Annotated in this window: 96 protein-coding genes, 3 tRNA genes, 3 rRNA genes and 2 pseudogenes (2 of these 104 only partly in view); 65 read left to right on the top strand and 39 right to left on the bottom strand. The window is 62.1% G+C overall.

All coding sequences use genetic code 11. From position 1 onward, the window contains the following. Window positions 1-269, bottom strand: partial view of a L,D-transpeptidase gene (locus PMI07_RS05070; protein WP_007751599.1) — the 5' portion only. The gene continues 403 nt to the left of window position 1, outside the view; the window shows 269 of its 672 coding nt (coding positions 1-269); its start codon is at window positions 267-269; its stop codon lies off the left edge, out of view. 178 nt (window positions 270-447) lie between these two features. Between PMI07_RS05070 and PMI07_RS05065 the strand changes: the two are divergent. After that, a pseudogene (locus PMI07_RS05065) lies at window positions 448-935 on the top strand (MmcB family DNA repair protein). Here PMI07_RS05065 and PMI07_RS05060 read toward each other — a convergent pair. From PMI07_RS05060 to PMI07_RS05045, 4 genes are all read right to left on the bottom strand, one after another. Further along, a complete protein-coding gene (locus tag PMI07_RS05060) occupies window positions 936-1,511 on the bottom strand; it encodes an ActR/PrrA/RegA family redox response regulator transcription factor (RefSeq protein WP_007751591.1) in 576 nt (191 codons plus the stop codon). A gap of 68 nt (window positions 1,512-1,579) precedes the next feature. After that, window positions 1,580-2,896: an ActS/PrrB/RegB family redox-sensitive histidine kinase gene (locus PMI07_RS05055; protein WP_245277087.1), complete on the bottom strand. Its 1,317-nt coding sequence runs from the start codon at window positions 2,894-2,896 to the stop codon at window positions 1,580-1,582. Window positions 2,897-2,983: 87 nt separating this feature from the next. Further along, window positions 2,984-5,470, bottom strand: a complete 2,487-nt coding sequence (hrpB, locus tag PMI07_RS05050; protein ID WP_024163573.1) for an ATP-dependent helicase HrpB — start codon at window positions 5,468-5,470, stop codon at window positions 2,984-2,986. Then, the gene (locus PMI07_RS05045; RefSeq protein WP_007775908.1) at window positions 5,470-6,423 is read right to left on the bottom strand and encodes an ornithine cyclodeaminase family protein; all 954 of its coding nucleotides are present in this window, start codon (window positions 6,421-6,423) and stop codon (window positions 5,470-5,472) included. Before PMI07_RS05045 ends, hrpB begins: the two co-directional genes overlap by 1 nt. Window positions 6,424-6,985: 562 nt before the next feature. On the opposite strand from PMI07_RS05045, the gene PMI07_RS05040 reads away from it, so the two are divergent. From PMI07_RS05040 to PMI07_RS05005, 7 genes are all read left to right on the top strand, one after another. Beyond that, a 16S ribosomal RNA gene (locus PMI07_RS05040) occupies window positions 6,986-8,466 on the top strand. Between the two features lie 223 nt (window positions 8,467-8,689). Then, window positions 8,690-8,766: transfer RNA gene (locus PMI07_RS05035), tRNA-Ile, on the top strand. A gap of 126 nt (window positions 8,767-8,892) precedes the next feature. Beyond that, window positions 8,893-8,968, top strand: a tRNA-Ala gene (locus PMI07_RS05030). 588 nt (window positions 8,969-9,556) lie between these two features. Continuing rightward, window positions 9,557-12,357, top strand: a 23S ribosomal RNA gene (locus PMI07_RS05025). Between the two features lie 231 nt (window positions 12,358-12,588). Next, window positions 12,589-12,703, top strand: a 5S ribosomal RNA gene (rrf, locus tag PMI07_RS05015). Together the 16S, 23S and 5S rRNA genes with 3 tRNA genes alongside form the textbook arrangement of a ribosomal RNA operon. 242 nt (window positions 12,704-12,945) lie before the next feature. Further along, window positions 12,946-13,022 (top strand) — tRNA-Met (locus PMI07_RS05010). 411 nt (window positions 13,023-13,433) lie between these two features. Beyond that, the gene (locus PMI07_RS05005) at window positions 13,434-14,372 is read left to right on the top strand and encodes a hypothetical protein (RefSeq protein WP_007771173.1); all 939 of its coding nucleotides are present in this window, start codon (window positions 13,434-13,436) and stop codon (window positions 14,370-14,372) included. A gap of 20 nt (window positions 14,373-14,392) precedes the next feature. Here the strand turns inward: PMI07_RS05005 and PMI07_RS05000 are convergent, their stop codons facing one another. From PMI07_RS05000 to PMI07_RS04960, 9 genes are all read right to left on the bottom strand, one after another. Continuing rightward, entirely contained in the window at window positions 14,393-15,712 is a 1,320-nt protein-coding gene (locus PMI07_RS05000; RefSeq protein ID WP_007771175.1) for a glycosyltransferase family 4 protein, read from the bottom strand. After that, on the bottom strand, window positions 15,709-17,877 hold the full coding sequence (locus PMI07_RS04995) for a hypothetical protein (protein ID WP_051484078.1): 2,169 nt from the start codon (window positions 17,875-17,877) through the stop codon (window positions 15,709-15,711). The genes PMI07_RS05000 and PMI07_RS04995 overlap by 4 nt, the downstream gene beginning before the upstream one ends. An 86-nt stretch (window positions 17,878-17,963) precedes the next feature. Continuing rightward, window positions 17,964-18,695: a hypothetical protein gene (locus PMI07_RS04990; RefSeq protein ID WP_007771177.1), complete on the bottom strand. Its 732-nt coding sequence runs from the start codon at window positions 18,693-18,695 to the stop codon at window positions 17,964-17,966. After that, window positions 18,692-19,954, bottom strand: a complete 1,263-nt coding sequence (locus tag PMI07_RS04985; protein ID WP_007771179.1) for a glycosyltransferase family 4 protein — start codon at window positions 19,952-19,954, stop codon at window positions 18,692-18,694. The genes PMI07_RS04990 and PMI07_RS04985 overlap by 4 nt, the downstream gene beginning before the upstream one ends. After that, window positions 19,951-20,790: a class I SAM-dependent methyltransferase gene (locus tag PMI07_RS04980; protein ID WP_007771180.1), complete on the bottom strand. Its 840-nt coding sequence runs from the start codon at window positions 20,788-20,790 to the stop codon at window positions 19,951-19,953. Before PMI07_RS04980 ends, PMI07_RS04985 begins: the two co-directional genes overlap by 4 nt. Next, window positions 20,787-23,042 (bottom strand): glycosyltransferase family 2 protein, encoded by a 2,256-nt coding sequence (locus PMI07_RS04975; protein ID WP_007771185.1) that lies wholly within the window; start codon window positions 23,040-23,042, stop codon window positions 20,787-20,789. Before PMI07_RS04975 ends, PMI07_RS04980 begins: the two co-directional genes overlap by 4 nt. 65 nt (window positions 23,043-23,107) lie before the next feature. Further along, entirely contained in the window at window positions 23,108-23,767 is a 660-nt protein-coding gene (locus PMI07_RS04970; protein WP_007771188.1) for a calcium-binding protein, read from the bottom strand. Between the two features lie 270 nt (window positions 23,768-24,037). After that, window positions 24,038-25,438, bottom strand: a complete 1,401-nt coding sequence (locus PMI07_RS04965; RefSeq protein WP_007771190.1) for an HlyD family type I secretion periplasmic adaptor subunit — start codon at window positions 25,436-25,438, stop codon at window positions 24,038-24,040. Next, on the bottom strand, window positions 25,435-27,195 hold the full coding sequence (locus PMI07_RS04960; RefSeq protein WP_037085233.1) for a type I secretion system permease/ATPase: 1,761 nt from the start codon (window positions 27,193-27,195) through the stop codon (window positions 25,435-25,437). Before PMI07_RS04960 ends, PMI07_RS04965 begins: the two co-directional genes overlap by 4 nt. Before the next feature lie 196 nt (window positions 27,196-27,391). On the opposite strand from PMI07_RS04960, the gene PMI07_RS04955 reads away from it, so the two are divergent. The 7 genes from PMI07_RS04955 to PMI07_RS04925 all read left to right on the top strand — a co-directional run bounded on the left by PMI07_RS04955 (window position 27,392) and on the right by PMI07_RS04925 (window position 37,146). Then, window positions 27,392-27,964: a MarR family transcriptional regulator gene (locus PMI07_RS04955; protein ID WP_007771192.1), complete on the top strand. Its 573-nt coding sequence runs from the start codon at window positions 27,392-27,394 to the stop codon at window positions 27,962-27,964. Window positions 27,965-28,008: 44 nt separating this feature from the next. Then, entirely contained in the window at window positions 28,009-29,256 is a 1,248-nt protein-coding gene (locus PMI07_RS04950) for a glycosyltransferase family 4 protein (protein WP_007771193.1), read from the top strand. A gap of 181 nt (window positions 29,257-29,437) precedes the next feature. Continuing rightward, window positions 29,438-30,919, top strand: coding sequence for a DUF6212 domain-containing protein (locus PMI07_RS04945; RefSeq protein ID WP_007771194.1), 1,482 nt, complete (start codon window positions 29,438-29,440; stop codon window positions 30,917-30,919). Beyond that, window positions 30,909-33,587, top strand: a complete 2,679-nt coding sequence (locus tag PMI07_RS04940) for a glycosyltransferase (RefSeq protein WP_007771195.1) — start codon at window positions 30,909-30,911, stop codon at window positions 33,585-33,587. Before PMI07_RS04945 ends, PMI07_RS04940 begins: the two co-directional genes overlap by 11 nt. Window positions 33,588-33,626: 39 nt before the next feature. Further along, on the top strand, window positions 33,627-34,805 hold the full coding sequence (locus tag PMI07_RS04935; protein WP_007771197.1) for a polysaccharide pyruvyl transferase family protein: 1,179 nt from the start codon (window positions 33,627-33,629) through the stop codon (window positions 34,803-34,805). Window positions 34,806-34,844: 39 nt separating this feature from the next. After that, the gene (locus tag PMI07_RS04930) at window positions 34,845-36,017 is read left to right on the top strand and encodes a polysaccharide pyruvyl transferase family protein (RefSeq protein ID WP_007771201.1); all 1,173 of its coding nucleotides are present in this window, start codon (window positions 34,845-34,847) and stop codon (window positions 36,015-36,017) included. Window positions 36,018-36,021: 4 nt separating this feature from the next. Continuing rightward, window positions 36,022-37,146: a hypothetical protein gene (locus tag PMI07_RS04925; protein WP_024163572.1), complete on the top strand. Its 1,125-nt coding sequence runs from the start codon at window positions 36,022-36,024 to the stop codon at window positions 37,144-37,146. A gap of 122 nt (window positions 37,147-37,268) precedes the next feature. Here the strand turns inward: PMI07_RS04925 and PMI07_RS04920 are convergent, their stop codons facing one another. Together PMI07_RS04920 and PMI07_RS36030 are read right to left on the bottom strand one after the other, a co-directional pair. After that, complete coding sequence (locus PMI07_RS04920) at window positions 37,269-37,886, bottom strand: GGDEF domain-containing protein (protein ID WP_245277086.1); 618 nt, start codon at window positions 37,884-37,886, stop codon at window positions 37,269-37,271. Between the two features lie 137 nt (window positions 37,887-38,023). Beyond that, window positions 38,024-38,491, bottom strand: coding sequence for a DUF6282 family protein (locus tag PMI07_RS36030; protein WP_348626227.1), 468 nt, complete (start codon window positions 38,489-38,491; stop codon window positions 38,024-38,026). On the opposite strand from PMI07_RS36030, the gene PMI07_RS04915 reads away from it, so the two are divergent. The 13 genes from PMI07_RS04915 (at window position 38,473) to PMI07_RS04855 (ending at window position 50,595) form a co-directional block, all read left to right on the top strand. Further along, window positions 38,473-39,453 carry a tripartite tricarboxylate transporter substrate binding protein gene (locus tag PMI07_RS04915; RefSeq protein WP_007770705.1) on the top strand — a complete coding sequence of 327 codons (981 nt, stop codon included), beginning with the start codon at window positions 38,473-38,475 and terminating at the stop codon, window positions 39,451-39,453. The two genes, PMI07_RS36030 and PMI07_RS04915, sit on opposite strands and share 19 nt — an antisense overlap. A gap of 90 nt (window positions 39,454-39,543) precedes the next feature. Then, window positions 39,544-40,356 (top strand): amidohydrolase family protein, encoded by an 813-nt coding sequence (locus PMI07_RS04910; protein WP_024163571.1) that lies wholly within the window; start codon window positions 39,544-39,546, stop codon window positions 40,354-40,356. Window positions 40,357-40,371: 15 nt separating this feature from the next. Beyond that, the gene (locus PMI07_RS04905) at window positions 40,372-40,857 is read left to right on the top strand and encodes a nuclear transport factor 2 family protein (protein ID WP_007773039.1); all 486 of its coding nucleotides are present in this window, start codon (window positions 40,372-40,374) and stop codon (window positions 40,855-40,857) included. 46 nt (window positions 40,858-40,903) lie between these two features. Then, window positions 40,904-41,389, top strand: coding sequence for a tripartite tricarboxylate transporter TctB family protein (locus PMI07_RS04900; protein WP_007773041.1), 486 nt, complete (start codon window positions 40,904-40,906; stop codon window positions 41,387-41,389). A 9-nt stretch (window positions 41,390-41,398) separates the two neighbouring features. Then, window positions 41,399-42,910, top strand: a complete 1,512-nt coding sequence (locus tag PMI07_RS04895; RefSeq protein WP_007773045.1) for a tripartite tricarboxylate transporter permease — start codon at window positions 41,399-41,401, stop codon at window positions 42,908-42,910. 231 nt (window positions 42,911-43,141) lie between these two features. Beyond that, complete coding sequence (locus PMI07_RS04890) at window positions 43,142-44,362, top strand: MFS transporter (protein WP_007770256.1); 1,221 nt, start codon at window positions 43,142-43,144, stop codon at window positions 44,360-44,362. A 215-nt stretch (window positions 44,363-44,577) separates the two neighbouring features. After that, on the top strand, window positions 44,578-45,378 hold the full coding sequence (locus PMI07_RS33470) for a helix-turn-helix domain-containing protein (RefSeq protein WP_197032460.1): 801 nt from the start codon (window positions 44,578-44,580) through the stop codon (window positions 45,376-45,378). A gap of 29 nt (window positions 45,379-45,407) precedes the next feature. Beyond that, a complete protein-coding gene (locus PMI07_RS04880) occupies window positions 45,408-46,358 on the top strand; it encodes a 3-keto-5-aminohexanoate cleavage protein (protein WP_348626226.1) in 951 nt (316 codons plus the stop codon). Next, window positions 46,358-46,825: a PaaI family thioesterase gene (locus PMI07_RS04875; protein ID WP_007770560.1), complete on the top strand. Its 468-nt coding sequence runs from the start codon at window positions 46,358-46,360 to the stop codon at window positions 46,823-46,825. The genes PMI07_RS04880 and PMI07_RS04875 overlap by 1 nt, the downstream gene beginning before the upstream one ends. A gap of 115 nt (window positions 46,826-46,940) precedes the next feature. Next, window positions 46,941-47,708 (top strand): aldolase/citrate lyase family protein, encoded by a 768-nt coding sequence (locus tag PMI07_RS04870; protein WP_024163569.1) that lies wholly within the window; start codon window positions 46,941-46,943, stop codon window positions 47,706-47,708. 23 nt (window positions 47,709-47,731) lie between these two features. Then, a complete protein-coding gene (locus PMI07_RS04865; RefSeq protein WP_007767896.1) occupies window positions 47,732-48,643 on the top strand; it encodes a hypothetical protein in 912 nt (303 codons plus the stop codon). Window positions 48,644-48,677: 34 nt separating this feature from the next. Beyond that, window positions 48,678-49,592 (top strand): DUF6282 family protein, encoded by a 915-nt coding sequence (locus PMI07_RS04860; RefSeq protein WP_007767897.1) that lies wholly within the window; start codon window positions 48,678-48,680, stop codon window positions 49,590-49,592. 181 nt (window positions 49,593-49,773) lie between these two features. Further along, a complete protein-coding gene (locus PMI07_RS04855; RefSeq protein ID WP_007767898.1) occupies window positions 49,774-50,595 on the top strand; it encodes a bifunctional allantoicase/(S)-ureidoglycine aminohydrolase in 822 nt (273 codons plus the stop codon). A gap of 39 nt (window positions 50,596-50,634) precedes the next feature. Here PMI07_RS04855 and PMI07_RS04850 read toward each other — a convergent pair whose 3' ends face one another. The 6 genes from PMI07_RS04850 to PMI07_RS04825 all read right to left on the bottom strand — a co-directional run bounded on the left by PMI07_RS04850 (window position 50,635) and on the right by PMI07_RS04825 (window position 56,580). Then, on the bottom strand, window positions 50,635-51,471 hold the full coding sequence (locus PMI07_RS04850) for a GNAT family N-acetyltransferase (RefSeq protein ID WP_024163568.1): 837 nt from the start codon (window positions 51,469-51,471) through the stop codon (window positions 50,635-50,637). Further along, on the bottom strand, window positions 51,468-52,214 hold the full coding sequence (locus tag PMI07_RS04845; protein ID WP_007766397.1) for an aspartate/glutamate racemase family protein: 747 nt from the start codon (window positions 52,212-52,214) through the stop codon (window positions 51,468-51,470). Before PMI07_RS04845 ends, PMI07_RS04850 begins: the two co-directional genes overlap by 4 nt. A 5-nt stretch (window positions 52,215-52,219) precedes the next feature. Further along, complete coding sequence (locus PMI07_RS04840) at window positions 52,220-53,038, bottom strand: ABC transporter permease (RefSeq protein WP_024163567.1); 819 nt, start codon at window positions 53,036-53,038, stop codon at window positions 52,220-52,222. Between the two features lie 19 nt (window positions 53,039-53,057). Further along, the gene (locus PMI07_RS04835; RefSeq protein ID WP_007773639.1) at window positions 53,058-53,969 is read right to left on the bottom strand and encodes an ABC transporter permease; all 912 of its coding nucleotides are present in this window, start codon (window positions 53,967-53,969) and stop codon (window positions 53,058-53,060) included. Window positions 53,970-54,162: 193 nt separating this feature from the next. After that, window positions 54,163-55,452 carry a PotD/PotF family extracellular solute-binding protein gene (locus PMI07_RS04830; RefSeq protein WP_024163566.1) on the bottom strand — a complete coding sequence of 430 codons (1,290 nt, stop codon included), beginning with the start codon at window positions 55,450-55,452 and terminating at the stop codon, window positions 54,163-54,165. A 36-nt stretch (window positions 55,453-55,488) separates the two neighbouring features. After that, window positions 55,489-56,580: an ABC transporter ATP-binding protein gene (locus PMI07_RS04825; protein WP_007752341.1), complete on the bottom strand. Its 1,092-nt coding sequence runs from the start codon at window positions 56,578-56,580 to the stop codon at window positions 55,489-55,491. 240 nt (window positions 56,581-56,820) lie between these two features. Here PMI07_RS04825 and PMI07_RS04820 point away from each other — a divergent pair, with 240 nt between their 5' ends. Beyond that, the gene (locus PMI07_RS04820) at window positions 56,821-57,549 is read left to right on the top strand and encodes a GntR family transcriptional regulator (RefSeq protein ID WP_007752339.1); all 729 of its coding nucleotides are present in this window, start codon (window positions 56,821-56,823) and stop codon (window positions 57,547-57,549) included. Here the strand turns inward: PMI07_RS04820 and PMI07_RS04815 are convergent. After that, window positions 57,546-58,103 (bottom strand): nucleoside 2-deoxyribosyltransferase, encoded by a 558-nt coding sequence (locus PMI07_RS04815; protein WP_007752337.1) that lies wholly within the window; start codon window positions 58,101-58,103, stop codon window positions 57,546-57,548. The two genes, PMI07_RS04820 and PMI07_RS04815, sit on opposite strands and share 4 nt — an antisense overlap. 210 nt (window positions 58,104-58,313) lie before the next feature. Here PMI07_RS04815 and PMI07_RS04810 point away from each other — a divergent pair, with 210 nt between their 5' ends. The 6 genes from PMI07_RS04810 to PMI07_RS04785 are packed head-to-tail and all read left to right on the top strand — an operon-like array spanning window position 58,314 to window position 62,962. Continuing rightward, window positions 58,314-59,405 carry an ABC transporter substrate-binding protein gene (locus PMI07_RS04810; RefSeq protein ID WP_007752335.1) on the top strand — a complete coding sequence of 364 codons (1,092 nt, stop codon included), beginning with the start codon at window positions 58,314-58,316 and terminating at the stop codon, window positions 59,403-59,405. A gap of 3 nt (window positions 59,406-59,408) precedes the next feature. Next, complete coding sequence (locus PMI07_RS04805; protein ID WP_007752333.1) at window positions 59,409-60,473, top strand: iron ABC transporter permease; 1,065 nt, start codon at window positions 59,409-59,411, stop codon at window positions 60,471-60,473. Continuing rightward, complete coding sequence (locus PMI07_RS04800) at window positions 60,470-61,231, top strand: ABC transporter ATP-binding protein (protein WP_007752330.1); 762 nt, start codon at window positions 60,470-60,472, stop codon at window positions 61,229-61,231. The genes PMI07_RS04805 and PMI07_RS04800 overlap by 4 nt, the downstream gene beginning before the upstream one ends. After that, window positions 61,228-61,842: a hypothetical protein gene (locus PMI07_RS04795; RefSeq protein ID WP_007752328.1), complete on the top strand. Its 615-nt coding sequence runs from the start codon at window positions 61,228-61,230 to the stop codon at window positions 61,840-61,842. Before PMI07_RS04800 ends, PMI07_RS04795 begins: the two co-directional genes overlap by 4 nt. Beyond that, window positions 61,842-62,462, top strand: coding sequence for a hypothetical protein (locus PMI07_RS04790; protein ID WP_007752325.1), 621 nt, complete (start codon window positions 61,842-61,844; stop codon window positions 62,460-62,462). The genes PMI07_RS04795 and PMI07_RS04790 overlap by 1 nt, the downstream gene beginning before the upstream one ends. Further along, on the top strand, window positions 62,459-62,962 hold the full coding sequence (locus PMI07_RS04785) for a hypothetical protein (protein ID WP_007752323.1): 504 nt from the start codon (window positions 62,459-62,461) through the stop codon (window positions 62,960-62,962). Before PMI07_RS04790 ends, PMI07_RS04785 begins: the two co-directional genes overlap by 4 nt. 6 nt (window positions 62,963-62,968) lie before the next feature. On the opposite strand, the gene PMI07_RS04780 is transcribed toward PMI07_RS04785, so the two are convergent. Together PMI07_RS04780 and PMI07_RS04775 are read right to left on the bottom strand one after the other, a co-directional pair. Beyond that, window positions 62,969-64,072 carry an NADH:flavin oxidoreductase/NADH oxidase gene (locus PMI07_RS04780; RefSeq protein WP_007752321.1) on the bottom strand — a complete coding sequence of 368 codons (1,104 nt, stop codon included), beginning with the start codon at window positions 64,070-64,072 and terminating at the stop codon, window positions 62,969-62,971. Window positions 64,073-64,189: 117 nt separating this feature from the next. Further along, a pseudogene (locus PMI07_RS04775) lies at window positions 64,190-66,143 on the bottom strand (adenine deaminase C-terminal domain-containing protein). Window positions 66,144-66,336: 193 nt separating this feature from the next. Here PMI07_RS04775 and PMI07_RS04770 point away from each other — a divergent pair. The 8 genes from PMI07_RS04770 (at window position 66,337) to ccoP (ending at window position 73,698) form a co-directional block, all read left to right on the top strand. Beyond that, complete coding sequence (locus PMI07_RS04770) at window positions 66,337-67,377, top strand: ABC transporter substrate-binding protein (RefSeq protein ID WP_007752317.1); 1,041 nt, start codon at window positions 66,337-66,339, stop codon at window positions 67,375-67,377. Window positions 67,378-67,467: 90 nt separating this feature from the next. Continuing rightward, the gene (locus tag PMI07_RS04765) at window positions 67,468-68,292 is read left to right on the top strand and encodes an ABC transporter permease (protein WP_037085223.1); all 825 of its coding nucleotides are present in this window, start codon (window positions 67,468-67,470) and stop codon (window positions 68,290-68,292) included. After that, entirely contained in the window at window positions 68,289-69,080 is a 792-nt protein-coding gene (locus PMI07_RS04760) for an ABC transporter permease (protein WP_037085219.1), read from the top strand. Before PMI07_RS04765 ends, PMI07_RS04760 begins: the two co-directional genes overlap by 4 nt. Window positions 69,081-69,086: 6 nt before the next feature. Next, a complete protein-coding gene (locus PMI07_RS04755) occupies window positions 69,087-70,145 on the top strand; it encodes an ABC transporter ATP-binding protein (protein ID WP_007752314.1) in 1,059 nt (352 codons plus the stop codon). A 137-nt stretch (window positions 70,146-70,282) separates the two neighbouring features. Then, entirely contained in the window at window positions 70,283-71,908 is a 1,626-nt protein-coding gene (gene ccoN, locus PMI07_RS04750; protein ID WP_024163565.1) for a cytochrome-c oxidase, cbb3-type subunit I, read from the top strand. Window positions 71,909-71,920: 12 nt separating this feature from the next. After that, window positions 71,921-72,652: a cytochrome-c oxidase, cbb3-type subunit II gene (gene ccoO / locus PMI07_RS04745; RefSeq protein ID WP_007762701.1), complete on the top strand. Its 732-nt coding sequence runs from the start codon at window positions 71,921-71,923 to the stop codon at window positions 72,650-72,652. A 12-nt stretch (window positions 72,653-72,664) separates the two neighbouring features. Continuing rightward, window positions 72,665-72,817 carry a CcoQ/FixQ family Cbb3-type cytochrome c oxidase assembly chaperone gene (locus tag PMI07_RS04740; protein WP_007762698.1) on the top strand — a complete coding sequence of 51 codons (153 nt, stop codon included), beginning with the start codon at window positions 72,665-72,667 and terminating at the stop codon, window positions 72,815-72,817. A gap of 17 nt (window positions 72,818-72,834) precedes the next feature. After that, window positions 72,835-73,698 (top strand): cytochrome-c oxidase, cbb3-type subunit III, encoded by an 864-nt coding sequence (gene ccoP, locus PMI07_RS04735; RefSeq protein WP_037085215.1) that lies wholly within the window; start codon window positions 72,835-72,837, stop codon window positions 73,696-73,698. 249 nt (window positions 73,699-73,947) lie between these two features. Here ccoP and PMI07_RS04730 read toward each other — a convergent pair whose 3' ends face one another. Next, on the bottom strand, window positions 73,948-74,211 hold the full coding sequence (locus PMI07_RS04730) for a hypothetical protein (RefSeq protein ID WP_007762694.1): 264 nt from the start codon (window positions 74,209-74,211) through the stop codon (window positions 73,948-73,950). 143 nt (window positions 74,212-74,354) lie between these two features. On the opposite strand from PMI07_RS04730, the gene ccoG reads away from it, so the two are divergent. From ccoG to ccoS, 4 genes are read left to right on the top strand one after another with little or no spacing between them, the layout of a single operon-like run. Then, window positions 74,355-75,944, top strand: a complete 1,590-nt coding sequence (ccoG, locus tag PMI07_RS04725) for a cytochrome c oxidase accessory protein CcoG (RefSeq protein ID WP_007762692.1) — start codon at window positions 74,355-74,357, stop codon at window positions 75,942-75,944. 11 nt (window positions 75,945-75,955) lie between these two features. Continuing rightward, window positions 75,956-76,450, top strand: coding sequence for a FixH family protein (locus PMI07_RS04720; protein ID WP_007762690.1), 495 nt, complete (start codon window positions 75,956-75,958; stop codon window positions 76,448-76,450). Then, a complete protein-coding gene (locus PMI07_RS04715; protein ID WP_024163564.1) occupies window positions 76,447-78,738 on the top strand; it encodes a cation-translocating P-type ATPase in 2,292 nt (763 codons plus the stop codon). Before PMI07_RS04720 ends, PMI07_RS04715 begins: the two co-directional genes overlap by 4 nt. Then, the gene (gene ccoS / locus PMI07_RS04710; protein ID WP_007757373.1) at window positions 78,735-78,881 is read left to right on the top strand and encodes a cbb3-type cytochrome oxidase assembly protein CcoS; all 147 of its coding nucleotides are present in this window, start codon (window positions 78,735-78,737) and stop codon (window positions 78,879-78,881) included. The genes PMI07_RS04715 and ccoS overlap by 4 nt, the downstream gene beginning before the upstream one ends. 130 nt (window positions 78,882-79,011) lie before the next feature. Here ccoS and PMI07_RS04705 read toward each other — a convergent pair whose 3' ends face one another. After that, window positions 79,012-80,934 carry a PAS domain-containing sensor histidine kinase gene (locus PMI07_RS04705; protein WP_024163563.1) on the bottom strand — a complete coding sequence of 641 codons (1,923 nt, stop codon included), beginning with the start codon at window positions 80,932-80,934 and terminating at the stop codon, window positions 79,012-79,014. 11 nt (window positions 80,935-80,945) lie between these two features. Next, window positions 80,946-81,698, bottom strand: coding sequence for a cyclic nucleotide-binding domain-containing protein (locus PMI07_RS04700; RefSeq protein WP_007774337.1), 753 nt, complete (start codon window positions 81,696-81,698; stop codon window positions 80,946-80,948). 119 nt (window positions 81,699-81,817) lie between these two features. Between PMI07_RS04700 and PMI07_RS04695 the strand changes: the two genes are divergently transcribed. After that, window positions 81,818-82,543, top strand: a complete 726-nt coding sequence (locus tag PMI07_RS04695; protein WP_007774336.1) for a response regulator — start codon at window positions 81,818-81,820, stop codon at window positions 82,541-82,543. Here the strand turns inward: PMI07_RS04695 and PMI07_RS04690 are convergent, their stop codons facing one another. The 7 genes from PMI07_RS04690 to PMI07_RS04660 all read right to left on the bottom strand — a co-directional run bounded on the left by PMI07_RS04690 (window position 82,544) and on the right by PMI07_RS04660 (window position 91,223). Further along, window positions 82,544-83,695, bottom strand: coding sequence for a CapA family protein (locus PMI07_RS04690; protein ID WP_024163562.1), 1,152 nt, complete (start codon window positions 83,693-83,695; stop codon window positions 82,544-82,546). It abuts the gene before it with no gap. An 8-nt stretch (window positions 83,696-83,703) separates the two neighbouring features. Then, entirely contained in the window at window positions 83,704-85,608 is a 1,905-nt protein-coding gene (locus PMI07_RS04685) for a CocE/NonD family hydrolase (protein WP_024163561.1), read from the bottom strand. A gap of 108 nt (window positions 85,609-85,716) precedes the next feature. Continuing rightward, the gene (locus tag PMI07_RS04680; protein WP_007764494.1) at window positions 85,717-87,291 is read right to left on the bottom strand and encodes an ABC transporter substrate-binding protein; all 1,575 of its coding nucleotides are present in this window, start codon (window positions 87,289-87,291) and stop codon (window positions 85,717-85,719) included. Window positions 87,292-87,311: 20 nt separating this feature from the next. Then, window positions 87,312-88,379 (bottom strand): ABC transporter ATP-binding protein, encoded by a 1,068-nt coding sequence (locus PMI07_RS04675; protein ID WP_007764496.1) that lies wholly within the window; start codon window positions 88,377-88,379, stop codon window positions 87,312-87,314. Then, the gene (locus PMI07_RS04670) at window positions 88,376-89,347 is read right to left on the bottom strand and encodes an ABC transporter ATP-binding protein (protein ID WP_007764498.1); all 972 of its coding nucleotides are present in this window, start codon (window positions 89,345-89,347) and stop codon (window positions 88,376-88,378) included. Before PMI07_RS04670 ends, PMI07_RS04675 begins: the two co-directional genes overlap by 4 nt. Window positions 89,348-89,352: 5 nt before the next feature. After that, window positions 89,353-90,252, bottom strand: coding sequence for an ABC transporter permease (locus PMI07_RS04665; protein ID WP_007764499.1), 900 nt, complete (start codon window positions 90,250-90,252; stop codon window positions 89,353-89,355). Beyond that, a complete protein-coding gene (locus PMI07_RS04660) occupies window positions 90,249-91,223 on the bottom strand; it encodes an ABC transporter permease (RefSeq protein ID WP_007764500.1) in 975 nt (324 codons plus the stop codon). The genes PMI07_RS04665 and PMI07_RS04660 overlap by 4 nt, the downstream gene beginning before the upstream one ends. Window positions 91,224-91,434: 211 nt before the next feature. Here PMI07_RS04660 and PMI07_RS04655 point away from each other — a divergent pair, with 211 nt between their 5' ends. From PMI07_RS04655 to scpA, 5 genes are all read left to right on the top strand, one after another. Continuing rightward, window positions 91,435-92,331: a LysR family transcriptional regulator gene (locus PMI07_RS04655; RefSeq protein ID WP_007764501.1), complete on the top strand. Its 897-nt coding sequence runs from the start codon at window positions 91,435-91,437 to the stop codon at window positions 92,329-92,331. 134 nt (window positions 92,332-92,465) lie between these two features. Beyond that, entirely contained in the window at window positions 92,466-93,998 is a 1,533-nt protein-coding gene (locus PMI07_RS04650) for an acyl-CoA carboxylase subunit beta (protein WP_007764502.1), read from the top strand. 46 nt (window positions 93,999-94,044) lie between these two features. After that, entirely contained in the window at window positions 94,045-94,419 is a 375-nt protein-coding gene (locus PMI07_RS04645; RefSeq protein WP_007764505.1) for a hypothetical protein, read from the top strand. Window positions 94,420-94,424: 5 nt separating this feature from the next. Then, on the top strand, window positions 94,425-96,455 hold the full coding sequence (locus PMI07_RS04640; protein WP_037085537.1) for an acetyl/propionyl/methylcrotonyl-CoA carboxylase subunit alpha: 2,031 nt from the start codon (window positions 94,425-94,427) through the stop codon (window positions 96,453-96,455). Continuing rightward, window positions 96,455-98,593, top strand: coding sequence for a methylmalonyl-CoA mutase (gene scpA / locus PMI07_RS04635; protein WP_024163560.1), 2,139 nt, complete (start codon window positions 96,455-96,457; stop codon window positions 98,591-98,593). The genes PMI07_RS04640 and scpA overlap by 1 nt, the downstream gene beginning before the upstream one ends. A 3-nt stretch (window positions 98,594-98,596) precedes the next feature. On the opposite strand, the gene PMI07_RS04630 is transcribed toward scpA, so the two are convergent. Beyond that, the gene (locus PMI07_RS04630) at window positions 98,597-99,535 is read right to left on the bottom strand and encodes a sugar-binding transcriptional regulator (protein ID WP_024163559.1); all 939 of its coding nucleotides are present in this window, start codon (window positions 99,533-99,535) and stop codon (window positions 98,597-98,599) included. A 207-nt stretch (window positions 99,536-99,742) separates the two neighbouring features. On the opposite strand from PMI07_RS04630, the gene PMI07_RS04625 reads away from it, so the two are divergent. The 11 genes from PMI07_RS04625 to PMI07_RS04575 all read left to right on the top strand — a co-directional run bounded on the left by PMI07_RS04625 (window position 99,743) and on the right by PMI07_RS04575 (window position 111,310). After that, window positions 99,743-101,011: an extracellular solute-binding protein gene (locus PMI07_RS04625; RefSeq protein ID WP_245277103.1), complete on the top strand. Its 1,269-nt coding sequence runs from the start codon at window positions 99,743-99,745 to the stop codon at window positions 101,009-101,011. Continuing rightward, window positions 100,998-101,990: an ABC transporter permease subunit gene (locus PMI07_RS04620; RefSeq protein WP_007775459.1), complete on the top strand. Its 993-nt coding sequence runs from the start codon at window positions 100,998-101,000 to the stop codon at window positions 101,988-101,990. The genes PMI07_RS04625 and PMI07_RS04620 overlap by 14 nt, the downstream gene beginning before the upstream one ends. 2 nt (window positions 101,991-101,992) lie before the next feature. Next, window positions 101,993-102,913 (top strand): ABC transporter permease subunit, encoded by a 921-nt coding sequence (locus PMI07_RS04615; protein WP_007775462.1) that lies wholly within the window; start codon window positions 101,993-101,995, stop codon window positions 102,911-102,913. A 16-nt stretch (window positions 102,914-102,929) separates the two neighbouring features. After that, window positions 102,930-103,682: a glycerophosphodiester phosphodiesterase family protein gene (locus PMI07_RS04610; protein ID WP_007775466.1), complete on the top strand. Its 753-nt coding sequence runs from the start codon at window positions 102,930-102,932 to the stop codon at window positions 103,680-103,682. Beyond that, the gene (locus tag PMI07_RS04605) at window positions 103,669-105,195 is read left to right on the top strand and encodes an alkaline phosphatase D family protein (RefSeq protein WP_024163558.1); all 1,527 of its coding nucleotides are present in this window, start codon (window positions 103,669-103,671) and stop codon (window positions 105,193-105,195) included. Before PMI07_RS04610 ends, PMI07_RS04605 begins: the two co-directional genes overlap by 14 nt. A gap of 24 nt (window positions 105,196-105,219) precedes the next feature. Further along, a complete protein-coding gene (locus PMI07_RS04600) occupies window positions 105,220-105,903 on the top strand; it encodes an HAD family hydrolase (RefSeq protein WP_007770571.1) in 684 nt (227 codons plus the stop codon). Between the two features lie 113 nt (window positions 105,904-106,016). Then, entirely contained in the window at window positions 106,017-107,150 is a 1,134-nt protein-coding gene (locus PMI07_RS04595) for an ABC transporter ATP-binding protein (protein WP_007770573.1), read from the top strand. A 42-nt stretch (window positions 107,151-107,192) separates the two neighbouring features. Further along, a complete protein-coding gene (locus tag PMI07_RS04590; protein WP_007770575.1) occupies window positions 107,193-108,326 on the top strand; it encodes an extracellular solute-binding protein in 1,134 nt (377 codons plus the stop codon). Between the two features lie 305 nt (window positions 108,327-108,631). After that, the gene (locus PMI07_RS04585; RefSeq protein WP_024163557.1) at window positions 108,632-109,453 is read left to right on the top strand and encodes an ABC transporter permease subunit; all 822 of its coding nucleotides are present in this window, start codon (window positions 108,632-108,634) and stop codon (window positions 109,451-109,453) included. After that, window positions 109,450-110,289, top strand: a complete 840-nt coding sequence (locus PMI07_RS04580; protein WP_007770600.1) for an ABC transporter permease subunit — start codon at window positions 109,450-109,452, stop codon at window positions 110,287-110,289. Before PMI07_RS04585 ends, PMI07_RS04580 begins: the two co-directional genes overlap by 4 nt. 7 nt (window positions 110,290-110,296) lie before the next feature. Then, window positions 110,297-111,310, top strand: coding sequence for a LacI family DNA-binding transcriptional regulator (locus tag PMI07_RS04575; protein ID WP_007770597.1), 1,014 nt, complete (start codon window positions 110,297-110,299; stop codon window positions 111,308-111,310). Here PMI07_RS04575 and PMI07_RS04570 read toward each other — a convergent pair. Genes PMI07_RS04570 through PMI07_RS04560 form a run of 3 tightly spaced genes read right to left on the bottom strand, consistent with a single transcriptional unit; the run spans window position 111,307 to window position 113,470 of the window. Beyond that, a complete protein-coding gene (locus PMI07_RS04570; protein ID WP_007770595.1) occupies window positions 111,307-112,182 on the bottom strand; it encodes a 4-hydroxyphenyl-beta-ketoacyl-CoA hydrolase in 876 nt (291 codons plus the stop codon). The genes PMI07_RS04575 and PMI07_RS04570 overlap by 4 nt on opposite strands. A gap of 25 nt (window positions 112,183-112,207) precedes the next feature. Beyond that, window positions 112,208-112,663, bottom strand: a complete 456-nt coding sequence (locus tag PMI07_RS04565) for a MarR family transcriptional regulator (RefSeq protein WP_007770593.1) — start codon at window positions 112,661-112,663, stop codon at window positions 112,208-112,210. A 12-nt stretch (window positions 112,664-112,675) separates the two neighbouring features. After that, the gene (locus PMI07_RS04560) at window positions 112,676-113,470 is read right to left on the bottom strand and encodes a crotonase/enoyl-CoA hydratase family protein (RefSeq protein ID WP_007770591.1); all 795 of its coding nucleotides are present in this window, start codon (window positions 113,468-113,470) and stop codon (window positions 112,676-112,678) included. 133 nt (window positions 113,471-113,603) lie between these two features. Here PMI07_RS04560 and PMI07_RS04555 point away from each other — a divergent pair, with 133 nt between their 5' ends. After that, window positions 113,604-115,343, top strand: partial view of a feruloyl-CoA synthase gene (locus tag PMI07_RS04555; RefSeq protein ID WP_007770589.1) — the 5' portion only. 117 nt of this gene lie beyond the right edge of the window; the window shows 1,740 of its 1,857 coding nt (coding positions 1-1,740); its start codon is at window positions 113,604-113,606; its stop codon lies beyond the right edge, outside the window.

The following is a 115,343-nucleotide window of genomic DNA, read 5'->3' as shown; positions in this document are numbered from 1 at the left end:
TCACGCGTGTTGACGACGATCGTGCCCGGCTTTTCGCTTGTCTGATAGCTGACGATCTGGCGGACATACTGCTTGTCCACCTTGTTGATCGGGATCGCCGGAAGAGTGTAGCCGGCATCCCGCACCGAACCGTAGGAGTCGCTGAAGATCTGTTCGGTGTAGGAGACCGTGGCCACCTGGGTGCCGCCGCCGGGAATCGTGGAGGCGCAACCGGCCAAGGCAGCAGTTGCCAACAGGCCGAGTGCGAGCATGCTAGTGCGTAAGCGCATGGAAATCTCTTGGGTAAAACGAATCGATTGAGACGGGCGCTCGCCCATCTTTGACCACGGGTTATTTTCGATTAGATTACGCTTGGCAAGCGCTGCAGCGCATCAAAACAGAGCCGGCGCGTGATTGAAAAAAGCCATGGCGTTTTTGCAACATCATTGACGCGGTATTCGGGACTTCATGACTATACTCAACCTTGCCAGTAACAATCCGTTAATAGATGGCGGCAGTCGGCCCGCGCCATGATGGTGCGCAAGGGTGTCCAGCTGCTGCTGCATGACATGCGGCACGCGATACTGCCGGAACTCGTGCTCTCGAGCGGAAGGCGCGCTGATCTGGTGTCGATTTCGGAAAAGGGCGAGATCTGGATCGTCGAGGTCAAGACGTCGATCGAGGATTTTCGCGTCGACCGCAAATGGCCGGAATACCGCGACTTCTGCGACCGGCTTTTCTTCGCGACGCACAAGGACGTGCCGCTCGACATCTTCCCGGAGGATTGCGGCCTCTTCCTCTCGGACGGTTATGGCGGGCACCTGCTGCGCGACGCGCCGGAACACAGGCTGCCGCCCGCTACCCGCAAGGCGATGACGCTCAACTTCTCCCGTGCCGCCGCCCAGCGCCTGATGCTGGCGGAATGGGCGACCGGCAAGACGTTCGATGAGGTGTGACTATTTCGGCGCGCGCTTGGCGAGGATGCGCTGCAGCGTGCGCCGATGCATGTTGAGCCGGCGGGCAGTCTCCGAAACGTTGCGTTCGCACATCTCGTAGACCCGCTGGATATGTTCCCAGCGCACCCGATCCGCCGACATCGGGTTTTCCGGCACATCCGCCCGCTCGCCCGGCCGCTGCGTCAGCGCGCCGAATATATCGTCCGCATCCGCGGGCTTGGCGAGGTAGTCGAGCGCACCGAGCTTCACGGCCGTCACGGCGGTGGCGATATTGCCGTAGCCGGTCAGCACGATGACCTTGGTATCCTCGCGGCTCTGGCGAATCGCCTCGATCACGTCCAGCCCGTTGCCGTCGCCGAGACGCAGGTCGACCACCGCATATTTCGGCGGCCGCGCCTTCGTCTTGGCGATGCCTTCCGCGACCGACTCTGCGGTATCGACCAGGAAACCGCGAGTTTCCATCGCCCGAGCCAGCCGCCGCAGGAACGGGCCGTCGTCATCGACGATCAGCAGCGAAGGATCGGGCCCGAGGTCGGGGTCGGCATGAACCTTGGTCGGTTCCAGGTGTGTTTCCATCTCTTTCTTCTCCGCGGGTTTTCAACGGCCCCGCTTGCCTTTTCATGATGATCGGCCGGCCGGCCGGATTATTTCAAGTCCTGTGCGTCCATCACCGAGCGCGGCCATTCGATATGAATGCGGGCACCCGGTTCGCCGCTGTCGCGATTGCCGAAACGGATTGTGGCGCCGGACCTTTCGAGCAGCGTCTTGGCGATGAAGAGGCCGAGGCCAAGCCCGCCCGCTCGTTCGTCTTCCCGAGGTCTCTTCGTCATATAGGGTTCGCCGATCCGCGAAAGAATATCCGGCGCATAGCCCTGGCCATCATCCTCGATGGTGATAGCCACCCGATCGGCATTGTGCTCGACCGTGACGATCACCTTGTTCCGGGCGTAATCGACGGCATTTTCGATCAGGTTGCCGAGCCCGTATATAATGCCGGCGTTGCGGTTGCCGACCGGCTCGTTGCCCCGCTCGTCCTTCTCTACAAGCTCGATCTCGATGCCGAATTGCCGATGCGGCGCCACCACCTCCTCGATCAGAGAGGAAAGAGGCAGCCGACGCATATGTTCCTCGCTTTCGGCCGAAAGAGAGGTGAGCCGGCGAAGAATGTCGCGGCAGCGCTCGCTCTGGCTTCTGAGAAGAAGAACGTCCTCGCGGAACCGGTCGTCGGGCCCGAGTTCGCGTTCCATCTCCTTGGCGACGACGCTGATCGTTGCGAGCGGCGTGCCGAGCTCATGGGCGGCCGCGGCCGCCAGCCCGTCGAGCTGCGAAAGATGCTTTTCCCGCTCCAGGACCAGCTCGGTCGCCGCCAGCGCATCGGCAAGCAGCGTTGCTTCGTGGCTGACGCGATAGGCATAAAAGGCCGCAAACATCATCATCGAGGCGATCGAGCACCAGACGCCGAGCTGCATCACCGGCTGGATCCGCAGCGGCTCACCCTCGTACCAGGGCACCGGGTAGGGCGAAAATGCCAGCACCGTGGTGCAGATCAGCGCAAAGACGATCAGGACCAGCGAATGGCGCAGCGGCTGCGACGCAAACGCGATGATCACCGGCACGCAGATCAGCGGCGCGAAGGGATTGGCAAGCCCTCCGGTGATGTATAGCAGCGCCGCCATCTGCAACAGGTCGAAACCGAGCAGTGCCAGCGCCGATTTCGGGCCAAGCCGATGGGTCGGCGGAAACCACGCCGACAGCGTGAGATTAGCGATCGCCAGCGCCGCGACCAGAATGCCTGCCTCCTGCAGAGGCAGCGGAAATTGCAGCAAGAGCCCGACGATGACCACGGTAATCGTCTGGCCGGCGACCGCCAGCCAACGCAGCCGCACCAGCGTCTGAAGCCGGATTCGCCGGCTTGAGGGGCCGAATTGCGCAAAACGCACTGAAGGACTGTCTACGCTCACCGCCTGCTCTTCACCTTGCATTATATATAAGTGACCTGAAGCCGCCTTCATAAACCGGCTCGACTTCAGGTCGCAGGCGGCATTCTGTCACGTCCCGCGCGGTTTGGCACGTGTCGTCGGTGCTGCCTCGGCCGGCTCTTCCGGCCAGGGGTGTTTCGGATAGCGGCCGCGCATCTCGGCGCGCACATCCTTCCAGGAGCCGGCCCAGAAGCCGGGCAGGTCTCGCGTAGTCTGGATCGGCCGGTGCGCCGGCGAGGTGAGTTCGAGAAGCAGCGGCAGTTTTCCACCGGCAATCGCCGGGTGTTTCTTCAGCCCGAACAATTCCTGCACGCGGATCGCCAGAACCGGCTCCTCGCCGCCATAACGGATCGGATGCCGCTCGCCGGTGGGCGCCTCGAAATGCGTCGGCGCCAGCCTGTTGAGATCCTGGGAGACCTCATGCGGGATGAGCGACCGCAGCCCTTCGGAAAGACTGCCGGGATTGACGGAATCGAGGCCGGACGCATTGCCCTGGAACGGCACGAACCAGTCGTCGAGCCGGGCGAGCAGCGCCTCGTCGCTCATATCCGGCCAGGGCCCGCCGATCGACCGGTTGAGGAAGCCGATCCGGTCGCGCAATTGCGCGCCTTCCTTGGAGAACGGCAGAACCTGAAGCCCCAGTTCCCGCACGCCGTCCGCTAAGGCCTGCGCCGCCCGCTCGCCGCTCGGTCGGGGCAGCGGCCTTTCCTCGAAGATGATGGCGCCGAGCCGCGTCACCTTGCGGGCGCGCACCTGCCGGCTCGCCCGGTCGAAGAAACATTCGTCGCTCTCGCGGATAGCCCCGGAAAGCTCGGCTTCGACATCCGCCCGGCTGATCTCCGCCGCAGCCAGGATGCGAGCCTGCGCCGCCCGCCCGGTCAGATCGGCGATGACCAGCATCTGCGATGCCGCCAGCCGCTCCGTTTCCTGCAATTCCGCGCCGCGCCCGTTCGCCATCACGAAACGCCCGCGCCCGCCGCGCTGCAGCGCGATCCGGTCGGGATAGGCATGCAGGAGAAGCCGGCCGGCCAGAACCGTTTCTGAAGATTGCGATCGCTTCGGCAGGTTCGAAAAGATCCGATCTGCGAGTTTGTGCGCCGCATCGGCCCTCTCGCTGCGTTCGTTGCGGAACCGCCGCAGCCGCTCGTCGAGATCGATGTCGCTGCCGCCGAGGCCCTGTTCGGTCAGGAGCACGGCGAGCAGGCCTGCCTGCCTGCCGAAACCTTCCTCCGCCGCCGAGATCGCCATGGCCGAGAGCCGCGGCGGGAGCGCCAGTTCCCGCATCAGCCGGCCCTTTTCCGTCAGCCCGCCCTGAGGATCGAGCGCACCGAGCTGGGCCAGCAGCACCTTCGCTTCGTTGAAGGCCGGTCCGGGAGGCGGATCGAGAAACGCGAGGCCCTTCGGATCCTGGACGCCCCAATGGGCGAGATCGAGAACCAGGCCGGAGAGGTCGTTCGCCAGAATCTGCGGCGGCGTGAAAGCCTGCAGGGCGGCCGTCTGCCCCGGATGCCAGAGACGGATCGCGATGCCCGGCTCGGTACGGCCGGCACGGCCCGCCCGCTGGTCGGCCGAGGCGCGGGAAACGCGCACCGTTTCCAGCCGGGTGATCCCGGTCGACGGTTCGAACACCGGCAGGCGCTGTTGCCCGCTGTCGATGACGATCCTCACTCCATCTATGGTAATCGAGGTTTCGGCGATCGACGTGGCTAGCACGATCTTGCGCTGCCCGGCGGGGGCCGGCCGGATCGCCAGATCCTGCTCCCTCTGGGAGAGATTACCGTAAAGCGGCACCACCACGGTCTCCGGCCCGAACCGCCCCGCTAGCCGCTCGGCAGTCCGCAGGATTTCCGCCTGCCCCGGCAGGAAAGCGAGGATGGAACCCGTGTCATTAGAATGCGCCTCGACGATCGCCCGAGTCATCGCATCTTCGATCCGTTCATTTGGCGCGCGGTCGCGATGCTGGATATCGATCGGAAAAGTCCGGCCTTCGCTCTTGATGACCGGCGGCTCGCCGAGCAGTCCCGCGACGCGCTCTACATCCAATGTCGCCGACATGACGAGGATCCTCAAGTCGTCGCGCAGCGCCGATTGCACGTCCAGCGCCAGCGCCAGACCGAAATCCGCATCGAGCGAACGTTCGTGGAATTCGTCGAAAATGACGGCGGAAACGCCGTCGAGCTCCGGATCGTCAAGAATCATCCGCGCGAACACGCCCTCGGTCACCACCTCGATCCGGGTCTTCGCCGAGATCCTGTTGTCGAGCCGCATCCGGTAACCGACCCTCTCGCCCACCTGTTCGCCGAGCAGCGATGCCATGCGGGATGCAGCCGCGCGTGCCGCAAGCCGCCGCGGTTCGAGCAGGATGATTTTTCCCGTGCACCAAGACCGGTCGAGCAGCGCGAGCGGCACAAGCGTCGTCTTGCCGGCACCCGGCGGTGCCGAGAGCACGGCGCGCGTACCTTGGGCGAGCGCCTGCATGATATCGCCCAGAACCTCGGTGACGGGAAGCTTTGGCAGGGTCTTGGTGATCGGACCCGCACCTTGCGCTACGGTCATCAATGCGGAACCTGTCCGCTCGCATGACGATAGGCGAGGATCGCCCCGGCAAGATCTTCGAGTGCGGCCCCGACCGACTTGAAGAGCGTGATCTCGTCATCGCTCGTACGGCCCGGGTGTCGTCCATGGGCAAGGTCGGCAAGTTCCGCCTTGATCCCGTCCTTCGCCAGCGCACCGCTCTGCAGCGGCAGGACGATATCGCCACCCTCCTTCATCGCCCCCGCACGCGTATCGACGAACACGGACGAACGCCGCACCGCCTCGTCGTCGCTCTCGCGCATGCTCGGCTTGAAGGCGCCGACGAGGTCCAGATGCGCGCCCGGCTTCAGCCACTCGCCGCGGATCAGCGGCTCGCTGGACAGCGTCGCGCAGGAAATGATGTCGGCCTGTCCGGCCGCAGCAGGGAGATCCGTGATCGCGACCGCATCGAGCCCCAGCGTCCTTGCCTCACGGGCTGTCTCCTCGGCCTTCTCTATATTACGCCCCCAGATGCGGAAATGCTTGAGCGGCCGCACGAGCGCATGCGCCTGCATCAGGTTGAGCGACAGGCGGCCGGTTCCGACCATCAGCATGGTCTGCGCATCCTCGCGGGCAAGATATCGGGTGGCGAGCGCCGAAGTCGCGGCGGTGCGCCGCGCGGTCAGCTCTCCCCCATCGATGATCGCCAGCATCTCGCCGGTCTTGCCCGACGACAGGAGATAGCTGCCGAAGATGGTGGAGAGGGACCGGATATGATTGTCCGGAAACAGATTGAGGATCTTGACGCCGATATGGTCGCCCGGCACCCAGGCCGGCATCAGAAGCATGACCGCGCTCGTTTCGCCCGGCACCTCCATCTCATGATGGTGGCGCACCGGCATCACGCACTCGCTTTTGAACATCGCCTCGATCGCTTCGATCAGTTCTATAAAGGGGAGCGCTTCCCGCGTCTGCGCTTGATTCAATACCAGCATGTCATACTCCAGCCACCAGAAACTGTTTTCACCCTAACAACGGGAAATCGCCGCGTAAAATCGCTTTTTATGGGCCGCAAAGCTGCTCTTTCCTTAATCGGTGCTTATTTTCTGGCCTGAAATCGACTGTTTTGGGCGGGCCGCGAGAAAAATGACAGTTTTTTGAAAATCCCTGTTGACTTGTCGGAGTGGTGGGATCTATAACCCGCTCACTGAACGAGGGCGGCGGCGCTGCTGGCGACGACGACTTTCGTTCTCAGAAATCCTTGATGAATTGGCGCATGCTGGTTTGGGACCGAGTTTCGGTTTGGTCTCTGAGGGATTTGACGTCCGGCTTTTTATGAGGCTTTGGGCGTCGGTTATTTGACAATTGAAGATGAGAAGAAAGAGAAACGTGGTCGGCGGTTTTCGCGGGTGGGGCTTTCGGGCTTTGCTCATTAGAAGACAAATGACGGTCACGTTTTGAACAAGAGAACACCTGGTTTGGTGCGCAGTGATGCGGACCTTATCAAAGTGAGTTCTCGTCGATTCAGAACAAGAGTGATTAGTCGGATTGGATTCTCAACTTGAGAGTTTGATCCTGGCTCAGAACGAACGCTGGCGGCAGGCTTAACACATGCAAGTCGAGCGCCCCGCAAGGGGAGCGGCAGACGGGTGAGTAACGCGTGGGAATCTACCCATCCCTACGGAACAACTCCGGGAAACTGGAGCTAATACCGTATACGCCCTTCGGGGGAAAGATTTATCGGGGATGGATGAGCCCGCGTTGGATTAGCTAGTTGGTGGGGTAAAGGCCTACCAAGGCGACGATCCATAGCTGGTCTGAGAGGATGATCAGCCACATTGGGACTGAGACACGGCCCAAACTCCTACGGGAGGCAGCAGTGGGGAATATTGGACAATGGGCGCAAGCCTGATCCAGCCATGCCGCGTGAGTGATGAAGGTCTTAGGATTGTAAAGCTCTTTCACCGGAGAAGATAATGACGGTATCCGGAGAAGAAGCCCCGGCTAACTTCGTGCCAGCAGCCGCGGTAATACGAAGGGGGCTAGCGTTGTTCGGAATTACTGGGCGTAAAGCGCACGTAGGCGGATATTTAAGTCAGGGGTGAAATCCCAGAGCTCAACTCTGGAACTGCCTTTGATACTGGGTATCTTGAGTATGGAAGAGGTAAGTGGAATTGCGAGTGTAGAGGTGAAATTCGTAGATATTCGCAGGAACACCAGTGGCGAAGGCGGCTTACTGGTCCATTACTGACGCTGAGGTGCGAAAGCGTGGGGAGCAAACAGGATTAGATACCCTGGTAGTCCACGCCGTAAACGATGAATGTTAGCCGTCGGCAAGTTTACTTGTCGGTGGCGCAGCTAACGCATTAAACATTCCGCCTGGGGAGTACGGTCGCAAGATTAAAACTCAAAGGAATTGACGGGGGCCCGCACAAGCGGTGGAGCATGTGGTTTAATTCGAAGCAACGCGCAGAACCTTACCAGCCCTTGACATGCCCGGCCAGCTACAGAGATGTAGTGTTCCCTTCGGGGACCGGGACACAGGTGCTGCATGGCTGTCGTCAGCTCGTGTCGTGAGATGTTGGGTTAAGTCCCGCAACGAGCGCAACCCTCGCCCTTAGTTGCCAGCATTCAGTTGGGCACTCTAAGGGGACTGCCGGTGATAAGCCGAGAGGAAGGTGGGGATGACGTCAAGTCCTCATGGCCCTTACGGGCTGGGCTACACACGTGCTACAATGGTGGTGACAGTGGGCAGCGAAGGAGCGATCCCGAGCTAATCTCCAAAAGCCATCTCAGTTCGGATTGCACTCTGCAACTCGAGTGCATGAAGTTGGAATCGCTAGTAATCGCGGATCAGCACGCCGCGGTGAATACGTTCCCGGGCCTTGTACACACCGCCCGTCACACCATGGGAGTTGGTTTTACCCGAAGGTAGTGCGCTAACCGCAAGGAGGCAGCTAACCACGGTAGGGTCAGCGACTGGGGTGAAGTCGTAACAAGGTAGCCGTAGGGGAACCTGCGGCTGGATCACCTCCTTTCTAAGGAAGCTGTGGAACGGTAAGACGCCTGACCTGATCTTCGGATCAACTCAGGATGAACCTTCCCGTGCTTTTTAGAACAATAGATGGCACCAGTCAGGTGACCATCGAAACGCAATACGCCACGGAATTACTTTAAGTAATCGGATGGTATGGCGAACCCGCCGACTACGTTTCTCTTTCTTCAAGAAGACAAAAAACCGCACGACCGGTTTGACTGAATGGGCCCGTAGCTCAGTTGGTTAGAGCACACGCTTGATAAGCGTGGGGTCGGTAGTTCGAGTCTACCCGGGCCCACCATTTGCTGAAGAGCGGATGGCCTGGTGCCGCACGGGTTGCGAACACAGTTGAATGGCGCGCGGATTATGGTGTTGATGAACGGGCTTTGTGCTGACGCTTGTCGGCTGAGGCTGTTCCCAAGTGATTGGGGCTGTAGCTCAGCTGGGAGAGCACCTGCTTTGCAAGCAGGGGGTCAGCGGTTCGATCCCGCTCAGCTCCACCATATATTGTCCTGACGCTGTCGCGGCCTTTGGCCGCTGCGCTCCGGACGGGCCGCCGAACGATCGGCGACGGCCTCTGGCCTGTATGGGTGAACCCGTTGTTGGTTTGCCGCCTTTGTCTTCTGAAGAAAAACAAGTTTGCACGATGCTATTCTAGTGTCTGTGCCTGTTCTGCAAAAATCGTGAAGAGAAGATTGATCTGGAGGCTTCCAGGTATGGGTTTAGGCCCATGTCCGAAGCCGGTTCCAATGATGTCGTTGATGGCCTAGCCGGCCGGATACGAAAGAGGGATCGGAGTAGGTAGGAAGCTTGTCACTCTGGTCGTTCGTTGTTGGTATTCCTTATGGGGTGCTTCTGACGGATTACTGATGGCCGTTGCCTGACCGCGCGGTCCTGGATCATATCTCGAGAAGCTGGTCTTAAAGACAGGTTTGCAAGCGGGTCGCTCGGCGTGACCCCAATCAAGCAAGCTTGTCGAACACGTCGATGGCATCATGAGAAGGGCTGGTTGTAAAAGGTAACCGGTCCGCCACGCATTGGGTGTGAAAGCCCGATGGGTGGCTATATTGATGAGCATTGGCAATGAGAACGATTAAGTGTCGTAAGGGCATTTGGTGGATGCCTTGGCATGCACAGGCGAAGAAGGACGTGATACGCTGCGATAAGCCGTGGGGAGCTGCGAATGAGCTTTGATCCATGGATCTCCGAATGGGGCAACCCACCTTAGATACCTAGAAAGTTTAAGCCGTCTTTCGGGACGGTTTAGGTTTCTAGGTATTGTTAAAAGGTATCTTACCTTCGAATAAAATAGGGGTAAGAAGCGAACGCAGGGAACTGAAACATCTAAGTACCTGCAGGAAAGGACATCAACCGAGACTCCGTAAGTAGTGGCGAGCGAACACGGACCAGGCCAGTGGCAATGAGGAATAAAGCCGAACGCTTTGGAAAAGGCGGCCGTAGCGGGTGATAGCCCCGTAGGCGTAGAACACTCATTGTCCTAGAGTAGGGCGGGACACGTGAAATCCTGTCTGAACATGGGGAGACCACTCTCCAAGCCTAAGTACTCGTGCATGACCGATAGCGAACAAGTACCGTGAGGGAAAGGTGAAAAGCACCCCGACAAGGGGAGTGAAATAGAACCTGAAACCGGATGCCTACAAACAGTCGGAGGGCGCAAGCCTGACGGCGTACCTTTTGTATAATGGGTCAACGACTTAGTGTAACTAGCAAGCTTAAGCCGGTAGGTGTAGGCGCAGCGAAAGCGAGTCTGAACAGGGCGTTCAGTTAGTTGCATTAGACCCGAAACCGAGTGATCTAGCCATGAGCAGGTTGAAGGTTGGGTAACACCAACTGGAGGACCGAACCCGCATCTGTTGCAATAGATTGGGATGACTTGTGGCTAGGGGTGAAAGGCCAATCAAACTCGGAAATAGCTGGTTCTCCGCGAAAACTATTTAGGTAGTGCGTCGATCGAATACCCCGGGGGGTAGAGCACTGGATGGGCTATGGGGACTCACCGTCTTACTGATCCTAACCAAACTCCGAATACCCGGGAGTACTAATCGGCAGACACACGGCGGGTGCTAACGTCCGTCGTGAAAAGGGAAACAACCCTGACCTCCAGCTAAGGTCCCCAAGTCATGGCTAAGTGGGAAAGGATGTGAGGATCCCAAAACAACCAGGATGTTGGCTTAGAAGCAGCCATCATTTAAAGAAAGCGTAACAGCTCACTGGTCTAATTAAGGGTCTTTGCGCCGAAAATGTAACGGGGCTAAAGCCATGCACCGAAGCTGAGGATGTGCGACTTGTCGCACGTGGTAGCGGAGCGTTCCGTAAGCCTGTGAAGGAGGACCCGTGAGGGCCTCTGGAGGTATCGGAAGTGCGAATGTTGACATGAGTAACGATAAAGAGGGTGAGAGACCCTCTCGCCGAAAGACCAAGGGTTCCTGCTTAAAGTTAATCTGAGCAGGGTTAGCCGGCCCCTAAGCCGAGGCAGAAATGCGTAGGTGATGGGAACCACGTTAATATTCGTGGGCCTGGTGGTAGTGACGGATTGCTCAACTTGTGAGGTCTTATTGGATTGATCTTGCAGGGACGCGGTTCCAGGAAATAGCTCCACCGTATAGACCGTACCCGAAACCGACACAGGTGGTCAGGTAGAGTATACCAAGGCGCTTGAGAGAACTATGTTGAAGGAACTCGGCAAATTGCACGCGTAACTTCGGAAGAAGCGTGACCCCATTTTGGGCAACCATAATGGGGTGGCACAGACCAGGGGGTAGCGACTGTTTATCAAAAACACAGGGCTCTGCGAAGTCTAAAGACGACGTATAGGGCCTGACGCCTGCCCGGTGCTGGAAGGTTAAGAGGAGAGGTGCAAGCTTTGAATCGAAGCCCCAGTAAACGGCGGCCGTAACTATAACGGTCCTAAGGTAGCGAAATTCCTTGTCGGGTAAGTTCCGACCTGCACGAATGGCGTAACGACTTCCCCGCTGTCTCCAACATAGACTCAGTGAAATTGAATTCCCCGTGAAGATGCGGGGTTCCTGCGGTCAGACGGAAAGACCCCGTGCACCTTTACTATAGCTTTACACTGGCATTCGTGTCGGCATGTGTAGGATAGGTGGTAGGCTTTGAAGCGGGGACGCCAGTCTTCGTGGAGCCATCCTTGAAATACCACCCTTATCGTCATGGATGTCTAACCGCGGTCCGTCATCCGGATCCGGGACAGTGTATGGTGGGTAGTTTGACTGGGGCGGTCGCCTCCGAAAGAGTAACGGAGGCGCGCGATGGTGGGCTCAGACCGGTCGGAAATCGGTCGTCGAGTGCAATGGCATAAGCCCGCCTGACTGCGAGACTGACAAGTCGAGCAGAGACGAAAGTCGGTCATAGTGATCCGGTGGTCCCGCGTGGAAGGGCCATCGCTCAACGGATAAAAGGTACGCCGGGGATAACAGGCTGATGACCCCCAAGAGTCCATATCGACGGGGTTGTTTGGCACCTCGATGTCGGCTCATCGCATCCTGGGGCTGGAGCAGGTCCCAAGGGTTTGGCTGTTCGCCAATTAAAGCGGTACGTGAGCTGGGTTCAGAACGTCGTGAGACAGTTCGGTCCCTATCTGCCGTGGGTGTAGGAATATTGACAGGATCTGTCCCTAGTACGAGAGGACCGGGATGGACATATCTCTGGTGGACCTGTTGTCCTGCCAAGGGCATAGCAGGGTAGCTATATATGGAATGGATAACCGCTGAAGGCATCTAAGCGGGAAACCAACCTGAAAACGAGTGTTCCCTATCAGGGCCGTGGAAGACGACCACGTTGATAGGCCGGGTGTGGACGTGCAGCAATGCATGAAGCTTACCGGTACTAATCGCCCGATTGGCTTGATCGTTCTCATTGTTCATGCTCATCAAGCAAAGCTTGATGGCATTAGACCTTGTCCTGACGCTGTCGCATCCTTCGGATGCTGCGCTGCGGACGGCCCGCCAAACGATTGGCGACGGCCGCTGGCCTGTATGGGTGCCACAAGCATCCCTAGGGCTGGAAAGGTTCAAAGACGTGTTCAAAAGACTAAAAACGAAGTGAAAACTTCACCAGCTTCTCAAATGTTGCGCTTCGCTGACCTGGTGGTCATTGCGGGGCGGCCGCACCCGTTCCCATTCCGAACACGGCCGTGAAACGCCCCTGCGCCAATGGTACTCCGTCTCAAGACGCGGGAGAGTAGGTCGCTGCCAGGTCTGCTAAACGCAACATATCTTCTCGATCCACGAAACCTACGGCCCTTAAGCCGACCAAAGGGCCGCCCACAAAGCGGCCTTTTTGCTTTGTTAAAACTGAAAGACGAGGAAAATCGCACCGGAAATCTCCCGCTGCGGCCCTCACATCAGACAACTTGGGCAAGCCCAAGTGGCTTACGCAGACGCGAAAAAGCCTTCGGTTTTATCGCACCGGTATTTTGCCGCAGGCAAAAACCTTATAACGCGGGGTGGAGCAGCCCGGTAGCTCGTCAGGCTCATAACCTGAAGGCCGCAGGTTCAAATCCTGCCCCCGCAACCAACCATCCCTGCGATCCCAACAAAGCCCCTCCGTGGGGCTTTTTGCGTTTCTGAACACCAGCACCAACCACTGCAACACAACCCCAAATCGCGCCACGCAAGACAAGGCTAAGGCTTCATCGAGCGGAAGGGCGTTGAGATAGGCGGCGGAACCCGTCAAAGCCCCATCGGCTGAAAAAGCCGGGCGGATTCTGCCGCGGGATGCGTGAATGTTGGACGTGAGCAATAACCGCGGCGAACCGGATAAACCTTCTTCTGTAACCCGGAGCAAGCGATTAGGAAACTTATCGCCCCGGTACGAGTATAAATCCCGGAGTTGATTTTAAGTGCCGCTTTATGCATACTTTCAGCATGGATTGTATATTTCAAATGTCGAAGTATAGTTTCTCCGTAATTGCTGATGGATCGCCGCATGCTCGTATTTTCGGATGAAAATTTGGAGGTGATACATCGGTCAGGATCATCTCCCTATCTTCTCGTCACCTTCAACGAGATGGAAATGAAGGCGAACGGCAGCCGCTTCTGGGGGCAGCGGCTCTGCGAGAAAGCCGACATTTCGGCGCTTGGCTTCATCAGCCGACGGCCGAACTGGTTTCCGGCGGCAAGCGTCGTCAAGGCGGTCGAGGCGATCGCGCCCATCCTCCGCGCAGCACCGGAGCGGATCCTTTACGGGCACTCACAGGGCGGCTACGCGGCGTTGCGGTATCGAAGGCGCTTCGACGCCACCGTTGCCATCGCTTTTTGCCCTCAGGTCTCGATCGATCCGAAGGCTGTTCCTTTCGACGGCAGGTTTGCACGCCATTTCTCGCCCGACCTCCACGCCCATATGGGGATAGCGCCTGATCACGCAACCGGCCGCGCCTATCTTTTCTTCGATCCGTTCCACGCCGTCGATCACCAGCACGCGGCGCGAATCGCGACGTTGCAAGAGAAGACTCGCCTCGTGCCGGTCCACATGACAGGCCATGGCACCGTTCGGGCGTTCACCGGAACGGCACGCGCCCTGTCGCTGATCGAGGCCTGCCGCGAAGACGATCTTGCGGGTCTGCGCGCTCTGGCCCGTGCAGCCCGGGTCAAGGCGCCGATGCGCCCCTATCAGATCGCTGTGACGGCGATCGCCCGGCATCGGGCTTGGGCCGACCTGTTTCATGCACGCTTCGGCCCGGATTTCTCTCCTATCGAGCGAGTAAACTTCCTCTATCATCGGGCCAACCGGCACATTCGCGACGGTGAGCTTGCGACGGCGCGGAGCATGCTTGTGGACGCCATGACATATCAGCCGGAAAATACTGGCTTCGCCCGCCGGATAGCGGAACTGGACAACCGTATCGCGCGCGCCGCGCATTCGTAATCCAATGTTGCCGAGCGTCGTTAAAGCGCGTGCGCGAGAGGCGCGGGGCTCTCGGTTATCGCGGCATCGAGCTTGCGCCGCAGCAGGGTGCGATAGAGTTTGACGTGTTCTTGCGCGCAGGCGAGGCGGTCGGCGGGTTGTCGCATGGAACCGCGCAGCCGCTCCCAGATCTGGCGATCACCCAAGACCTCGACGATGCGGTCCGCGAGATCCTGGCTGCTGCCTGCGCGAAAGTGCAGGCCGTCCTTTCCGTCACGCACCTTTTCGGCCATCCCGCCGATGTCGGAGCAGATCATCGGCCTGCGATGGAGCAGGGCCTCCTGGATCACGACGGGCGAGTTTTCCCACCAGACGGACGGCAGAACCACCCAATCGACCGAACGCATGAGGCGCGGCACGTCCGCGTTCTGGTAAGCGCCGTAGAAACGGACGCGGTGGCCGGCGTCCGCGATGAGCGTCTTCATCCGCTCCTGGAATTCGATCGGCTGTCGCTCGAGGTTGCCGCCGAAGATCATCAGGCAGGAGTCTTCGCCCCATATCTCCTTCGGGATGCGCGAAACGGCGTCGATCAGGAGGTCGGCTCCCTTGAACGGCGTCATTTGTCCGAAATAGGCAAAGCGGTTGCGGCGCGGTTTGGAACCTTGCGTTTCTCGCGCCGGCGCAGCTGCTTCCACGGCGATGCCGTTCTCGATCACGCTGAGCTTGTCCTTTTCGATGCCCCATGCGGCGTAGCGCTCCGCCAGAAACCGGCTGGGGGAGACGAAAGCGTCGGCAAGGCCAAGCATCCCACGCGCAAACAACTCCCGCTTCAGGAAGCGTGAGACGGGGATGTCGGGAAAGCAGCCGTGGCAGGCGACGGGGGATGCCGTTTCGCAGAGCTGACCGGAAGGCAGTTTCACCATCTGCCCGTGATTATGGCACATCGACAGGTATTCGTGGAAGGTGACGATTATGGCCGCGTGCGGAAACGCTTCTCTAAGGGCGTAGAGCGCTTCGAGGCCGATACCGAGAACATGATGGAAATGGATGACATGCGGCCTGAGATCGCGCGCGAACCGCAAAAGGTCCCGGCTGATCGCCTGGGTATCGCCGTTGGACAAAAAGAAGTGGTCGTAGTCGTCCGCGTGGAACAGCAACTCGTCCTCGGCAAGGCGAAGGCTCATCAGCGCCGACGAGGCATGCCGCGGGACCGGATGACCGACCCGGGCGAGGTAAACCGACTGCACATTCGGCAACGCGTTCAGGCCGCGATGCAGGTTGTGAGATGCGATTTCTGCCCCGCCGAGCGAAACCGTCGGGTGCGCATGCGAAACGACAAGGACGCGAAGCTGCTCGTTCATGCGGGCCTCTTTTCCGGGTGCTTTTCAACGGTGAGGATAGGCAACCATTGGCTCTTGAAGATCTTTCGATCGATCTCTTCCACCAGAGCCGCCATTGCCGGGCTGTCGCCCTCGCGTGCGTCGTCGCAGCCCCACATCTGCACGGATGGCAGCAGATAGGAGTCAAACCCGGAGCGGCTGAGACGCAGGCCGAGATCCAGGCCCTTTTCCTGCGCGCCCAGATAGCCGCCGGAAAAGCCGCCCGCGCGCAACAGGGCATCGCGGGGCATGACGCAGCACTCGAGCGAGGCCGCCGCGATACGGGTCAGCTTCATGTCGGTAACCGCTTTGAGAGGATATCCGGTATAGCGGCCCACGACGGGTTCTTCGCAGTTGCCGTCATCGATCCAGCTTCCCGCCCAGCGAATGGAATGGTCCTCATAAACTAGGACGGGCGAGACGACGCTTCCTTCGAGCGTCGCGGCCGTGGCCAGGAGCTTGCCATACCAGCCTGTTCCGTGCGGGATCAGTGAGGCGGAGAGCGACACGATCGTTTCACAGGAGAGTGCTTGCGCGCCGGCTTCCAGCATGTCGTAGACGTCGCCCGTTCCCTTGGCCGATACCAGCCTGGCCGAAAGGCCATAGAACCGCGCGAGTTCCCTGAGGCGAGCCGCCTGCCGGCGAAAGCGCTCCGCAGGCATGGCGATCACGATCGGCGTGCGCCGGGTCTCCGGATCGAGCGCAAGCAAGGCCAGCAGCGGGGAAATGTCCTCCTCGCCCTCCACGGCGCCGATGACGATCGGCGGGCTGCTTTCCTCATCGAAGGAGCCGGCATCCAGGATCGTCTCGATGACCGGCCTTGACCTTCCGGATTGTCCGAGGAACGGGACAATTTGTGTATCGACGATCGCCGGCAGCGCATAGTTGGCAGGATCGATGGAGCCGATCTGGCGCAATGCCGCCAGGCGCGCAGAAACCCGCGTCGGTTTCACCGGCAGAAACGCACGGCGCGAATCGTGCAACGTGAGTTCGAAGTAGAGGGGCGCACCGGGATCTTCACCTGGCAATTGGGCGTGGGTGATGAAGCCATGCGCGCGCTGTTCGCTCCGAAGGCTCGGTGTGAAGTGCTGCTGGTCGTTGAAACTGTCCGTGACATCGGGGCGATCGAAACGCGTCCAGCGCTCGTCGAGGCGAGCCGCGGCATCGCGTCGGCGCAACCTTACCGTTCCGACGTGGCCGTCGGGGTCATAAAGCCAGCCGGAGACGAGCAGGTTTCCTCCATCGGCCTCAAATATGCTGTCTATTCCCATCCGGACGGGATAGGGCAGGCTGGAGACGGTTTCTTTGCCCTCAAAGCTGTTGGCGGCTGTTCGCAGGGACAGGAGCACGTCCGGAGTGCCTTGGGTCTTCAGCAGAATCGACCGGATGTGTTCGGGCGTTTCCAGCGGGCCGGCGATGCGCTTTCGGGCGTGAACCGCAACATACCTCCAACCGGCGCGCCCCCGAAACACCAGACCTTCGATGTCTAGAGCGCGGGCAGCCTGGCTGGCCTCGATAAGGCCGACAAAACCAGAAGCGCCATCGGGAGCGTCCGGGCGGGGAAAGATGGCGATACCGCACTCCGCGACCACCGGTGTCATATTGCCGACCAAGGAGACCCGGCAAGGCCCCGGCGCCATGCCGCGGCTCCAGCCCTGCAGGAGTGTGGCACCGTCATGGCTCTCACCAATCAACTCGATAAAACCATCGCTGGCGTGGGCTGCCTGCAAAAGCGCGGTTATGGTGAGAAGTCTGCGGCGGCTGACATTGCCGACCATCAGAGCGTCCACGAGCCGGTTGAGGACGGCGGCTGACTGAGATCCCGCGGACTCGATCACAAGAGCGGCTATTTCCTCCGCGGAGGCAAGCCGGGGCGCAAAGATGTAGCGGGCGCCCGTCTCCTCCTCTCCGAACCGGATCGTGGTCATGGCCAGGTCCGTGCCCACAGCCGGAAGGAGCGCTGCGAAGCCTTGCCTGGCCCGCGGTGAGGATGCGGCCAATCGCCATTCCGAGACAAACAAGCTTTGCGTGACTGTTTGATCCTCACCGAGGCCGACCACCACGTCGCCGGCCGTGACACGGCCAAGGCCGATGATCAGCAAGGTCGTCTCGTCGATGCGGCAGCCGATAACCCTTCCAGAGCGCATTGCCCTGCTCACCCCATGCGCGCCTGCCGGGGGGCCAATGACAGCGGGGGATTGTTCCGTGATCAGCACGCCTTGCCCTCCCTGGGTCAGATTCTGGCAACCAGCACAAGGCTGGCGCCCACGGCAAATCCCACGAGAACGAACAGCAGCAGCAGCAGGGGCTTTATTTCGCCGTTTGCACGCTTGCGCAACGCATTCAGGTTCTTCTCCATTCCTGCCACAACCCCGTCCAGCCGCATCAGGTGGACATCGAGATCATTCAGCCGTTGGCTGATATCCACCTTGAGGCTTTCGACGGCGTTACCGATATCGGCCAGGCCGGCGGACTCGGTCTTGTCGGCATCGATTTCCGGTGCGCGCTGCAGCGAGCGCTGCGAGACCTGCAACTGCCGCTGCGACGCCATCAGCACATCGAGCTTATCGAGCACTTTCGCCAGCGGTGCGGCGATAAGAGCCTCGGCCGCCTGCTCGTTTGGCTGGGGAACGCGCAGGGCCTGCTCGGAACCGTTTCCATTTCGCGCCATGACGACAACATCGTTCGCCCTGGACTGGAGGGGATCGGGCAGTACGATTTCAAAAGCGTGTTTGCCGTCGCCGATCCCGTTGCGACGCAAGTCGGGACGATTGCGATCGGCAACAGCCTCGGCGATCACCTTGCCATCGAGCAGGACGCGAATGGTCAGCCGTTGATCCGGCGCCATCGGGTCGAATGCCCAGCCGAAGATCCTGCCCATGTCGACGGCATCCACCCGGCCGTTCATCGGCTTGGCGTTGTCCTGTTCGGATGCGGCATCCGGTCGTTCAGCGGGACTGGTCATACGCTCTCCAATACCTGAACCTGTGCCGTCTCCATCCACTTCAGGTAGCGGCGGGCGGTCGTGTCGATGTCGTCGGGCTTGCGAGCGTTTTCGGAGAGCTGGCGCAGCAGGTTCGGCTCTTCCACTATGGTCCGCATCGCCGCGGCGAGCGCTCGGGCATCGTTGGGTGGAACAGTCAGGCCGTTGACGCCATGCTCGACCATCTCGGCCATTCCCCCGATATTGCTGGCGATGACCGGACGGCCCTGAGCCTGGGCTTCCTGAATGACAAGCGGCGCGTTCTCCCACCAGACGGAAGGAACGATGGTGCAATCGACCGCGGCCACCAGATCGGCAATATCTTCGCGTCGGTAGGGGCCTCGGGCCTGCACGGAGTCTGACGTTTCGGTAAAGCGCCGATTGATCTCATCGACAAAGGCTTCGCTCTGGAAGGGCGCTCCGCCATGGACGCGAAGTTCGAAATCAAGGCCATCGGCCAGAAGCTGGCGCGCGGCGTCGAGCAATACGGTCACCCCCTTCCAGGGGTTCAGATTTCCGAAATACCCGAAGACCGGTTTGCCGCCCTGCAGCAGCTCTCTTCGCGCGCCGGCATTTCGGGTGGGAATACCATTGGGAATGACGCTGATCGTATCTTCGTCCAGTCCCCACCGCACGAAACGCTCCCGTAAAAAAGCGCTTGGCGAGACGAAGTGGTCGACCGTGCTCAAGAGGGCCTTCAGGTGGCGCTCACGCAAGGCAAAGCGATCGAGCGGAATGTCCTTGAAACAGCTATGGCAGCGGTCCGGGGTGGATTGGTGACAAAGCTCCTTGCTGCCGGTGCGCACCATCAGGCCGTCATGGTGGCAAATGGGGTAGTAGTCATGCAGCGTCATGACGATCTGGCAGTGGGGCAAGGTGCGGCGGACGATGTGGGGGAACTCGGCGCCCAGCAGCAGCAGGTGATGGAGGTGAACCACATCCGGCCGGAAATCGCGCAGCAAGTCTGTTATGTCAGGCACAACACCATAGAGGTCGATCTGACTCATGAAAAAGCGATCGAAGTGTCCGGACCACAGCAGGACCTCATCTCCCGCCGAGCCGATGCTCTGAAAGCTCGTGCCCGGCCTGGCTTCGCGATGGATCTGGTTCGTGGCGCCGAGAAACAGGGCTTCGTGCCCCTCGCGCTGGTAGGCACGAAACAGGTCGTGAGCAAATATTTCCGTGCCACCCGGGTGAAGGGACGGATGGTTGTGGGCTGCCACCAGAATGCGCTTGCTCATCGGCCATTTCCCCGGCGCTTCGCCACGATGAAGTCCTGATGGTGGCCGGCATTGGTGCCGCGCCAATGGCCAAGCGATTTCAGAGCGACGGAAAGGCCGGACCGTTCGAGCGCCTTGTCCAGAAAGCCGTCTTCGAAACCGACCGCGGCAAGCGGCGGCTGGTTGGGTACGAACCAGCATGGGCTTTCGCCATAGCGGCGGAAGGCGAGACGCGGATCGCGTCGCCCGTGTTCGTTTGCCGCCGCGATCCGGTCGACCACGAAGGCGGTCATGAACACGCGCCCGCCGGGCGACAGGATTCTGCGGACCTCGGCGAGGTAGACAAGGACCTCCGCGGGCGGCAGATGAGTGACCACGGAGGTCATGATGACGAAGTCGAAATGACGATCCGGAAAAGGAAGCCTCAAGGTCTTCCCGCTGATCTTGCCGTTCGGATTGTAGAGTTCGTGCGCGATGTCCAGTCGTTGGAAGGCGAAATTGGGATAGGCAGGCGTGATCGTTCGCTGGCACCAGTCAATACCGCCCTCGACCGGATCGATACCATCGTAGCGGCCCCCTTGCGGATCGAGATATTGGGTGAGCGGTACGGCCATCCGGCCGATACCGCACCCGATGTCAAGCACGCGGCTGTCTTCGCGCAGACCGCCGATGCGAATGAAGTAGCCGAGAAACTCCGCTCCTATCGCGCGAAAATCCCCGTCTCCCACGAAGACGTTGGTGGATTCCGGTTGCGGCAGAAAGCGATTGCCCCGAACTGATTCGATCAGCCAGCGAACACGGTCTTCATCGATCAGCCGGGCCGGCCTGGTGGGGTTCAGGAGTGCCGCATCAGTCACGCCGCGTTCCTTTCCCGGATTTTCACACCCATGGCGGCGTGTCGATCATGGTCTCTATCGAGTTTGTCCGCCATCAGCGCCGCGATGTCGTCCTCCCAGCGCTGCGTGTGCAGCCATGAATTGTATTGGCTTGCAACGCCGCGCATGTAGTCCTGGCTGCGGCGGATCGAGCGACGCTCGAAATGATACAGGCACGCTGCCGGCTCATAGCCAATCTGGAGGCCGAGGCGACGGATCTTGAGGCACAGGTCGCTGTCCTCGTAGTCGCCGATCACGTAGTCCTCGGTAAACCCGCCGACGCGCTCGTAAGTATCCCTGCGGGTCACGAGGCAGGCGCCGGTAACGCCAGGAACGTCGCCGGCATGTTGCGCCGGCGCGTAATCGCCGGGCATGCCCTTGTGGAAATGGTGGTTCAGCCAGATACCACGCTGGTCGCGGCCGAAATACAGCCCGGCATGCTGCAGCGATCCGTCTTCGAAGATCAGTTTCGGGCCGACGGCACCCAGCTTGTTGCTGTCCAGCAGCGGTCGCGACAGCACCTGAAGCCATCCTGGCGCGCAAGGCACGACATCCGAATTGAGCATGACCAGTATGGCGCCACGTGCAAAACGTGCGCCGGCATTGCAAGCGCGCGCATAGCCGCCATTGCGATTCATGACGACCAGCTTCATCGACAGCCCGTGCAGAAGGTGCAGACCGCCCAGCATGTGCTCCGTCTCGTCCTGGATTTCCGGTGAATCGAGGACGAAGATGATCTCCGCATTGGCTGTGAGCCACGGGTCGGTGGCCATTCCCGACAGCTGGAAGCGCAGGAAATCAAGTACCTTGTAGAGGGGCACGACGATCGAAACGAGGGGTGTGGTTTCGGACAGGCTGTAGTCCTTTGTGCTGTCGACCTCTATGGTCCTGCCCAGTCGCCGTTCTATGTCCTGCAGGGCAGGGGCGAGAATCGTGCGGAAGGCACGGTCGACCGCATGCTGCGGCGGCACGGCGCGCAGGACATGGTTCCGTTGGGTCGCGGGCTCGAAAGGCTGTGGCGTCGGGATCAGCGGCTTGACCGCTCCCGAGGCGAGGCGCATCTGAAATCGCGGTTGCAGGAGCGGCCCGGGGGATTCCGACAGCGGCACCCAGGCGACGAAACCGGTCACGTCGGTCTTGCTCTTCTCATCCTTCCCTTGCGCCCATGCCGGAAATTCGTAGCTGTTGCCGTCGAGTGGCACGGCCGTGCCGTCCTCCTTGACGTAATCGATGCCGGCGAACGCGGATGACGGCGCGTGGAACCAGCCGCCGGCCAGCAGGCCATCGTCGAGCGCCAGGGCGAGATCGACCTCACCTGACGGATGCATCGTTGACTTGGCAATCCGGCTTGTCGCCAGCGGTGCACGAACTTGAAGGTCGATCGCCGTGGCGGCGCCGCTTTCCGGCAACGTGGCCAATCGACGGACAATCATTTCGCGCAGTTCCACTGCCTCGGGGTTTTTGCTCCACCAACTCTGAAGGCTGGGATGGCGAGACTTGCCGTCGGCAAGCTGGCGAATGGCGACGCCGTTCTTGCTCAGGAGGACGATGAGAAAAGGAGGGGAAGGGAAAGGCGCCTCTGCGATGAAATGGCACGATTGCAGGCCGTTTTTCGCGTTGCGGCCGAGGACAAGCCTTACGGCCATGCGTGTAATCGAAGCTGCGCCGATCGCATAGATCGCCGTGACATCGCCCAGATCCGGATTGATAGCCGTCTCGATCAGGTGACGCCCTTGCGCAATCTGACAGACGATGCTGGCGGCCTGCGGTTCGGGCACGAGGGCATGAAGGGCGTCTTCGACCACCATGTTGAAAAGGTAGTCGCTGGCGATGCGGAAGGCGCTTCGCCACACGGTCAGCAGGTTGTTGACGAACTTGATGCGGGCATCCGGCGCGAGATCCGCGAACAGTGCCTCCACATCGAGGGGCGCGAGCGTGCGCGCCGGCTGCATCACGATGGTCTCGGCGGTTCTGCCGTGTTCCGTGCAAATGTCCACACTCACCGGCTGCTTTTCCGGTCTCATCGCCCAGAACATGCGCTGTCTTCCGTTGCCGAGCGGCAGCATCATGCTGACGAGCGGTATCGGCGACCGATCCATGGACAACAGGCACTTTGTGGTGGCGGGAAGGGACGGGGGGAGATCCCAGATGAGGACGGCCAGGTCCGCGCCGAGCCGAAAGATCTTTGCGTTTCTGAAAACGCCAGTGGCGTCTATCGATTCGTCGAACGTCACGCGCTACCCCTCTGGATCGGAGTTGCGCGCCCCACGGGAGGAGGCAGGGCGCGCAGAAATCATATTCAGTGAACGGTGAAGTAGTTCTCGGGATTGGCATGGATGTCGTCGGCATCGACATTGACCAATGTGAGCGTATCGCCATGGCCGAGATCGACGACGACATTGCCACCGACCTGCGTGACACGCGATGCCAGGTCTTCGGGCGAAGACACGTCGAGGCCATTGATGCCCTTCGAGATCTGCAGCAGATCCTCGCCCGCGTTGAAGTCCAGGATGACGTCATTCCCGCCGCCGCCGTCGAAGACGAAGACGTCATGGCCGGCACCGCCTACCAGGAGGTCGTTGCCAGCACCGCCATCAATGATGTCGGCACCATCGCCGCCATACAGTATGTCGGCGCCCTTGCCGCCGGACAGAAGGTCGCTTCCCTGTCCGCCGAGTAGGGTGTCGCTGCCCTTGTCGCCGTACAGAAGGTCGTCACCCCAGCCGCCGACGAGATTGTCATTCCCGTCTTCGCCGTTCAGCAAGTCGCTGCCGTCGCCGCCGAACAGGGAATCGTGTCCCTTTCCGCCGAACAGCAGGTCGTCACCGTCACCACCGAACACGAGGTCGTGCCCGTTGCCGCCGCTCACGAAATCATCGCCACCATGGGCGCGAATGAAGTCGTTAAAGCGGGAGCCGAACAGGGCATCGTCGTATGCTCCGCCTTCCAATGTGGCCATCTGCCTCTCCTCTTCGGATTGATATCCATGCGTCTCGGCGCAGGGTGCGACGATTTCGCTCATGAACTGTGCACTGCAAAAAAACGAAGCGCAAGCATATCTTGGAGCTAAAATGTCATGTCTTGAGAAATATATTTCCCAAATTGAATCTTATTGGCACATTGTTTCGATAGTTGCCGGGTTTATAAAGTAATATGCCAATATTTTACTTAGAAATAACTTCAAAATTTGAAACATTTTCTGCTGTGCAGCATTCTATTCAGCTGAAAGCTAGTCTTCCCTGAATGCGCGATGGAAGCTCTCGAGGACGGGAGACGTGATGTAGTCGATTGCACGGCGTGCCTCGTGGATGATCAGCACCTCAGCGGGCATGCCGGGATAGAGGCGGACATCCGGGTTTGCCTTCAGCGATGACGGGTCGAGTTTGGCACGCGCGACGAAAAATGCACTGTTCGACTTTTCATCGACCGACTGATCCGCGGCGACATATGTGATGGTGCCTTCCATCGGCAGGCGGGAGCGTTGATTGTAGGCCGTCAGCCGGACTTGCGTATGCGAGCCCACGGCGATGCTGTCGATGTCGCGAGGATTGACGCGCATTTCGACCAGCAGGGGTTCGTTTTCCGGAACGATCTCAAGCAGCGGCTGGCCGGGCGTGACGGCGCTGCCGGGGGTGCGCAGCAGGATGTTGCTGATGATGCCGTCCTGCGGAGAGCGAATCTCAAGGCGCCGCAGCACGTCCTTCGAAGCGGTGATCTGCTCTTCGACATCCGCGAGATCGATGCGCGCCGTGGTGATTTCGCCGGCAATCGTCGACTGAAAGTCGCTTTCGATCCCGGTCAGCGCAAGCTGTGCGCCTGCTGCGGCTTTTTCGGCCTGGGCCCTGTTGCCGACCAGTTCCCCCCGCTCCCTCGCAAGCTCGCTGAGCTTGGAGTCGATCTCGATGAGTTGCGTGCGCGGTATCGCGCCTTTTTTCACCAACGTTTCCGTTGCTGTCCGATGCTCTTTGATGAAACCGATCTGCTGGTCGGCCGCCTCGATCTGGATGCCGAATGACGTTGCCAGCTCGAGGTGCTCCTCGATGGTCTTTTGCTGGACGTCGACACGCCCGACCTTGGTCTCGCGCCGCTTTTCGAAAAATATCGTCTCCGCCCTGACGGCGTCATCGACAGTAGCGTCCCGGATGTCACCCAAATCGCCTGGAAAGCTGATTTGCGGCATCTCAGTCTGCTCGGCTTTCAATCGGGCCAATTTCGCGATCAGACCAATGCGTCGGATTCGGAGCGACTGCAGGCTGGAACGGGCTCGCGTATCCTCCAATTCGATCAAGGGCTGGCCGGCGGCAACCTTGTCGCCCTCCTGAACGAGCAGTCGGCTCATCACGCCGCCTTCGAAATGGCTGATGGTCTTTCGTTTCGAATCGACGATGACCGTGCCGTTGGCGACCGTCGCGCTGCTGAGCTCGACCGAAAACGCCCAGGCAAAAAAACCACCGAAGGACACGAGGATCGTCGCGAGCCCCGCCACGACAAGACGACGGAGCGGCGAAAGGCCGTCAAACCGGTCGAATTCCAAGTTCGACGGGCCGATATCCAGCGACGCCGGCTGATGTCGCTGGAGGCGACGTTCGGAGAGATCGGCGCGGACCGCAAGGGGGTTCTTTTCAGTCATATCGCGGCTACCTCGCGGTGTGGTTCGCCCGGTATCGTGGTTGTAACCACGGCCGTTCGCGGTCCGAACTGCGTGATGCGGCCGTTTTCGAGCACGAGCAGCTTGTCGGCGACCTGCATGATGGCCGGTCTGTGAGCGATCATGATAACGATGGCGCCGTCGTCGCGGGCACGCTGGATTGCGCGAATAAGGGCCCGCTCGCCGATCGCGTCCAGGTTTGCGTTCGGCTCGTCGAGCACGATGAGGCGAGGCTGGTTATAGAGGCAGCGCGCCAACGCTATGCGCTGCCGCTGCCCTCCGGAAAGGGTCAGATGTCCGTCGCCGACGGGTGTGTCATAGCCGAGTGGCAGGCGCCCGATCATTTCGTGGATGTCGGCCAGCCGCGCCGCCTCCAGCACCTTGTATGGATCGCTGTCCGCCATTCGCCCGATATTTTCTCGAATGGTGCCTTCCAAAAGCGAGACGGATTGCGGCAGATATCCGACCACCTGGCCGAAAGAGCCGCGCTCCCAGAGATAGGTATTGTTGCCATCGAGGAAGACGCCGCCGGAGGTGGGGCGCAAGATGCCGACCAGCAGCCGCGCGAGTGTCGATTTGCCGGCCGCGGAAGGACCGATCACGCCCAGAACCTCGCCCGGAGAGAGCGAGAAGGAAATGCCCTTGATGATGGGCACATCCAGTCCCGGGGCCGCGTAGACGAGCTTGTCGACCACGATGTCGCCCGACGAATGCGGCGTGTGCATCGTCTGGCGGATTGCACCGTCCGCCTTGAGAAGGGCCTCGAGACGACGCCAGCCGGCGATCGCCAGCACCCATTGCCGCCAGTTCTCGATGATCGAATCGAAGGGGATCAGGAGGCGTCCGACAAGAATGCTCGATGCCATCATCGCGCCGGGCGTGATTTCCTGCTGCAGCACCAGATACGCTCCGGCTGCCAGGGTCATGATCTGGATGGAATAGCGCAGGCTGCGGGTGATGGACGACATCGCCTTGCTCCTGGTTCCACTCGTCTCGAAGGCGCTGAGAGCCTGCAGTTGAAGGGCGCGCCAACGGGCCGCCAGCGCTGGCAGCATGCCCATCGCCTCGATGGCCTCGGCATGTCGCAGCGAAGCGCCAATCTTGGACACGGCCTCGATATTTGTTTGATTCGCTTCCTTGGTGAGTTCGTGCGTCAACATGTACGTGACCAGGCCGCCGCAAATGAGCAGTGCGGCGGAGACGGCTCCGATAAGTCCAAAAAGCGGATGCAAGAGGAAAAGGGCGCCGAGGAAAATCGGTGACCAGGCAGCGTCCAGGGGTGCGGTGACCGCTGACGAGGTCAGGAAGCTTCGCAATTCTGCGATGTCCCGAAGCGACTGGCTGGCGCGTGACAGGCCCTGATCGACGGAAGCCTGAACGGCTGCGGCCAGGACAGGCATATTCAACCGACGCACGAGCGCGCCCCCGATGGCTTGGAACGAGAGGGCACGGATGAATTCCAGAACACCGAGCACCACAAGGGCGCCGACGGCCAGGATGGTGAGCATGGTGAGCGTATCCATGCTCTGGCTGTTGAGTACCCTGTCATGAACCTGCAGCATGAACAGAGGCATCGTCAGTTGTAACAGATTCAGGCACACGCTCAGTGCCGCTGCATAAAGCAGCCCCGACAGAAATACACGCTTTGCTTGCGAGATCAGCAACCCCGAGCTGTCTTGGTTTTTTCCTCCCCGCATTTGCCCCTTGCTTCTTGTCTCATTTTGAACAGTATCGCGCATGGCAATTTGCCCCGAGTTAACGTTAGATCAATCAGTTGGAGGAGGTATTTGGTTATAGCTAAGCCGAAGGATAGTATTGCTTCGGCCAATCTGGCACATAACGGAGGGCTTGTGCAAGCTCAGGGGAATCGGGGGGAATGAGCGTAGTTGAAGATTACTTCAATTTTTGAAGTATTTTCCTGAAACGGAGAGTGGGATGAAAGAAGAAGTTGTGCTTAGTTTGCCCGTAGAGCTGAACGGCGAACTAACGGTTCAGGCGGGCCAGGCAGCACAGACAGACCCTAGGCATCCTCAGGATGCCGAATTTGGAGACCTCCAACAGGTTACATATTTCGAGCTCGCTCGCCTCATGGAGCGGGCAAGCCGTCGTTTCTCGGGCCTGATCCGCGCCGAGCTGACCAAGCTTCGTGTAGACGATATCGGGCCGGCACAGGCGATGATCCTGCTGGCAATCGGCGATTCGGAGCTGTCGGTCGCCGAGCTTCTGGATCGTGGCCATTATGTCGGCTCCAACGTTTCCTATTATCTGAAGCAGCTGGGCGATGGCGACTACATCGATCGCGTTGCCTCCCAGCGCGACAAGCGGTCCGCGCGCATCAAATTGACGGAGAAGGGACGGCAGCTCAGGGCAAATCTCCGCGACGCGGCGATGGCCTATGAGCGGGCGGTGAATCGTGGCGACCAGGACCAGCGGATGCTTGAGACGGTCTTCCAGACACTGCACCAGCTCGAACTGGCCTGGGGCAGCGCTTCACGGTACGGCGTCTAGGTGGTGAGTGATGCCGTGCACCCGGCAGCGGCGGGCTAGACGCGATGCACGTGGCGTTTGTTCATCGACGGGGTTTCGGTCAGTTCGCCGCCTTGGCCGCTCAGCTCGCGCAGGCGGGCAATGAGGTTAGCCTCATTACCGAGACCATAGACCAGAAGATCCCATCCGTTCGCGTCGTTCGACATCGCGCGGAATCGGGCCCGCGCGCAGATCCGCATATGGCCCGACACATGGGGACTCCCGATCACCATGCGCGAATCGGCCATCGCGTCGCCGAAACGCTCGACGCGATGGTGCGGCAAGGGCTGGTGCCCGACATTGTCGTTGGCCATATCGGTTGGGGAAGCATGATGTTCTTGAAGGACGTGCTGCCGCGGGTGCCGGCGTTGGGGTATTGCGAGTTCTTTTACCGATCGGAAGGGGCAGACATCGGGTTCTCCCCCGACGATCTGCCCGATCTGGAGACGCGCAAGAGGCTGCGGCTGCGCAACATCGCGCAGCTCCTGTCCCTTGACGCCATCGACGCCGGCATCAGCCCCACCCATTGGCAGAGAAGTCTGTACCCCGCCGACGCCCAGGGGCGCATTTCGGTATGTCACGAGGGAATCGATACGGCGCGGTTTCGACCGGATCCGACAGCTTCGCCCACGCTTCCGGACGGACGTGTGCTCAGCGCCGGTGGCCCTCCCATCGTCACCTTTGTCGCGCGCGACCTTGAGCCGTATCGCGGATTTCCACAGGTTTTGGAGGCTGCCGCCAAGGTTGTGCGCCAACGCCCCGATGCGTTGTTCGTTTTCGTCGGAGGGGATGGCATCAGCTACGGTGTGCCGCCGCCCGGCGGCGGGGCTTGGAAGGATCATCTCCTCAAGTCCCTGGACATACCGCGGGAGAACATCCTCTTTCCCGGCGCAGTGCCGCATTCGGTTTTGCGGCAGCTTTACCAGATTTCGTCCGCGCATCTCTATCTGACCTATCCGTTCGTTCTGTCCTGGTCGGTGCTGGAAGCGATGGCCTGTGGCGCCCTGGTCATCGGATCGGACACGGCGCCCGTCCAGGAGGTTATACGCTCCGGCCGGAACGGCCTGCTGGTGCCGTTCTTCGATACGGACGCACTCGCTGAGGCCATTCTCGGCGCCCTGAAGGATCCGGAACGCCATTTTGGGATGCGTGCAGCGGCGCGCCGGACGATCGAGAGGCGTTTTCGACTGGCGGACTGCCTCGACCGACAGCAAAATCTTCTTGAAAAACTGATCGGAAAATCGCTTCGTGGCAATGTGGATGCCGTAGCATGATTATTACTTTGATTTTTTAAGTATATATGAAATATATTTCTTTATATCGGTTGAATTTTGTTATTGTGCACTGCAATGTTAGTTGTTAGGCTCCCTATCAAGAACGTCGGATGACTTTGATAAAATTTGATTATCCGGCGCTTTTGTTCTTTGTTGCGAGATAATTCTTCAGGGGCCGCGCGTGCAAGAATTGACGTCTTCCGGCATTGGGAAACGACTGGTGACGAGAAAGCTGATCGCGGCATCGAGCCGGGATCGGTCATGCTTCGAAGGGAGCGATATCGAACATCTGGTCGTTTGCCTCGATGCCGACGGTCGTCCTCCGGCGACATTGCAGAATGCTTTTCCATTGGTCGCCGTCGCGTTCTCAGAAGAGGGCGAGGCAGATCTGCAGGAGCGTCTGGCGCTGCTTGGACCGCTGGGGACGGTTCCCGCGGTTCCCATACAGCGGCTTGATCCCGTCAATACGTCGGACAGTTTTTCGCTTCTGCGGGCGCTGACCGAGGGCGGCGTCGGCCGGCTTGCGCGGTACAGCGCCTCGATCACCTCGGAGCTTGCGATCCTGCGCCGGGAACGCGAAACGCTGCTGGAAAACTACCGGGCGCTCGAAGATGCGTTCCAGGCGCGAAACTGGGAGCCGGTTTCAGAGATTTTCTCCCACGATCCCTATGCCGATCCAAAGGACGAGGGGATCGGGCCGCTGCTTGCCGCCGCCTTTGTCGAGCAATTGCTGCCGATATCCAGCCTTGGCGTGGCAGGGTTCGCGCTTCACCTGCACTCGGTGCCTAGGATCACCGGAGAGCTTGTCGTCGCATTGAGTTACCTGGAGAGCGGTGAAGGAGTTGCGGAATGGACCGTACCCTATGCGCAACTCGTGCCGAACTGGAATTTCTTCTCGCTGCCCCGGGCCTGCGGAGGAGCTGCGCGTACGCTTCGGCTGCGGATCTCCGCGACCGGGCCGGAGACCGTCGGCCTTTCGCTCGGCTATCCGATCGCCGGCGAGCGCTATTCGGCGCGGTCGGAACTTCCGCATCCGGATCTCGACCTGCGCCCGCTGGCGTTCAAGGTGTTTACGGGACTGCCTGGAGTAAAGCCCGCCAGAACGCCCAACATGATTGCGCCGAGCAGCCTGCTCGAAGGCCAGTACACTGTCGATTATCGCCTGGCGGTCAGTACGTTGAGCCAGATCGCGGACGTTTCGGTCACGCCGATCGTCCCGGATTTCCAGACGGTGCGCTTCCTCGAGCATGAGCATGCTGTTGTCTGCCACCCGTTGTCGAGTGGCATATCGGCAGGCGCGGTCAGTCGCGCCGTCGAGCCGGGAACGATATCCTTTTCGGTGAGCGCCTTTATCGATCATCCGGAAGGCAAGCCCGCGGCGGTCAGCTTCCTGCTCGCACCGGCGAACTCGAATGCGCGTTCCGAAGTGGCCGAGATCGCGCGAAAGGGCACGGCCAGACCGTCGGCCTTCTTCAGCGGATGGCGCGAAGTCAGCTCCAGCGAGGTCGTCAACATCAACATCCAGCTGGATGAGCCGGTACGCAGCCCGATGGATCTGATGATCCTCAGCCGCGCAGTCACGGATTCGGTCGACTTCTCCTGGCTCAAAGTGTCCGGCTTCAGGATGGTCAAGCAATTTACGGAGGCAGCCGATGTCCGGTAACAGGGAGCTGACTGACCTGATCGCCGTGGCCATGCCTCTCTACGGTCACGCCGCACTGGCCCTGGAGGCGATCGAATCGGTTCTTGCCTCGAATCTCAGCGGCTGCCGGACCGTCATTGTCGTCTCGGTCGACGGTGATCCACGGCATGAGACGTTCGATCAGCTGCTGCTCTACGCCGCGGCCAATCCTTCCGTCCATGTGATATTCGGCCAGAACGCCGGCCCGGGCGGCGCGCGCAATCGCGCCATCGACTTCGTCCTGGAGCACTTTCCCGAGGCGAGGGCCGTCTATTTTCTCGATGCCGACAATCGCGTCCTTCCCGGCACCATCGAGACGCTTTACCGGCACCTCATCTCCAGTGGCTGCGGTTGGGTCTACACGAATATCGACACATTTTCGGTCAGCTGGCGCGCCCACTACGGCAACCGCTATTCACGACTGGTCCACTGCATCACCGACAACATCTGCGATACGGGATCGATGATCTCGATCGATGTCTTTCAGCAAGGCGTCCGCTTCAACGACGACAGGCAGAACGGCTTCGAGGATTGGGAATTCTGGCTGTCCTGCATCGAACACGGTTTCGTCGGAACTCCCTGCCATGACACGGTCTTCGAATACAGGCTGAGGGCGGAGAGCCGCTTCAAGGAGGCCAATCGAGACCGCGCCACGTCGGTCAGCTTCCTGCGCAAGCGCCACAGACCGCTGTTCCAGCGCCCGATGCTGGTGGATTTCGAGCATGAGGATTGCCCGCGCTACCTGTTTGCGCGAACGGAAGATACGGCGATCTCCTTCTTCACCGATCCGACCAAACCGCCGACGACACTTCGCCTCGACGACATCATCCCGGCGTTCTGGGGCAATATCGGCGAGCCGGACAATGAACATTTTCCGCCTTTCCTGGTCGCCGGAAGCGGCGCGGCGCTCGACCTTTTGCGGCGTTCGCGCATGCTGCCGAACGTGCTTGCCCATCTTGAGAGGCTGAGTGAGGCCAGCAACGTCGTCTTCGTCCAACTCGCCAATGATGCCGCCCAGCGCAAGATCGAGCCGGTCATTCATGGGCCGGGCGCACAAAAAATCGGCCCCGCCGATCTTGTTTTCCTTTCGACCAAGCTCGTTCAGGACGTGGTCCAGAACAATGCCGTGGAGTGGTTCGCCTCGATCGCAAGCCAGCAGGTATGGCCGACATCGGCCGTTCTGAAAGTGCGCTTCCCTTTTCCAAGAAGCCTCCCGCGCCGCTCTCTCATCACGCCTCAGCAGGTGATGATCAATTGCATCAACGCAATCGCCTCGAGCCCGCTCCGCGAGACGGCGGGCAGGCGGTGGACCTGGCGTCCCGCGCGGCTCGTGCCCTACACCGATCTCCACAAGGCGCTGCGTAAGGAAGTCGGCGGATCACCGGTCCTGCCGCTCGGGCATAACGAAGGCAAGCGGACCGTGGCGCTGCTCGTGCCGAACGCCTCGTTCGGCGGAGCCGAAAAGGTCGTCTATGCAGCCGCCCGGGAATTGAAGGCGGCGGGTTACGAAACCCATCTCTTTGTGCTCGGCACGTCCCGGATGGATGTGATCGACGAATTCGATTCCAGCTTCGACTACATTCACTTCTGGGAGGCGGGAATCCCCGCCTGGGGAGGGTCGGGCTCCTTCCTGGGGCAGGACTTCATCGACGAGGGGCATTCGGTCGACTGGGAGGCGCTGAAGGGACAGCTTTCCGGCTTCGACCTGGTCATCAACAACCATGTGATGGCCGTCCATCCCCTCATCGCGCGACTGCGCTCCGAAGGCACGCGCACGGCCTGCTATCTGCACGTCGTGGACAACACGGCCTTCAAGAGGCCTGCCGGCCAGCCCTTCGCAGCGATTGCCCACGAGCATTGCTACGACGCCTTCCTGACCTGCTCCGAACAGCTCAAGATCTATCTGCACAGCTACGGCATCCCCCACGAGAAAGTCTTCGCCGTTGCGAACGGAGCGAGCTTCTCGGTACCGCCCAAGGCCCTGGCGGAGGTTCTGACCGTCAGGCGGATCGAGCGCAAGGATGACCGCTTGCGGCTTCTTTACATGGGCCGGTTCGATCAGCAGAAGGGTATCGACCGGCTGGCGGCAACGCTCGCGGAACTGCGGGCTTCCAACGTCGCCTTCGAGGCCCGGGCCATCGGAGGGGAGATCCTCGCCGATTCCAGGGTCTCCTGGAGCGAACGGCTGAAGGACCTGGGCGTCGACGTGCGCCCGCCCGTCTTCGCGAGCAAGGATCTGATCAAGGCGCTGGGCTGGGCCGACGTTCTCGTCATGCCCTCGCGATGGGAGGGCGCGCCGCTGATGATCGCCGAGGCGCAGCAACTCGGCTGCGTGCCGATCGCGACCGCGGTCGGCGCGGTGGACGAGCTCATTTCCGACGGCGAGGACGGCATTCTCATCAATGCGCCTTCCGATCCCCAGGTGGTGAGGGAGATGGCGCGGATCATCGAAGAGGTCGCGCGCAATCGCGAGAGGCTCGCTCCGCTCATGGAGGGTTGCATCAGAACCGCCGCACGCCGGTCATGGGCTTCCTCTTTCTCGGATTTCATCGCGTGGAGCGATCGGTCCGTGAAGAATTCGTCACAGTCCCGCGCTGCGGTCTTTCGCGAGCAGGCGGCGGCAAATCCCGTGGTCGCGGCAATTGGCTGATTGCCGCGCCGCTTCTTTGAAACAGAAAGGTCTAGTCGAATGCGTCCGCGAATTCTCGTGACGGGTATTCCCGGTCACTACACCCGCCTTGCCAACGGCGCCCACGGCCTGTCCGTCTCCTATGCGGAGCGGCAGAAGCAGCCGGAAACGAAAGAGGAGTTTCTGCAGGAGCTGCGCAACATCAGCAATACCGGGAACTACCTGATCGGTGAGGGCGCCCTGCATGCGCTCGCGCCACATGCGAAGCAGGTTCCCTTCTGGCATCTCTACAATTTGAGCAAGAGCGGCAACGGGTTCGACGAGTTCAACGCCAATTTCGACATCTGCGTCTTCACCTGCGCGAACCTCTTGCGCAAGGGGCTTTCCGCGGACGCGGAGGCGGATGTCCTAAGCCGGCTCAACATGCCGATCGTCATGCTGGGCATCGGCCTGCAGAACCGCAAGGACCTCGAGAACAATCTTCCGGAGGGAACGAAGCGGCTTCTGGCCGTCCTGAAGGAGCGAGAGCACTATTTCCTGACACGCGGCTACGAGTCCGCCGGCTTCCTGAAGGACCAGGGCTTCTCCTTCGTGCGCCCGACCGGCTGCCCTTCCGTCTATTTCATGCCGGATAACATGCGCCGGTCGATGAGGAAGCTGTCGAGCGTCAAGATCGGCAAGGCGAAGACCATTTTTTCGGGCTATCTCGGTGGCAATCAGGATGCGATCCTGGATGCGAACGCGCTCGCCCCGCAGGATACCGTGCCGCCATACGTTGTGCAGGACGAGTTCCTTCACTTCGATATGAAGGTGGAGCCCAATGACGAGGGACGCGTCTATGATTCCGCGTCGGGCCGAATGATCGGCGATCTGACCTATCCCGGTACGGAACGGGAGAAGCAGCGGTTCGAGGTTCGCACCTTCTTCGACAACAACCAGTGGCGCGGCTGGGCTTCGTCGATGGACTTCAATTTCGGCCGTCGTTTCCACGGCTCGATCATCGCCATGCAAGCGGCCGTCCCGAGCCTGATGGTGGCGGTGGACGACCGCATGCGCGAGATGCTGGGCTTCACCGGCCTGCCGGCCGTCGACATCACCGAGGTCGACGAGGCGGCGAACCGCGCCGAGTTCGTTGCCGATCATCTGGCAGGGCTCAACACGAACGAACTTGTCGATCGGTATTCCGACCGCGAGCGCGCCTTCCGCACCACACTTCGTGAAATCGGCATCGGTCTATAGCGGCCTGCGGGCCATCACCCTTCGGTTCAGAGGACAGTCATGCGTATCTTGCTCACGGGCATTCCATCCTACTTGCAGCGGACGATTGCGGACGTCTCAGGCACGACCGTCATCCATCGGCCCTATTTCGACGAAACCAGGACCAGGAAGGACCTGATCTCGCAGGTCAGGAAGATCGCCAACACCGGCAATTATCTGATCGGCGAAGGAGCGGCTGAGAGCCTGCGCGGTCATGACGTCACCTATCTGCCGTTCTGGCATTTCGCCAACAATCGGGACTCGAACGAGCTTTACGAGCGCGTGAACCACGAGTTCGATTTGTGCGTCTTCGCCTCCGCCAACCTGCTGCGCCCCGGCTACTCCGCCGATCTCGAAGCGGAAATCTTCGCGAAGCTGAAGATGCCGGTCGTGGTGATGGGCATCGGCATCCAGCGCAAGGAAGGCCTCAAGGATCAGCTGCCGGCCGGCACGCTCAAGTTCCTGGAGGTTTTGAGGAACAAGGAGAGTTTCTTCCTCACGCGCGGCTACTTCACCGCCGAATTCCTCAGAGAGCAGGGGATGAAGTTCGTCAAGCCGACCGGCTGCCCGTCGCTCTACTTCTCGCCGAACGACATGAAGCGCTCGCTTTTGGCGCTTGCCAATCCGGGACTGGCGGAGGCCCAGAAGATCGCCTTCGGCGGCTATCTCGGCAGTGTTGCCGATACGATCGTCGATGCCCATGCGCTGCTCAAGCCCGACAGCGTGGCAAGCTATGTCGTGCAGGACGAAGTGGTTGCCTACAGCCTCTCCCTGACAGGCGACGACAATGACATCGTCTATGACCGGTCGAGCGGGCGCATCACGGGAGGGACGGAGTACAAGCATTCGGAGAAATGGCAGCGGAAATACGAGCTGCTGGTCTATTTCGATACGAACCAGTGGCGCGGGGCGATGTCGGCGCGCGATCTGTGCTTCGGCCGCCGCTTTCACGGCTGCATCATCGGTATGCAGGCCGGCACGCCTGCCCTCATGATCGCGGTCGACGACCGCATGCGGGAGATGCTGGAATTCATCGGCTTCCCCTATATCGAGGCAGCCACCTGGAACAGGGAGGCGGACAAGCGCGCCTATCTCGCCAACTTCCTCGGCAAGATCGACACGCAGGCCGTGATCGATCGTTATTCCGCTTGCGAGGCGAATTTCCGCAATGCTCTGGTGCAGATCGGACTTTGAACGGATGAGGGCGGTGGTGCAAACCCGCGCCTCCCTTGCCTGCGCGCTGGCAGCGTTCTGGGCCTTTGCCCCGGCGCTGCCGGCGGTCGCTGCCGATGTGCGCTCCGATCGCATCGGCATCAACCGCGTAAACCTGGCCTGGCTTTCCCGCGCCGATCAGCAGCGCGTCCTGAATGAAATCGCGGCAAGCGGCATCACCCATGTCCGGCTTTCGCTGTCGAGGCCGGTGGACAAGAGCATCGAAGCGCTCGAAATGGCGGACCGGCTGGGGCTGAAAATCCTCCTCGAGATCCAGCTCGGCAACGTGGATTATTATCCCGCGGGGGCGCCGCCTCGCACCGGTTTCGGCCGGATCTGGGATGTTCAGCGGCTTTCGGATCTCGATCTCGATCTCTACCGGGCGCGGTTGCGCTCGGCGCTTCGCCGCATTGACGGAATGGGCATCCGCATCGACGCCGTCGAGCCCGGAAATGAAATAAACTACAGCGCTTACAACGGCGACCTCGTCGTCTATGAGAAACCTGGGCCGCAGACGCCGCGCAACGTTTCGGAAGTCGCAAATCGCTCGGCCTTCGAACGCGGGCTCGATGCCTATGTCGGCGCCGTCCGCATCACCCGGGAAGAATTGCAGGCGACGGTCCATAGCCGCGACGCGCTTCTGATTTCGGCCGGACTTTCCGATGTCGGCACCGACGAGGCCGACCGCCGCGGCATGGAACGGCTCGAACCCGGCGAGTTCATTTCACTCCTGCGGAAGCGGGGGATCGATGCGCTGGTCGATGGCTACGGCATTCATGCCTACCCGGGGCGCAAGGATGACGCGGCGCTTGCACGCTATGTGACGAGGCTTCTCGACTTCTGCCGGCCTGAAGGAGAAGGCAAGCCGTGCTGGGTGACCGAATGGGGCATTGCCAACACCGCGCTTTCCTGCCCGGTCGACGATCGCGAGCGGGAAGGAGCCGTCCGTGCAGTGCGCCGCAGCTTCACGGAGCTGATGGAGAAGGGAAGGCTGGAAGCGGCCTTCTATTACGACTGGGACACCCAACCGGTCTATAGCGTCTGGCGTTGCGGCGCCTTGAGCCCGGCCGGCGTTGCGGCCACGGAAGCGGGAAACGGTGACGGGAAGTAGGCGAATACACAACCGTTCGTATTCCGCATCGCTGTAAAGGTTAAGGTGCCGCCTTCCGGAAGCGGCTCCGGTCTCCAGACTGCAAAGCACGATTATTCGCGGCAGACCCTAAAGTCTCTGGTTCAAGAGAACCGCTCCCGGAAGAGGGGTGAGCCAGCTTCTTCCTCCGCGAGGGCGGCGCGGTTGGCAGCCTCGCGGAGTGCCTGAAAGTCGGCCTGGTCCCCGACCCTGGTGCCGCCAAGCCGCACCGTCACCGATATCTGGCGCTCCTGTCCGGCTGTGAACGTGGTCTCCTGGACCCGCGCGCGGATGCGCTCGCACATGTTGCTGGCATTTTCCGTTGTTGTGCCGGGCAAATAGATGCCGAGTTCGTCGGAGGCAAGGCGGGCGACGAGATCTCCATAGCGCACGGTGGAATGGACGATCTGGACAATCGATTGAAGCAGCGTATCGGCCCATTGCGGACCATAGCTGCGACCGATCTCATCGAAATTACCGACCCTGAGAACGAGCATGACGCCATCCGGGTCTTCCGCGTTGTTTGCGCGCCTACGGTCTATCGCCCGCTCGACCGAGTTCGCGAATTCGCTGGCGCGCAATGTACCCGTGAGGGGATCATGACGGAGCGCGTGCTGAAGTTCTTTTTGGGCATCACGAAGCGCTTCGTTGCGCAGACAGATTGCCAGTTGAAACCGGAATGTGACAGCAGCCGATATCAACGCCACGGCGGTCAATTCCACCCAAAATGGACGTTCGGGAACAAGCAGGCCCAATAGCCAGACGACGACGGTCGCTCCAGTCGCAGAGGCAAGGGCACGGAGCGTTGCTACCTTGATATGCGGGGAGATTATGGCCTGGCGACAACGAAATTGCAGAGTCATCGGTTAACGTAGCTTTTGCAGTGGTCACACTCTTTAGGCGCTTCGGTGAAATACCAGGTGAATAAATCTGACGGCATTTTAGCGGTGGGCCAAGAATTGATCGTCACGCCAACCAGATCACGGCCTGTGAGGCCCAGGCGCACGCTCAAACCTTCCGGCCGAAGCATCCCGAGTTTGCCGGCCAGATCATAATAATGGGCCGTTCGCAGGTGGTTGGAGGCCGACAGCCCCGGCATCCATACCAGCCGCGCACCCATGCCGAGCCCAACGGCAACCGCTCTGGGTTCAGCCTGCCCGGTACATTGTTGAGCGGCACAGCGGTATCCTATTTCAACGGTTGAAACAGATGCCTTGCCGCAATGGTCGTGGCCGGGGTTTTGTTTATGATCCGTTGTCGACCGGGATAAGGAGCAAAAGAGCCACCCGGATTGAGGGAGGAGAAAAGATGCGCAATATACTGGCATCCATAGGTATCGCGTTGCTTGCGTTCACGGGCGTGGCTGCGACAAGCAGTGCCGGCCTGGCGGCGGAATGGCCAAAAGACAAGCCGATCACCCTGGTTCACGCCTTCGCGGCCGGCAGCGATTATCTGGCGCGCCTCGTTGCGGCGGCACTTGAAAAGGGCATCGGCCAAACTGTGATTGTCGAAAACAAGCCGGGCGCGGGCGGCGCCATCGGCACCGGATACGTGGCGCGCCAGAAGCCGGACGGCTACACGCTGGTGACCGCTTATCCCGGCCCTGCCGCGAATTTTACCAATACGATGCCGGGCCTGCCCTACAAGCCGGTGCAGGATTTCGAGCACATCATCCAGTTTTCCGTCGGCGACATGGTGCTGGTCGCCCGCAAGGACTTTCCGGCACAAAACCTCGGCGAACTGATCGCCTACGCCAAGGCCAATCCCTCGCAGGTGAGCGCCGGCAACAACGGCATCGGCTCCTATGGCCACATGATCGAGACCGCGATCATGGACATGGCCGGCATCGACATCAAGCTTGTCAGCTACAAGGGCAGCCCGCCGATCGTGACCGACATGCTGTCGGCCAGCGTCGACCTGTCGGTGGACTATCTCGGGGACGCCTATATCAAGCACATCGAAGCCGGCAACCTGAAGCCGCTCGCCGTGATCTCGGCCAAGCGGGCGAAAATCCTGCCGAATGTTCCGACGCTGAGGGAACAGGGCCTCGACCTCGTTGCGGTCCCGTGGGGCGGCATCATGGCTCCGAAAGGCACGCCTCCGGCGATCGTCAAGAAGATCAATGACGTGCTCACCGCCTATCTGAAATCCGAGGATGCGATTTCGAAGTTCGCCGTGGCGGGTCAGATCGCAGCACCCACCACGCCCGAGGAGTTCCACAAGATCGTCGTCGACGAGGAGGCGCTGTGGCGCAACATCATCGCCAAATATAACATCCGGAGCGAATAGGCCACGGTCACTTCGAGGGAGCGGTCAGGCAGCCGGCCGCTCGGCAAATGCCCGATCTCGACGATGCGCTGACACTGAGGATGGCTCTGCATGACTGACCCGGATCATGAACCGCCGCTCGTGGATGCGCACTTTCACATCTACACCACCGATCTGCCGCTGGCGCCGAATGCCTGGCACACGCCGCCGGAAGATGCGGGCGTGGGCCGGCTGATCGGACTGCTCGACCGGCATGGCATCGCACTCGGCGTCGTTGCCGCCGCCAGCCTGCACGGGGAATATAATGACCATGTTCGGGACGCGTTGCGCCGCCACCGCCGCCTGCGGGCGACTGCCATCGTCTCCCCGTCGATCAGCGTCTACGAACTGGAGCGGATGCGCGATGACGGTTTTGTCGGCATCCGGCTGATGTGGCGGACGCTCGACCAGGCGCCGGATATCACCTCGCCGGACTATCGCCGCCTGCTGCGGCGGGTCGCCGATCTCGGCTGGCATGTCCACCTGATCGAACGCGCGGATCGCCTGCCGGCGATGATGAAGGAGATTGCCGCATCGGGTGCCCGCATGGTGATCGATCACATGGGAATGCCCGATTCTGCCAAGGGGCTGGACGATCCCGGATTTCGCCTGGTTCTCGATGCGCTGGAGTGCGGCAATACCTGGGTCAAGCTCTCGGCGGGGTACCGGTTCAAGCCGCCGTCGCTCGCGACCGATTTTGCGTATGAACTGCTGCGGCGCACGGGCGGAGAGCGGCTGGTATGGGCCAGCGACTGGCCGTTCGCCGCCTTTGAAGGCCGCGTCACCTACGGGCAAACCGTAGCTGCCCTGTCGGAATGGGTGCCTGACCCGGCCATGCGGCGACGCATTGGCGGACGCAACGCCCTCGAACTCTACTTCATGTAATGTCTGGGAACGAACATGGTCGAACTCGCTGAACTCGCGCTCAAGGCGGATATCCTGGCTCTCGTCACCGAATACTGGAACGATGTCGACACCAATTGGGGCGCCCGTGCGCATACGATGTTCACCGAGGATGGCGTGTTCGGATCGGGCGAGTCCGCCTATACAGGCCGGCAGCAGATCAAGGCATTCTACGACTGGCGCGTCAGCCGGGGCGACCGGGTCGCGCGCCATCTCGTCAACAATCCGATCGTCACGATTGATGGGCCGGACCGGGCGACGATCAGATACATCATGACCATCTATGCGGTTGACGGCGTGCCCGTCTTGTCCGTGAGGGCGCCGAACAGCATTTCGGACGTCGTCGAAGTGCTGGTGCGGGATCCGCAGGGAAACTGGAAGATCCGGTCGAAGACCTTTACCGCCCTGTTCAAGGGCGAAGAGCCGACCACCACGATGCCCGCCCATCTGCGCGAGGGCTTGTTCCCGGCGGATAGGACCTAATTCCCGCACGAGACCGATTTGAAATGCCGCTGAGGAGGAAAACCGCATGACCACCGAAATGGGACAGTCCCGACCGCGATCGTTTAGCCGACGAAATGTCACCTTCGCGGCAATCTTCGTATGTTTCAGCGTGGCGACCGGCATCTATGCATACCGCACGCTCAAGATCGGTACCGCGGCCGAAATGGGATCCGGGTTCTTTCCCGTCATGCTGTCGATCGTGCTGGCTTTGCTGGCTCTGGCCGTTGCCTTCACGCCGCTTTCCTCGGGCGCCCAGCCGCTTCGGTTCGCTTCGATCAAGTCGTCCATACTGGTCATGGGCGCTCCCCTCGTCTTCGGATTGACGATCCAGTCGCTCGGCCTGGTGATCGCGGTCGCGCTGACGATCTTCCTTTCAAGCTTTGCCAGCCGGTTTGCCACGCTGCGTCAATCTCTCCTTCTCGCCGCCGGCTTCACCATCTTCTGCGTCGCGGTGTTCCACTTCCTCCTGAACCTGCCGATCCCCCTCTGGGGCGATCTGATCATTGGTTAGAAACACGCCATGGATATCTTTGCCAATCTTGCTGTCGGCTTCGGGGCGGTTCTCGAACCTTCCAACCTTCTGTTCTGCTTCATCGGTTGCCTGCTCGGCACCGCGGTCGGTGTGCTGCCGGGCATCGGGCCGCTCGGCACCATCGCCATCCTGTTGCCGGTGACGTTCGGCTTTCCGCCGGAAGCCTCGATGATCATGCTGGCAGGCATCTATTACGGCGCCCAGTATGGCGGGTCGACGACGGCGATCCTGATCAATCTGCCGGGCGAGGCGACTTCCGCGGTCACCGCGATCGACGGTTACCAGATGGCGCGCCAGGGAAGGGCAGGCGTCGCATTGGCGATAGCAGCACTCGGGTCCTTTTTTGCGGGCTGCTTCGCGACGCTCGTCATTGCCCTGTTTGCCGTGCCGCTGACATCGCTGGCTCTCAAATTCGGCCCGTCGGATTATTTTGCCCTGATGGTGCTCGGTGTCGTGGCCTCGATTGCCTTGGCGCATGGCTCGGTGCTGAAAGGCCTGGTCATGATCGTGCTTGGCCTGCTGCTCGGCTGCGTGGGAACGGATGTCTATACCGGTAGCATGCGCCTCACTCTGGGTACGCTGGATCTCGCCGATGGCATTCCGATCATCGCCTTTGGTTCCGGCGTTTATGCGATCGCCGAAATCCTGCGTGGTCTCGAGGATGAACGGGAGCAGGAGCGCGATGTGCTGACCACCCGGGTGACCGGTCTGATGCCGTCCTGGGCCGATATCAAGGAATCGGCCGGCCCGATCCTGCGCGGCACGGGGCTGGGCTCGATTCTCGGCATCCTGCCGGGCGGCGGCGCTATGCTCTCGTCGTTCACGTCCTACGCGCTGGAGAAAAAGCTGTCACGCCATCCTGAACGCTTCGGCCATGGCGCCCTGGCCGGTGTCGCCGGCCCGGAATCGGCCAACAATGCCGGCGCCCAGAGCTCGTTCATTCCGATGCTGACGCTCGGTATTCCGTCGAACCCCATCATGGCTTTGATGATCGGCGCGCTGATGCTGCAGGGCGTGGCGCCCGGTCCCAATCTCGTCAACGAGCGGCCCGTCCTGTTCTGGGGTGTGATCGTCTCGATGTGGATCGGCAACCTGATGCTGGTGATCCTCAACCTGCCGCTCGTCGGGCTTTGGGTGAAGCTGCTGTCCGTCCGCAATCACTTCCTGTTCCCCGCCATCATCGGGTTCTCGGCGATCGGAGTGTACAGCGTCGGCAACAACCCGTTCGATCTGGTTGTCATGGCGGTTTTCGGCGTGGTCGGTTACGGCCTGACGAAGCTCGACTGCGAACCTGCGCCGCTGCTGCTGGGCTTTGTTCTCGGACCGATGCTGGAAGAATATCTGCGGCGTGCCATGCTGCTGGCGAACGGCAATCCTCTCACCTTCTTCCAGCGGCCGATTACGGCGGGCCTGCTGATCGTGGCGGCGGTGACGCTGTTCGCCGTGCTGTTTCCGGCGATCCGCAACAGCCGCAAGGTGGTGTTCGCCGAAGAGGATTGAGGTCTGTCAAACCGCTCGCAGGTCCACGCACCGCGCCTGCGGAGTTGCCGCCTAATCTGTTTCATCTCTTGAAATGAACGGCCGGCGGAGGTGGACCGCCGGCGGTCCGCCGTTTTATCTCGTCGGGACCGGCAATTCATCCCGGCACCGCCACGCGGCCCCCAATCACTCCAAAGTCCACAGGTGAGGCTTGCAACCCGCATTCATTGTCCATTTTTGCCGGCCGCGGCCATGAGGGTTGCCAAGCCACCGCGCTATAACCCCCTCCTGGCACTCAGGGACCTCCACTATCGCCGCTTTGCCATCGGCAGCATCATCTCCGTTCTCGGCATGTGGATGCAGAAGATCGGTGTCGCCTGGCTGGCCTGGGAGCTCAGCAGATCGCCATTCTGGCTGGGGCTGATCGCGGCCGCCGACATGCTGCCGTCGATCTTCCTCAGCAGCTTTGCCGGCTCGCTTGCGGATGCGCACGACAAGATCAAGGTGCTGCGCTGGGCCCAGTCGGTCGCCATCGTGCAGTCGCTGGTGCTCGCCGTGCTGTCATGGGCGGGGTTGACAACTGTCGAAGTGCTGTTTGCACTGACCATTGTACTCGGGATCTCGAGCAGTCTTGAACAGCCGGCGCGGCTGTCGCTGATCCGGGAGATCGTTCCGCCCGACTATCTTCATGCCGCGGTGGCGTTGAATGCGCTGAGCTTCAATCTGGCCCGCTTCGTCGGTCCGGTCCTCGCCGGCATCCTGATCAGTGAGATCAATGTCGGCATCACCTTCGCCGTCAGCGGCCTGGCGATCGCCTGTTTTTCCTACACTCTGGCGGTCATCCGGGTGCAAAGAGGCATGGGTCGCCCCGCCGGCACGGTGCCCGGATCAGGGACCGTCGACGGTTTCCGCTATGTGCTGGGCCATAAAGGCGTGCTCGCCACGCTGGGGCTGATGGGGTTTTCGGGCATCAGCGTCGGCGGGATATTGCAGATGTTGCCGGCCGTGTCCGATGCCTTGTTCGCAAGGGGCATAGACGGCTTCGTCGCGCTGATGGCCGCTTCCGCCCTGGGTTCGATCGTCTCCGGAACGGTGACGTTGCTGCGGCCATCCGACAGCCGCGGCGCGCTCGGCATCGCCGTCGCGGCACTTTGCGCCACCGCGTCCCTTGCGGCGCTGGCGCTGGCGCCCGGCTTTCATTTCGCCCTGGTCGCGATCTTCTGCATGTCCTTTGCCAACATGTATGCGGGCATTGCCGGTCAGGCCCTGCTGCAGCTGGAAAGCGAACCCGGCAAGCTCGGCCGGGTGATGGGGATCTACAGCATGATCATCCGCGGCAGCCCGGCAGTCGGCAGCTTCCTGATCGGCGCCGCGGCCACTTTCGTGGGCATGGTCGTTCCCATTATCGGCGTGGCCGCTTTGGCTGCATGTTATGCCGGCATCATCGCCCTGGCGTTCCGCCGGCCCAGGTGATCCCGGTCGTCGCATTTCATCTGTTGAAATACGCCACCGAAAGTGCTGGCATAGTCGGGGGCACGCAACTACCCTTTTGATCGGACATTGGTAGCCAAACCGATGCGGAAGAATTCTGGGAGGAGTTCTGAATGTTCGAAAGCGAGTTGAGGGAGAGACCGGCCAAATCTCCGCAGCTACCGAAATACAACGATCTTCACTGCAGGGCGAATTCATTGCGTGGCAGCATCGACGAACACAAGCCGTCCTACGCCCCGGTTGAATCCGCGCGCCGGGTCCTGGTGCTGCTGCAGGCGTTGAATGCGCAGCGCATCGCCACCATCGGCTCGCTGCATCAGGTGACGGGACTGTCCAAGCCGACGATCGTCAGGATGCTCGAAACCCTGATCAGCGAAGGTTATGTGGTCCGTGACAATTTCGTCGGCGGCTACAGTGTGACTTCGAAGGTCGTTTCGCTGGCCTCGGGCTTCAGCGGCGCGCCGCTGCTGATCGAGGCGGCACGGTCGCGGGCGGTGGCGCTGACCAACGATATCAAGTGGCCCGTGAGTCTCGGAACGCTGCGCGACGGCCATATCCTGGTCAGTTTCACAACAGCGCCGATCAGCCCCTGGGCCTACCCCTTTCCCGTTCTGCACCGGTTCCTCGATCTGGAGCTGACGGCGATGGGGCAATGTTACCTCGCTTTCTGCGAGGACGAGGAGCGCGCCCTGCTTCTCAACGCGGTTGCCCAGCAGCGTCGCGAACAGGGCAAGCCGATCGACGTTGCCCGCACGCTGCGCGACCTGCGGGTGACCCGCAAGCGCGGTTATGCCCGGGTCGGGGGACCGCGCCGCGTCTTCGAGTTCGTTGCGGTCCCGATCTTCGACCAGCAGCGCTGCTCGGCCTGCATGGGGGTCGGTTATTACCGCACGGCGGTTTCGGCCGATCGCATTCTGGAAAGCGTGGTTCAGCCCATGCTGGAAGCCGCATCCGCCATTGAGGTGGATATGCGCAGCCTGCACGGCACCACGTACTAAGGCGCCACCCAATTCTCGATACCCGCTGGATGTCGCGCGACAACGCGCGGCCCGGCTTTGCCATGGCGATCACGCCGTCAAACCCGATGAGGACCCCAATGAAGCGCAAGGTGATACTGACATGTGCCGTCACGGGCGGCAGCGCGCTGTCCAAGAACAGCCAATACGTTCCGATTACTCCGCAAGCTATCGCGGATGAAGCGATCAAGGCGGCAAGGGCCGGCGCGGCCTCCGTGCATATCCACGTGCGCGATCCGCAGACCGGGGCGCCCTCCATGCAGTTCGAACTTTATGACGAGGTGATGCAACGCATCCGCCGCTCGGGCAGCGACGTCATCATCAATCTGACGGCGGGACCCGGAGCCGGCTATGCACCGCCGTTGGACGAGACCGCTGCACCACCCATCCGTTCGCCGGGCGTCCGTACCGACCACGTCTCGCGCCTGCGCCCGGACATCTGCACGCTGGACGTGGCCACGATGAATTTCGGCGACCGGGCCATCGTCAACACGCCGCCGCATCTGATTGCCATGGCGCAGGCGATCCGCGCCGCCGGCGTGAAGCCGGAACTCGAAGTCTTCGATATCGGCCATGTCGGCGTCGCGGTGCGGCTGCTCGAGGCAGGCCATCTGCCCAAGCCGCCGTTCTTCCAGTTCTGCCTCGGCATTCCGGGCGGTGCGCCGGCAACCACGGAGGCGATGCTGCTGATGCGCTCGCTCGTTCCGCCGGGCACGATCTGGTCCGCCTTCGGTATCTCCCGTTTCCAGATGGCCATGGTCGCCCAGTCGGTCATCCTCGGCGGGCATTGCCGCGTCGGGCTGGAAGACAATCTCTACCTGGAACAGGGTGTGCTGGCCGAGGGCAATACGCCCCTGGTTCAGCGCGCGGTCGAAATCATCAGAGCGCTCGGAGCCGAGCCGGCGACACCGTCCGAAGCCCGCGAGATCCTGTCGCTCGAAGCGGCGAGGGCGGCGGCCTGATGACGAGCGACACGAATCTGCTGCCTGAAGACGTCTTCGATCCCGCCGGGGCCGGTTGGACCCGGCGCCGGTCCAACCCCTTCTTCGATCTGATCGGGCCGTTCTGGCAGAAGCAGGAGGAGGACGGCCAGTTCATCTTCGCGATGCACTGCACACCGAACACGCTCAACAATTCCGGCAACATGCATGGCGGCGCCCTCACTGCCTTCTGCGATCAGGCGCTGGGCGGCACGCTCATCGAAACCCTGTCGCGTGCCGAAGGCCAGGTGGGGCCGGTGCGATCGGTCACCGTCCAGCTCAACGTCCAGTTTCTGGCAGCGGTAAAGCCGTTCGATTTTTTGGTCGGCCGTTGCCGCGTGACCCGCCGCACGCGAACGCTGGTGTTCGTGGATGGGCTCGTGGAAGTGGGGGGCGAAGCTGTGGCGTCGCTGCAGTCCGTGTTCAAGCTGGTCAAGCCGGCGGCCTGACGAGCGATCGTTCGTTTTGTTTTTCACGCGCTGAAATGGCCGGACGCCGGCACTCCCCCGCAACCGGCAAACGCCGCAGAGTGACGACAACAAGATGACGACAGGGAGAGAAATAATGCCGCCAACGGAGTTCACGGCCCGGTTCAAGGCACGCCAGCAATTGCTCGGCGCTTTCGTCAAGACGCCTACCAGCCATGCCTCGGAAATTTTGGGTGGAGCCGGTTTCGACTTCGTCGTCATCGATGAGGAACACGCACCCATCGATCGTTCCGCGACCGATCAGATCCTTCTCGGGTGCCGGGCGAATGGCATTGCCGGCCTCGTCCGAGTGCCATCGTCGATGCCTGCCAGTATCCAGTCGGTACTGGATTGCGGCGCCAATGGCGTGCTGGTTCCGCATGTGGCCTCGGCGGAGACCGCCCGTGCCGTGGTTGCTGCAAGCCGGTATCGCGGCGGCATACGCGGCTTTTCCAATTCGCCGCGGGCCGGTGCTTTTGGCGCAACCGGCATGTGGGAGCATATCGAGACGCAGGATCGCGACATTGCGGTGCTGGCGATGATCGAGGATCGGGAAGCCATCGATGTCATCGAAGATATTGTGGGCGTCGACGGCCTCGACGGGATTTTCATCGGCCGCGGCGATCTGACGGTGTCTCTCGGCGCCCGGTCTGCCAGCGAGCCGGTGGTCAAGGATGCGGTCGCACGGATCATGGCGGCCGCCCGCAACGTCGGCAAACCCGTGTGCGTCATGGTCGGCTCGGTGGGCGAAATCGAGCCGTTCCGCGCCGAAGGAGCAAGCGCGTTCATCGTGTCCTCCGACCAGGGCATTTTGCGCACCAGCGCCTCCCGGATCCGCACCGAGTTCCACGCCGCCGCAAACTGAATTCATCACGTCAGGGATTGAAAATGTACGCACCCAACGACCCACGCGCGAGCCTCAACACCGCCGCTGCGCCAAGCACCGTGCCGACGGCATTCAAAGGTGGCGAATATGCGCGCTTCTACGACGCGCCGCCGCAGGACGTCACGGATGGCAGCACGACCTACTACGCGCGGGGACAAAACCTCGTGGTGGCGCACACGACCGGCAAGGCCGGCCTGGTGCTCTCCCGTGTCAATCAGCTCGATGAATACGTCGTTCTCCTCCCCAATCCCGATACGCCGGTCGAGGTTCGTTGGAATGGGCACAGCATCTCGGTTGATGGTTTTTGTCTCGTGGTTGTGCCGGCTGGCGATAGCGAAGTGCATCTGAAGGGCGACGGCGAAGTGATCCGGCTGGTGACCACGCGCGCCACCGATTTCGTCGCCAAATGCTCCAACGCGGGCTCGTATCTCAGTCCCGACCCGAACGTGCCGCCGTTCAAAGCCTGGCCCGATCCGGTCGATGGGCCGAAGCTGCGCCACTACAGCCTGGATGTCGCCGCCGAACCCGGGCGGTTCGGACGCATTTTCCGCTGCTCGACCATCATGGTGAACTACCTGCCCGGCAGCGGCCCGCGCGACATCACCAAGATGTCTCCGCATTTTCACGAGGATTTCGAGCAGTATTCGCTCTGTGTCGAAGGCTCCTACATCCATTACCTGCGTTGGCCCTGGATCAGCGACATGAACGCCTGGCGACCGGACGATGCCGAACTCTGCGCAGCACCCTCCGTCGCCGTCATCCCGCCGCCTGCCATCCACACATCCCGGTCCATGGACCCAGTGAAGAACGTGCTGGTCGACATCTTCAGCCCGCCCCGCGCCGATTTTTCGGCCAAGCCCGGCTGGGTGCTGAATGCGGCCGAATATCCGGCGCCCGGCGCCACCACACCGTGAAACCGATCATCAGCCCTTCTGGGAGTGCCTGCCCGTGACCCAATCCACTACCGCCGCGACCGACCGAGACGCCGAAGTCGCCGACCTCCTAGTCGGCGCCGTCGACCTGCATTGCCACAGCGGCCCCGCGGTCTTTCCCCGCCTGCTGAACCATTATGAAGCCATGGTGGAAGCGTCCGAGGCGGGTTTTTCCGCTCTTGTCTACAAGGACCACTTCTACCCGGGCATGGCTCATGCCCTGCTGCTCGAAACGCTTTATCCCGACCGGGGTACTCGTCTCTATTCGGGCGTCGCGCTCAACAATGCCAGCGGCGGCATCAATCCCCATGCCGTCGATCACGCGGTGAAGCTCGGCGGCAAGATTGTCTGGATGCCGACATTCGCGGCTCAGAACCATATCGACAAGAGCGCCGACGAGACCAAGAACTATCCGAAAAGCGCCAATCCGATGCTGCTGCCCATTCCCCTGACCGTCCTGGACGAGAACGGAAAGCTGACGAAGGAAACCAACGAGGTCCTCGATGTCATCGCGGCCGGCGACATCATCCTGGCCGGCGGGCACCTCTCGTCCCACGAACTAAAAGTGCTGTTTCCCGAGGCGAAGCGGCGTGGCGTCAAGAAGATGCTGGTCAATCATCCCACCTATGTCATCGGCTGCACGGACGACGACATTCGCGAACTGGCCCGGCTCGGCGTCTATATGGAGCACTCGATCTGCATGTTCATTCCGAACCAGCGTGGTCCATCCAAATGGGATGCGTCGGAGCTGCGCCGCCTGGTGGAGGTGGCCGGCGTCGACATGACCATATTCGGCTCCGACCTCGGCCTCGTGAAAATGCCGCGCCCCGTCGAAGGCTACCGGGCGATTGTCAACGACCTCCTCGAGTTGCAGATGCCGAAGTCCGAGATCCGCAAGCTGGTATCCTCCAATGCGGCGGGCCTGCTCTAGGGGCGTGAGAAAGATGCAGGCCGCAGGGGGGGCTGCCTGCAAACATGGGTCAGAAGCTTCGGCGGGATCGTCGGAGTCGAGGATAATCGACGGAAATCTGGTTACCCGGTTGAATTTCTGGTTGCCTAGAGATGCGCGGCGCTTCAAGCATAGGCGTATCAGACGCCGCGAAATTGGACCCATGACCGACAGAAATTACTATTCGAAACTCGGCGGTTTGCCGCCGCAGACCGAACTCCTTTCCAGCAAGGCCGTTTTCACGACATCCTATGCGGTCATCCCCCGAACCGTCATGTCCGATATCGTTGCCAGCCTGCTTCCCCATTGGGAGGGAACGCGGGCATGGATCATCTCCCGTCCGATGACAGGGTTCTCGGAAACGTTCTCGCAATACATCATGGAAGTCCAGCCAGGTGGCGGAAGCGACCGGCCGGAGCCGAACCCGCGCGCCGAAGCTGCAATCTTCGTCGTCGAGGGCGAGATGTCGATCGAGTTTGCCGGAAGCGATCACGCGCTGAGAGCAGGCTCCTTTGCCTTCATCCCGGCCGGATCGCCATGGAAGCTGCGCAATCGAGGCACGGCACCGGTGAAGTTCCATTGGGTGCGCAAGGCTTTCCAGGCGGTCGAGGGGCTGGAAGCTCCGCCGGCGGTCTTCACCCATGAAGACGAGCATCCGATTTCGTGGATGCCGGACACGGGTGATCGGTGGGGAACCACCCGGTTCGTCGATACGTCCGACGTCCGCTACGACATGCATCTCAACATCGTCACGTTGGAGCCGGGCGCGACCATTCCCTTCATGGAAACGCATGTCATGGAGCACGGCCTCTACGTGCTCGAAGGCAAGGCGGTCTATCGGCTCAATCAGGATTGGGTCGAGGTGGAAGCCGGCGACTACATGTGGCTGCGCGCCTTCTGCCCGCAGGCATGCTACGCCGGTGGCACCGGCCGTTTCCGTTACCTGCTTTACAAGGACGTCAACCGCCACACCGAACTCTGGTAGGCGTCGGTTCGCGGCGTTCTGATCGTCGGGACGCCGCCCTCACCCGAGCTCGAGCGTGGTGATCCCGAATACGCCCGACATCTGCACCGCTGGTGCCGGACCGCGATACATTCGTGCCGTGGTGAAACCCTTCGCAAAGCGATGCGCTTCGAGATAGGCGCAGAATTCCGTCTGCGCAGCCGGAACGTCGATATGCAGGGTTTCGCCACTGATCTCCGCGGCACAGGCGCTCAGCAGCCTCTGTGCGTCGGCGTCAGTCTGCGCAAACAATGGACCGATCTTGTAGCCGTCATGGCATCGGCGGCAGACCGCATAGCCGCCGATATTTCCGTCGCGAACGATGGCCTTGGCGGAACGCGGAGGCCTCAGCCATTCGCGGAGAAAGGTACCGCGCTCCGCAGGAAAGAAGCTCCGGTCATAGCCCACAATGCCAGGCACGAGATCGTCGGTGATCGCAACCACATCGATATCCGATTCCCCGTCGAGGGTCCCGCTCCAGCGAAACGTCTCGTAGAGCTGTTCGAACCCGATGCTGCGATAATTCGCCTGCTGTTCCGGCACGCCGTCGAGGCCGATCGTCCGGCCGTCGAGATGCGCCATGCCGGCATCCCAGACCTTTCTGCCATAGCCCTTTCCCCGGAAATCCGGATGGGCGATGTAAAGGCCGATGAAGCCGAAATCCGTTCCATAGCGGATCGCGGAAATGCCGGCCGCCATTTCACCATCCACGAAACAGCCGATGAAACCATCACCGTCCGCAGCATGAAGGGCCGCTGCATCCGCAAGGCCCGGATTCCAGCCTTCGATCCGCGCCCAGTCCACGAGTTGTTCGACCTCCGAAGAGGCGAGTGCGCGAATGACAGGCTGAGTCGTCATGAGGCGATGAGCTTCCCAGGGGCGAAACCTTCGAGCAGGCCTTTATAGGGCTTGGAGACCGGCGAAGCATAGGCGCCTCGCTTGGCCGTCGACAAGCCCAATGTCACCAGCGCTTCGGCCTGTTTCACTGCCGCCGCGACCCCGTCCACGACAGGCACGCCGAATTCCACCCGCAGTTCGGCCGTGAGATCCGCCATGCCGGCACAGCCGAGCACGATCGCCTCGGCCTTGTCGTCGCGTAGCGCCGTCGCGATCTCGCTGCGCAGCCGGTCGCGGGCGTTGGAATTCGGGTCTTCGAGGGAGAGGACGGGGATGTCTGCGGCCCGCACCTTGCACCGTCCGGCCATCCCGTAGCGATGGACAAGATGTTCGAGCGGCAGGCGCGAGCGTTCCATGGTCGTCACGATCGTGAAACGCTGAGCGATGAAGGCGGTCGAAGCGAGCGCCGCCTCGCAGATGCCGATTACGGGAATGTTGGCCAGCGCGCGCGCCGCATCGAGGCCAGTATCGTCGAAACAGGCAATGATCGCCGCATCGGCGCCGGCCTTCTCGCCCCTGGCGATCTCGATCAGCAGGCCGGGCACGGCGAAGGCCTCGTCATAATAGCCCTCGATCGAGACCGGCCCCATGGAGGAGGTGACCGCAACGATCTCGGTGTTCGGATTGGCGACACGCATGGCGGAATCGGCGATCGTCGCCGTCATGCTGGCGGTGGTATTCGGGTTTACGACGAGAATGCGCATTCTGTTCACGACCGCAGGCGGCGGCGATTGAGCTGGACGATCAGGCCGAGCGTGCCGGCGATGACGAGGAAGGAGAAAACCGTGGTCACCGTGCCGAGCGCATAGAGCACCGGCGTCGTGACATTGGTGGTCATGCCATAGATTTCGAGCGGCAGCGTGTTGAACGTACCCGCGGTCATCAACGTGCGCGCGAATTCGTCATAGGACAGCGTGAAGCCGAACAGGCCGACACCCACAAGGCTCGGCGCGATCATCGGCAGCACGACATGGGCGAAGGTCTGCCAGGACGAGGCGCCGAGATCGCGCGCGGCTTCCTCGTAGGCCGGCGAAAAACGGTTGAACACGGCAAACATGATCAGCACGCCGAAGGGCAGCGTCCAGGTGAGATGGGCGCCGAAGGCGGACGTATACCAGGACGGCTGGAAACCGAGCTGCTGGAAGACGACGCCGATACCGAGGGAGATGATGATCGACGGTACGACGAGACTGGCGACCGCGAGATAGAACAGCGCGGTCGAGCCGATAAAGCGGCGGCGGAAGGAAAGTCCTGCCAGGAGCGAGACCACGACGGTGACGATCATCACCATGATGCCGAGCATGGCGGAACGGCGGAACGATCCGCCGAAATCGCCGACCGCTTGGGTCTCGAACAGGTTGGCGAACCAGCGCAGCGACACCCCGTTCAGCGGGAAGGTCAGGCCGCCGTTCGGCCCCTGAAAGGAAAGAATCAGGATTGCCGAGAGCGGGCCGTAAAGGAACAGCACGAAGATGACGAAGAAGATGGCGAGAAGGTAGAATTCGCGGCCGCGCTTGTCGCTGTGCATCTCAAAACTCTCCCTTTTCCTAAAGCTCTTTGCGGATGTCGACGATGCGCAGGATGCCCGCGACCATCAGCAGCACGAGGATAAGCAGCACGACCGCGTTGGCGGCCGCCGCCGGATATTGCAGCAGCGACATCTGGTTCTTCATCATCAGCGCCACCGAGGCGCTCTGGCCGCCGGACATGACTTGCACTGTCGAGAAATCCGCCATCACCAGCGTCACCACGAAAATGGTGCCGATCGCCATGCCGGGTTTTGCGAGGGGAATGATGACGTTGGTGAGGATCTGCGTGCTCGTCGCACCGGCGTCGCGGGCGGCTTCCACCAACGATTTGTCGATGCGCATCAGCGTGTTGAAGATCGGCGTCACCATGAACAGCGTGTAGAGATGCACCATCGCGAGCACGACGGCGAAATCCGAATAGAGCAGCCATTCGATCGGCTCGGGAATGATGCCGGCGTTGATCAGCGTCGTATTGACGAGACCGTTACGGCCCAGCACCGGGATCCACGAGATCATGCGGATGATGTTGGACGTCAGGAACGGCACGGTGCAGACGAGGAAGAGCACCATCTGCATGGCGGTGGTGCGGATGTGGAAGGCGAGGAAATAGGCAACCCAGAAACCGACGAACAGCGTGATCGCCCAGACCAGGAAGGCGAATTTGAGGGTGTTCAGATAGGTCTTCCAGGTAACCCACGAACCCAGCGTCTCCGTATAGTTCATTGTCAGGAGGTCGGGGTACATCTGGGCGAAGTCGTAATCCCAGAAGCTGACGACTGTAATCATCAGGATCGGCAGGAGCAGAAAGGCGCCGAGGATCAGCGCCAGCGGCGTCGCCTGAAGATAGGAGATCAGCGCCGGCGACAGACGAAAGCCTTTCGCCTTCGTCATGTCGGCACTATCTGGTTCCGAGGATGTGATCGTCGCCATGTTTCGTCTCCCTGGGGTTACCCGAGAGCGGAATATGCTTCCTCACCCGGTCGTCATCCTCGGGCTTGACCCGAGGATCCATTTCGTCGTCCGTGCGCCCTTTCGCTCTCTCGCCCCTGGCGTGGATCCTCGGGCCAAGCCCGAGGATGACGGGTTCAGGGACGCTAGGCCTGCAGCGCCGGACCCTGGGGCCTTACGCCGCGATGAACTCGTTCCAGCGGCGGACCATGTAGCGGTCCTCGTCCATGACCGAGTTCCAGCAGGCCACGTGGCCCATGCGTTCCTCGAAGGAGCCGCCGTCGCGCACTGCACCGGCCTTTTCCATGACCTTGCCGTCCGGAGCGACGATATCGCCCTTGGCCGGCTTGCCTTCGATCCAGTAGCCCCATTCGTCGGCAGACATGTGGGCCTTGGCGGTTTCCATGGCGGCCGAATAGTAGCCCTGGCGATTGAGATAGGCGCCGACCCAGCCGGACGTGTACCAGTTGATATATTCATAGGCCGCATCGAGCTTGGCGCCCGAAAGATGGGCGGCAAGACCGAGACCGCCGCCCCAGGAGCGATAACCTTCTTTGAGCGGCTGGTATTTGCAGGCGATGCCCTTGGAGCGGACGGCGGCAACGGCCGGCGACCACATGGACTGGATGACGACTTCGCCCGAGGCCATCAGGTTGACGCTCTCGTCGAACGACTTCCAGAAAGCACGGAACTGGCCGCCCTGCTTCGCCTTGATCAGGAAGTCGATCGTCTTGTCGATCTCCGCCTTGGTCATGTTGCCCTTGTCGGCATACTTGATGTTGCCCATGGCCTCCATGATCATCGCGGCATCCATGATGCCGATCGACGGGATGTTGAGGATCGAGGCCTTGCCCTTGAACTTCGGGTCCATGATGTCGGCCCAGGTCGAGATCTCGCGGCCGACCAGGTCCGGGCGGATGCCGAGCGTGTCGGCGTTGTAGATGGTCGGAACCATCGTGAACCACTTGGTCTCTTCCTTGGCGAAGGTCTTGTCGCCGGGCTTGGCGACATAACCGACCGTGTGCGGCGCGGTCCCTTGCGCGATCACGCTGTCCGGCTTCAGCTTGCCGTTTTTGAACAGCGGCACGATCTTGTCGTAATATTTGAGCTTGGTCGTATCCATCGGCTGGATGACGCCGGCCGGATAGACCTTCTTGAGGATCCAGTATTCGATGTCGGCGATGTCGTAGGAATTCGGCTGAGTGACGGCGCGCTGGGCGGCGGCATCCGAATCCGTCGCGGTCATTTCGAGCGTGATGCCGAGGTCGGCCTTGCACTTCTCGGCGATCGCATTGAGGTTCGAAACGCCGGTGCCGAACTGGCGCAGCGTGATCGGGTTCTGGGCCCAGATGGTCGGGAAGCCGGTAATGGCGCCGGAGCCGGCGGCAAGACCGGCCGCGGCGGACGCCGTCTTCAGAAGCGTGCGGCGCGAAATTCCCTTAGGTGTCTTCTTGGTCTCAGTCATTGCCTTGTTCTCCTCTGGTTGAGTTTTTTGGTGGCATCAGTTCTTGAGGCGGCCGAGGACGATCGCATCCTCGCGGCCCCAGGAAAGGGGGATCGCTTCTCCGACCTTGACCGGATTGGCGAAAAATTCGGCGTCGGTCAGGATCGCGGTGAAATCCTCGATCCCTGCGCCGTTGACCGAGAGTTTTACCGAGGAACCGCGATATTCCACGTTCGAGACGGAGCCGGTGAAGCCGAGGCCCTTTTCGGAAGGCTGGCCGATGCGAACATGGTCGGTGCGGATGGCGATATCGGCGGTATCGGTCAGCCCGGCTGCGCCGTCATCGGTGGCAAGGAAATCGCCGCCTGCAGGCACGGACAACATCAGCTTGTCGCCGGAACTCTGCGTCACCCGGCCGGAAATGACGTTGTGATCGCCCATGAACTTGGCAACGAAGGCGGTGGCCGGCTTTTCGAACACGACGCGCGGATGGGCGGCCTGTTCGATCCGGCCATCGTTCATCACCACGATCAGGTCGGCGAGCGCCATCGCCTCTTCCTGGCTATGCGTCACATGCACGAAGGTGATGCCGAGCGAGGTCTGCAGCTTCTTCAGTTCCGCGCGCATGCGGATCTTCAGGAACGGATCGAGCGCCGAGAGCGGCTCGTCGAGCAGCAGCGCTTCCGGATCGGTGATCAGCGCGCGGGCAAGCGCCACGCGCTGCTGCTGGCCGCCGGAAAGCTGCGCCGGGCGGCGGGTCGCATAGGCTTCGAGCTGCATCAGTTGCAGCATGTCCATCGCCTTGGCGCGCCGCTCGTCCTTGTCGACGCCCTTCATCTTCAGGCTGAAAGCGACATTGTCGACGAGGTCGAGATGCGGGAAGAGGGCGTAGGACTGGAACATCATCGCCGTGCCGCGCTTGGCCGGCGGCAGGTCGGTGACGACGATGTTGCCGAGACGGACGTCGCCCGAGGAAATGCTCTCATGGCCGGCGATCATCCTGAGCGTCGAGGTCTTGCCGCAGCCGGACGGTCCGAGCAGGCAGCAATAGGTTCCGGCCGGAATCTTCAGGCTGATCGCGTGAACGGCCGTGGTTGTTCCGTAGATCTTAGAGACTGAAGCGATGTCGATTTCGGCGGCTTTGCTCATCAGGCGCTCCCTTGCGTCTGATATAGCTATGCATCAGCCGTGCCAACTCGACTAAACCTTTAGAAAGACTTGGCTTTACCTCGAGGCCTTGGCGGTTGCGTTTTGCGACTGCGTAAAAATCGTGCGATCGTTTGCGATCCTTTGGGCAAATCGTATGCAATCTTGACATTGGATCAAAAACAAGTCGCTTGGCATTCTGTAGCCACTCGGGTTACAAAAGCCGGACATCGGACTCCAGCAATGAATATCAGCGAAAAGATCAATCTTACCGACACCACACCCGAGGAACGTTCCCCGGAAGATCGCTCCATGGCGATCCGGGAATCCTTACGCAATGCGATCATCGACCGGCGTCTCGCGCCCGGCACCAAACTGTCTGAAAGCGAAGTGGGCTCTCTCTTCGACGTCAGCCGCACGGTGGCCCGCGCCGCACTGCAGATGCTCGCCTTCGAAGGCCTGGTGAAGACCGAGCGTAACCGCGGCGCCTTCGTCTCCAATCCGTCGCCGGAAGAAGCGCGCCAGATTTTTGCCTCGCGCCGGCTGATCGAGCCCGGCATTGTCGCGGCTGCGGTCGAGCGCATCACGCCTGAGGACATCGCGGAGTTCCGCCGTCAGCTCAACGAGGAAGAGCGCTACATGAACGAGCGCGGCCCGGCCGCGCGCCGCGCCGAGATCAAGGCTTCGGGGGATTTCCATCTGATGCTGGCATCCGTTGCCGGCAACGTCATCCTGCAGCGTTTCATGGACGAGCTGGTCGCCCGTTCATCGCTGGTGATTGCGCTCTATGGCCGTTCCGGCGTGTCGAGCTGCGGGCATTCCGAGCATACCGCCGTTCTCGACGCCCTGGAAAAGGGTGATGGCGAGCGTGCCGCCAAGCTCATGATCCACCACATCGACCATATCGAAGCCGATCTCGATCTCCAGGTGAAACAGGGCCTGGGTCTCAAGGACGCCCTGTCGCTCGGCTAAGCCCGCAAGTGCCGCAACGCCTCGGTATAGGCCGCGAGTTCCCGTTCGGGATCGGTCGGCAAAGCGGAGGCTCGGATGACACGGCCGCCGCCCGCTTCGATGCCGACGTCGATCATCAGATTGTCGGACTTGCCGTGGTTCTCGATCGACAGTCCGTCGGGACCGCGGGGGCGGCCGCTGCTTTCATCGATGTGGAGTCCGGCATACCAGATCGACCGTACCCGCATGCCATAGTCGTCGGGATGGTTGGTATAGGCCCAGACCCGTTTGCCGAGCGCGATCATGAAACCGACTTCGTAGACGGTACCGGGATCGGCGCTGATGCCGCGGAACGGCGTGATATTGGCGAGGCAGACATCCGCGCGCCGCGTCGCGTCCTCGTTACGCTGGTAGATCGCGGCTGCCGTCAGCCGTCCGACCGGCGCCTGGTTCTCGTCGCTGCCGGGACCGGTCGGCTCGAAACCGAAGCTGCGGGCAATCCGCCGTTTTTCGCCCATCACGGTCTGGGCATCGGGCAGAAATACTTCGGGGCCGGCGAGGTAGATGGTCGGCATGAATATCCTCTGATGAAATCGATCGACACCAGCGTTCCATAGCCGCCCGCCCGCTGCTTTGCGAGCGTGAATGCACCGACCGGGCGATTTGAGCCCGTCACAGGGCACCAGGTTGGATGAAAAGCTCTTTTAAAAGTGGAGATTTGTAGACAAGAATAATCACGCGCATTAGGAATGCTCCCCGACGACGTTACCGGCAGGGGATAGATCATGGTTTCGCTCACTCGTTTCGCTACGCGCTGCCTTCTGGCCGCTGCACTTTCCGGCTTGCTGGCGCATGGTGCCGCGGCGGAGGAGATCATTTTCAAGGATCAGGAAAACCGCGAGGTGAAACTCGCGAAAGCCGCCGAACGCATCGTCTCGATCGTCATTCCGATGGCCTCCACGGTGATCGCCCTCGACGGCGGGACGAAGAAGCTGGTCGGCATGAACCCGACCGCCAAGAGCGCCGTGCTCGAAGGTATCCTGAGCAAGATCTTTCCGGAAACCAAGGACATCCCGTCCGACGTGACCGCACCGAATTTCGTGCCGAACGTCGAGGCGCTGACGGCGACCAACCCCGATCTCGTCATCCAGTGGGGCGGCCGCGGCAACGACATCGTCGCGCCGATCACCAATGCCGGCCTCAACGCCATGCTGATCCTCTACGGCACAGAGCAGCTGACCCGCGACTACATGACGATGACCTCCAGGGCGATCGGCAAGCCGGAGCGCATCAAGGAACTGGTCGAGTGGCGCGACCGGGTGCAGAAGGACATCGAGGCGAAAGCCAAGGCGATCCCGGAAGACAAGAAGCCGACCACGCTTTATATCGCCCGTGCACTGACCGACATCGCCACGACGGGAACCAAGGGCAGCTACAATGCCTGGTACATGGAACTCGTCGGCGGCAAGAACGCCTCGGCCGAACTCAACGGCACGGTGACGATCAACAAGGAGCAGATCGCTCAGTGGGATCCGGAAATCATCTTCCTCAACGCCTTCGAAGCCAAACTGAACGTCGACTGGGTCTATAGCGACCCGATCCTGTCGCTGACCAAGGCGGCCAGGAACAAGCGCGTCTACAAGATGCCGCTCGGCGGCTATCGCTGGGACCCGCCGAACCAGGAATCGCCGCTGGCCTGGATGTGGACGGCCAATATCACCCAGCCGGACGTCTTCAAATACGATCTGCGCGCCGAGATGAAGACCGCCTACAAGACGCTCTACAACTACGACATCACCGATGCCGATATCGACGGCATCCTGTGGATGAAGGAACAGAGCGGCTCGGCCAACTACGCCCAGTTCAAGGCGAAGTAGGTCATGGCGGCGCTGACGCAGGACGAGACGGCTCCGATGGTCCGCCGCGCGCACTTGGCACGGCAGACCCTGGTTTTCGCAGGGCTGCTGGCGCTGTTTGCGGTCGCTTTCGTGGTCAGTCTCTGCGTCGGCCGTTTTTCTGTCCCGGCAACCCGTGCGCTGGAGCTGATCTGGCTCGGCGCCACCGACCCGTGGCGGGAACTCACCACGATCGACGAGCGCATCGTTCTTCTGGTCCGGGCACCACGCGTGGTGCTCGCAGCGCTCGCCGGCGCCGGGCTCGCTCTGTCGGGTGCGGCGCTGCAGGGTGTTTTCCGCAACCCGCTGGTCTCGCCGGATATCCTCGGCATCTCGCAAGGAGCAGCCTTCGGCGGTGCGCTCGGCATCATGCTCGGCGTCTGGGGTTTCCCGCTGATCTCCATGGTCTTCATCTCCGGCATGGCGGCGGTGATCCTCGTCGGCCTGATCTCGCGCATCAACGGCCGCAGCGAAACGATCACCGTGATCCTCTCCGGCCTCGTGGTCAGCTCGATGTTCTCGGCCGTCGTCTCGCTGCTGCAATTCGTCGCCGACCCGAACACGTCGCTTCCGGCCATCGTCTACTGGCTGATGGGCTCGTTTGCGACGGCGACCTGGGAACGTACGCTGATCGCCGCGCCCGGCCTCATCATCGGCGGCGTGCTTCTGTGGATGCTGCGTTTCCGCCTCAACATCCTGTCGCTGGACGAGTCGGAGGCTCAGAGCCTCGGCGCCAAGACCAACCGCGAACGCTGGATGGTGTTCGGGCTGATCGCCGTCATCGTCGGCAGCCAGGTGGCCGTCTCCGGCATCATCGGCTGGATCGGCATCGTCATCCCGCATGCCTGCCGCCTGCTGGTCGGCCACGACCACCGCGCGCTGCTGCCGGCCTCGGTCGTGCTCGGCGCCGGCTTCATGGTGATCATCGATACGCTCGCCCGCACCGCGACCGCCGCCGAAATCCCGCTCGGCGTCATCACCGCCCTCGTCGGCGCGCCGATCTTCGCGATGCTCCTGCGCAATCACTACCGCGAGAGGAACGGGTCATGATCGGCCTCGAAGACGCCACCGTCCGTTTCGGATCGCGCATCATCATCGAAGCCCTAAGCTTCTCGGTACCAGTCGGCCGCACGCTCGCCATCCTCGGCCCGAACGGCCGCGGCAAGACGACGACGCTGAAGGCCATGCTCGGTTTCCAGCGGCTTGATGATGGTCGCAGGGTTGCACCCGATATCGTCGGCTATGTGCCGCAGACCGGTACCAGCAACCAGCGGTATCGCGCGCTCGACGTGGCGGTCATGGGCCGCGCCGCGCATCTCGGCATTTTCGGCCAGCCGGGGCCGGAGGATTTCCGGATCGCCCATTCGGCGCTGGAACGGGCCGGTGCCGCCCGTTTCGCCGATCACTATTTCGATCGCCTGTCCGGCGGCGAACGCCAGCTCGTGCTGCTTGCCCGCGCGATCGCCACGGGCTCGCAAGTGCTGGTCCTCGACGAACCGGCGGCGGCCCTCGATCTGCATAATCAGGAACGGCTGCTGGCCCTGCTCAACACGCTGCGCCAGCCGCGCGACAAGGCGATCGTCTTCACCACGCATGACCCGAACCACGCGCTGTCCACCGCCGACGATGCGCTGCTGATGATGCCGGACGGCCAGCCGCCGCTGTTCGGACCGGTCGCCGAGACGATCACGCCGGAACATCTGGAAAGCCTCTATGGCGTGCCGATGCGCGTCGTCGAACTGGCCGGTCCGTCCGGCGAAACCCATCGGGCCGTTCTGCCCGCCTTTGCTGGAATCCGTGCCGCATGACCATCCTGATGATCCAGTCGCATTACCAGGAGTCGTTCTCGATGACCGCGCCGCTGTTCGGCGATGCCATCGCCTCCGGCCTCATGAAGCTCGTGCGCGAGATGGAGCTGACCGGCGAGGATTTCGCGACGGCGCGCGGGCTGATCACCACCACCCATCTCGACCAGATCGGCTTCCAGCGGTTCTCAACCGATGTTACCGCGTTCCTCGACCGCGGCGGCCGCTGGATCTATCACGGCCATATCCTGCGCCCGGTCTTGGCCGAACTCGGCACCTACCGGCCCATCCCCAACCCGAAGCGGATGGATTTCGTGCAGACGCGGCTTTACGACCATCCAATTTTCGCCGGCATCGACCAGAAGATGCTGGAAACCAACCATGGCGTCGCGGGCTTCTACGGCCGCGGCCACAACCCTCCGCCCGAAGGCGCCGTCGTCATCAATGCGCTCGGCCCGGCACAAACCCCGGTTGATTGGGTCTGGGCTCGGCCGCACGGCGGCGAGTTCCTCAGCCATGCCGGCAACGAATTCTGGGGTTGTGGCGACGATCCCGAAATCAAGAAGCAATTGGCGAGCCGCGCCACCGCCTGGCTTGCCGGAGAGCTGAACTGATGAGCATTCTCGCGATCCATCCCGGCGCCTATTACCATATCGAGACGCTCGAAGCGCCACGTTACGCCCACCATTTCGACGTGCTCGTGCGGCCGGAAGACTTGGCCTCCGCGGACCTTGCCGAACACGCCGTCGTCTTCATTCCGTGTCGCGCGCCGGCCGATCGCCTCGCGCCGCATGCCGCACAGCTGCGCGCCTATCTCGACCAGGGCGGCACGATCGTCGCCACCGGCGAAACCAACTGGGACGTCTTCCTTCCAGGCATCGCCTTCACGCCGCAGCTGACGAACTGGTGGTGGTGGCTGACGCCCGGTGCCGATCTCGGCGTCCGCATCGCGGCGCCTGGTCATCCGCTCTTCGATCGCCTCGGTCAGGACGATCTCACCTGGCACCTGCACGGCTGGTTCGATCCGCCGGAAGGCGCCGACGTGCTGGCCGTCAACGGCGAGGGCAAACCCATTCTCTATGTGGACGAGGTGACGACGCCCGGCCGCATGATTATCACCAGCCTCGATCCGTGCTTCCATCACGGATCCCATTTCATGCCGGCGACGACGCGTTTCCTGGATGGCTTTTTGCCCTGGATGCGTGAAGAGCTGGACGGAGCAAAGACGAAATGATCGACACGATCGACGTTCTCGAAGACGGCAAGCCGCTCTCCTACACCTATGCCGACCTCATGCATTTTCACGGCTTCGGCTTTCCCGGCGGCGTCGCCCATGCCTTCAAGGTGATGCAGCGTGCGATGCCGCTCTTGAGTCCCGACAGCCCGCCGGAGCGTCGCGAGATCATTATTCGCACCGCTTTCCGCGGTCCGGGTGGCCGCGACGCGTTCGAAATGGTGACGCGCGGCCTGACCGAAGGCCGCTACACGGTCGATCCGTCGCTCGACAAGCCGGAGCGCGGCGACATCCTGCAGCGCTACGTCTTCGAACTCACCTATCGCGGCAGGACGGTGACGCTTCAGCTGCAGGACGGTCATGTGCGGGAAGAGTTCATCCGGCTTGGCCAGAAACAGGGCCGCACGGCGGAAGAGGAAGATCGCCTGACCTACCTGAAGCAGGAAATGGCCGACCGGCTGCTCCTGGCGCCGGCCGACGCGGTCTACGAAGAGGCCTGAGCCTCGTCAGGCGATAAACAGGTTCCTGAGCTGCGACGGCTGGCAGCGGAGATATTGCGGTGCCGGCTTTATCTGGGCGCCGAGTTCCGCTGCGGCATGCCATGGCCAGCGCGGATCGTAGAGAACCGCACGCGCGAGCGCGACGATATCCGCATCGCCGGTCGAAACGATCGCTTCCGCCTGCGTCGGTTCGGTGATCAGGCCGACCGCCACGACCGGCATCTTCACCGCAGCCTTGACGGCACGCGCCAGCGGCACCTGATAGTTCGGTCCGAGCGGAATTTTCTGCTCGATATGCAGCCCGCCGCTCGACACATGGATGGCGTCGCAGCCTTTTTCGTCCAGAATCTGGGCAAAAGCGATGGTCTGGTCGATGTCGAGACCGCCATCGACCCAGTCGGTCGCCGAAACGCGAACAGTAACAGCCTTGTCGGAGGGGAAAGCCTGACGCACGGCATCGAAGATTTCGAGCGGAAAACGCATGCGGTTTTCCTGCGACCCGCCATATTCGTCGGTCCGCCGGTTGGAAAGCGGCGACAGGAACTGGTGCAGCAGATAGCCATGCGCGGCATGGATCTGGATCGCATCGAGGCCGATCCTTGCAGCCCGCACGGCGGAAGCCGCAAACGCATCGCGCACGCGCTTCAGCCCATCCTTGTCGAGTGCGACGGGGGCCACGTATTTCGGATTGAAGGGGATCGCCGAGGCCGACTCGGTCTGCCAGCCGTTCGGATGGTCCGGGGCGATCTGGCTGCCGCCGAACCAGGGCTTGTCGGACGAGGCCTTGCGGCCGGCATGGGCGAGCTGCACCGAGATCGGCATGTCCGACCATTTGCGGATGCTGTCGAGCGTGCGGGCCATCGCTTTCTCTGTCGCGTCGTCATAGAGCCCGACATCCCCATAGGTGATCCGGCCTTCCGGCGTGACCCCGGTCGCTTCGATCGTGAGCAGTGCCGCGCCGGAAAGCGCCAGCTGGCCGAGATGGATGAGGTGCCAGTCGGTCATGCAGCCGTCCTCGGCCGAATACTGGCACATCGGCGCGATGACGATGCGGTTCTGGAGATCGAGATTGCGGACGCGGAAGGGCGTGAAGAGTGTCGGTTGGGCCATGGCGGATTCCTCTGCGCGATCGGCGGCGCTCAAGGGAGGATAGGTTGCGCCGGGACCGGTTCCGGCTTTGTGGCAAATCGCGACCGGCGCTTCAAGTCACGCTGATGCGAGGGCCGTTCACCAGGCGACCGGATGCGTTTCACCGGTCAGCACGTTGACGAACCCGTCCGGCGCCCGCTCCGACGGCGCCACCAGCACCCAGCGCCAGGGCGAGCAGGTCAACGTCGCAAAAGACAGCCGTTCCGGGAAACCCGGCCACCAGCGCGGCGAGAAGGTCGGCTCGTACATCCAGTCGATCGTCTCGCCCGCTTTGTAGAGAGCCTGCATTTCCGCATCGAGTTCTTCCGCCGAGCGAGCCGTCATCAGCCCGCCGACTTCGTAATGGACGCGGGCGATCACCTTGCCGCCGGATACCAGAACCCAGCCGCCCTGCTGTTCGGCGAGCGCATTGGCGACCATCGCCATCGCCTCGTCCGAGGAACCGACCACCCAGATATTGTGCTTGTCGTGCCCGAGCGTCGAGCCGAGAGCGGTGCCCGGCGTGCGCGGCCCGGTGCCGAGCCAGAACATTTTTGAGACCTTGGCCTCGCCGGAGAACCGGTCGACGATCGAGAATTTCGTAACGTTGCGGTCATGATCACGCTGGACGGCGCCATCCTTGACCGGCAGTTCCATGGTGATGAATTCGTCCGACCAGTGGAAGGGCCGCAGCAGGGCGGCATTCGCCGTGGCGCGATCCGCCGGCGCCGCGATACGGAAATCGGCGGCGGTCACCTGACGGTCGATCTTCACCGTCTTTGTCGCCCATTCCGGCCAGTCGATAACCGGCCGTTCGCCGATAAACGTCTTGCCTTCCGACACCGGCCCGCCATCCGCCCAGACCTTGGCGATCGACAACTTTTCGACGTCGTCCAGCAGCACGATATCCGCGAATCGGCCGGGCGCGATCGAGCCCACCCAGGGCGTCAGCCGCATATGCCGCGCCGGGTTGAGCGTCACGCACTGAATGGCGATTTCGGGCGCAAGCCCGTTCTCGATCGCGAGGCGCACGTTGTAGTCGGTCGCGCCCATCTTCAGCGTATCGGAAGCGCTGCGGTCGTCGGTAACGAAAGCCACCTGCGACCAGTCGGCAAGGTTTTTTTCGATGAGGCCGCGGATGACTTCCGGCAGCGAATGCGGCCGAAGCTCGATGAACAGCCCATGCTGCAGCTTCTGCCAGATTTCGTCCAGGAACCAGCCTTCATGATCGGAGGCAAGGCCGGCGGCGGCAAACGCATTGATCGAGGCTAGGTCACGCAGGCCTGCCCCATGGCCCTCGACCACGCCGCGTTGCTCGAAGGTCGCACCGATCATGCCCCACAGCCGATCATAGGAGGGATTGGATGGGTCGGAGATCGACGGCCAGTCCATCACCTCGTCGAGGCCGGCGACCATCAGGCTTTCGCTCATGAACTGCTTCTGCTCGTCGTAGCCGAAATATCCGCCGCCCCATTCATAGGCCGTCGGCGGCACGGCGGAGCCCGGCAGCGGAAAGATCTTCATCGGCGAGCCGCGGCGGCGCGCTTCAAGCCAGAATTCCAGGTTGCGCGCGCCGTTGACATTCGAGAATTCATGGCTCGCCTCGCAAGTCCAGGTGGCCCCGTGCGGCATGACGAGCGCCGCTTCCCATTCCGGCGTCAGGTGGGAACTCTCGATATGCTTGTGCGCCTCGCCGAAACCCGGAACAGCCGAGAGGTCCGGCTCGTGGATGCGGTCCGTCACCTCGCCCGCAAAACTGCCGGCCGGCCCGACATAGGCGATCCGCCGTCCCTTGATGACGATCTCCTGGTCCTCGAGCCATGTCCTGCTGTGGACATCGAGCAATCTGCCAACCCTCAGCAATCGGTCCGCGGGCCGTTTGCCGAGCGCCGTCAGCACCAGGTCCTGGCGGATGCGGATCTCGTCGGCCGCGTTGATCAGCAAATCGTCGGGAAGGGGGGCGGAAATCGTCATCGGGAGCATGCCTGTGGGGTTCTGATCGCCGAACCCTAAAGACGATACCACGGCGTGTAAACCATCGCGGACCGTGCATTCTCCTCCGAGCCCTAGCCCGAAATCAACCTGTGGTATGATATATTTCAAGCCTAAAGAAATTCGGTTCTTTGGACGTCCATGCCTAATAATTGGGCTTGCAGCCGGACCGTTCAAAAAATAGTATTGCCCTCAATTCCCGGGGGTGCCCCCAGGGGAGCATCACCGCTGCTTTTCGCAAAAGGACACGCCTTATGAAGGCCACTCGTTTCACCCAATTGGCAACCCTTGCTCTCCTGGCGACGCTTAGCGGCGCAGCAACGGCAAACGCCCAGTCGAAGACTCTCACCATCTCGTGGTGGGGCTATAACGGCGAGAAGATGACCGCCAACATCATCGACCCGTTCAAGAAGATCTGCGGCTGCGACATCGTTTTCGAAACCGGCAACAATGCCGACCGACTCAACAAGCTGAAGCTGCGCGACGGCAAGGGCGTCGACGTCATCTATCTGACCGACAGCTTCTCGCAGCTCGGCATCGAGCAGGGCCTCTTCCAGCCGGTCGATCCGGCGAAGATCCCGAACCTCTCCGAAATCTACGAGCTCGGCCGTGCGCCGCAGGGCAAATACGGCCCGGCCTATACGATCGGCCGCATCGGCCTCGTTTATGACGCGGCCAAGGTCAACCCGCCGATCACCTCCTGGGCCGATCTGTGGCGTCCGGACCTGAAGAGCTCGGTCTCGCTTCCGGGCATCACCACCACGGCCGGCCCGATGGTCGTGACCGAAGCGGGCAAGCATGCCGGCGTCGATCCCTATGCCAATACCGACGGCGCCTTCAAGGCGATCGAAGCCCTGAAGCCGAACGTCGTCAAGAACTACAATACGGGCTCCGAACTGGTGAACCTGATCTCGACCGGCGAAGTCCGCGTCGCGATCGGCCAGGACTTCACGCTCGCCTCCATGCAGGCCGCGGTGAAGACCATGACCTGGGCGAAACTCAAGGACGGCGATATCGCCACGCTGAACACGGTCAACATCCCGAAGGGGTCGACAAACGTCGAACTGGCCCACCAGTTCATCAACTTCATCCTGTCGAAGGATGTGCAGCAGAAGGAAGCCGAGCAGGGTGTTGACGCGCCGATCTCCACCAAGGTCGTGCTCACTCCGGACCAGGCGAAGATATGGACCTACGGCGCCGACCAGGTTTCGAGCCTCAGCCGTATCGACTACGCCAAGATGAACGCCGCCAAGACCGACTGGATCGACCGTTGGAACGAGGTTTTCGGCAAGTAATTTTTGGTGCCGTCTGAACCGGCGGCATGGTTGAATTGAGAACGGAGCGCCGCTATCAACGCGGCGCTCCTGCTTTTGAAAGAGTACCTGATGAACAAGCTTGCCAGATGGAGTTTGACGATGCCGGCGACGATCGCCGTCGTCCTGCTTCTGGTGATCCCCGTCCTCTTGACGATCGCCACCACATTCGGCGAGGCCGGCGGGCCGTTCTCCACCTATGCGGCCTTCTTCAAGAGCGGCTTCCGCATGGCGGTCCTCTACCGGACCCTTCAGATCGCCCTGATCACCACGGCGATCGCGCTCGTGGTCGGCTTCATCACGGCTTATGTCATCGCCCAGATGCCGGGACGCCTGAAGAGTATCATGATCATCGCCGCGGTCTTTCCGCTGCTGACCGGGGTTGTCGTCCGCTCCTTTGCCTGGCTGATCATCCTCGGCAAGAACGGCATCATCAACAATGTCCTGATGTCGGTCGGGCTGATCGGCGAGCCGCTGTCGATGCTCTACACACAAGGGTCGGTCATCGTCGCGATGGTCTATCTCTTCGTACCGTTGATGATCCTGACGCTGGTCGGGGTGCTCGAAGGAATTCCGCGCGACCTCATTGAGGCAGCCGCCTCGCTTGGCGCCCGGCCGGTCCCGACCTTCCTTCAGGTCATCCTGCCGCTCGCAGCCCCCGGCCTCATCGTCGGTGCGGTGCTGGTCTTCACCGGCAGCTTCACCTCCTATGCGACCCCCCAGCTCCTCGGCGGCGAAAAGCAGATGATGATGGGCACCTTCCTCTACCAGCGCGCCATGGTGACCTTCGACTGGGTCGGCGCTTCGACGATCGCCGCGATCATGGTGGTCATAACCATCGGCGTCGTGCTCATCATGAGCCGCATGGCACGCCGTCTCAACCCGATGGCGGTCTGATGGCGACGCGTATTCACCCCATTCTTGGCGCTTTCGCCATCCTCGTCTTCTTCTTCCTGCTCGCGCCGCTGGTGATCATCGTCGGCTCCGCCCTCAGCGACACGACATTCCTCACCTTCCCGCCGCAGGGGCTGACGCTGCGCTGGTTCGCCAACATCTTCCAGATGGAGGCCTTTCGCCGCACGGCGATCACCAGCCTGCAGGTGGCGCTTCTCGGCACCGGCCTGTCGCTGCTGATCGGCATTCCGGCCGCTTATGCGCTGAACCGCTACCGGGTCGAGCTGCCGCGCTGGCTCTCGACACTGTTCGTGCTGCCGATCCTGGTGCCGGAAATCGTCTTCGGCTTCGCACTCCTGAAGTCGATCACGATAGGTCTCGGCCTGCCGGTCTTCATCAGCCTCGTCGTCGGCCATGCGCTGCTGATCCTGCCCTATTCGGTGCGGGTTGTCGGCGCCAGCCTCGCCTCCTTCGATTTCTCGATCGAGGAGGCGGCACGGAGCCTCGGCTGCCCGCCGCTCAAAACCTTCATGACCGTGGTGCTGCCGAACATCCGCGCCGGCGTCATCGCCGCCTTCATCCTGGCCTTCATCACCTCCATCAACGACGTCTCGGTCTCGGTCTTCCTGACCGGACCCGGCATATCGACGCTGCCGATCCAGATTCTCGCGCATATGGAGCAGTTCTTCGACCCGACGATCGCTTCCGTGTCCGTGCTTCTGATGCTGGTGACCGTCGGCGTCATGGCGATCGTCGAAGCGACGCTCGGCCTTACATTCCTGACCAAGTAGGTTCCCGTGACCGTATCCCTGACCATCGAAAACCTTGTCGCCCATTACGGAACCACGCAGGTCCTGAAAGACCTGTCGATTTCCGTCGCGGCCGGCGAACTCGTGTCGCTGCTCGGCTCCAGCGGTTGCGGCAAGACGACGACGCTGCGCCTCGTGGCCGGTTTCCTGCAGCCGACCAGCGGCCGGATCCGGCTTGGCGACCGCGATCTGACGACGCTGCCCGCCCATGCCCGCGATATCGGCCTCGTCTTCCAGAACTATGCGCTTTTCCCGCACCTGACGGTGCTCGACAATGTCGCCTTCGGTCTTAAGCAGCGCGGCTTGGCTAAGCCGGACCGCACCAAGCGGGCGATGGCGATGCTGGAACGCGTCGGCCTTTCGCCGCTCGCCGACCGCCTGCCGGCAGCGCTTTCCGGCGGCCAGAAGCAGCGCGTCGCGCTCGCCCGCGCTCTCGTCATCGAGCCGCCGCTCCTGATGTTCGACGAGCCGCTCTCCAACCTCGATGCCAAGCTCAGGATCGACATGCGCGTCGAGATCCGCCAGCTCCAGCGCGCCAACGGCACCACCTCGCTCTACGTCACCCACGATCAGGAAGAAGCCTTTTCGATCTCCGACCGCGTCGCGATCATGAATGCCGGCCGCATCCTGCAGCTCGATACGCCCGAGGTACTCTACCAGAAGCCTGCCAGCGCCTTCGTCGCACGCTTCGTCGGCTTCGAGAACCTGATCCGCATGAAGGTCGTCGAGCGCCAGGCAGCCATCGTCACGGCCGAGGCCGCCGGCGGCACGCGGCTGCATCTGTCCCAGGATCTGTTCGGCCCGATCAAGGACGATTTCATTCTGGCCTGCCGCGCCGACGGGCTTGCTGTCCGCCGCGAGGGAGAAGGCATCCCGGCGGTGCTCGGGACGCGCACCTATCTCGGCCGCGCCTATCAGTACAAGTGCCAGACGGCCGCCGGCGAAATCACCGCCAACGGCCCCCTTTCGGATCCGCTGGATGCCCGCGCGGGGGCAGTCCTCACGCCGCTGCCGGAACAGTGCTGCATCCTCGATCCGGAAAACTGAAACCGAAATAGAATACGAACGGGGCCGTTTGCCGGGGGCGTTGACGCAAGTCAAACCCCCGAAGCGGTCCGTATGTCAGCACAGCATGGTCACAATCCTTCAACCGGCAGCGTATTTGCGCTGTGAGGCTAAAGACCATGAATTACGTCTCAGAAACAATCGGGCTCGCAATCGGCACCTTCCTGGTGTTGCTCGCAGCCGCCTATGCCCATGATAGCCTTTTCGCGGCCCATATGTGGGTCCTGTTCTTCGTGCTGCTGCTCAGCACGGTCGTTCTGCTGCGCAAGATTTCCTTTGCGCCGCGGATGTCCGTAGCGAGCAAGCCGGCAAAATCCGAATATTTCGACGAGGTGGTCAAATACGGCACCATCGCCACCGTCTTCTGGGGCATCGTCGGCTTCCTGGTCGGCGTCGTCATTGCTCTCCAGCTTGCCTTTCCGGACCTGAACATCGAACCCTGGTTCAATTTCGGCCGCCTGCGGCCGTTGCACACCTCGGCCGTCGTCTTCGCCTTCGGCGGCAATGCGCTGATCGCCACCTCTTTCTATGTGGTCCAGCGCACCTGTCGGGCCCGCCTTTTCGGCGGCAATCTCGGCTGGTACGTCTTCTGGGGTTACCAGCTTTTCATCGTCATGGCGGCGACCGGCTATCTGCTCGGCATCACGCAGGGGCGCGAATATGCCGAGCCGGAATGGTATGTGGACCTCTTCCTGACGGTCGTCTGGGTCGCCTATCTCGCCGTCTTCCTCGGCACGATCCTGAACCGCAAGGAACCGCATATCTATGTGGCGAACTGGTTCTATCTCGCCTTCATCGTGACGATCGCCATGCTGCACGTGGTGAACAACCTGGCGGTTCCCGTATCCTTCCTCGGCGTGAAGAGCTATTCGGCCTTTTCGGGCGTACAGGATGCGCTGACCCAATGGTGGTACGGGCACAATGCGGTCGGGTTCTTCCTGACCGCCGGCTTCCTCGGGATGATGTATTATTTCGTGCCGAAGCAGGTCAATCGCCCGGTCTATTCCTACCGGCTCTCGATCATCCACTTCTGGGCGCTGATCTTCCTCTATATCTGGGCCGGCCCGCACCACCTGCACTATACCGCGCTGCCCGACTGGGCCCAGACGCTCGGCATGGTCTTCTCGATCATGCTCTGGATGCCCTCCTGGGGCGGCATGATCAACGGCCTGATGACGCTTTCGGGCGCCTGGGACAAGATCCGCACTGATCCGATCGTCCGCATGATGATCATCGCCATCGCCTTCTACGGCATGTCGACCTTCGAAGGCCCGATGATGTCGATCAAGGCCGTCAATTCGCTCAGCCACTATACGGACTGGACGATCGGCCACGTGCATTCCGGTGCGCTCGGCTGGGTGGGCATGATCACTTTCGGCGCCGTCTATTACATGACGCCGAAGCTCTGGAACCGCGAGCGCCTCTACAGTCTCGACCTGGTCAACTGGCACTTCTGGCTCGCCACCCTCGGCATCGTCGTCTACGCCGCCGTCATGTGGGTTGCGGGCGTGCAGCAGGGCCTGATGTGGCGCGAATACGACAACCAGGGCTTCCTCGTCTATTCCTTTGCGGAAACGGTCGCGGCCATGTTCCCCTATTACCTGCTGCGTGCAGTGGGCGGCGCCATGTATCTCGCCGGCGGGCTCATCATGGCCTTCAACGTCACCATGACCATCCTCGGTTACCAACGGCAGGAGCGGGTTCGAGGGAGTGTTTCCCCCGCCGCTTTCCAGCCGGCCGAATAAGGAGGGACATCCATGTCCATTCTCGACAAACATCATTACATCGAACGCAACGCGACCCTGCTCCTGGTCGGCTCGCTGCTCGTCGTCTCGATCGGCGGCATCGTGGAAATCGCACCGCTCTTCTACCTCGAAAACACCATCGAGAAGGTGGAAGGCATGCGGCCCTATTCCCCGCTCGAGCTTGCGGGGCGCGACATCTACATCCGCGAAGGCTGCTATGTCTGCCACAGCCAGATGATCCGCCCCTTCCGGGACGAGGTGGAACGCTACGGTCACTACAGCCTGGCGGCCGAGTCCATGTACGACCACCCGTTCCAGTGGGGGTCGAAGCGCACAGGCCCGGACCTCGCCCGCGTCGGCGACCGCTATTCCAACGAATGGCACGTCCAGCACCTGATCGAACCGCGCGACGTGGTGCCGGAATCGGTGATGCCGAGCTACGCCTTCCTCAAGGAGACGCCGCTCAAGATCACCGACGTTTCCATGGCGCTGAAGGCGAACCGCGCCGTCGGCGTCCCCTATTCGGAGGAGATGGTCGCGAGCGCCAAGGCGGATCTTTCGGCCCAGGCCGATCCGAATGCCGACACCTCCGGCCTGCTGGCCCGTTATCCCAAGGCCAAGGTCGGCGATTTCGACGGCAACGTCCAGAGCCTCACCGAGATGGATGCACTGGTCGCCTATTTGCAGATGCTCGGCACGCTGGTCGATTTCTCGACCTATGACGATGCCGCCGGTTACCGCTGAAGGAACAAGTCCATGGAATTCTACACGGCCATGCGCCACTTCGCCGATAGCTGGGGTCTGCTTGCCATGACCCTGTTCTTCCTCGGCGTTCTCGTCTTCACCTTGCGCCCCGGCGCGAAAGCCTCTGCAGACGAGGCCGCCCGGATCCCTCTGAAGGAGGATTGAACATGCCAGGAAAACATATGGCGGAAAAACCTATCGACCAGCTGAGCGGCGTTGAGACCACCGGCCACGAATGGGACGGCATCCGCGAACTCAACAACCCGCTGCCGCGCTGGTGGCTCTGGACGTTCTACGCCTGCATCCTGTGGGCAATCGGCTATGCGATCGCCTACCCGTCCATTCCCCTCCTGACCGACGCGACGAAGGGCCTGCTCGGATATTCGAGCCGCGCCGAGCTTACGGCCGATCTCGATGGCGCGAAGGTTGCCCAGGGTGGCATCCTCGAGAAGATCTCGACGTCTTCGCTGCAGGAGATTGTCGCCGATCCGCAGCTCAACCAGTTCGCAACGGCCGGCGGTGCTGCGGCCTTCCGCGTCAACTGCACCCCGTGCCACGGGACGGGCGCGACGGGCGGGCGGGGTTATCCCAACCTCAACGACGACGACTGGCTGTGGGGCGGCGATATCGATGCCCTCTACCAGACGATCGCCCATGGCGTCCGTGATCCCGCCGACGGCGACACCCGCATCTCCGAAATGCCGGCCTTCACGGAGATGCTGAAGCCAGACGAGGTGCGCCAGGTTTCGGCCTACGTGGTAAGCCTCACCGGAGCCGCGCGCGATCCGTCGATGGTCGAACCCGGAAAGCAGATCTTCGCCGACAACTGTGTCTCGTGTCACGGCGAGAAGGCCGAAGGCAACCGGGACCTCGGCGCGCCGAGCCTTGCCGACGCCATCTGGCTGAAGGCGCAAGGGGAGGTGGAAATCGCGGCCCAGATCCGCTCTCCGAAACATGGCGTCATGCCGGCCTGGGCAGGCCGCCTCGGCGACGTGGCGGTCAAGCAACTCGCCATCTACATCCACTCGCTCGGCGGCGGGGAATGATCAGTCTTCCGCCGACAGATACCGCAGTTCGATACCGGCCGGGGCGCGAATGCCCCGGTCATTTGTCAGGAAGACCTCGCATCAAAGCGCTTCGGCGGCCGCCACATGGATTGCATCGACCAGTTTCATGTTGGGCGGCGCCTTCGAACGACGCGATCGCGCGCTTCGCCCTGAGTTTGTAATCGGGTGTTCCATCTACAATGTAAATGAATATGTTCGCGTCGATATAGACCCGAGCAGTCGTTTGGCTCATTCGTCGCCACGCGCTTCTCTCAGCTCGCGAAGGATTTCTTCGCTTGAGAGATTAGAGGAATGACTGCCGGCCTTTTCAATCTCTCTGAGGAAGGCAAGATGGGATTCGAGTCTTTCCCGCTCCGCTAAAATTTCTACGAGACGTTCTTTCTGGGTCTTCAAAACCACCTCGGCACGCGAATGGTTGGTGTTGGTCGAAACGCTATCGATCATCGACAGCATCTCGTCATCCACTTCGATTTCCAGCTTGTGCAGGCCCATGGTCTTCTCCCGGTTGCGGAGGAGAATAGTGCATTTTGCACGTCCCCCGCCAGAATGTGCGGTCTGCTGCGCTCGCCCGGTTGACTTTGGTCAAGGAGGATTGCCCGCCCCGGTGCGAGAATATGGCCATAAAGGATTGGCCAATGAATCTCTACACAGCCCCGCACCCGGAACAGAACGGTTCGTCCGTCGAGCGGATCGATGTCCGGCCCGTGCATTCGCCGGGTGAGCCGAGCAAGCCGCTGTACGAAAGGCGGAAGAAGATCTTTCCCAAGCGTGCCGAAGGGCGTTTCCGCCGCTTCAAATGGCTGGTGATGCTGATAACCCTCGGCATCTACTACCTGACCCCCTGGATCCGCTGGGACCGCGGTCCCTTCGCGCCCGATCAGGCGGTGCTCGTCGATCTGGCGAGCCGCCGTTTCTATTTCTTCTTCATCGAGATCTGGCCGCAGGAATTCTTCTACGTCGCCGGGCTTTTGGTCATGGCGGGTTTCGGCCTTTTCCTCGTGACTTCGGCCGTCGGTCGCGCCTGGTGCGGTTATGCCTGTCCGCAGACGGTCTGGGTCGATCTTTTCCTGGTGGTCGAGCGCTTCATCGAGGGCGACCGCAATGCCCGCATCAAGCTCGACGCCGCGCCCTGGAGCCTCGACAAGCTCTGGAAGCGGGTCGCCAAACACGCCACATGGCTGGCGATCGCAGTCGCGACCGGCGGCGCCTGGATCTTCTATTTTGCCGATGCGCCCTCGCTGGCCTTCGATTTCGTCACGGGGCATGCAGCCGTGGTCGCCTACTCGACCGTCGCTTTCCTGACCGCCACGACCTACGTGCTCGGCGGGCTGCTGCGCGAACAGGTCTGCATCTACATGTGTCCGTGGCCGCGCATCCAGGCCGCCATGCTGGACGAGCGCTCGCTGGTCGTCACCTATAACGACTGGCGCGGCGAGCCGCGCAGCCGGCATGCCAAGAAGGCGGTGGCAGCGGGACAGCCGGTCGGCGATTGTGTCGACTGCAATGCCTGCGTGGCGGTCTGTCCCATGGGCATCGACATCCGCGAGGGGCAGCAGATGGCCTGCATCACCTGTGCGCTCTGCATCGATGCCTGCGACGGCGTGATGGACAAGATCGGCAAGCCGCGCGGTCTGATCGCCTATGCGACGCTCGACGAATACGAGACGAACATGGCGCTCGCCACGAGCGGCGGCACGACGGCGATCGACCCGGCCGGGGTGCGCAACCCGGACGGTTCCTTCACCGACAAGGTCCGCCACTTCGACTGGAGGGTGATCTTCAGGCTCCGCACGCTGATCTATTTCGGCGTCTGGTCGGCGGTCGGTCTCGGTCTCGTCTTCTCGCTCCTGTCGCGCGACCGGCTGGAGGTCAATGTGCTCCACGATCGCAACCCGCAATTCGTGCTGGAATCGGACGGCTCCATCCGCAATGGCTACACGATCCGGCTGCTCAACATGATCCCGGAGCCGCGCACCATCATGGTCTCGATGGAAGGCTTGCCCGAAGCCACGATGAAGATCGCCGGCGTCACTGATCTTCCGGGCCGTCTCTTCGCCGTGCAGGTGGAGCCCGACAAGACGCTTGCCCTGAAGGTCTTCGTGACCCTGCCCAAGGATGCCGTTTCCTCCGAGGCCGTCGATTTCCATTTCATCGCCGAGGACCGGTCGAGCCACGAGAAGGACAGCTATTCAGCGGTCTTCAATACGCCGGGAGCCAGAAAGTGAGCACGCCGAAAATGAACACGATCCCCGCAAAATCCTTTGTCTTCACCGGCTGGCACATGGTCGGCGTGTTGGTGCTCTTCTTCGGCACCATCATCTCGGTCAATTTCTACATGGCCTATAACGCGGTCACCAGCTGGAGCGGGCTGGTGGCGGAAAATACCTATGTCGCCAGCCAGCAGTTCAACGGCAAGGCGGCCGAGGCGCGGACGCTGACGGCCACGGGCGTCACCGGCCGCATCACCGTCACCGGTTCCGAGGTCCACTACGAGGTCTTCCACCCGAAGAACGGCCCGGTCGCAGCCGATACGCTGACGCTAAAGTTCAAGCGGCCGGTCGGCGAACATCAGGATTTCGAACTGGACCTCGTTCCCGTTGCCAAGGGGGTCTTCACGGCCACCCATGAAGTCCTGCCCGGCCACTGGATCGTCGATGCGAGCGCCATCCGTAACGGCAAGCGCATCCTGCATCAGGCCGAACGGATCGCTGTCTTGAGGAGGGCCGAATGAGTTGTTGCGCGCCAGGAACGGAAGGATATCTGGACCACCAGCTTCCGTCCTCGGAGGAGCTGACGCTGTCCAGCCGGGCGGTTGGCCCCGGCCTGCGCCAGACCGATCTCAGCGTTCCGCAGGTCCATTGTGGCACCTGCATCGCGACGATCGAAAAGGCGTTGAACGCGCTGCCCTCGGTGGAGCGGGCGCGGGTCAATCTTTCCACGAAGCGGGTTTCGATCGTCTGGCGGGAAAAGACCGGAGACGACGCCACGGATCCGGTCGGGCTGGTCAAGGCCATCGTCGATGCCACCGGTTACGATGCGCATCTTTTCTCGAATGCCGAGGAAGTCGGCGAAAAGCTTCAGCGCGACCTGATCCGCGCCGTCGCCCTCTGCGGTTTTGCGGCAGCCAACATCATGCTGCTTTCGGTCTCGGTCTGGTCGGGCGCCGATGCCTCGACGCGTGATATGTTCCATTGGATTTCAGCACTGATCGCCGCGCCGGCGCTGATCTATGGCGGCCGTTTCTTCTATCAGTCAGCCTGGAACGCACTGCGCCGCCGCCGCACCAACATGGACGTGCCGATCGCGCTCGCTATCACGCTTTCCTATGCGGTGTCGCTCTGGGAAACCATGCATCACGGCGAACACGCCTGGTTCGATGCGACCGTCTCGCTGCTATTCTTCCTGCTGATCGGCCGCACGCTGGACCATATCATGCGCGACCGCGCCCGCGCCGCGATCAGCGGCCTTGCGCGCCTGTCGCCCCGCGGCGCCACGGTTATCGGTGTGGACGGCTCGCGCGAATACCGCCCGGTGGACGAAATTCGGCCGGGTGACCGGGTGGCTATTGCCGCAGGCGAGCGCGTGCCGGTCGACGGCTTCGTCGAAAGTGGCGCAAGCGATATCGACGTCTCGATCGTCAACGGCGAAAGCGCGCCAAGGCCGGTCAGGGTCGGCGATATGATACAGGCCGGGACGCTCAGCCTCACCGGCTCGCTGATGCTGAAGGCGACGGCTGCCGCCAAGGACTCCTTTCTCTCCGAAGTCATTTCGCTGATGGAGGCGGCTGAGGGGGGCCGGGCGCGGTATCGCCGGATCGCCGATCGCGCCGCGCAATATTACTCCCCCGCTGTCCATCTTCTGGCGCTCGCCGCCTTTCTCTTCTGGGGTTTCATCGGCGGCGACTGGAAACAGGCGATGCTGATCGCCATCGCCGTCCTGATCATCACCTGCCCCTGCGCGCTCGGCCTCGCCGTGCCGGTGGTGCAGGTGGTGGCGGCCGGCCGCCTGTTCAGGAACGGCATCATGGTCAAGGACGGTTCGGCCATGGAGCGGCTTGCCGAAATCGACACCGTGCTTTTCGACAAGACCGGCACCCTGACCCTGGGCCGGCCCCGGTTGCTGGATATCGATCGGTTCGACAGGAAACAGCTCGCTTTGGCCGCCGGGCTCGCCGTCCACTCGCGCCACCCTCTCTCGCAGACGCTCGCGATGGCGGTATCCGGCCCGGTTGCGGTCTTCGAAACGGTCATCGAAATCCCCGGCAGAGGCCTGGAAGCGGTTACGCATGCAGGAGTGTATCGTCTCGGTAACCGACGCTTTGCCTTGTCGGTGCCGGATGACGGAAGCCCCGGCAATACCGTGACGGAAACGGTTCTCTCGCTCGACGCCAAGGAGATCGCCACCTTCCGCTTCGACGATTCGCTCCGTCCCGGTGCCCTGGCCGCGACGGCATCCCTTGCGGCCAGCGGTTTCGAAACGGGCATCCTGTCGGGCGATCGGCGGCGGGTGGTTGCCGATCTTGCCATCCGCCTCGGCCTCGAACACTGGCAGGCCGAACGTTCGCCGAAACAGAAGGCGGAGTTCTGCACGTCGTTGACGGCGAGCGGCCGCAAGGTGCTGATGGTTGGCGACGGCATCAATGACGCACCGGCGCTGGCCGCCGCCCATGTCTCTATTGCACCTGCGACGGCTGCGGATGTCGGCCGTCAGGCTGCCGACTTCGTCTTCATGCGCGACAGCCTCGAGGCGGTGCCGCTGGCGATCGATATTTCGCGACGCGCAGGCCGACTGATCCGCGAGAATTTCGCACTCGCCATCGGCTACAATGTCATTGCCGTGCCGATCGCGCTTGCCGGTTATGCGACGCCGCTGATTGCCGCGGTTGCCATGTCCACGTCGTCGATCATCGTCGTCGCCAACGCCCTGCGGCTCAGCGGATCGGGGAGCGCCGTCGAGGCGGAGGCGACAAGGAGCAACGGCACGGCCGCCGCTCCTCCCAGTGAGGCCCGCGTCGCATGAACATGCTGATCTATCTCATCCCGATCGCGCTTTTCCTCGGGGGGCTTGGCCTCTTCGCCTTTCTCTGGTCGTTGAAGAGCGGCCAGTACGACGACCTCGAAGGTGCGTCCTGGCGCGTGCTGCAGGACGATCCGCCGGAATAGCCGGCTGATTCCGGACAAACGCTGGCCCTGATGCGGACGCGGTCCACGCACCAGAGGCTGTCAAGATTTCCAGGAATGTCTCGGTTGATTGTCGAAAAAGGGCTGCAGATGCAGCCCTTTGAAACTTTGTTCAGTCCAGCAGCTCGCGAAGCCGCACCGCGAGCTCTCTCGCGGTATAGGGCTTCTTGAGCCAGCTACCGGATTGGGCCAGTTCGCGCCCGGCGATGGCCGGTTCGGCATAGCCGGAGGTGAACAGCACCTTCATGCCCGGCCGTCTCACGCGGACTTCGGCCGCCAGTTCGTCGCCGGTCATCCCGCCCGGCATCACGATGTCGGTGAAAAGAAGGTGGATGCCGTCGTGCTGGCCGAGCTGGTCCAGCGCTTCCTGGCCATTCGAAGCTTCAATAACGCCGTAACCCAGCTGCGTCAGCCGGGACACGGCGATGCGCCGGACCCGCGGATCGTCCTCGACGACGAGGATCTTTTCGGTGCCGCCGGGAATGGAGGCCTGCTTCGAAGCGGTCTCGGCAGCGATGGGATCCACCGCCTCCGTCTTGCGCGCCACCGGCAGAAAAATTCTGACGCTCGTGCCCTGTCCTGGCTCGCTGTAGAGCTGGATATGCCCGCCGGACTGTTTGGCGAACCCGTAGACCATGCTGAGGCCGAGCCCCGTTCCGGCGCCCAGGCCCTTGGTGGTAAAGAAAGGCTCGAAGGCCTTGTCCTTGACCTCGGGAGACATGCCGATACCCGTGTCGGTGACGGAAATCAGCACGAAGTCGCCGGTGCGGACATCGGGATACATCTGCGCATAGTCGACATCCAGCCTGACGCGGGAAATCTCGATCGACAGCTTGCCGCCGCGCGGCATCGCATCGCGCGCATTGAGCGCCAGGTTGAGAAGGGCGTTCTGAAGCTGCGACGCATCGACCAGCGCCTCATTGGAGACGCCGGTCACGGTGGTGCGAAGCTCGATCGTTTCGCCGAGCGTGCGCCTGAGAAGTTCCGAGAAGCCGGAGACGAGATTGCCGACATCCGCGAGCTTCGGGTTGAGCGGCTGGCGCCGTCCGAAGGCGAGCAGCTGGCCGGTGAGCTTGGCGCCATCTTCCGCAGCACCCTGCGCTTCATGCAGCAGTTCCAGCAGGCTCGCATCCGCGAGCTTGTTCTCGATCATCTCGAGATTGCCGCTGATGACCGTCAGAAGATTGTTGAAATCGTGCGCCAGGCCGCCGGTGAGCTGGCCGATCGCTTCCATCTTCTGGGCCTGGCGCAGCTCCTCTTCAATCTTGTGACGGCTGGTGAGGTCGCGGACGAAGCCGGTAAAGATGCGTTTTCCGTTGGTGACGGCCTCGCCGACCGAAAGCTCCATCGGAAACGTGCTTTTGTCCTTGCGCTGCCCGGTCACGACGCGGCCATAACCGATGATCCGGCGTTCGCCGGTATGGAGGTAGCGCGAGATATATCCGTCATGGGCGTCCCGGTCGGGCGATGGCATCAGCATCTTCACATTCTGTCCGCAGACCTCGTCGGACGAGTAGCCGAACAGCTGTTCTGCTGCGGCGCTGAAGGACGAGATGCAGCCGACCTCGTCGATGACGATCATCGATTCCGGAACGGTGTCCAGAATGGAGCGCAGATGCGCTTCGCGTTCGGCAAGATCGTTCTGCACCCTTTTCATCTCGGTGATGTCGTTGTTCGTTTGAATGATGATCGAAGGACCGTCGCTCGATGGATTGACGGCCACCCAGCGGGTCGCCACGACGACCGGATGACCGTGCTTGTGCCGATGGACGACCTCGCCTTGCCACGCATGATCAGTCTGGACACAGCGGCGGATCTCGTCGAGGGGCTCGGAAAACTGTGTCGCGAGAAGATCGTGAACGACCTTGCCGAGAGCCTCCTCCCGACGCCATCCGTAGAGCTGCTCGCAGCCGCTCGTCCAGCGGCTGATGATGCCGTCCACGCCGTGAACGATGAGATTGGCATCGTCGAGAAGGAGAGTGACGGCATCGAGTTGGCTTTCCGTCGTGGCTTCGGATCCTGTATTGCCGATCATGTCCATTCCGTTTAATGGCGCCGTCGCCCACCAAGAGCGATCAGGTCGCGCCGCATGTCTCCACAGTCATCGTCATCTCCGGCGAGTTGCGCAAGCATTCCCGGTCGTTCGATTCTTATGGAATGACGGGCGGCCGGGTCCAGAACATTCAGCACGCCCTTGCCGATAAGCCGGGTGATCGTACGCGAAACGGTCTCGATCGTCAGGCCGAGATAGTCGGCCATGTCCTGCCGGCTCATGGAGAGCTCGACGATCGGTTGCGCATTGCCTTCGGCCATCGCGCGCCTCAGATATTTCAGCAGGAAGGTGCAGATCCGTTCTTCCGCGCTCTTGCTCGACAACAGCACCATCTGGTCCTGGGCTGCGGCCATTTCGTCGCAGACGCGGGCAAAAACCTTCGGCCTCAGGCTTTCGGAATTGATGATTGCGGCCTCGAACTGGCGACGCGACAGCCGACGTACCTTCGCCGGGGTGATAGCCTCCGCGGTGTAGATATAGCTCTCGCGGAGCGAAACGCCGATGACGTCGCCGGCATGCAGAAAGCCGGTGATAACCCGCCGTCCGTCTGAAATGATCCGGAAAACCCGCAGTGTTCCCTCGATGACTTCGAAAATATGCTTGGCCTCGTCGCCCTCGAAGAAGAGGGGCTGGCCGGCCGCGAGAAATTCGACCGGCTGCTTTGCAAACAGCGAATGCAGGCAATCCGGTTCGTCGAGCGGTCTTGCTGCTGCGTTGAAGGTCTTCGCATAATCCGTGAGAAACATGAAACTGCCCCTATCCGTTTGGTTGAGGCAGTTGACCGAATCCCGGTAACGCGCGAATGCTAGTCCCGTGAAAGACGGTTCTAATTGGTAACAATCTGTAACACGCCGGTTCCCTGTTGATGTCATCCCCCGCAAGTTCCGCCAACATCCTCGTCGTCGACGACGATCCCCGAATCCGCCAGATGTTGACGCGGTATTTCGAGGGCGAAGGATATGCCGTCAGCGCGGTATCCGACGGGCAGGAAATGCGCGCTCAGCTGAAGAGACAGGAGGTCGACATCATCCTGCTCGATCTCTCGCTTCCCGGCGGCCAGGATGGCTTCGATCTGGCGCGGGAAATCCGGATGCAATCGGACGTTCCGATCATGATGCTGACCGGCCGCGACGACGTGGTCGACCGGATCATCGGCATCGAGATCGGCGCGGACGATTATATCGCAAAGCCGTTCCACCTGCGCGAAGTGCATGCCCGGCTGAAATCCATCCTTAGGCGGCGCCAGCCGGCTCAGCCGAAGCCCGAGGAAAACGAGGAGAAGATCGTCCGCTTCGAAGGATGGACGCTCAATCTTTCGAGGCGCCAGCTGCTGTCTGCCGACGATGGGGAAGTCGAACTGACGACGGGCGAATTCGACATGCTGGCGGCCTTCGTCCAGCATGCCGGCCGGGTGCTAACGCGCGATTTCCTGATGGACACCACGAGAGGGCGACAGCTCGATGCCTTCGACCGCACGATCGACGCCCAGATCGTCCGGCTGCGCCGCAAGATCGAGGCGGACGTCAAGCACCCCCAGCTCATCAAGGCTGTTCGCGGCGTCGGTTACATTTTCACCGGCAAGCTCGGCTGATCAGACGACGCACTGCCGGTCTGCAGCCGAAAGCCCGGAAAGGGCTCTTTTCCTGATATCGTCCGCGTCGGAGCCTCGCAGCGGAACCGGCCCCAAAGGCAAGCCATGCTCCGTCGGCCTGCCGACCGAAATCGGCAGCAGCTCGAGCCGTTCGCACGCGCCGTCATCGGCAAGCGTCAGCCGGATTGCGGCGCTGCGCCAGACATCCACACCCTTCTCGTCATAGGTCGCCGGCCGCCCGGTGTGGAAGACGAAGTTGCCGAGGCCGGCGATGATCGCCCGTCCGCGATGAAAGACGAGTGGCTGCATGACCGGCGCGCCGGTGCCGAGGATGAGGTCCGCGCCGTTGTCGATCAGGCCGCGACAGAGGTCCAGCAGCCAGTCGGGCGTTGTTTTCCAGTTCGAATCCCAGTGATGGCCGTGGATCGCCACGGCGACCAGGTCCCCTATCGCCTTTGCGGCGCCGATGCCGTCGACAAGCCGCTGCATGTCCTTCCCATCGGCAATCCAGCGTGCAGCGATCGAGTGACCGGCAACGACGGGCGTGCCGAAGAGGTCCAGCTCCGGGCGTTCGCCCACATCATAACCGACGGCGGCACGCGCCGCGCCGCGCTTGTCGTCACCGAGCGTCCCGACGATCCGCTTCAGCGTCTCGAATTCGGCGGTTGGCACGCTCACCGTCCGCTTCACCCGCAACGGGGCAATGCCGCCGCGCTCGGCCGAGGCGTAGTTGATGTCCGGTTGCGGCCCGAGATCGACGGAGAAGATCGCGAGCGATTTATAGGGTCCCGGCACGATCACCGGCGCGGCGGCTCGCTCGATATCCGATCCGCTACCGGCGAGCACCAGCCCGGCCGCCTCCACCGCGGCGCGGGTCGAAGCAATGCCCGGCGGGCCGAGATCGAAGGCGTGGTTGTTGGCATGCGTCACCGCGTGAAACCCCAGTTCCCGCACCGAGACGAGCGCTTCCGGTGAGGCCAGATGCAGCGTCTTCGTCTTGGTCGGCCAGGCGCCTGCGGTCTCGACCGTCGCCTCCAGGTTGCCGAAGGCGACATCCGCCTCCAGGAAATCCCGCACCTCGGCCTGTCCCTCGCCGCAGAGGTCGAGGGGGCCGTGGATCAGGATCTGGCCGGTAACGGCGACGGTAAGCATGGTTCAGTTCATTTCGCGATGGGCTTCAGCGCCACCATTGCCGCTCCGCCGACGATCGGCAGGCGGATGGCAGATGGCCGCGTACCATCGCAGAAAACCGTGTTGCGGGCCACTTGGCTTGTGCGTCCCCGGCCCTCCGGCGCATAGCTATTTGGATTTATATCGTACTTCGGGAAGTTGGACGATGAGATATCAACCCTGATGCGGTGACCCTTGGCGAACAGGTTGGCAGTCGCGAACGGCTCGATCGTTACCTTGAACACCTCTCCCTTGACGATCGGCTCCGGCTTTTCGAAGGAGTTGCGATAACGGCAGCGGATGATCCCGTCGGTGATGTTGAGCGCGTAACCGGTCGGATAGTCCTTGCTCGGCGGATAGACGTCGACGAGTTTCGCGGTGAAATCGGTGTCCGGCGCGTCGGATGAGACGTAGAGCTCGACCGTGATCGGCCCGACCACGGCGACATCCTCGGCGAGCGGTTCGGTCTCGAAGGAAAGCACGTCGGCACGCGCCGAAAGTGGCAGGCCCGGATGTTTGGAGCCGTAGAACTTCTCACCCTCGCGCTGGTCGAAACCGCCGCCCTCGAAGATCGGCTGGCCGCTGGTCAGCGAACCGCCAATGGTCGGGACCGGGTCCTTGGGATCGAAGTCGTAGGTGAAGGACGCGGCATCGTCCTTCGGCTTTTCGGTCGAAAGCGAGCCGTTTTCATGGATATAGTAGTTGCGGAATTCCGTCCCGGGCAGCGGCCAGTCACTCGCCTCGATCCAGTGTCCGCCGTGGTCCAGCCGGCCATCGGCATTGCGCGTGCCGGATCCGCCGCCCATCACGAAGGCACGGACCACCGGCTCCTGCGAAACCGTATTGTCCTTGCCCTTCAGCCAGTGGTCGAACCAGTTGCGGCGAAACGCGAGCCAGCTTTCCATGACGTTGCCGCCAAGCGGCGCGGCGGGGCCGAAGGAGGTATCGCCGGCGAGAGTCGTGTTGCGGTTGCCGTGCAGCCACGGCCCCATGATCAGCTGCAGCGGCCGGCTGTCCTTGGCCGAGAGGCCGCGATAGTTGTCGAGCGTCGATTTCACATAGGCATCGTACCAGCTCGACATCAGCACGATAGGCACTTCCGGAAAGGTCTCGTAGAACCCTTCCATATAAAGCCCGACGCGGCGCCAGCTTTCGTCGAACGTGCCGCTGCGCCACTGGTCGAGCAGGTAGTTCTCATATTCCGGCATCCAGCGCACCGGCGAGACGCCTTCGCTCCAGGGCATGACGTTGAACCAGGCGTGGATATCCTCCGCCTCGATCGCCGCGCGGGCCAGTTCATCGCCCTCGCCGATCGCCTGATTGTAGGCCCAGGTCGCCTGCTTCAGTTCAAAGGCACCGCCCTGGCGGATGCCGCATTGGTAGGCGTTCGAAAATCCGCCGGAATCCATCACCATGCAGGCCAGCCCCGGCGGGTTGAGGCAGGCGAGCGCGGCCTGCGTATGCGCCGCATAGGAAAGGCCCATCGTGCCGAACTGGCCGTTGGACCAGGCCTGTTCCACCAGCCAGCGGGCCGTATCGTAGCCGTCCGCGGCTTCGGAAATGTATTTGCTGAATTCGCCCTCGGAATTGTGGCGGCCACGGCAATCCTGGTAGATCACGGCATATCCCGCCCGGACGAAATAGCTAGCCACCTCATTGCGCTTCATCGGCTCCGCCATGCCCACTTCGATCTCGGAACGCGAGCGTTCCGCCTTGCCGTAGGGCGTGCGTTCCATGATTGCCGGCAGCCGGCCTTCGATCACCTTGCCGTCCTTGGCCGGCCGGTAGACGTCGGTTGCGAGCTTGATGCCGTCCCGCATCGTCACCATCACATCGCGTTCGACGATCACATCGTCGGCAATCACCTCGAAGCGCGATGGCGTCAGGGTATCCATGTCCATGTCCTCAAAATTGGCAAATCAATGCCCGGGCCGGCCCCACCACACGTCAGGCCGGCCCGGGATGTTGCGGCCCCGGAATGAGGGCCGCAGCAAGACCCAAACTTACTTGGCGATGCCGGCAAGCGTCGCGCTGGTGTCTTCCGTCATGTTGGCGACGTAGGAGAGGTTCGCCTTGCCGGCCCAGTGGACCTTCTGCCAGTAGAGCGGGATGACCGGCACGTCGGCGAACACCATCTTGGTGGCCTTCTGCAGCAGTTCCACGCGCTTCTTGACGTCGAACTCGGCGGTTGCGGCGCGCATCGCCTCGTCGAAGGCCGGGTTCGAGTATTTTGTCCGGTTGAACGAACCGGTGCCGGCATCCTTGTTGACGGTCATCAGGAGGTTGCGAAGGCCGGTCGCAGACGTCGGCGTCGAGTTGCCGAGCGAGAAGATGAAGGCCGAGAATTCGCCGGCCCCGGCACCCTTGGTATAGACGTTATAGGGCTGGGCGACGACGCCGTTCACCTTTAGGCCGCCGCGGGCGAACATCTGGCCGAGCGCCTGCGCCACTTCCGAATCGCCCGGGAAGCGGTCGTTGGAGGTGTGGATGGTGATGCCGAAACCGTCCTTGTAGCCGGCATCCGCCAGCAGCTTCTTGGCGTTCTCGGCGTTCATGGCGGGCACCTTGATCGACGGATCATTGCCGGCGACACCGTTCGGCACCAGCTGGCCTGCCGCTTCCGCCGAACCGTCGAGAATGCGGTCGATGATCAGCTGGCGGTTGACGAGTTCGGACAGCGCCGTACGGACCTTGACGTCCTTCAGCGGGTTCTTGTCGAGCGGCTTGCCATCCTTGTCGGTGATAAAAGGCGTCTTGTCGCGGGCGCTGTCGAGCGCGAGGTAGATCATGCGGGCCGAGGCGATCGAGAAGACCTTGAGGCCGGAAATGCCCTGGAGGGTCTTGATGTCGCCCGGCGGCACGGCGTCGATCAGGTCGACGGCGCCGGAGCGAAGGGCAGCGACGCGCGACGCATCATTGGAGATGAACTTGATCGTGACGTTGTCGAAGTCCTGCTTCTTGCCCCAGAAGGCGTCGTTGCGGGTGAGGGCCAAGTTGTCGCCCGGCGTCCAGGACTTGAACTTGTAGGCACCGGTGCCGATCGCCGCCTTGCCGCTGTTGAAGTCTTCGATCGAAGCGCCCTGGGCGACCTTCTTCTCGACGATGTAAACGAAACCGACCTGCTCGATGAAATCGGGCGTCGGCTTCTTGGTCTTGAACTCGACCGTCAGGTTGTCGATCGCCTTCATGCTGTCGATCGCCGCGACGTTGCCGGAGAACGGCGCCGGGCTGTTCGGGATGTCCTTGGCGCGCGTGAGCGAGAAGATCACGTCCTCGGCCGTCAGCGGGTTGCCGTCGTGGAACTTGACGCCGTCGCGCAGCTTGATCTGCCAGGTCAGGGGATCGATATTGGTCCAGGAAACAGCGAGCGCCGGCTCGATATTGATCGCTGCGTCGGTCTGCACCAGGCGGTCGAAGACCTGCATGGCGATGTTCTGGTTGTTGCCGGTGCGCGAGAACTGCGGATCGATCGCCGACGGCTCGGTGGCGCTGCCGAGTATCAGGTCAGCGGCCTGAGCCGCGCTCAGGGCGATGACCGAGGCCGCAACCCCGGCCAGGAGAAATTTCATCGGTTTCATTATATCTGTTCCCTTCGTTTTTAGATGGCCGGTTCGGCCGTGGCATTTGTTGTCTGGTTGGCGGCAAGATCGTTCAGGTGGCAGGCACTGACATGACGACCAGCGACCTTGGCCGCGTTTTCCTTCAAGGCCGGCCGTTCCACGCGGCAACGGTCGAAGGCCATCGGACAGCGGGGATGGAAATGGCATCCCGGTGGTGGATGGAGCGGTGAGGGGATCTCGCCCTTGATCGGCGTGAACACCCGGCGGCGGTCACTGACCGACGGCAGTTCGCGGATCAGCGCCTGGGTATAGGGGTGTTTCGGATTGTCGAAGAGCTCGTCCGGCGTCGCGATTTCGACGACGCGGCCGAGATACATGACGACCACCCGGTCGCAGATATGTTTCACCACGCCGAGATCGTGGCTGATGAACAGATAGGTCAGCCCGAATTCCCGTTTCAGGTCCATGAACAGGTTGAGGATCTGCGCCTGGATCGACACATCGAGGGCGGCGACGGATTCGTCGCAGACGAGCAGCTTCGGCTTCACCGCCAGCGCCCGGGCAATGCCGATGCGCTGCCGCTGGCCGCCGGAGAACTGGTGCGGATAGCGGTCGAGATAAGTGGCATCGAGACCGACGCGCTCGGCGAGCGAAGCGACATAGTCGCGCATCTCGCGACCCTTGACGATGCCATGCACTTTGGGCGCTTCGCCGATCAGGTCGATCACCCGCTTGCGCGGATTGAGCGTCGACATCGGGTCCTGGAAGATCATCTGGGCGGAAAGCCGCATGGCGCGTTTGTCGTCGCCCTGCAGGGAGGTCAGTGGCTGGCCCTTCCAGCGCACCTCGCCGCCGCTCGCCGGCATGATGCCCGCCATCACCCGGCCGAGCGTCGATTTCCCGCAGCCGGATTCGCCGACCAGGCCGACCACCTCCCCCGGATAGACGGCGAGGTTGACCTCATCGACCGCATGCACGGTCTTTTCCTCAAGCCCGGCGCCGAACAGATTGGCGATCTTTTCCGCATAGTCGAGCTTGCGGGAAAACCGCCGGCTGACATCCACTGCTTCTACAAGTGGCACGGCTTCCACGATCGGGTTCGTCATGCGGCGCTCCAGAGATGGGGGTGGAAGCAGCGGAACTCGCGGCCGGCGGCGATCTCCAGCATCGGTTCGGTGGCGCAGAGATCGGTGGCGCGGGCGCAACGGTCGCGGAAGGCGCAGCCGGAGGGACGCGACAGCGGCGACGGCGCGAAACCGGGGATCGGCCGGAGCGGCTCTCCACGCGGCACGGCGGCGGGCACGGCGCTGAGCAGGCCGGACGTATAGGGATGGCGGGGCGCTGTCAGCACGCCGTCGACCTGGCCCGCCTCGACGATCCGGCCCGCATACATGACCATGATCCGGTCCGCGAGTGCGGCGACAACGCCGAGGTCGTGGCTGATCCAGATCAGCGCCATGCCGAATTCGGCAGCCAGCCGCTTGATCTCGAACAGGATCTGCGACTGGATCGTCACATCGAGCGCCGTCGTCGGTTCGTCGGCGATGATCAGGTCCGGCCGGTGCAGAAGCGCGATGGCGATCGCCACACGCTGGCGCATGCCACCGGAAAACTGGTGCGGATAGGAATCGAGCCGCTCTTCCGGCGAGGGAATGCCGACAAGGCCGAGCGCATCGCGCGACCGCGCACGGGCTTCTGCGCGCGAAACCCGGTCATGCGCCTGCACGGTCTCGATCATCTGGGTGGCGACCGAGAGAACCGGGTTCAGCGTCATCATCGGATCCTGGAAGATCATCGCGATGCGCTTGCCACGGATGGCCCGCATGGCTGTTGGGGACTTCGTCAGCAGGTCTTCGCCGTTGAACAGGATCTGGCCACTGACCACCCGGCCGGGCGGATCGACGAGGCCGAGGATCGAGAAGCCGGTGATCGACTTGCCGGAGCCGGATTCGCCGACCAGGCCGACGATCTCGCGCTCACCGACCGTGAAGCTCACGTCGTCGACGGCCTTCAGCACGCCGCGGCGGGTCATGAAATGGGTGGAAAGGTTTTTGACTTCGAGGACGGGTGTCATCGCGCTCACCTTTCACCCAGTCGGGGGTTGAGGACTTCGCGCAGCCGGTCGCCGACGATATTGATCGAGAAGACCAGCACGAGCAGCAGCACGCCCGGATAGACGCTGATCCAGTATTCGCCGGACATCAGAAGCTGGTAGCCGTTGGCGATCAGCAGCCCGAGCGACGGCTCGGTGATCGGCAGGCCGATGCCGAGGAAGGAAAGCGTCGCCTCGGCCGAAATGGCGTTCGCCACCTGCAGCATGCCGATGACGATCAGCGGCGGCAGACAGTTCGGCAGGATATGGCCAATGAGGATGCGCGGTGTGCCGATCCCGAGCGTCACCGCCGCCTCGACATAATCCTTGTTCTTTTCGACAAGCGCGGCGCTCCTGACGGCGCGGGCAAATGTCGCCCACTGCACCAGGATCAGCGCGAAGATCACCTTCCAGAGGCCTTGGCCGAGAAGCGCCAGCAGCATCAGCGCCACGAGAATGGTCGGAAAACCGAGCATCAGGTCGACGACCCGCATGATCAGCGTGTCGATACGCCCGCCGAAATAGGCGGCGATCAGCCCGAGCACTGTGCCGACCAGAAGCGCGACGATGCCGGAGAACACGCCGACCCCGAGGCTGGTGCGCAACCCATAGATCATCGCCGAGAACATGTCGCGGCCCTGGCCGTCGGTGCCGAGCCAGTAGTTCATGCCGTCCATGCTTTGTGAACCAGGCGGCAGCTTGGAATCGAGGATGTCGAGGACCGCGAGATCGAACGGGTTCTGGGGCGTGAGATAGGGCCCGATGACCGCGGCAAACAGCAGGATGATACAGACGACGGCGGCCACGACCGCCTTCGGGCTGCGGGAAATGCCGAAAACCAGCCGGCCAAGCAGCATGTCTTCGGCGAATAGGGCGCGGGCGTTCATTGGGCGCCTCCCAGCCGGACGCGCGGATCGACCAGCGAATAAAGCACATCGACCACGAAATTGATGAAGATGAACAGGCTGACGATGACCAGCAGGTAGGCGACCACGACCGGCCGGTCGAGCCGCATGATGCTGTCGATCAGCAGCTTGCCGATCCCCGGCCAGGCGAAGATCGTCTCGGTGACGACCGCAAAGGCCAGCATGCTGCCGAGTTCCAGGCCGATCACGGTGATCAGTGGGATCAGGATGTTCTTGAACACATGCACGAAGACGATGCGGCGCTCGGAAACGCCCTTGGCGCGGGCGAATTTCACGAAATCGAGCGGCATGGTCTCGCGCACGCCGGTGCGGGTCAGGCGGATCACCAGCGACAGCTTGAAGAGCGACAGATTGATCGCCGGCAGGATGAGGTGCGTCAGGCCGTCCAGCGTGAACAGGCTCGAACGGATGCCGAGGAACTCGCCCATCTGCCCGCGCCCGGTCGACGGCAGCCAGCCGAGCCAGACGGAAAAGATCATGATCAGCATCATGCCCTGCCAGAAGCTCGGCAGCGAGAAGCCGAAGATCGAGCCGGTCATGATCACTTCGTCGGTGGGGCTGTTCGGCTTCAGGCCGGACACGAGGCCGAGCGGAATGCCGAGCACCAGCGCGAAGACGAGGCCGGTCAGCGTCAGTTCCAGCGTCGCCGGCAGGCGTTCGAAGATGAGCGCGATGGAGGGGCGGTTGAAGACGAAGGAACGGCCGAGGTCGCCGTGGAGCGCGTTCCAGGCAAAGGTGAAGAACTGTTCCCAGAGCGGCTTGTCGAGGCCGAGCGAGGCGACCACCTGGGCGCGTTCCGCGGGGCTCGCATCCGGGGCGATCAGCATCTCGGCCGGATCGCCGATCGCATAGATGCCGATGAAGACGATCACCGCGGTCACGATCAGGACGGCGATGCTCTGCAGGAAGCGGCGGATGACGAAAACCGTCATAGCGTGCGCTCCCGCTTACCCTTTGTCCCGCAGGGACAGAGAATTTTCATGAAAGACGTTCCCTTTTTTCTCTTAGTTGACGCCGACGATAGCGAGCCGGGGAGGATGCGCAATATTATGCGCGAAACGCATGATCCTATGCGTTTTGTGTGCGGGAACCCTGTTCGATGTCTTCGCTTGTGTTCGCCGCCGCCTTCCGTAGGATCGCGGCATGAATTTCAAGCAGCTCGAAATCTTCAAGACGATCATGGATACCGGCTCGACCATGGCGGCCGCTGCCCAACTCGGCCTGTCGCAGTCGGCGATCAGCCGCCAGCTTGCCTCGCTGGAAGAAGAGATCGGCCGCGAGCTTTTCCTGCGCGACAAGGGCCGGCTGATCCCGCGGCCGGAAGCGCATTTGCTGGTCGACGAGGTGGATGACGTCGCCCAGAGCGTCGCCCGGTTGCGCGTCAAGGTCGGCGACGTCCGCTCGGGAGCTTTTGGGGAGGCGCTCATCCGTGTCGCCTTCCCGCACAGCCTGGCGACCACCATGCTGCCGCCGATCCTCGCCCGCTTCAAGGCCGATCATCCGCGGGTGACGGTTGAAATCCTCAGCGGCCCCTATGATGCGATCGAGCGGATGGTGCGCGGCCGGGTCGCCGATCTCGGCTTCGTCCGCCTGCCGCCGGAGGAACATTCCTTCGACACCCGCCCGCTCTTCACCAGCGGCACGACCTGCGTCATGCCTGCCGGCCATCCGCTGGCGGCCAAGCAGGCGATCGATGTCAACGATCTCGCCCGCAACGACCTGATCCTGCTCGGCCGGCAGCGCATCAACCGCAACGAGCTGGAACACGAGCTGCGCCGCATGGTGCCGAGCTACCGCTGCAGCCTCGAAGTCCATTCGGTCGAAACCGCCTGCGCCTGCGCGGCGCAAGGCCTTGGCATCGCCATCGTGCCGTCGCTGATCGCCGAATTCTTCCGCAGCGACGCGATCGCCATGCGGCCTTTCCTGCCGGACAAGGTGGCCGACTACGGTATCATCACCATGCCCGGCGCACCGCTCTCCTGGACGGCCGAAGCCTTCATCAACATCATCAAGACGAATTCCGACGAAACGGCGCTTTGATCGGCGCCATGAGCGTTCGAGCATTTTGCATTTTCCGGCTCGCGCTCTTATCAATTCGTATAGATGCGCGTTCCGCGGTTTCCCGTAGGCCCGCAAGACGCTAAGTAATGCCCAAGAGAATACCGGGAGCAAACATGCGAGCAGTTCTGGGAGAGGTCGAAAAACGACGGGCGGAGGCAAGGCTCGGCGGCGGCGAAAAGCGCATCGAGGCGCAGCATGCCAAGGGCAAGCTGACGGCGCGCGAGCGCATCGAGGTCCTGCTCGACGAGGGCTCCTTCGAGGAGTTCGACATGTATGTCACCCACCGGGCGGTCGATTTCGGCATGGCCGAACAGAAGGTCGCGGGCGACGGCGTCGTTACCGGCTGGGGCACGATCAACGGCCGCCAGGTCTACGTCTTTTCCCAGGACTTTACGGTTCTCGGCGGCTCGCTGTCGGAAACCCATGCCCAGAAAATCTGCAAGATCATGGACATGGCCGTGCGCGTCGGCGCGCCGGTGATCGGGCTGAACGATTCCGGCGGCGCGCGCATCCAGGAAGGCGTTGCCTCGCTCGCCGGCTACGCGGAAGTTTTTCGCCGCAATGCCGAAGCCTCCGGCGTCGTGCCGCAGATTTCTGTCATCATGGGGCCCTGCGCGGGCGGCGCGGTCTATTCGCCTGCCATGACCGACTTCATCTTCATGGTGCGCGATTCATCCTACATGTTCGTCACCGGCCCCGACGTGGTGAAGACCGTCACCAACGAGATCGTCACCGCCGAAGAGCTCGGCGGCGCGGGCACCCACACGAAAAAATCCTCGGTCGCCGATGCCGCCTTCGAGAACGATATCGAGGCGCTCGAAGCCGTCCGCCAGCTCTTCGACTTCCTGCCCTTGAACAACCGCGAAAAACCGCCGGTCCGCCCCTTCCACGACGATCCGGCCCGCATCGAAAACCGCCTCGACAGCCTGATCCCGGATAGCGCTGCAAAACCCTACGACATGAAGGAACTGATCCTCGCGATCGCCGACGAGGGCGATTTTTTCGAGATCCAGGAAGCCTATGCGAGGAACATCATCACCGGCTTCCTTCGCCTCGAAGGCCAGACGGTCGGCGTCGTCGCCAACCAGCCGATGGTGCTCGCCGGCTGCCTCGATATCGACAGTTCCCGAAAGGCGGCCCGTTTCGTGCGATTCTGCGATGCCTTCTCGATCCCGATCCTGACGCTGGTCGATGTGCCGGGCTTCCTGCCCGGCGTCGCGCAGGAATATGGCGGCGTCATCAAGCATGGCGCGAAACTACTCTTTGCCTATTCCGAGGCGACCGTTCCGATGGTGACGCTGATCACCCGCAAAGCCTATGGCGGCGCCTATGACGTCATGGCCTCGAAACATATCGGCGCCGATTTCAACTACGCCTGGCCGACCGCCGAGATCGCCGTCATGGGAGCCAAGGGAGCCACCGAAATCCTCTATCGCTCGGAACTCGGCGATGCGGACAAGATCGCCGCGCGCACCAAGGAATATGAAGAGCGTTTCGCCAATCCGTTTGTGGCAGCCGAACGCGGCTTCATCGACGAGGTGATCATGCCGCATTCGTCTCGCCGCCGTATCGCCCGCGCGTTCGCCTCGCTGCGCAACAAGCAGGTGACGACGCATTGGAAAAAACACGACACGATCCCGTTGTAATGCCCCCAACAGCGGCAGCAGCCATGAAATACCCGAGGAGACCATGATGCCCAAAATCCCCGAAATGACCAAACATCGTGGCTTTCCGTCGGGTTTAACTGGAACGCAGTGGCAGTTCACCATTCGCCGGGCGAATCCCAAGGTGACGGTGTTGGGACAATGGCCGCGCCATCTCAGCCGGGATCAGACGGTTGCTCTGGCCGATACCGCCTTCATGCATTCCCTTTGGCATTATTTTGGAGCGGAACCCTTTGAGCGCGGCAATCTCGATGGCGAGAGATTGTCGCGTTTGCTGGGGCGGGAGGTGATCCCGGCAGACCGCACGTTCGACCCCGCCTCCTACCAGGCGATGTTGCGTATCAACGAGAGCCTGGCGCGGAAAAACTTCCCCCAGGCTTTCGAAGACGTCCTGGAGGTCTGATGGCGGTGTTTAAAAAAATCCTCATCGCCAACCGTGGCGAGATCGCCTGCCGGGTCATCAAGACGGCACGCAGGATGGGCATCAAGACGGTCGCCGTATATTCCGACGCGGATGCCGAGGCGCTGCATGTGCGGATGGCCGACGAAGCGGTGCATATCGGGCCGGCACCCTCCAGCCAGTCCTACATCGTCATCGACAAAATTCTCGATGCGATCCGGAAGACCGGCGCCGATGCCGTGCATCCGGGCTACGGCTTCCTGTCCGAAAACGCTGCCTTCGCTCAGGCCCTCGAAAAGGAAGGCGTCGCCTTCATCGGCCCGCCGGTGAAAGCCATCCAGGCGATGGGCGACAAGATCACCTCGAAGAAGATCGCCGCCGAAGCAGGCGTCTCCACGGTTCCCGGCCATATGGGCCTGATCGAGGATGCCGAGGAAGCGGTGAAAATCTCCGCCTCGATCGGTTATCCGGTGATGATCAAGGCGTCCGCCGGTGGCGGCGGCAAGGGCATGCGTATCGCCTGGAACGACGCCGAGGCGCGCGAGGGTTTCCAATCCTCCCGCAACGAGGCGAAGAATTCCTTCGGCGACGACCGCATCTTCATCGAAAAATTCGTCGACCAGCCCCGCCATATCGAAATCCAGGTTCTGGGTGATCAGCACGGCAATACGCTTTATCTCGGCGAGCGCGAATGCTCGATCCAGCGCCGCAATCAGAAGGTCATCGAGGAGGCCCCGTCGCCTTTCCTCGACGCGGCCACCCGAAAGGCCATGGGCGAACAGGCGGTCGCACTCGCCAGGGCGGTCGGTTATTTCTCCGCCGGCACGGTGGAGTTCATCGTCGACGGCAACCGCAATTTCTATTTCCTCGAGATGAACACCCGCCTGCAGGTGGAGCACCCGGTCACCGAACTCGTCACCGGCATCGATCTCGTCGAACAGATGATCCGCGTTGCGTCCGGCGAAAAGCTGTCCTTCGGTCAGGACGACGTCAAGCTTAACGGCTGGGCAATCGAAAGCCGGCTTTATGCCGAGGATCCATATCGTAATTTCCTGCCGTCGATCGGCCGGCTCACCCGCTATCGCCCGCCGGCGGAAGGCCGGCAGCACGACGGCACGGTGGTGCGCAACGATACCGGCGTCTTCGAAGGCGGCGAGATCTCCATGTATTACGACCCGATGATCGCCAAGCTGTGCACCTGGGCGCCTCACGGGGCACAGGGCGAGGGAGCCTCGGCGCGCCTCAAAGCAATCGATGCGATGGGCAAGGCGCTCGACGATTTCGAGGTCGATGGCATCGGCCACAACCTGCCCTTCCTCTCGGCGGTCATGGATCATCATCGTTTCCGTTCGGGAAACATTACTACCGCCTTCATCGCCGAGGAATTCCCGGAAGGCTTTTCCGGCGTGCACCCGGACGCGGCAGCGGCGAAAAAGCTCGCCGCCATCGCCGTCCTGATCAACCAGGCCCTGCAGGAGCGCGCGGTGCAAATCTCCGGCACGATCGGCAATCACCGCCGGATCCTCGCCAGGGACTGGGTGGTGACGCTCGCCGGCTTCGAGGAGGCCGTCACGCTCGAAACCGGGTCTGACGGCGCCGGCGTCCGCTTTGCCGATGGCACGCAGCTTTCCGTCGCCAGCGGCTGGCTTCCGGGCCAGCAACACGCCCGCTTCCATGTCGGTGGCGCAGTGATGGGGGTCAAGATCAACCTCGTCGGCTCCGCCGTCCGGCTGCGCTGGCGCGGCATGGACGTGACCGCCCGCGTGCGTTCGCCCCGCGTCGCCGAACTCGCCCGCCTGATGCCGGTCAAACTGCCGCCGGACACCTCGAAGATGCTGCTCTGCCCGATGCCGGGTGTCATTACCTCGGTCTCGGTAAAAGCCGGCGACGCCGTCGAAGCCGGCCAGACGCTCGCCACCGTCGAGGCGATGAAGATGGAAAACGTCCTGAAAGCCGAACGCAAGGGCACTGTCAAACGCGTCGCCGCCAGCCAAGGGCAGAGCCTGGCGGTCGATGAGTTGATCATGGAGTTCGAGTGATGGCCGAGAAGACCGTGAAGGATTGGGAAAAGCTTGCCGAGAAGGAGCTGAAGGCTTCGCCGGAAACGCTCGTCTGGCACACGCCCGAAGGCATCGACATCCAGCCGCTCTATACGGCGGAAGATCTCGAGGGTATCGATCACCTCAATTCGCTGCCGGGCATGAAACCTTTTGTGCGCGGCCCGCGTGCCACCATGTATGCCGGCCGGCCCTGGACGATCCGCCAATATGCCGGTTTCTCGACCGCCGAGGCGTCGAACGCCTTCTACCGCCGCAATCTCGCCGGCGGCCAGAAGGGCCTGTCGGTCGCCTTCGACCTCGCCACCCATCGCGGCTACGACAGCGACCATCCCCGTGTCGAGGGCGATGTCGGCAAGGCGGGGGTGGCGATCGATTCGGTCGAGGATATGAAGATCTTGTTCGACGGTATTCCTCTGAAGGACATGTCGGTGTCGATGACCATGAACGGCGCGGTCATCCCGATCCTCGCCTCCTTCATCGTCGCCGGTGAGGAGCAGGGCTGTTCGCGGGCGGAACTCTCAGGGACCATCCAGAACGACATCCTCAAGGAGTTCATGGTCCGCAACACCTATATCTATCCGCCAGAGCCCTCGATGCGGATCGTCGCCGACATTATCGAATATACGGCCAAGGAAATGCCGAAGTTCAATTCGATCTCGATATCCGGCTATCATATGCAGGAAGCGGGTGCGACGCTCGTCCAGGAACTTGCCTTCACGCTGGCCGACGGCCGCGAATATGTGCGCGCCGCACTTGCCAAGGGCCTCAGCGTTGACGAGTTTGCCGGCCGGCTGTCCTTCTTCTTCGCGATCGGCATGAACTTCTTCATGGAGGCCGCCAAGCTGCGTGCCGCCCGCCTGCTCTGGTCGCGGATCATGGAGGAGTTCAAGCCTCAAAAATCCTCGTCGCTGATGCTGCGCACCCACTGCCAGACCTCGGGCGTGTCGCTGCAGGAACAGGACCCCTATAACAACGTCATCCGCACGGCCTATGAGGCGCTGTCGGCGGTACTCGGCGGCACCCAGTCGCTGCATACCAATGCGCTCGACGAGGCGATGGCGCTGCCGACCGATTTCTCCGCCCGCATCGCCCGCAACACCCAGCTCATCCTGAACCACGAGACCGGCATCACCAAGGTCGTCGATCCGCTCGCCGGCTCCTATTACGTCGAGAGCCTCACCAACGAGCTTGCCGAAAAGGCCTGGGCACTGATCGAGGAAGTCGAGGCCATGGGCGGCATGACCAAGGCGGTCGCCGACGGCCTGCCGAAACGGCTGATCGAGGAAGCCGCCACCCGCCGCCAGGCCGCCGTCGACCGCGGCGAGGAAATCATCGTCGGCGTCAACAAATACAGGCTCGAGAACGAGGATGAACTCGACATTCTCGCCATCGACAACACCGCCGTGCGCAACGGCCAGATCAAGCGGCTGGAGGAGGTGCGGCGTCAGCGCGATCCGAGGCGCGTTGCGGCGGCGCTTGCAGTGCTGGAGGAAGCCGCCGAAACCGGCGAGGGAAACCTGCTGGAAGTGGCGATCGAAGCCGCCCGCGCCCGCGCCACCGTCGGTGAAATCTCCGATGCGATGCGCCAGGCCTTCGGCGACCACTCGGCGGTGCCGGAAGTGGTCAGCGATATCTACGGACCCGCCTATGAGGACGATCCGGAATACAAGACGATCGTCTCGCGGCTTGGCAGCTACGCTCAAACGCTCGGCAGCAAGCCCAAGATCATGGTCGCCAAGCTCGGCCAGGACGGCCATGACCGCGGTGCCAAGGTAATCGCCTCGGCCTTTGGCGACATCGGCTTCGAGGTTCTCGCCGGTCCGCTGTTCCAGACGCCCGAGGAAGCGGCCGACCTTGCGGTGAAGGAAAAGGTCCAGGTGGTCGGCATGTCGTCGCTCGCCGCCGGCCACAGGACGCTCGCGCCCCAGCTGGTCGAAGCCCTGAAAGCCAAGGGTGCCGAAAACGTCATCGTCGTGGTCGGCGGCGTCGTACCGCGCCAGGACTACGACTACCTGATGGACCACGGCATCGCCGCCGTCTTCGGCCCCGGCACCAACGTCCTCGATGCCGCCAACTCCATCATCGACCTCCTGGAGGGCAAGCGCCGCAATATCTGACGGTCACTTCGCCGCCAGCATCGCCTTGGCGCTGTCGGCATCGGTGATCAGCACGTTGATCAGCCCGCTCCGCGCTACCGCCTGCAGGATCTTGTGCTTGTGTGCCCCGCCTGACGCGACGATGCGGCAGCCGATCCGCCGGAAGTCTTGCATCTCGGGTGCCAGCACCTGACGGTTGAGCGGATGGTCGATCTCCTTGCCGTTGGCATCGAGATAACGGCCCATCAGGTCGCCGACCGCGCCGGCTTTTTTGAGGATCTGCTCGGTCATGCCTTCGGGCAGACCGTAGCGCACCTGCAGCGATTGCTGCGATACGTCGCCGACGCTCAAATAGGCGACATCCACCTCGCAGATCTGCCTGAACGTCCGCTGGAACACCGCCTGCGAAATGATCGCATCGCGCGATTCCGGGCTCTCGGCATAGATCGGCGCCACGAAATAGCGGCACTGGGCGTTCAGCACCTGCGCGAAGCCGCGAACGATCTCGAACGTGTTGATCTCGGAGCCCTGCGTCAACCCGCCCATCATCGAGCGCACCTTGATCTGCGGTTCGTTGAGCGACGGAATGTGCTGGATCGTCTCGCGCAGCGTCGAGCCCCAGCCGACGCCGATCGAGGCGGGTTTCTGCGTCTGGATCAGCCGCCCGAGAAAACCGGCCGCCCCGCGCCCGAGCACCGAATGGAGAAGTGCCGCATCGCCCGGTGTCGGAATGACGACCGCGTCGAGCAGGCCGAAGCGCTTGCGCAGCTTCGCTTCCAGCTCCACGCTTTCCGCCAGCACGGAATCGAAACTGATCCTCACGACGCCCGATTCCAGCGCTTCCGAAAGGATCTCGTTCACCCGCCGCCGGGTGATGTTCATCCGCTCCGAGATCTGCTGCTGGGTCAGTCCCTCCACGTGATAGAGCCACGCGGCCCGCACCATCAATTCACGCTGCTCCATAAATACCACCATCAAAATATCAAATGTCACATCGACTTAACATATGTAACGTAACCCATGCCTGTCATGGCTAACCCAGACTGATGGAGATGGCCAGAACCGAAACAGGGCGGGTCGTGTGAAAGACCCGAATATCGAGGGATCCGAAACATGGCTTCGACATATGTGAAATCGATCACGGGCCTTCTCGCCGCCGGCGCGCTGCTGATGGGCGCGACGGCTGCGACCGCCGCCGACCGCGTCAAGATCGAATGGTGGTACGCGATCTCCGGCAAGCTCGGCGATACCGTCCAGCAGCTGATCTCCGACTTCAACAAGTCGCAGGACAAATACGAGGTCGTCGGCACCTTCAAGGGCAATTACGAAGAGACCATGGCGGCCATGGTCGCCGCCTACCGCGTCAATCAGCAGCCGGCTATCCTTCAGTCGGCCGAACGCGGTTTCATGACCATGCTGAACTCTGGCGCGATCATCCCGGTCGATCAGCTGATGGCGAAACAGGGCTACAAGACCGACTGGAACGACTTCATCAAGCCGGTCGCCGGCTTCTACATCGTCAACGGCAAGCCGGCCGCTCTGCCCTTCAACTCCTCGACGCCGATCCTCTGGTATAATGCCGATGCGTTCAAGGCCGCCGGCTTCGATGCGCCGTCCGACACCTGGCAGGGCCTCGAAAAGCAGCTTTATGCGCTCAAGGAAAAGAAGATCACCGATTGCTCGATGGCGCTGCCGGGCGACTTCCAGTGGAGCCTGATCGAGAACTATTCGGCGATCAACAACTACCCCTTCGCCACCAAGGCCAACGGTTACGCCGGCCTCGACACAGAGTTCGTCTATAACAAGACCGGCGTGGTCGGCCAGGTCGCCCGTCTCAAGAAGTGGGTCGATGACGGCGTGCTGAAGATCGCCGGCCAGGGCGTTGCCCCGATCAGCCTCTTCACCTCTGGCACCTGCGCCACGATCATCAACTCCACCGCCAGCCATTCCGGCGTCGAAGCCGATGCCAAGTTCAAGTGGAGCGCTGCGGTTATGCCGCACGAAGAGGGCGCCGACGTCAGGAACGGCACCATCGGTGGTGCCTCGCTCTGGGCCGTCAAGGGTAAGTCGGAAGAGGTCCAGGCCGGTGTGGCGGCCTTCTTCAACTTCGTCGCCCAGCCGGCGACCCAGGAATGGTGGAGCAAGGCGACCGGCTACGTTCCAGTCACCAATGCCGCCTACCAGAAGATGAAGGCTGAGGGTTATTTCAAGGATCACCCGACCCGCGAAATCGCCCTCGAACAGCTCTCGCGCGGCGAGCCGACCGACAATTCCCGCGGCTTCCGATTCGGCAACCACAACCAGTCGACCGCCATTCTGATCGAGGAAATCCAGGCCGTCTGGACCGGCAAGAAGACGCCGCAGGAAGCGCTGGACTCATCCGTCAAGCGCGGCAACGAGATCCTGCGCCAGTACGAGAAGCTCCATGCCGGCAAATAATGCCATCATGACCAAGAACGAGGGTGCGGCGACGCGCCCCCGTTTGCCGTTGCGGCGGAGCCTGGGCTCCCTGGTCAGGCCGTCGGAAGCGGGGCTGAAGGCCTCGCATTTCCGGCGGCCCTGGCTGGCCGCAGGCCTGCTGGCGCCGCAGCTGCTGATCCTGCTCTTCTTCTTTTTCATCCCCACCTGGAAGGCTCTGTCGCTCGCCTTCGTGCAGGTCGATCCGTTCGGCGGCACGATGATCTTCGTCGGGCTGGACAATTTCACTACCCTGTTTTCGAGCCCGGAATACCGCGACAGCGCCATCCTCACCCTGTGGTTCACGGTCGTGCAATGCATCGCCACGCTCGTCATCGCCGGTCTGCTTGCTTTCGCCACCGACAACGTTTTGCGTGGCCGGGCGATCTACAAAGGCGTCATCCTTCTGCCCTATGCCATCGCGCCGGCCATATCGGGCGTGCTCTGGGCCTTCCTCTTCAACCCGACCGTCGGCCCGCTCGCCCAGATGCTGCATGAGCTGGGTTTCGCCTGGGACCCGAACCGCCGGCCGTTCGATGCGCTGCTGCTGGTCTCGGTCGCGGCGGTCTGGAAACATGTCTGCTACGATTACATCTTCCTGGTCGCGGCCTTCCTCGCCGTGCCGGCCTCGGTGATGGAAGCCGCCGCGATCGACGGCGCCCGTCCCGTCCGCCGCTTCCTCACGGTGACGCTGCCGATGGCCGCGCCGACCATCTTCTTCCTGATCGTCATGAACTTCGTCTACGGTCTGTTCGAGACCTTCGGCATCATCGACACGGTGACCCGCGGCGGCCCGGCCGGCAGCACCAACACGCTGGTCTACAAGGTCTATCAGGACGGCTTCCGCCAGCTCGACCTAGGCTCGTCGGCCGCTCAGTCGGTCATCCTGATGGCGATCGCCGTGCTCTTCACCTTCCTGCAGTTCCGCGCCGTCGAGCGCAAAGTCAATTATCAGGTGTGACCATGGTGGAGCGTCACATTGGCCTGTCGATCTTCTGCCACGTCGTTCTGCTGATCGGCGCCGCCGCCGTCTGCATGCCGCTCTATTTCGCTTTCGTCGCCGGTTCGCTGACGGTCGGCGAGGTGCAGCAGGTGCCGTTCCCGCTCGTTCCGGGCAGCCATTTCGTCGAGAACACCGTCCTTGCCTGGAACGAAGGCCAGTTCAGCCGGCTCTACGTCAATTCCCTCATCGTCACGACCGGCATCGTCGTCGGCAAGCTGGCGGTGTCGCTGATTGCCGGTTTCGCGGTCACCTATTTCCGGTTTCCCTTCCGCATGACCGCCTTCTGGCTGATCTTCATCTCGCTGATGCTGCCGGTCGAAGTCCGCATCATCCCGACCTATGAGGCGGTCGCCGATGCGGCCGGGCCGTTGCGGGCGCTGTTCGATGCGATCGGCCTGAACGGCTTCGTCGCCGATACGACCGGTTACCAGCTCGACGCGGCGCTGCAATGGAACATGATCAACAGCTATAGCGGCCTCATCCTGCCGCTGATCGCGTCTGCCTCCGCCACCTTCCTGTTCCGCCAATTTTTCCTGACCGTGCCGGACGAACTCTGCGAGGCCGCCAAGCTCGATGGCGCCGGGCCGCTGAAATTCTTCTGGGACGTGCTTCTGCCGCTGTCGCGCGCCAATATCGCGGCGCTGTCGATCATCCTCTTCCTCTACGGCTGGAACCAGTATCTCTGGCCGCTTCTCTTCACCACCGAGAAGGTGATGAGCACCGCAATGATCGGGCTCAAGGACCTGATCCCGGTCGCCGATGCCCAGCCAGCCTGGAACATCGCCATGGCCGCTTCCTTTTTTGTGATGGCGCCGCCCGCTCTCGTCATCCTTCTGATGCAACGCTGGTTCACCAAAGGCCTGGTGGATTCCAGCAAATAGAAAAGAGGTATTTCCAATGACCAATCCCATCATCGTCGGCCATCGCGGCGCCCGCAATCTCTGGGCCGAGAACAGCCTGACCGGCTTTCGCAACCTGCTCGACCTCTCCGTCGAATCGGTCGAATTCGACGTGCATCTGAGCGCCGCCGGCGAACTCCTCGTCATTCACGACGCGACCCTCGATCGCACCACCGAGCGCTCCGGTCGGGTGGCGGATCTTGCAGCCGGCGAATACCGCTCGGTGATCCTGAAGGGTACCAATGAGCACATCCCCACGCTCGAGGAAGTGCTGGAAATTTACGCACCGACCGGTCTCGAACTGCATGTGGAACTGAAGGCCGATGCCGACGGCAAGCCCTATGAAGGCCTCGAAGCCCAGGCAGCGGCCATGATCGATCGTTTCGGCGTCGCCGACAATTCCTTCCTGACCAGTTTCAGCAGCGAGGTCCTGAAGACGATCGGTGAAGTCGCGCCGCATATCCGTCGGCTGTCCTCGCTCAATCACAAATCCGTCCAGGTTCTCGGCCTGCGCCAGTCCGTCGAAGCCATGCTGCAGGTCTCCGACGTGCTGGCGATCGAAAAGGCGCTGCTGCTCGAAGAATGGGAACTGCTCTCCGCGCTCGTCCCGGCCGAAAAGCTCGGCGTGTGGGTTCCGAACGAGCTGGAAGACCTGTCCTTCTGGCTGAAGCGCCCGCTGCGCCAGATCACCACCGATCGGCCGGATCTTGCCGTCAAGGCACGCGAAGGACTGTTCGATGCCGCTCATTGATCGTCGAAGCCTGCTGGTGGGCGGATTGGCAGCGGCTGCCATCTGGCGGCCGCTGGGGTCCGCACGTGCGGCAAGCTTCAACACTGATCCCTTCGCTCTCGGCGTCGCCTCGGGCGCGCCGAGAGCCGACAGCGTCGTCCTCTGGACGCGGCTAATCCTGGAGAACGCATCGGCCGCCACCTCCGCCGATCCCTTTGCCCCGGCACCTAAGCCGGTCCTTGATCCCATCGATGTGGAATGGATGGTCGCCGAGGACGAGGCTTTTTCAAAGCCGGTCCAATCCGGCCTCTTCCGCGCGGTTCCGGAATTCGCTCATTCGGTGCATGTCGAGGTCACGGGCCTTTTGCCCGGCCGCTGGTATTTCTACCGCTTCCGCTCCGGCAATGCGACGAGCCCGGTCGGCCGCACCCGCACGGCACCGGCGGACAGTGTGGATACGCTCCGCCTCGCCTTCGCCTCCTGCCAGCAATACGAGCAGGGTTTCTACAGCCCCTATGCCGATATGGCCGGCCGCGATCTCGACCTCGTCGTGCATCTCGGCGACTACATCTACGAGCGGAGTTACGGTGCGCAACTGGTGCGTAAACACCAGACCGGCGTACCGTCGATGCTCTACGAATTCCGTGATCGTTACGCCCTCTACAAGTCCGACCCGCACTTGCAGGCGGCGCATGCCGCCTTTCCCTGGCTCGCCGTCTGGGACGACCACGAGGTCACCAACAACTACGCCAATGACCGTGCCCCCGACGCGCCGAACCCGGCGGAATTCCTCGCCCGCCGCCGCGCCGCCTACCAGGCCTGGTTCGAGCACATGCCGGTGCATCCGAGCCTCGCAGCCGGTTTCGATGCGCTGCGCATCTACGATCATTACAGCTTCGGCAATCTGGCCGGGGTAACGCTGCTCGACACCCGGCAATACCGCTCGCCCGAACTCGAAGGTTCCGCCGGCGACGACCGGCCGGAGCGGACCATGCTCGGCCCGGCGCAGGAAGAATGGCTCGGCAGGACGCTCGGTGCCAGCCATGCGAAATGGAATATCATCGCCCAGCAGACGCTGCTTGCCGAACGCGACACCAAATCCGGGCCGGCAACCGCGTATAATCTCGACGGCTGGGATGGCTATCGCGCCGCCCGCAGCCGGCTGCTGGAGGCGGTGCAGACCTCGGCGGTCGAGAACCCGCTGATCATCGGCGGCGACCTGCATGCGTTCTACGCGGCGGACGTGAAGCGCGATTTCGCGGATGAGAAAGCTCAGGCCATCGCCAGCGAATTCGTCTGCGGCTCGATCACCTCGGACGCACCGTCTGCCGCGAGCCTTGCCACCGCGCTTGCCGAAAACCCGCATCTCAAGTTTGCCTCGGACAAGCATGGTTATGCGATCATGCGTCTCAGCGAACGATCGGCCGAGGTTGACTTCATCGGTGTCGCCGACCGCAAGCAGCAGCATTCCCCCGCTGCCGTTTTTCAGAGTTTTGCCGTCGCCGACGGTGCAGCCGGCGTCAATCGGCTTTGACGCCTCATCTCAAGTTGGACTTTCATGCAGATAGATCTCCTAATTTTCGATTGTGACGGCGTCCTGATCAACAGCGAGCCGATCGCCAGCCGCACACTTGCCAAGGCCCTGCAGGATGCCGGCGCCGCCATTACCGCCGAAGAGGTGCTGGTCCGCTTCACCGGCAATTCGGCCAGTGCCATCCGCCGCATCTGCACGGAAGAGCTTGGCATCAAAGATCTGGATGCGGTTTTCGAGGCCTGGCATCTCGACATCTATCCGGAATTCGCCCGCTCGCTGGAGCCGATGCCCGGCATCGAAAGCCTGGTCCGGTCGCTGCCGCACCGCAAATGCGTCGCCTCCAACAGCTCGACGGACCGGCTGGCGAAAAGCCTCGGACTTTTGCCGCTCTGGCACGCTTTCGCGCCGTCGATCTTCAGCGCCGACATGGTGGCGCGGCCGAAACCGGCGCCGGATCTCTTCCATCTCTGCGCGGACACCCTGTCCGCCGATCCGGCCCGCTGCGTGGTGATCGACGACAGCGCCCACGGGATCACCGGGGCGAGGGCGGCGGGCATGACGGCGATCGGCTTCGTCGATCCGGCAGACCCACGGCCCGGCCGCGTGAAAATTCTGGCGGAAGCCGGAGCCATATTCGTGGCGACTGGAGCCGAAGAGCTTCAGGAAGCGCTCGTCCGTCTGGAAGCGCCGCTCACCGTGGAAGCCTGAGCGGCCACCTCGCCAGCATCCCGAAATAAAAAATCGCCGGTGTCATCCGCCTGTAAAACTCCGGCCCTAAGAAACCCCCAGCAAGGTTGCACGGCTGTGCAAAAGGGGGTTCGATGGAGCGGGACGGTTTTCTGGAATTGCGCGGCATCGCCAGCCGTTATGGCGCCACGCAGGTTCTGACCGATATCGACCTGTCGATTGCCAAGGGCGAGTTCGTGGCGCTGCTCGGTTCGTCCGGCTGCGGCAAGACCACGCTTCTGCGCCTGCTCGCCGGTTTCATCGGCCCGTCGGCCGGCGAGGTGAAGGTGCGCCATCGCGACGTGACCCACCTGCCGCCCGACAAGCGCGGCATGGCACTCGTCTTCCAGTCCTACGCACTGTGGCCGCACATGACGGTGGCGCAGAACATCGGCTACGGTCTGAAACTGAAGGGCATTGCGCGCCAGGAAATCGCCACCCGCGTTGCCGCCATGCAGTCGCTGCTTGGCCTCGACGGGCTGGAGGCGCGCAAGCCTTCGGCGCTCTCGGGCGGTCAGCGCCAGCGTGTCGCGCTCGGCCGGGCGCTCGCCATCGATCCGGAAATCCTGCTGCTCGACGAGCCGCTGTCGAACCTCGACGCCCGTATCCGCCTGACAGTGCGCCACGAGCTGCGGGCGCTACAGAAGCGGCTCGGCATCACCGCAATCCACGTCACCCACGATCGCGAGGAGGCCATGGTGATGGCCGACCGGATCGTCATCCTGAATGCCGGCAAGATCGCGCAAGCTGGCACGCCGGAGGATGTCTATAACCGTCCTGCCTCGGCCTTCGTCGCCGCCTTCATGGGCGCGGAAAACGTGCTTTTCCTGAACGGCGCGCCGCAGGGCGACCAGTTCGCGATCGACGCCGGCCCCGCCAATGCCGCCGCTACCGTGCCGCTCCTCGGTCGTCCGCTGGCAGCTGGTCCGATCGAAGCCCGTTTCCGCCCGGAGGCTGCCCGTCTTTTCTTGGCCGACGAAATCGCCGTGATCGGCCCCGGTATCACCTTCCGGGGCGAGATCGCCGCCGTCAGCTATCCCGGTGGCCATTGGCGTCATGTGGTGCGGCTCGGGCAGACCGAGATCATGGCCGATGCCGAACGCGCCTTCGACCCGGGCACCCGCGTCGCCGTGTTCGTGCCGGCGGATGCGCTGTTCCTGTTCAATTCGCCGGAGGCTGCTTCGGTTTCCCCCATTTCCCGGGTGCCATTCGGGAAAGTCCACGCCTGACCTTTTGATACCTCTGCCTTTTCAACTCACGGAGAAGCACTCATGAAGAAGATGTCTTACGCAGCCTTCGCCGTCGCTTTCGCAGCCCTTCCGGTTCACGCCGAAGAGCTGACGGTTGCGACCGCCGGCGACCAGAACATGGTCGATTACATCAACCAGTATCTCGGCCCGCTTTTCGAAAAGACCTATCCAGGCAACACGGTTCGCGCCGTCGGCACCGGCCCCGGCGATGCCGGTTCGCAGAAGATCCTCGAGCGTTTCGACGCCCAGTCTGCTGCCAAGTCCGATAAGTGGGACGTCGACGTTGCCGTCGTGCACGAAAAATTCGTCGGCCCGATGGTCACCAAGAACTACCTCGACAAGTACCGCGCCGACATCGACACCGGCAAGCTCGTCTCCCGCGACAACGCCAAGATGGCGCTCGGCTCGAATGTCGACGGTTATGTCATGCCGATGTTCAACAGCCAGACCGCGATCGCCTACAACCCGGCGCTCGTTCCGAACCCGCCGAAGTCCTATACCGAGCTGGCCGCCTGGGCCAAGGCTCATCCGAAGCAGTTCGGTTATAACGGCATCAAGGGCGGCGCTTCCGGCGTTTCGTTCGTCATGGGCTGGATCTACGCCTTCGGCGGCGGCGATGCCAACACCCTGATGAATGGCCCGTTCAAGGAAGAAGAAACCAAGAAGTGGGATGCGGCCTTCAAGAGCCTCGCCGACTTCACCACCAATGCGACGCTGACCCCGGGTAACGCCGGCACGCTCGACCTGCTGTCGCGCGGCGAAATCGCCATGGGCCCGGTCTGGGTCGACATGTTCTACTCCTGGCAGGCCAGCGGCCAGTTGCCGCCGACCATGAAGCTGGTTCTGCCGGCTCCGGGCATGCCGGGCCAGCCGATGCACTACGTCATGCCGGAAAAGGCGGCTCACAAGGCTCTGGCCGAGAAGTTCATCGCTCTCGCCACCAGCCCCAAGGTCCAGGCCGAAGGCATCGTCAAGCGCTTCAACTGGTATCCGGGCATCGACGCCGATAACGTCAGACGAGAACTGGACGACGCCACCTGGAACAAGCTGTTCGTCGACATCTCGCCGGCTGACCTTGCTGCCAAGGGCAAGCCCTTCCCGATCGCGCCTTACAACACTGCGATCCTCGAGGCCTATGAGAAGTCCGTGAAGTAATTTGAAAAAGGCAGTCCGCTCGATCGAGTGGATTGCCGCTTCAATGCGAAGATCGTGAGGCTCCTCTTCTCCCCAGCGGGGAGAAGATGTCCGAAGGACAGATGAGGGGGTGAGCGACGCAAGGAGCGAACGACCGAGCGCAAGCGAGGTCGAGTCTGCCGCGTCGCCCCCTCATCCGACCCTTCGGGCCACCTTCTCCCCGCTGGGGAGAAGAGGGAGGACTGCGGCGCTCACTTTGCAAGAACCTGAACGTGGTCGCCCGCTTGGTGGCGGTAGGCCCTAAACTCATCATCTTTGGTCGAACCATGCCAAAACGCTTCCTCGGTCTCCTCCTTGTGCTGCCGGCACTCGCGGTGATCGCCTTCCTCTTCATCCTGCCGCTGATCATGTCGGCGGTCGGCGCCTTCCAGGTGGAGGGGGCTTTCGGCTGGGGCAATTTCACCAAGACTTTCGATCTCTATACCAAGGACATCATTTTCACCGTCGTGATCGTCAGCCTGTCGACGGTGCTGATCGGCATCGCCTCGATCGCGATCGGCGGTTACCTGACGCTCGGCGAACATCCAGTGGCCGTCGCCATCCTGCGCTGGCTTTATCGTTGGCCGATGTTCATTCCCTTCATCGTCGTCGGCCAGATCCTGCGCACCTTTCTGTCGAAGAACGGCATGATGAACAACACTTTCATCAATCTCGGCCTGCTGACGCCGCTCGACGCCGTGAGCTTCCTCGATTGGCGCGGCATCGTCATCGCCTTCGTCTGGAAGCAGACGCCGTTCGTGGCATTGCTCGTCGCCGGCGCCATGGCTTCCATCAACCGTGACACGATCGAGGCAGCCCGCAATCTCGGGGCCTCGCGGCTGCGGCTCCTTTTCGAGATCGTCGTGCCGCAGGTGGCGATGACGCTGACCGTCGGCCTTATCCTCTCCTTCGTCACCATGATGTCGGTTCTGTCCGTGCCGCTGATGATCAACGCCCAGTCGCCGACCATGCTGACCGCCGATATCGCCTTCCGGGTCAATTCCTACGGGGATTACGGCGTCGCCAATGCGCTCGGCCTCGTCTCGCTCGTGCTCGCAGCGTCCGTCGCATGGATCTACCTGCGCGCCAGCCTCAAGGAGCGCGCATGACAGCCGCCCATATTCCCGCCACCCGCAATCCTATCGCTGCCCTCTGGTGGGTGCCGCGCGGCATCATCTTCGGGCTGATGGCCTTCTTCATCTTCGGGCCGCTCTTCAACCTCCTGCTCTGGACCGTGGCGGAGAAGTGGTATTTCCCCTACAGCCTGCCGCTCGAATACGGCTTCAGTTCTTGGGCAAAAGTGTTCGCGCCGCGCGGCGGGGCGATGGAGTCGCTCACCAATTCGCTGATCGTGGCCCTGCTGACCGTTGTCGTCTCGCTCTTGCTGGCGATCCCGGCCGGTTACGCGCTGGCCCGGCTGAAACTGCCGTTCCGCGGCCTCATTCTGCTCGCCTTTCTCATTCCGCAGGCGTTTCCGAACCTGACGGTCTATGTGAACATCGCCCGCATCTTCTACGAGATCAGGCTCAACGGCACCATTCCGGGCGTCGTGCTGGTCCACGTCTCGCATGGTCTGGTCTATGCGGTGTGGATCGCAACGGCCGCCTTTTCGGCGATCGACGCGGAGCTCGAACAGGCGGCCCGCAATATCGGCGCCGGCGCCTTCCGGGCCTTCCTCGACGTCACTCTGCCGCTTGCGGCACCCGGCCTGATGGCGAGCGCCATCTTCGTTTTCCTGGAATCGCTCGACGAATTCACCGGCAGCTATTTCGTCGGCGCGCCGGATGTAAACATGCTGCCGTTGCTGCTCTATACCACCGCTGCCGGCGGCAATTATCAGATTGCATCGATCACTGCCCTCTTGCTGCTCGTTCCCTCCCTGGTGTTCATGTTGATCGTGGAGCGATTCCTGAAGGCGGACGTCCTTTCGCGCGTTGGACATTGAGGAAAGCATGAAGGACGAAAAACGGATGCGCTTTGTCAGCGCCGAACAGGTCGCCCGCCTCGCCGGCGTCTCCCGTTCGGCCGTCTCCCGCACCTTCACGCCCGGCGCAAGCGTAGCACCGGCGACGCGGGAAAAGGTGCTGCGGGCGGCGGAGGAGCTCGGTTACCACGTCAATGACCTCGCCCGCGGCGTGCTCGCCAACCAGAGCCGGCTTGTCGGCATCGTCGCGACCAAGCCGGAACTCGGTTTTCGCGCCCATCTGACGGCGGCGCTCGCCAAGGCGCTGATCCAGCGTGGCAGCATCCCGATCCTCATCAATACCGGGCAGGCGGAAGAAGAACTGCTGGCGGCCCAGAAGATGCTGATCGGCCACCGCGCCGAGGCGACCATCATCCTCTCCGGCTCGCCGCCGGCAAGCTTCTTCGAGCTCGCGCAGCGCAACGGCCAGCCGCTGGTGGTGATCGGCCGCTCGGAGCCGGATGCCGATCATGTCCGCGCCGGCAATTCCGAGGCTTCCCGCAAGGCGGCTAATGCGTTTTTCGATACCGGCCGTCGGCGCCTGGCCGTCGTCGGTTCGCAATCCGGGACGCAGAGCATCGCCGAGCGTGAAACGGCCTTCCTGTCGGCGGCGCGGTCGCTCGGCGCCGAAGTGCAGTCCGCCGGGGGGCCGGATTCCGACTACGACAGCGGCATCGCCGCTGCCCGCGAGCTTTTTGCCGGCAGCGAACACCCGGACGCCATCTTCTGCGCCAACGACCAGATCGCCTTCGGCGTCATGGATTTCATCCGTATCGAGGCGAAGCTGCGCATTCCGGAAGACGTGGCGGTGATCGGCTTCGACGACGTGCCGGAAGCGGCCTGGCTGAGCTACAGCCTCACCACCTTCCGCCAGGACCCGGTCACCATGGCGTTGCGGGCCGTCGAGCTTCTCGAGCGGCGCCTCGAAAGCCCGGACGCTTCGCCGGGTTACGAGAGGGTCATCCCCGAACTGGTCGTACGAAAGAGTTTCGTCCCGGTTTAAAGCTTCAGCAGCTTGCGGGCGTTTTCCTTGAGGATCAGCGGCCGTACCTCGTCCTTGATCGAAATCGCGGCAAAGTCCGCCATCCAGCGGTCCGGCGTGATCGCCGGCCAGTCGGAGCCGAACAGCATTTTGTGCTTCAGGATCGAGTTGGCGTATTGCACCAGGATCTGCGGAAAGTACTTTGGCGACCAGCCGGACATGTCGATATAGACGTTCGGCTTGTGGGTCGCGACGGAAAGCGCCTCCTCCTGCCAGGGGAAGGAGGGATGTGCGAGGATGATCGGCATGTCCGGAAAATCCGCTGCCACGTCGTCCAGATAAATCGGGTTGGAATATTTGAGCCGCATGTTCATGCCGCCGCGCATGCCGGCGCCGACGCCGGTCTGGCCGGTATGGAACAGCGTGATCGCGCCTTCTTCGGCAATCGCCTCGTAGAGCGGATAGGCCATCCGGTCGTTCGGATAGAAGGCCTGCATGGTCGGGTGGAACTTGAAACCCTTGACGCCGAATTCCCGCACCAACCGGCGCGCCTCGCGGGCACCCATCTTGCCCTTGGCGGGGTCGATCGAGGCGAACGGGATCATGATGTCGCTGTTCTCGGCGGCGATCATCGCCACTTCTTCGTTGTTGTAGCGCCGGAAACCGGTCTCGCGCTCCGCGTCGACCGGGAAGATCACGCAGCCGATCTTGCGTTCGCGGTAGTAGACGGCGGTTTCGTTGACCGTCGGCAGCATGCCCTTGTGGCCGGCCGGGTTCTTGAAATATTTGGCCATGCCGGCCTGGAATTCATCATAGCCATCGTCACGCGGGCTGCAGCAGGGCTCTTCCGCATGGGTGTGGATGTCGATGGCGATCAGCTCGTCGATGTTCAAGGTCAGCTCCTCCCGATCCTTAAATTCAGTCCAGGCCCACGAATTTCTGCAGGAGGGCCGTCAGTTGCCGGCGCTCGTCGGCGGTAAGATTGGCGCCGACCGAGGCTTCATAGGTGAAGAACCATTGGCTCGCCTGCTCGACCCTGGTGACCGCTTTCGGGGTCAGTGTGATCTCCACGGCCCGGCGGTCTCCATCAGGGATTCGTCTGGAAACGAGGTTCTGGTCCTCCAGCGCCCGGATGAGCTTGGTCATATGGGCGCGCTTGATCATCAGCCTTTGGCCGAGCACGCTCTGGCGGATTCCGGGATTGTGCAGGATGACCCAAAGCACGGAGAACTCTCCGGGCTTCAGGTTGTGCTCGCCGACCTCTTCGAAAAAACGCTCGTAGATCTTGAGCTGCGCCAGCCGCATCAGGAAGCCGAGCGCCGAATTGAGCCGGTCGAGATCGACCTCATCTGCCGTGCGGATCGGCATGTCCATCGAGCAGTCCCCTTATGCCGAACCCGGCGCCTTCAGCCTTGCGGCGCGTTTTTCGAGGAACGCGCGCAGACGCTCCTCTGCTTCCGGGCTGGTGGCGGTAAACGAGGCGATGAAGGACTCGACGAAAAGCCCGTCTTCCTTCGCCATGTCCTGAATGCGCGGCAGTGCGTTGATGACCGCGTAATTCGAAATTTCGGCATTGCTCGCGGCCGCTTCGGCAAGTTCGTGCGCCTTCTGCCGGGCCATGCCCTTTTCGACGACGTATTGCGCAAGGTTCCAGCGCTCGGCCTCTTCAGCCGAGGCGACCCGTCCGGTCAGCATCATGTCGGTCATGCGGGCGACGCCCATCAGCCGCGCGGCGCGCACCGAACCGCCGCCGCCGACGAAAATGCCGCGCTGGCCTTCCGGCAGCGCGAAGAAGGCGGATTTGTCGGCCACGCGGATATGGGTGGAAGACGCCAGTTCCAGGCCGCCGCCGACGACCGCGCCATGCAGGGCGGAGATCCACGGGATCGTGCCGTGCTCGATGCCGGCAAATACCGCGTGCCACCGGCGCGAACCGTGTACGCCCTGGATCGGCGTTTTCTTGACGTGTTCGGCAAGGTCAAGCCCCGCGCAGAAATGATCGCCATGTCCGAAGAGCACGACGGCCTTCGCCTCGCTTTCGGCACGCGCCACAGTCTCGGCGATCGTCTCGACGAAACGGTCGCTGATCGCATTGCGCTTTTCCGGGCGGTTGAGACCTATATGGGCAATGTTGCCCTTGAGCTCATAGGTCACGAAGCTGGTTGCCGTCTGATCGGCCATCTTATGCATTCTCCTCCAGCAACGGACGCTCCCCAGCCCGTCATCAGTTTTTGATCGTTTACAGGGAGATTGTTTCTTTGTAAACAAATTTTGGGAGCCCGATAGGGAGCATTGACGTCTGGGAGGAGAAGTCATGAGCGGAAAACCTGTGCGTGACGTAAAGCTGTGGTCGCCCGTGGTCGGCTGGGAAGAGCGGCCGAACGGCGAATTCGTGGTCTGGCGTGAGGATCCGCTGGGTCCCTATCCCGACAAGCTCAACGAGCGGCTGATCCACTGGGCGAAAATCGCCCCCGACCGCACCTGGATGGCGGATCGCGAAGGAACGGCCGAGTGGCGCAGGGTGAGCTTTGCGCAGGCGCTCGATCAGGTGAGGCGCATCGGCCAGTTCCTGTTGAACATGAAGCTTTCGGCGGAAAACCCGCTCGTCATCCTCTCGGAAAACTCGATCGAACATGCGCTGATGGCGCTCGGCGCCCAGCATGTCGGCATCCCGTCCGCAGCGATTGCGCCGGCCTATGCGACCATTTCCTCCGATTTTTCAAAGCTGCACGATATCGCAAAACAGATCACCCCCGGCCTGATCTTCGCCGACGATGCGGAAGCCTTCCGCAAGGCCGTCGATACGGCATTCGGGCCGGATATTCCCTTTGCCGGGATGCGCAATCTGCCCGAGGGCCGGCCTCATACCTATCTCCTCGACGATATTCTCAAGACCGAGCCCACTCCCGCGGTCGACAAGGCTTTCGATGTGGTCGGGCCTGATACGGTCGCGAAATTCCTGTTCACCTCGGGCACGACCGGTTCGCCCAAGGCGGTCATCCAGACCCAGCGGATGCTCTGCTCCAACCAGGAAATGGTCACCGACTGCTATTCCTATTTCCGCGACGAGCCGCCGGTTCTGGTCGACTGGGCGCCCTGGAACCACACCGCCAGCGGCAACAAGGTGTTCAACATCGCCATTTATAACGGCGGCACCTATTACATCGACCGCGGCAAGCCGAGCCCGGCGCTGATGGCCCAGACGATCGCCAACCTGAAGGAAATCTCGCCGACCTGGTATTTCAACGTGCCGGCCGGCTACGAAATGCTGATCCAGGCGATGCGCGAGGACGAGGGGCTTCGCAAGACCTTCTTCAAGGACCTGAAACTGCTGATGTATGCCGGCGCCGGCATGGCTCAGCATACCTGGGACGCGCTGATCGAGCTTTCCGAAATGACGATCGGCGAACAGGTGCCGCTCGGCACCGGCATCGGCTCCACGGAGACCGCGCCGTTCGCGATCTTCTGCACCGATCCGCAGGAAAAGCCCGGCAATATCGGCGTGCCAGGCCAGGGCGTCACGATGAAACTGGTGCCGATCGACGACAAATACGAGCTTCGCCTCAAGGGCCCGAACGTCACCCCCGGTTACTGGCGCAACGAGAAGCTGACCAGGGAAGCCTTCGACGAGGAAGGCTTTTACCGGATCGGCGATGCGGTGAAGTTCGCAGTCCCCGGCGACCCGCGCCAGGGTTTCTATTTCGACGGACGCACGGCGGAGAACTTCAAGCTGCAGACCGGTACCTGGGTGGCAGTCGGCGTGCTGCGGGCACAGCTCGTCAACCAGTTCGGCGGGCTGATCCGCGATGCGGTGATCACCGGCGAGAACCGAGCGGAGCTCGGGGCGCTGGCGGTTCCCTTCATGCCGGCGCTGCGGGAACTGATCGGCGGCGAGGCCGGCCTTTCCGACGAGGCGGTCGTTGCCCACCCGAAGGTGAGGGCGGCGATCACCGAACGGCTGAGGGAACACCAGAAACAGTCGAGCGGTTCGGCAACACGGGTGATGCGCATGATGCTGATGACCCAGCCGCTGCGCTTCGAAAAGGGCGAAGTG

The sequence above is a fragment of the Rhizobium sp. CF080 genome, assembly GCF_000282095.2.
GTDB lineage: Bacteria > Pseudomonadota > Alphaproteobacteria > Rhizobiales > Rhizobiaceae > Neorhizobium.
This window is presented reverse-complemented; position numbering and strand designations above follow the sequence as displayed.

Bases quoted from the DNA above. Each gene is read 5' to 3' on its own strand.
- PMI07_RS04625 (WP_245277103.1), top strand. From the start codon at position 99,743: ATGGGCGCGACGGCTGCGACCGCCGCCGACCGCGTCAAGATCGAATGG.
- PMI07_RS04700 (WP_007774337.1), bottom strand. From the start codon at position 81,698: ATGTTTCTCACGGATTATGCGAAGACCTTCAACGCAGCAGCAAGACCG.
- PMI07_RS04645 (WP_007764505.1), top strand. From the start codon at position 94,045: ATGCCCAAAATCCCCGAAATGACCAAACATCGTGGCTTTCCGTCGGGT.
- PMI07_RS04930 (WP_007771201.1), top strand. From the start codon at position 34,845: ATGCGTATCTTGCTCACGGGCATTCCATCCTACTTGCAGCGGACGATT.
- PMI07_RS04865 (WP_007767896.1), top strand. From the start codon at position 47,732: ATGTACGCACCCAACGACCCACGCGCGAGCCTCAACACCGCCGCTGCG.
- PMI07_RS04925 (WP_024163572.1), top strand. From the start codon at position 36,022: ATGAGGGCGGTGGTGCAAACCCGCGCCTCCCTTGCCTGCGCGCTGGCA.
- PMI07_RS04615 (WP_007775462.1), top strand. From the start codon at position 101,993: ATGGTGGAGCGTCACATTGGCCTGTCGATCTTCTGCCACGTCGTTCTG.
- ccoP (WP_037085215.1), top strand. From the start codon at position 72,835: ATGGCGGAAAAACCTATCGACCAGCTGAGCGGCGTTGAGACCACCGGC.
- PMI07_RS04630 (WP_024163559.1), bottom strand. From the start codon at position 99,535: ATGGAGCAGCGTGAATTGATGGTGCGGGCCGCGTGGCTCTATCACGTG.
- PMI07_RS04740 (WP_007762698.1), top strand. From the start codon at position 72,665: ATGGAATTCTACACGGCCATGCGCCACTTCGCCGATAGCTGGGGTCTG.
- PMI07_RS04810 (WP_007752335.1), top strand. From the start codon at position 58,314: ATGGTTTCGCTCACTCGTTTCGCTACGCGCTGCCTTCTGGCCGCTGCA.
- PMI07_RS04795 (WP_007752328.1), top strand. From the start codon at position 61,228: ATGACCATCCTGATGATCCAGTCGCATTACCAGGAGTCGTTCTCGATG.
- PMI07_RS04950 (WP_007771193.1), top strand. From the start codon at position 28,009: ATGCACGTGGCGTTTGTTCATCGACGGGGTTTCGGTCAGTTCGCCGCC.
- PMI07_RS04715 (WP_024163564.1), top strand. From the start codon at position 76,447: ATGAGTTGTTGCGCGCCAGGAACGGAAGGATATCTGGACCACCAGCTT.
- PMI07_RS04845 (WP_007766397.1), bottom strand. From the start codon at position 52,214: ATGCGCATTCTCGTCGTAAACCCGAATACCACCGCCAGCATGACGGCG.
- PMI07_RS04840 (WP_024163567.1), bottom strand. From the start codon at position 53,038: ATGCACAGCGACAAGCGCGGCCGCGAATTCTACCTTCTCGCCATCTTC.
- PMI07_RS04890 (WP_007770256.1), top strand. From the start codon at position 43,142: ATGAGGGTTGCCAAGCCACCGCGCTATAACCCCCTCCTGGCACTCAGG.
- PMI07_RS04870 (WP_024163569.1), top strand. From the start codon at position 46,941: ATGCCGCCAACGGAGTTCACGGCCCGGTTCAAGGCACGCCAGCAATTG.
- PMI07_RS04770 (WP_007752317.1), top strand. From the start codon at position 66,337: ATGAAGGCCACTCGTTTCACCCAATTGGCAACCCTTGCTCTCCTGGCG.
- PMI07_RS04875 (WP_007770560.1), top strand. From the start codon at position 46,358: ATGACGAGCGACACGAATCTGCTGCCTGAAGACGTCTTCGATCCCGCC.
- PMI07_RS05000 (WP_007771175.1), bottom strand. From the start codon at position 15,712: ATGAACGAGCAGCTTCGCGTCCTTGTCGTTTCGCATGCGCACCCGACG.
- PMI07_RS04600 (WP_007770571.1), top strand. From the start codon at position 105,220: ATGCAGATAGATCTCCTAATTTTCGATTGTGACGGCGTCCTGATCAAC.
- PMI07_RS04970 (WP_007771188.1), bottom strand. From the start codon at position 23,767: ATGGCCACATTGGAAGGCGGAGCATACGACGATGCCCTGTTCGGCTCC.
- PMI07_RS04720 (WP_007762690.1), top strand. From the start codon at position 75,956: ATGAACACGATCCCCGCAAAATCCTTTGTCTTCACCGGCTGGCACATG.
- PMI07_RS04955 (WP_007771192.1), top strand. From the start codon at position 27,392: ATGAAAGAAGAAGTTGTGCTTAGTTTGCCCGTAGAGCTGAACGGCGAA.
- PMI07_RS04565 (WP_007770593.1), bottom strand. From the start codon at position 112,663: ATGGACATGCCGATCCGCACGGCAGATGAGGTCGATCTCGACCGGCTC.
- PMI07_RS36030 (WP_348626227.1), bottom strand. From the start codon at position 38,491: ATGCCAGTATATTGCGCATCTTTTCTCCTCCCTCAATCCGGGTGGCTC.
- PMI07_RS04900 (WP_007773041.1), top strand. From the start codon at position 40,904: ATGACCACCGAAATGGGACAGTCCCGACCGCGATCGTTTAGCCGACGA.
- ccoO (WP_007762701.1), top strand. From the start codon at position 71,921: ATGTCCATTCTCGACAAACATCATTACATCGAACGCAACGCGACCCTG.
- PMI07_RS04915 (WP_007770705.1), top strand. From the start codon at position 38,473: ATGCGCAATATACTGGCATCCATAGGTATCGCGTTGCTTGCGTTCACG.
- PMI07_RS04705 (WP_024163563.1), bottom strand. From the start codon at position 80,934: ATGATCGGCAATACAGGATCCGAAGCCACGACGGAAAGCCAACTCGAT.
- PMI07_RS04835 (WP_007773639.1), bottom strand. From the start codon at position 53,969: ATGGCGACGATCACATCCTCGGAACCAGATAGTGCCGACATGACGAAG.
- PMI07_RS04935 (WP_007771197.1), top strand. From the start codon at position 33,627: ATGCGTCCGCGAATTCTCGTGACGGGTATTCCCGGTCACTACACCCGC.
- PMI07_RS04960 (WP_037085233.1), bottom strand. From the start codon at position 27,195: ATGCGCGATACTGTTCAAAATGAGACAAGAAGCAAGGGGCAAATGCGG.
- PMI07_RS05045 (WP_007775908.1), bottom strand. From the start codon at position 6,423: ATGCTGGTATTGAATCAAGCGCAGACGCGGGAAGCGCTCCCCTTTATA.
- PMI07_RS04680 (WP_007764494.1), bottom strand. From the start codon at position 87,291: ATGAAACCGATGAAATTTCTCCTGGCCGGGGTTGCGGCCTCGGTCATC.
- PMI07_RS04665 (WP_007764499.1), bottom strand. From the start codon at position 90,252: ATGAACGCCCGCGCCCTATTCGCCGAAGACATGCTGCTTGGCCGGCTG.
- PMI07_RS04610 (WP_007775466.1), top strand. From the start codon at position 102,930: ATGACCAATCCCATCATCGTCGGCCATCGCGGCGCCCGCAATCTCTGG.
- PMI07_RS04560 (WP_007770591.1), bottom strand. From the start codon at position 113,470: ATGGCCGATCAGACGGCAACCAGCTTCGTGACCTATGAGCTCAAGGGC.
- PMI07_RS04910 (WP_024163571.1), top strand. From the start codon at position 39,544: ATGACTGACCCGGATCATGAACCGCCGCTCGTGGATGCGCACTTTCAC.
- PMI07_RS04815 (WP_007752337.1), bottom strand. From the start codon at position 58,103: ATGCCGACCATCTACCTCGCCGGCCCCGAAGTATTTCTGCCCGATGCC.
- PMI07_RS04995 (WP_051484078.1), bottom strand. From the start codon at position 17,877: ATGCGCTCTGGAAGGGTTATCGGCTGCCGCATCGACGAGACGACCTTG.
- PMI07_RS04675 (WP_007764496.1), bottom strand. From the start codon at position 88,379: ATGACGAACCCGATCGTGGAAGCCGTGCCACTTGTAGAAGCAGTGGAT.
- PMI07_RS04580 (WP_007770600.1), top strand. From the start codon at position 109,450: ATGACAGCCGCCCATATTCCCGCCACCCGCAATCCTATCGCTGCCCTC.
- PMI07_RS04820 (WP_007752339.1), top strand. From the start codon at position 56,821: ATGAATATCAGCGAAAAGATCAATCTTACCGACACCACACCCGAGGAA.
- PMI07_RS04765 (WP_037085223.1), top strand. From the start codon at position 67,468: ATGAACAAGCTTGCCAGATGGAGTTTGACGATGCCGGCGACGATCGCC.
- ccoG (WP_007762692.1), top strand. From the start codon at position 74,355: ATGAATCTCTACACAGCCCCGCACCCGGAACAGAACGGTTCGTCCGTC.
- PMI07_RS04855 (WP_007767898.1), top strand. From the start codon at position 49,774: ATGACCGACAGAAATTACTATTCGAAACTCGGCGGTTTGCCGCCGCAG.
- PMI07_RS05060 (WP_007751591.1), bottom strand. From the start codon at position 1,511: ATGGAAACACACCTGGAACCGACCAAGGTTCATGCCGACCCCGACCTC.
- scpA (WP_024163560.1), top strand. From the start codon at position 96,455: ATGGCCGAGAAGACCGTGAAGGATTGGGAAAAGCTTGCCGAGAAGGAG.
- PMI07_RS04655 (WP_007764501.1), top strand. From the start codon at position 91,435: ATGAATTTCAAGCAGCTCGAAATCTTCAAGACGATCATGGATACCGGC.
- PMI07_RS04905 (WP_007773039.1), top strand. From the start codon at position 40,372: ATGGTCGAACTCGCTGAACTCGCGCTCAAGGCGGATATCCTGGCTCTC.
- PMI07_RS04825 (WP_007752341.1), bottom strand. From the start codon at position 56,580: ATGAGCAAAGCCGCCGAAATCGACATCGCTTCAGTCTCTAAGATCTAC.
- PMI07_RS04805 (WP_007752333.1), top strand. From the start codon at position 59,409: ATGGCGGCGCTGACGCAGGACGAGACGGCTCCGATGGTCCGCCGCGCG.
- PMI07_RS04895 (WP_007773045.1), top strand. From the start codon at position 41,399: ATGGATATCTTTGCCAATCTTGCTGTCGGCTTCGGGGCGGTTCTCGAA.
- PMI07_RS04965 (WP_007771190.1), bottom strand. From the start codon at position 25,438: ATGACTGAAAAGAACCCCCTTGCGGTCCGCGCCGATCTCTCCGAACGT.
- PMI07_RS04660 (WP_007764500.1), bottom strand. From the start codon at position 91,223: ATGACGGTTTTCGTCATCCGCCGCTTCCTGCAGAGCATCGCCGTCCTG.
- PMI07_RS04620 (WP_007775459.1), top strand. From the start codon at position 100,998: ATGCCGGCAAATAATGCCATCATGACCAAGAACGAGGGTGCGGCGACG.
- PMI07_RS04575 (WP_007770597.1), top strand. From the start codon at position 110,297: ATGAAGGACGAAAAACGGATGCGCTTTGTCAGCGCCGAACAGGTCGCC.
- PMI07_RS05005 (WP_007771173.1), top strand. From the start codon at position 13,434: ATGCTCGTATTTTCGGATGAAAATTTGGAGGTGATACATCGGTCAGGA.
- PMI07_RS04785 (WP_007752323.1), top strand. From the start codon at position 62,459: ATGATCGACACGATCGACGTTCTCGAAGACGGCAAGCCGCTCTCCTAC.
- PMI07_RS04985 (WP_007771179.1), bottom strand. From the start codon at position 19,954: ATGAGCAAGCGCATTCTGGTGGCAGCCCACAACCATCCGTCCCTTCAC.
- PMI07_RS04990 (WP_007771177.1), bottom strand. From the start codon at position 18,695: ATGACCAGTCCCGCTGAACGACCGGATGCCGCATCCGAACAGGACAAC.
- PMI07_RS04695 (WP_007774336.1), top strand. From the start codon at position 81,818: ATGTCATCCCCCGCAAGTTCCGCCAACATCCTCGTCGTCGACGACGAT.
- PMI07_RS04790 (WP_007752325.1), top strand. From the start codon at position 61,842: ATGAGCATTCTCGCGATCCATCCCGGCGCCTATTACCATATCGAGACG.
- PMI07_RS04590 (WP_007770575.1), top strand. From the start codon at position 107,193: ATGAAGAAGATGTCTTACGCAGCCTTCGCCGTCGCTTTCGCAGCCCTT.
- PMI07_RS04830 (WP_024163566.1), bottom strand. From the start codon at position 55,452: ATGACTGAGACCAAGAAGACACCTAAGGGAATTTCGCGCCGCACGCTT.
- PMI07_RS04585 (WP_024163557.1), top strand. From the start codon at position 108,632: ATGCCAAAACGCTTCCTCGGTCTCCTCCTTGTGCTGCCGGCACTCGCG.
- PMI07_RS04605 (WP_024163558.1), top strand. From the start codon at position 103,669: ATGCCGCTCATTGATCGTCGAAGCCTGCTGGTGGGCGGATTGGCAGCG.
- ccoN (WP_024163565.1), top strand. From the start codon at position 70,283: ATGAATTACGTCTCAGAAACAATCGGGCTCGCAATCGGCACCTTCCTG.
- PMI07_RS04690 (WP_024163562.1), bottom strand. From the start codon at position 83,695: ATGCTTACCGTCGCCGTTACCGGCCAGATCCTGATCCACGGCCCCCTC.
- PMI07_RS04850 (WP_024163568.1), bottom strand. From the start codon at position 51,471: ATGACGACTCAGCCTGTCATTCGCGCACTCGCCTCTTCGGAGGTCGAA.
- PMI07_RS04650 (WP_007764502.1), top strand. From the start codon at position 92,466: ATGCGAGCAGTTCTGGGAGAGGTCGAAAAACGACGGGCGGAGGCAAGG.
- PMI07_RS04880 (WP_348626226.1), top strand. From the start codon at position 45,408: ATGTCGCGCGACAACGCGCGGCCCGGCTTTGCCATGGCGATCACGCCG.
- ccoS (WP_007757373.1), top strand. From the start codon at position 78,735: ATGAACATGCTGATCTATCTCATCCCGATCGCGCTTTTCCTCGGGGGG.
- PMI07_RS04595 (WP_007770573.1), top strand. From the start codon at position 106,017: ATGGAGCGGGACGGTTTTCTGGAATTGCGCGGCATCGCCAGCCGTTAT.
- PMI07_RS04670 (WP_007764498.1), bottom strand. From the start codon at position 89,347: ATGACACCCGTCCTCGAAGTCAAAAACCTTTCCACCCATTTCATGACC.
- PMI07_RS04780 (WP_007752321.1), bottom strand. From the start codon at position 64,072: ATGGCCCAACCGACACTCTTCACGCCCTTCCGCGTCCGCAATCTCGAT.
- PMI07_RS04730 (WP_007762694.1), bottom strand. From the start codon at position 74,211: ATGGGCCTGCACAAGCTGGAAATCGAAGTGGATGACGAGATGCTGTCG.
- hrpB (WP_024163573.1), bottom strand. From the start codon at position 5,470: ATGACCGTAGCGCAAGGTGCGGGTCCGATCACCAAGACCCTGCCAAAG.
- PMI07_RS04800 (WP_007752330.1), top strand. From the start codon at position 60,470: ATGATCGGCCTCGAAGACGCCACCGTCCGTTTCGGATCGCGCATCATC.
- PMI07_RS04940 (WP_007771195.1), top strand. From the start codon at position 30,909: ATGTCCGGTAACAGGGAGCTGACTGACCTGATCGCCGTGGCCATGCCT.
- PMI07_RS04685 (WP_024163561.1), bottom strand. From the start codon at position 85,608: ATGGATACCCTGACGCCATCGCGCTTCGAGGTGATTGCCGACGATGTG.